This window comes from Rhizobium sp. J15 (assembly GCF_002531825.1).
Classification (GTDB): domain Bacteria; phylum Pseudomonadota; class Alphaproteobacteria; order Rhizobiales; family Rhizobiaceae; genus Rhizobium.
The window spans coordinates 1-110,009 of sequence record NZ_NWSX01000004.1 but is presented as its reverse complement, the minus strand read 5'-3'; the positions used below and the strand labels follow the sequence as shown (position 1 = coordinate 110,009).

89 protein-coding genes, 4 pseudogenes and 1 riboswitch are annotated in these 110,009 nt (G+C 61.5%); of the genes and pseudogenes, 39 read left to right on the top strand and 54 right to left on the bottom strand.

Annotated features, from left to right (window positions below; genetic code table 11):
- The coding region (locus CO670_RS05635; protein WP_097589355.1) for a DUF4082 domain-containing protein at window positions 1-3,416 on the bottom strand (3,416 nt) is incomplete at its 3' end.
- Window positions 3,417-3,942: 526 nt separating this feature from the next.
- On the opposite strand from CO670_RS05635, the gene CO670_RS05630 reads away from it, so the two are divergent.
- Both CO670_RS05630 and CO670_RS05625 read left to right on the top strand, forming a co-directional pair.
- Window positions 3,943-5,259, top strand: coding sequence for a polysaccharide biosynthesis/export family protein (locus CO670_RS05630; RefSeq protein WP_097589351.1), 1,317 nt, complete (start codon window positions 3,943-3,945; stop codon window positions 5,257-5,259).
- Window positions 5,260-5,396: 137 nt separating this feature from the next.
- Window positions 5,397-6,905, top strand: a complete 1,509-nt coding sequence (locus tag CO670_RS05625) for an O-antigen translocase (protein ID WP_097589350.1) — start codon at window positions 5,397-5,399, stop codon at window positions 6,903-6,905.
- A gap of 72 nt (window positions 6,906-6,977) precedes the next feature.
- Here CO670_RS05625 and CO670_RS05620 read toward each other — a convergent pair whose 3' ends face one another.
- From CO670_RS05620 to CO670_RS05595, 6 genes are read right to left on the bottom strand one after another with little or no spacing between them, the layout of a single operon-like run.
- Window positions 6,978-8,189: a DegT/DnrJ/EryC1/StrS family aminotransferase gene (locus tag CO670_RS05620; protein WP_097589349.1), complete on the bottom strand. Its 1,212-nt coding sequence runs from the start codon at window positions 8,187-8,189 to the stop codon at window positions 6,978-6,980.
- A complete protein-coding gene (locus tag CO670_RS05615; RefSeq protein WP_097589348.1) occupies window positions 8,186-9,157 on the bottom strand; it encodes an NAD-dependent epimerase/dehydratase family protein in 972 nt (323 codons plus the stop codon). The genes CO670_RS05620 and CO670_RS05615 overlap by 4 nt, the downstream gene beginning before the upstream one ends.
- Window positions 9,154-9,873 (bottom strand): acyltransferase, encoded by a 720-nt coding sequence (locus CO670_RS05610; RefSeq protein WP_097589347.1) that lies wholly within the window; start codon window positions 9,871-9,873, stop codon window positions 9,154-9,156. Before CO670_RS05610 ends, CO670_RS05615 begins: the two co-directional genes overlap by 4 nt.
- Entirely contained in the window at window positions 9,863-10,966 is a 1,104-nt protein-coding gene (locus tag CO670_RS05605; RefSeq protein WP_097589346.1) for a DegT/DnrJ/EryC1/StrS family aminotransferase, read from the bottom strand. Before CO670_RS05605 ends, CO670_RS05610 begins: the two co-directional genes overlap by 11 nt.
- Entirely contained in the window at window positions 10,963-12,000 is a 1,038-nt protein-coding gene (locus CO670_RS05600; protein WP_097589345.1) for a Gfo/Idh/MocA family oxidoreductase, read from the bottom strand. The genes CO670_RS05605 and CO670_RS05600 overlap by 4 nt, the downstream gene beginning before the upstream one ends.
- The gene (locus CO670_RS05595) at window positions 11,997-12,503 is read right to left on the bottom strand and encodes an acyltransferase (protein WP_097589344.1); all 507 of its coding nucleotides are present in this window, start codon (window positions 12,501-12,503) and stop codon (window positions 11,997-11,999) included. Before CO670_RS05595 ends, CO670_RS05600 begins: the two co-directional genes overlap by 4 nt.
- 552 nt (window positions 12,504-13,055) lie before the next feature.
- On the opposite strand from CO670_RS05595, the gene CO670_RS05590 reads away from it, so the two are divergent.
- Window positions 13,056-13,835, top strand: coding sequence for a response regulator transcription factor (locus CO670_RS05590; RefSeq protein WP_097589343.1), 780 nt, complete (start codon window positions 13,056-13,058; stop codon window positions 13,833-13,835).
- Window positions 13,836-13,978: 143 nt separating this feature from the next.
- Here the strand turns inward: CO670_RS05590 and CO670_RS05585 are convergent, their stop codons facing one another.
- Genes CO670_RS05585 through CO670_RS05570 form a run of 4 tightly spaced genes read right to left on the bottom strand, consistent with a single transcriptional unit; the run spans window position 13,979 to window position 19,279 of the window.
- On the bottom strand, window positions 13,979-15,820 hold the full coding sequence (locus tag CO670_RS05585) for a glycosyltransferase (RefSeq protein ID WP_097589342.1): 1,842 nt from the start codon (window positions 15,818-15,820) through the stop codon (window positions 13,979-13,981).
- A 4-nt stretch (window positions 15,821-15,824) separates the two neighbouring features.
- Entirely contained in the window at window positions 15,825-16,868 is a 1,044-nt protein-coding gene (locus CO670_RS05580) for a UDP-glucuronic acid decarboxylase family protein (RefSeq protein WP_097589341.1), read from the bottom strand.
- Between the two features lie 45 nt (window positions 16,869-16,913).
- Window positions 16,914-18,407, bottom strand: coding sequence for a sugar transferase (locus CO670_RS05575; protein WP_097589340.1), 1,494 nt, complete (start codon window positions 18,405-18,407; stop codon window positions 16,914-16,916).
- A gap of 5 nt (window positions 18,408-18,412) precedes the next feature.
- Window positions 18,413-19,279 (bottom strand): WecB/TagA/CpsF family glycosyltransferase, encoded by an 867-nt coding sequence (locus CO670_RS05570; RefSeq protein ID WP_097589339.1) that lies wholly within the window; start codon window positions 19,277-19,279, stop codon window positions 18,413-18,415.
- A gap of 1,061 nt (window positions 19,280-20,340) precedes the next feature.
- Between CO670_RS05570 and CO670_RS05565 the strand changes: the two genes are divergently transcribed.
- Entirely contained in the window at window positions 20,341-22,587 is a 2,247-nt protein-coding gene (locus CO670_RS05565; RefSeq protein WP_097589338.1) for a choice-of-anchor Q domain-containing protein, read from the top strand.
- A 230-nt stretch (window positions 22,588-22,817) separates the two neighbouring features.
- Here the strand turns inward: CO670_RS05565 and CO670_RS05560 are convergent, their stop codons facing one another.
- Complete coding sequence (locus CO670_RS05560; protein WP_097589337.1) at window positions 22,818-24,947, bottom strand: right-handed parallel beta-helix repeat-containing protein; 2,130 nt, start codon at window positions 24,945-24,947, stop codon at window positions 22,818-22,820.
- Window positions 24,944-26,266 (bottom strand): O-antigen ligase family protein, encoded by a 1,323-nt coding sequence (locus CO670_RS05555; RefSeq protein WP_097589336.1) that lies wholly within the window; start codon window positions 26,264-26,266, stop codon window positions 24,944-24,946. Before CO670_RS05555 ends, CO670_RS05560 begins: the two co-directional genes overlap by 4 nt.
- A 608-nt stretch (window positions 26,267-26,874) precedes the next feature.
- On the opposite strand from CO670_RS05555, the gene CO670_RS05550 reads away from it, so the two are divergent.
- From CO670_RS05550 to CO670_RS05520, 7 genes and pseudogenes are all read left to right on the top strand, one after another.
- Window positions 26,875-27,825: a glycosyltransferase gene (locus CO670_RS05550; RefSeq protein ID WP_097589335.1), complete on the top strand. Its 951-nt coding sequence runs from the start codon at window positions 26,875-26,877 to the stop codon at window positions 27,823-27,825.
- Entirely contained in the window at window positions 27,822-28,922 is a 1,101-nt protein-coding gene (locus tag CO670_RS05545) for a glycosyltransferase family 4 protein (RefSeq protein WP_097589334.1), read from the top strand. The genes CO670_RS05550 and CO670_RS05545 overlap by 4 nt, the downstream gene beginning before the upstream one ends.
- A complete protein-coding gene (locus CO670_RS05540; protein WP_097589333.1) occupies window positions 28,916-30,061 on the top strand; it encodes a glycosyltransferase family 4 protein in 1,146 nt (381 codons plus the stop codon). The genes CO670_RS05545 and CO670_RS05540 overlap by 7 nt, the downstream gene beginning before the upstream one ends.
- The gene (locus tag CO670_RS05535; RefSeq protein WP_097589332.1) at window positions 30,058-32,268 is read left to right on the top strand and encodes a tyrosine-protein kinase domain-containing protein; all 2,211 of its coding nucleotides are present in this window, start codon (window positions 30,058-30,060) and stop codon (window positions 32,266-32,268) included. The genes CO670_RS05540 and CO670_RS05535 overlap by 4 nt, the downstream gene beginning before the upstream one ends.
- A 52-nt stretch (window positions 32,269-32,320) precedes the next feature.
- On the top strand, window positions 32,321-33,412 hold the full coding sequence (gene gmd / locus CO670_RS05530; RefSeq protein WP_097589331.1) for a GDP-mannose 4,6-dehydratase: 1,092 nt from the start codon (window positions 32,321-32,323) through the stop codon (window positions 33,410-33,412).
- Window positions 33,405-34,475 carry a GDP-L-fucose synthase gene (locus tag CO670_RS05525; protein ID WP_097589330.1) on the top strand — a complete coding sequence of 357 codons (1,071 nt, stop codon included), beginning with the start codon at window positions 33,405-33,407 and terminating at the stop codon, window positions 34,473-34,475. The genes gmd and CO670_RS05525 overlap by 8 nt, the downstream gene beginning before the upstream one ends.
- A 381-nt stretch (window positions 34,476-34,856) precedes the next feature.
- Window positions 34,857-35,545, top strand: a pseudogene (locus tag CO670_RS05520) (hypothetical protein); the annotation flags it as partial.
- Between the two features lie 40 nt (window positions 35,546-35,585).
- Here CO670_RS05520 and CO670_RS05515 read toward each other — a convergent pair.
- Window positions 35,586-37,589, bottom strand: a complete 2,004-nt coding sequence (locus tag CO670_RS05515; protein ID WP_097589354.1) for an EAL domain-containing protein — start codon at window positions 37,587-37,589, stop codon at window positions 35,586-35,588.
- Window positions 37,590-37,812: 223 nt separating this feature from the next.
- On the opposite strand from CO670_RS05515, the gene CO670_RS05510 reads away from it, so the two are divergent.
- From CO670_RS05510 to CO670_RS05475, 8 genes are all read left to right on the top strand, one after another.
- On the top strand, window positions 37,813-38,895 hold the full coding sequence (locus tag CO670_RS05510; protein ID WP_176538874.1) for a class I SAM-dependent methyltransferase: 1,083 nt from the start codon (window positions 37,813-37,815) through the stop codon (window positions 38,893-38,895).
- A 127-nt stretch (window positions 38,896-39,022) separates the two neighbouring features.
- A riboswitch (TPP riboswitch) is annotated at window positions 39,023-39,154 on the top strand.
- Window positions 39,155-39,246: 92 nt separating this feature from the next.
- A complete protein-coding gene (gene thiC, locus CO670_RS05505) occupies window positions 39,247-41,073 on the top strand; it encodes a phosphomethylpyrimidine synthase ThiC (protein WP_097589329.1) in 1,827 nt (608 codons plus the stop codon).
- A 1-nt stretch (window position 41,074) separates the two neighbouring features.
- Window positions 41,075-42,055, top strand: coding sequence for a glycine oxidase ThiO (thiO, locus tag CO670_RS05500; RefSeq protein ID WP_097589328.1), 981 nt, complete (start codon window positions 41,075-41,077; stop codon window positions 42,053-42,055).
- Window positions 42,046-42,243 carry a sulfur carrier protein ThiS gene (thiS, locus tag CO670_RS05495; protein WP_088673849.1) on the top strand — a complete coding sequence of 66 codons (198 nt, stop codon included), beginning with the start codon at window positions 42,046-42,048 and terminating at the stop codon, window positions 42,241-42,243. Before thiO ends, thiS begins: the two co-directional genes overlap by 10 nt.
- Before the next feature lies 1 nt (window position 42,244).
- Entirely contained in the window at window positions 42,245-43,018 is a 774-nt protein-coding gene (locus CO670_RS05490) for a thiazole synthase (RefSeq protein WP_097589327.1), read from the top strand.
- Window positions 43,015-43,629, top strand: a complete 615-nt coding sequence (locus CO670_RS05485) for a thiamine phosphate synthase (RefSeq protein ID WP_097589326.1) — start codon at window positions 43,015-43,017, stop codon at window positions 43,627-43,629. Before CO670_RS05490 ends, CO670_RS05485 begins: the two co-directional genes overlap by 4 nt.
- 70 nt (window positions 43,630-43,699) lie before the next feature.
- Window positions 43,700-43,939, top strand: coding sequence for a type II toxin-antitoxin system ParD family antitoxin (locus CO670_RS05480; protein WP_097589325.1), 240 nt, complete (start codon window positions 43,700-43,702; stop codon window positions 43,937-43,939).
- A complete protein-coding gene (locus CO670_RS05475; protein ID WP_097589324.1) occupies window positions 43,936-44,268 on the top strand; it encodes a type II toxin-antitoxin system RelE/ParE family toxin in 333 nt (110 codons plus the stop codon). Before CO670_RS05480 ends, CO670_RS05475 begins: the two co-directional genes overlap by 4 nt.
- Window positions 44,269-44,349: 81 nt before the next feature.
- Here the strand turns inward: CO670_RS05475 and lpdA are convergent, their stop codons facing one another.
- From lpdA to CO670_RS05440, 7 genes are all read right to left on the bottom strand, one after another.
- The gene (lpdA, locus tag CO670_RS05470; RefSeq protein WP_097589323.1) at window positions 44,350-45,747 is read right to left on the bottom strand and encodes a dihydrolipoyl dehydrogenase; all 1,398 of its coding nucleotides are present in this window, start codon (window positions 45,745-45,747) and stop codon (window positions 44,350-44,352) included.
- A 3-nt stretch (window positions 45,748-45,750) separates the two neighbouring features.
- Window positions 45,751-46,974 carry a dihydrolipoamide acetyltransferase family protein gene (locus CO670_RS05465; protein ID WP_097589322.1) on the bottom strand — a complete coding sequence of 408 codons (1,224 nt, stop codon included), beginning with the start codon at window positions 46,972-46,974 and terminating at the stop codon, window positions 45,751-45,753.
- A gap of 3 nt (window positions 46,975-46,977) precedes the next feature.
- The gene (locus CO670_RS05460; protein ID WP_088683361.1) at window positions 46,978-47,991 is read right to left on the bottom strand and encodes an alpha-ketoacid dehydrogenase subunit beta; all 1,014 of its coding nucleotides are present in this window, start codon (window positions 47,989-47,991) and stop codon (window positions 46,978-46,980) included.
- Window position 47,992: 1 nt separating this feature from the next.
- Entirely contained in the window at window positions 47,993-49,225 is a 1,233-nt protein-coding gene (locus tag CO670_RS05455) for a 3-methyl-2-oxobutanoate dehydrogenase (2-methylpropanoyl-transferring) subunit alpha (RefSeq protein ID WP_097589321.1), read from the bottom strand.
- Window positions 49,226-49,289: 64 nt separating this feature from the next.
- Window positions 49,290-50,417 carry an acyl-CoA dehydrogenase family protein gene (locus CO670_RS05450; protein ID WP_097589320.1) on the bottom strand — a complete coding sequence of 376 codons (1,128 nt, stop codon included), beginning with the start codon at window positions 50,415-50,417 and terminating at the stop codon, window positions 49,290-49,292.
- A 15-nt stretch (window positions 50,418-50,432) separates the two neighbouring features.
- On the bottom strand, window positions 50,433-51,620 hold the full coding sequence (locus CO670_RS05445; RefSeq protein ID WP_097589319.1) for an acetyl-CoA C-acyltransferase: 1,188 nt from the start codon (window positions 51,618-51,620) through the stop codon (window positions 50,433-50,435).
- A gap of 22 nt (window positions 51,621-51,642) precedes the next feature.
- Window positions 51,643-52,410 (bottom strand): 3-hydroxyacyl-CoA dehydrogenase, encoded by a 768-nt coding sequence (locus CO670_RS05440; protein ID WP_097589318.1) that lies wholly within the window; start codon window positions 52,408-52,410, stop codon window positions 51,643-51,645.
- Between the two features lie 83 nt (window positions 52,411-52,493).
- Between CO670_RS05440 and CO670_RS05435 the strand changes: the two genes are divergently transcribed.
- The 6 genes from CO670_RS05435 (at window position 52,494) to CO670_RS05410 (ending at window position 59,737) form a co-directional block, all read left to right on the top strand.
- On the top strand, window positions 52,494-53,543 hold the full coding sequence (locus CO670_RS05435; RefSeq protein WP_097589317.1) for an AraC family transcriptional regulator: 1,050 nt from the start codon (window positions 52,494-52,496) through the stop codon (window positions 53,541-53,543).
- Between the two features lie 273 nt (window positions 53,544-53,816).
- On the top strand, window positions 53,817-54,962 hold the full coding sequence (locus CO670_RS05430) for an isovaleryl-CoA dehydrogenase (protein WP_097589316.1): 1,146 nt from the start codon (window positions 53,817-53,819) through the stop codon (window positions 54,960-54,962).
- Window positions 54,959-56,569, top strand: a complete 1,611-nt coding sequence (locus CO670_RS05425; protein WP_097589315.1) for a carboxyl transferase domain-containing protein — start codon at window positions 54,959-54,961, stop codon at window positions 56,567-56,569. The genes CO670_RS05430 and CO670_RS05425 overlap by 4 nt, the downstream gene beginning before the upstream one ends.
- Window positions 56,570-56,577: 8 nt before the next feature.
- A complete protein-coding gene (locus CO670_RS05420; RefSeq protein WP_097589314.1) occupies window positions 56,578-58,443 on the top strand; it encodes a biotin carboxylase N-terminal domain-containing protein in 1,866 nt (621 codons plus the stop codon).
- On the top strand, window positions 58,443-58,895 hold the full coding sequence (locus CO670_RS05415) for a MaoC family dehydratase (protein ID WP_097589313.1): 453 nt from the start codon (window positions 58,443-58,445) through the stop codon (window positions 58,893-58,895). Before CO670_RS05420 ends, CO670_RS05415 begins: the two co-directional genes overlap by 1 nt.
- Window positions 58,892-59,737 (top strand): CoA ester lyase, encoded by an 846-nt coding sequence (locus CO670_RS05410; RefSeq protein WP_097589312.1) that lies wholly within the window; start codon window positions 58,892-58,894, stop codon window positions 59,735-59,737. Before CO670_RS05415 ends, CO670_RS05410 begins: the two co-directional genes overlap by 4 nt.
- On the opposite strand, the gene CO670_RS05405 is transcribed toward CO670_RS05410, so the two are convergent.
- The 3 genes from CO670_RS05405 to CO670_RS05395 form a co-directional block, all read right to left on the bottom strand.
- Window positions 59,734-61,185, bottom strand: a complete 1,452-nt coding sequence (locus CO670_RS05405; protein ID WP_097589311.1) for an efflux transporter outer membrane subunit — start codon at window positions 61,183-61,185, stop codon at window positions 59,734-59,736. The genes CO670_RS05410 and CO670_RS05405 overlap by 4 nt on opposite strands.
- 103 nt (window positions 61,186-61,288) lie before the next feature.
- Entirely contained in the window at window positions 61,289-62,578 is a 1,290-nt protein-coding gene (locus CO670_RS05400) for an ATP-binding protein (protein ID WP_097589310.1), read from the bottom strand.
- Window positions 62,579-62,580: 2 nt separating this feature from the next.
- Window positions 62,581-63,267 (bottom strand): response regulator, encoded by a 687-nt coding sequence (locus CO670_RS05395; protein WP_097589309.1) that lies wholly within the window; start codon window positions 63,265-63,267, stop codon window positions 62,581-62,583.
- A 204-nt stretch (window positions 63,268-63,471) separates the two neighbouring features.
- Between CO670_RS05395 and CO670_RS05390 the strand changes: the two genes are divergently transcribed.
- Complete coding sequence (locus tag CO670_RS05390) at window positions 63,472-64,572, top strand: efflux RND transporter periplasmic adaptor subunit (protein WP_176538873.1); 1,101 nt, start codon at window positions 63,472-63,474, stop codon at window positions 64,570-64,572.
- A complete protein-coding gene (locus CO670_RS05385) occupies window positions 64,572-67,724 on the top strand; it encodes an efflux RND transporter permease subunit (protein WP_097589307.1) in 3,153 nt (1,050 codons plus the stop codon). Before CO670_RS05390 ends, CO670_RS05385 begins: the two co-directional genes overlap by 1 nt.
- A gap of 259 nt (window positions 67,725-67,983) precedes the next feature.
- Here CO670_RS05385 and CO670_RS05380 read toward each other — a convergent pair whose 3' ends face one another.
- The 10 genes from CO670_RS05380 to CO670_RS05335 all read right to left on the bottom strand — a co-directional run bounded on the left by CO670_RS05380 (window position 67,984) and on the right by CO670_RS05335 (window position 80,264).
- Window positions 67,984-69,405 carry a mandelate racemase gene (locus CO670_RS05380; RefSeq protein WP_097589306.1) on the bottom strand — a complete coding sequence of 474 codons (1,422 nt, stop codon included), beginning with the start codon at window positions 69,403-69,405 and terminating at the stop codon, window positions 67,984-67,986.
- Entirely contained in the window at window positions 69,402-70,418 is a 1,017-nt protein-coding gene (locus CO670_RS05375) for a hydroxyacid dehydrogenase (RefSeq protein WP_097589305.1), read from the bottom strand. Before CO670_RS05375 ends, CO670_RS05380 begins: the two co-directional genes overlap by 4 nt.
- Window positions 70,419-70,422: 4 nt before the next feature.
- Entirely contained in the window at window positions 70,423-71,241 is an 819-nt protein-coding gene (locus tag CO670_RS05370; RefSeq protein WP_097589352.1) for a TIM barrel protein, read from the bottom strand.
- A gap of 11 nt (window positions 71,242-71,252) precedes the next feature.
- Window positions 71,253-73,127, bottom strand: a complete 1,875-nt coding sequence (locus tag CO670_RS05365) for a glycosyl hydrolase (protein ID WP_097589304.1) — start codon at window positions 73,125-73,127, stop codon at window positions 71,253-71,255.
- Between the two features lie 46 nt (window positions 73,128-73,173).
- Window positions 73,174-74,007, bottom strand: coding sequence for a 5-deoxy-glucuronate isomerase (locus CO670_RS05360; RefSeq protein WP_097589303.1), 834 nt, complete (start codon window positions 74,005-74,007; stop codon window positions 73,174-73,176).
- Complete coding sequence (locus CO670_RS05355) at window positions 74,007-75,065, bottom strand: oligopeptide/dipeptide ABC transporter ATP-binding protein (protein ID WP_176538872.1); 1,059 nt, start codon at window positions 75,063-75,065, stop codon at window positions 74,007-74,009. Before CO670_RS05355 ends, CO670_RS05360 begins: the two co-directional genes overlap by 1 nt.
- Entirely contained in the window at window positions 75,065-76,114 is a 1,050-nt protein-coding gene (locus tag CO670_RS05350; protein WP_097589301.1) for an ABC transporter ATP-binding protein, read from the bottom strand. The genes CO670_RS05355 and CO670_RS05350 overlap by 1 nt, the downstream gene beginning before the upstream one ends.
- The gene (locus CO670_RS05345) at window positions 76,104-77,237 is read right to left on the bottom strand and encodes an ABC transporter permease (RefSeq protein ID WP_097589300.1); all 1,134 of its coding nucleotides are present in this window, start codon (window positions 77,235-77,237) and stop codon (window positions 76,104-76,106) included. The genes CO670_RS05350 and CO670_RS05345 overlap by 11 nt, the downstream gene beginning before the upstream one ends.
- A 12-nt stretch (window positions 77,238-77,249) precedes the next feature.
- On the bottom strand, window positions 77,250-78,236 hold the full coding sequence (locus CO670_RS05340) for an ABC transporter permease (protein ID WP_097589299.1): 987 nt from the start codon (window positions 78,234-78,236) through the stop codon (window positions 77,250-77,252).
- Window positions 78,237-78,338: 102 nt separating this feature from the next.
- On the bottom strand, window positions 78,339-80,264 hold the full coding sequence (locus tag CO670_RS05335; RefSeq protein ID WP_097589298.1) for an ABC transporter substrate-binding protein: 1,926 nt from the start codon (window positions 80,262-80,264) through the stop codon (window positions 78,339-78,341).
- A 191-nt stretch (window positions 80,265-80,455) separates the two neighbouring features.
- On the opposite strand from CO670_RS05335, the gene CO670_RS05330 reads away from it, so the two are divergent.
- Window positions 80,456-81,463 (top strand): LacI family DNA-binding transcriptional regulator, encoded by a 1,008-nt coding sequence (locus CO670_RS05330; RefSeq protein WP_097589297.1) that lies wholly within the window; start codon window positions 80,456-80,458, stop codon window positions 81,461-81,463.
- 25 nt (window positions 81,464-81,488) lie between these two features.
- Window positions 81,489-82,826 carry an alpha-L-fucosidase gene (locus CO670_RS05325; RefSeq protein WP_097589296.1) on the top strand — a complete coding sequence of 446 codons (1,338 nt, stop codon included), beginning with the start codon at window positions 81,489-81,491 and terminating at the stop codon, window positions 82,824-82,826.
- 496 nt (window positions 82,827-83,322) lie between these two features.
- Here the strand turns inward: CO670_RS05325 and CO670_RS05315 are convergent, their stop codons facing one another.
- Window positions 83,323-84,027, bottom strand: coding sequence for a GntR family transcriptional regulator (locus CO670_RS05315; RefSeq protein ID WP_097589294.1), 705 nt, complete (start codon window positions 84,025-84,027; stop codon window positions 83,323-83,325).
- A gap of 129 nt (window positions 84,028-84,156) precedes the next feature.
- Between CO670_RS05315 and CO670_RS05310 the strand changes: the two genes are divergently transcribed.
- On the top strand, window positions 84,157-85,068 hold the full coding sequence (locus CO670_RS05310; protein ID WP_097589293.1) for a dihydrodipicolinate synthase family protein: 912 nt from the start codon (window positions 84,157-84,159) through the stop codon (window positions 85,066-85,068).
- Between the two features lie 52 nt (window positions 85,069-85,120).
- Here CO670_RS05310 and CO670_RS05305 read toward each other — a convergent pair whose 3' ends face one another.
- The gene (locus CO670_RS05305; RefSeq protein WP_097589292.1) at window positions 85,121-86,179 is read right to left on the bottom strand and encodes a LacI family DNA-binding transcriptional regulator; all 1,059 of its coding nucleotides are present in this window, start codon (window positions 86,177-86,179) and stop codon (window positions 85,121-85,123) included.
- Window positions 86,180-86,321: 142 nt separating this feature from the next.
- Here CO670_RS05305 and CO670_RS05300 point away from each other — a divergent pair, with 142 nt between their 5' ends.
- The 7 genes and pseudogenes from CO670_RS05300 to CO670_RS05270 all read left to right on the top strand — a co-directional run bounded on the left by CO670_RS05300 (window position 86,322) and on the right by CO670_RS05270 (window position 93,463).
- Entirely contained in the window at window positions 86,322-88,643 is a 2,322-nt protein-coding gene (locus CO670_RS05300) for an alpha-L-rhamnosidase (RefSeq protein ID WP_097589291.1), read from the top strand.
- Window positions 88,644-88,680: 37 nt separating this feature from the next.
- Window positions 88,681-89,964: an extracellular solute-binding protein gene (locus tag CO670_RS05295; protein WP_097589290.1), complete on the top strand. Its 1,284-nt coding sequence runs from the start codon at window positions 88,681-88,683 to the stop codon at window positions 89,962-89,964.
- A 67-nt stretch (window positions 89,965-90,031) separates the two neighbouring features.
- A complete protein-coding gene (locus tag CO670_RS05290) occupies window positions 90,032-90,910 on the top strand; it encodes a sugar ABC transporter permease (protein ID WP_097589289.1) in 879 nt (292 codons plus the stop codon).
- On the top strand, window positions 90,907-91,734 hold the full coding sequence (locus CO670_RS05285; protein WP_097589288.1) for a carbohydrate ABC transporter permease: 828 nt from the start codon (window positions 90,907-90,909) through the stop codon (window positions 91,732-91,734). The genes CO670_RS05290 and CO670_RS05285 overlap by 4 nt, the downstream gene beginning before the upstream one ends.
- 4 nt (window positions 91,735-91,738) lie before the next feature.
- Window positions 91,739-92,716, top strand: coding sequence for a sn-glycerol-3-phosphate ABC transporter ATP-binding protein UgpC (gene ugpC / locus CO670_RS05280; protein ID WP_097589287.1), 978 nt, complete (start codon window positions 91,739-91,741; stop codon window positions 92,714-92,716).
- A gap of 80 nt (window positions 92,717-92,796) precedes the next feature.
- Window positions 92,797-93,044, top strand: a pseudogene (locus CO670_RS05275) (plasmid stabilization protein).
- Window positions 93,041-93,463, top strand: a complete 423-nt coding sequence (locus CO670_RS05270; RefSeq protein ID WP_097589286.1) for a type II toxin-antitoxin system VapC family toxin — start codon at window positions 93,041-93,043, stop codon at window positions 93,461-93,463. Before CO670_RS05275 ends, CO670_RS05270 begins: the two are co-directional and overlap by 4 nt.
- Before the next feature lie 160 nt (window positions 93,464-93,623).
- Here the strand turns inward: CO670_RS05270 and CO670_RS05265 are convergent.
- The 17 genes and pseudogenes from CO670_RS05265 to CO670_RS32870 all read right to left on the bottom strand — a co-directional run.
- Window positions 93,624-93,938: pseudogene (locus CO670_RS05265) on the bottom strand (phosphate ABC transporter substrate-binding protein); the annotation flags it as partial.
- Window positions 93,939-94,019: 81 nt separating this feature from the next.
- A complete protein-coding gene (locus CO670_RS05260; protein WP_097589285.1) occupies window positions 94,020-95,474 on the bottom strand; it encodes an NAD-dependent succinate-semialdehyde dehydrogenase in 1,455 nt (484 codons plus the stop codon).
- A gap of 10 nt (window positions 95,475-95,484) precedes the next feature.
- A complete protein-coding gene (locus tag CO670_RS05255) occupies window positions 95,485-96,564 on the bottom strand; it encodes an ABC transporter ATP-binding protein (protein WP_097589284.1) in 1,080 nt (359 codons plus the stop codon).
- The gene (locus CO670_RS05250; protein WP_097589283.1) at window positions 96,561-97,361 is read right to left on the bottom strand and encodes an ABC transporter permease; all 801 of its coding nucleotides are present in this window, start codon (window positions 97,359-97,361) and stop codon (window positions 96,561-96,563) included. Before CO670_RS05250 ends, CO670_RS05255 begins: the two co-directional genes overlap by 4 nt.
- 1 nt (window position 97,362) lies before the next feature.
- Window positions 97,363-98,235, bottom strand: coding sequence for an ABC transporter permease (locus tag CO670_RS05245; RefSeq protein WP_097589282.1), 873 nt, complete (start codon window positions 98,233-98,235; stop codon window positions 97,363-97,365).
- A gap of 112 nt (window positions 98,236-98,347) precedes the next feature.
- Window positions 98,348-99,358, bottom strand: coding sequence for an ABC transporter substrate-binding protein (locus tag CO670_RS05240; protein WP_097589281.1), 1,011 nt, complete (start codon window positions 99,356-99,358; stop codon window positions 98,348-98,350).
- Window positions 99,359-99,406: 48 nt separating this feature from the next.
- Entirely contained in the window at window positions 99,407-99,730 is a 324-nt protein-coding gene (locus CO670_RS05235) for an NIPSNAP family protein (RefSeq protein ID WP_003577602.1), read from the bottom strand.
- Window positions 99,731-99,734: 4 nt separating this feature from the next.
- A complete protein-coding gene (locus CO670_RS05230) occupies window positions 99,735-101,198 on the bottom strand; it encodes an aldehyde dehydrogenase (RefSeq protein ID WP_097589280.1) in 1,464 nt (487 codons plus the stop codon).
- Window positions 101,199-101,202: 4 nt separating this feature from the next.
- Entirely contained in the window at window positions 101,203-102,243 is a 1,041-nt protein-coding gene (locus CO670_RS05225) for an LLM class flavin-dependent oxidoreductase (RefSeq protein ID WP_097589279.1), read from the bottom strand.
- Window positions 102,240-103,175: a flavin reductase family protein gene (locus tag CO670_RS05220; RefSeq protein WP_097589278.1), complete on the bottom strand. Its 936-nt coding sequence runs from the start codon at window positions 103,173-103,175 to the stop codon at window positions 102,240-102,242. Before CO670_RS05220 ends, CO670_RS05225 begins: the two co-directional genes overlap by 4 nt.
- On the bottom strand, window positions 103,172-104,017 hold the full coding sequence (locus CO670_RS05215) for an alpha/beta hydrolase (protein ID WP_097589277.1): 846 nt from the start codon (window positions 104,015-104,017) through the stop codon (window positions 103,172-103,174). The genes CO670_RS05220 and CO670_RS05215 overlap by 4 nt, the downstream gene beginning before the upstream one ends.
- A gap of 13 nt (window positions 104,018-104,030) precedes the next feature.
- The gene (locus tag CO670_RS05210) at window positions 104,031-104,633 is read right to left on the bottom strand and encodes an amino acid synthesis family protein (RefSeq protein WP_097589276.1); all 603 of its coding nucleotides are present in this window, start codon (window positions 104,631-104,633) and stop codon (window positions 104,031-104,033) included.
- A 503-nt stretch (window positions 104,634-105,136) separates the two neighbouring features.
- The gene (locus CO670_RS05205; RefSeq protein WP_097589275.1) at window positions 105,137-105,832 is read right to left on the bottom strand and encodes a GntR family transcriptional regulator; all 696 of its coding nucleotides are present in this window, start codon (window positions 105,830-105,832) and stop codon (window positions 105,137-105,139) included.
- A 143-nt stretch (window positions 105,833-105,975) separates the two neighbouring features.
- Window positions 105,976-106,180: pseudogene (locus CO670_RS05200) on the bottom strand (FAD-dependent pyridine nucleotide-disulfide oxidoreductase); the annotation flags it as partial.
- 95 nt (window positions 106,181-106,275) lie between these two features.
- Entirely contained in the window at window positions 106,276-106,584 is a 309-nt protein-coding gene (locus tag CO670_RS05195) for a hypothetical protein (RefSeq protein WP_097589274.1), read from the bottom strand.
- 11 nt (window positions 106,585-106,595) lie between these two features.
- The gene (locus CO670_RS05190; protein WP_097589273.1) at window positions 106,596-107,177 is read right to left on the bottom strand and encodes an alpha/beta fold hydrolase; all 582 of its coding nucleotides are present in this window, start codon (window positions 107,175-107,177) and stop codon (window positions 106,596-106,598) included.
- 161 nt (window positions 107,178-107,338) lie between these two features.
- Window positions 107,339-107,515: a hypothetical protein gene (locus CO670_RS32870; RefSeq protein WP_176538870.1), complete on the bottom strand. Its 177-nt coding sequence runs from the start codon at window positions 107,513-107,515 to the stop codon at window positions 107,339-107,341.
- Window positions 107,516-107,877: 362 nt separating this feature from the next.
- Here CO670_RS32870 and CO670_RS05180 point away from each other — a divergent pair, with 362 nt between their 5' ends.
- Together CO670_RS05180 and CO670_RS05175 are read left to right on the top strand one after the other, a co-directional pair.
- The gene (locus CO670_RS05180; protein ID WP_004676161.1) at window positions 107,878-108,159 is read left to right on the top strand and encodes a type II toxin-antitoxin system Phd/YefM family antitoxin; all 282 of its coding nucleotides are present in this window, start codon (window positions 107,878-107,880) and stop codon (window positions 108,157-108,159) included.
- Entirely contained in the window at window positions 108,159-108,482 is a 324-nt protein-coding gene (locus CO670_RS05175) for a type II toxin-antitoxin system RelE/ParE family toxin (RefSeq protein WP_016736955.1), read from the top strand. The genes CO670_RS05180 and CO670_RS05175 overlap by 1 nt, the downstream gene beginning before the upstream one ends.
- A 78-nt stretch (window positions 108,483-108,560) precedes the next feature.
- Here CO670_RS05175 and repC read toward each other — a convergent pair whose 3' ends face one another.
- Window positions 108,561-109,865 (bottom strand): plasmid replication protein RepC, encoded by a 1,305-nt coding sequence (repC, locus tag CO670_RS05170; protein ID WP_097589271.1) that lies wholly within the window; start codon window positions 109,863-109,865, stop codon window positions 108,561-108,563.
- Between the last annotated feature and the right edge of the window lie 144 nt (window positions 109,866-110,009).

Sequence of the window (110,009 nt, the reverse complement as noted above, 5' to 3'; positions counted from 1 at the left end):
ACATTGCCGCTGGCGACCACGCCACCCGAACCGTTGGCGACCCCGCCCTTCTCCGTCGCATCCCCCGCATCCGCAACCGCCGTCGGCGTCGTGTTCGAGGACGACGGATTGAACATCACATCGACCCAGTAATTCGTCTCATTGAAGGTGGCGGTCGGGTACAGGCTGTTGCTGCCATATCGATATACGCCATTACCGCTCGCGGGCGCCGTCAGCGGGCCACTCGTCACATTGGAGAGGAAATAGTCGGCGGTGGTCGAGTAACGACCGGTATTGGTGTGGTAGGACGCCGTATAGATCTGCCCGGGCGTCAATGCCACCGGACTGGAAAAATACGCGGTCTGCCAGCCGCTGGCGGTCTCGTTCGTGAAGGTGAGAGTCGCGATCCGCGTGCCGGTGCTCGACCAGAGTGAACCTGTGTGCGTGCCCGTGTCCTGACTGCCCTTGTAGAAACGTATGCCGCCGACAGTCCCTGCCACGGAGGTCTGGAAGCGGACCCCGAGTTCGACGGCTGAGGTATCGTTTGTGTTGACGACTGCCGGCGTCGCCGAGCCGAAAAGGGACGTGTAACTCGGTCCGCTGACGGTGACCGTGCGTCCGGCCGAGGGTGTTTCGAGGTTGATGCTGTCGTCTACGGCGCGCGACAGGATCGTGTAGCTGCCGGCAACCTGCGGCGACCAGCTATAGGTCCAGTTCTCATCGCCTGTCGCTGGATGCCAGCTCGCGCCGTTATCGGTCGAAACCTCGACGCCGGCGACCACCCCGCCGCCCGTGTCGGCAGCCGTGCCTGTGATCGTCACGTTGGATCCAACGGCCACCGTCCCGGGCACCGTGATGACGGAGGTCGGAGCAGCCTGGTCCGACGAAGCGGTCCCGGCGACGAGCCCGGATTGCAGCGTTCCGGGTTGAATGCCCATGTCGGCGAGCAGATTGACCATCGCCTGCTGCACGCGCGGGTCCGTCGGAGTCGCTGTGAGATCGTGATTGTCGCTCAGGCCCCATGTCCAGTAGACCGTCCCGGCGCCGAACACCAATGCGCCGCTCGGGGCGCGATAGAGCGTCAGATTATGGGTCGCGGTCGCATTGCCGGTCGTATTGCCGTAATCGAGCAAGTAGGTGCTGACCGGAAGCGTCGTCGACGACAGCTTCACGAGGCCGGCCGGGTCGAAGCCGTTGTCGGGCGCTTCGTCCCATTCATAACCGAGATAGTTCTTGGTGAGCGTCGCCGTCTGGCCGGGCTGAAGATTGGCAACGCTGGTATTGCGCCAGAAACGCAGATTGGCGTCATCGTAGGGAATAGTGATCGACTGGAGATTGTTGCCGACATCGTCGACCTTGAACAACTGCCCGGTCAGCGAGTTTTCCGGATTGCCGCCGCCGATGGCGGGCGGGCTGAGGCGGGGATCACGGAAGGTGCCCGTCCATTCGTTGGAAGGGTCGATGCTGGCGGTGGGCGACCATGTCTCCTTGTAGGAGATCAGAGTGCGATAAGGCGTACCGTCGGCGCTATAGGCATTGCCCCAACGGGTGCGCCAATAGACCTCGTTGCCGCTCCAGAACATGAGGTTGACGCCGGCGTCGCGCGCGGCTTCGACATTCGTTCTCTGCTGGCCCGACCAGTATTCGTCATGCCCGGCATCGATATAGGTCTTGTGATTGAGCAACAGGCTGCCGTAGCGGTCGACGTCGACACCCGACAGGTAGGAGACGTCATAGCCGTTCTGTTCCAGCCAGTAGATGCCCGCATATTCGGCGCCGAACAGGTAATCCTGCGGACCGGCATAAGTACCGACCCCACCGCGGGTTGCTATCGGTCTATTGTAACTGACCGCGTAGGCGCGACCAGCACCCTGCCCCGTCGCCGGACCGTTGCCGCCGTAGAAGTTTGCGCCGCCCCAGCCGTTGTAAGCTTGCCAGGTCTGGTCTGCGGTCTGAAAGACGATGTCGCTTTGGCTGTCGTCATCGCGCACGATGAACGGGATGTGATTTTGGCCGGCGGTGCCATCCTGACGCACGAGCTTGGCGATATAGACGCCCGACACGGCGTCCTCAGGTACGGTCCACGACGCCGAGACCGCCCAGTTGCCGGCATCCACCGTTCCGGTCGTGGCGTTGCGCAACGGAGTGGGCTGGGTCTGCAATCCGGTGTGCTGCATGGTGGCGACCTTGCGGGCGCCCATGCCGCCATAATAGCCGAGGCGATAAATATCGATCCGGTAGTTGGTGGAATTGGTATTGATCTTGAAGCTGATCGTCTTGCCGTTGTCGACGCTGATGTCGGTCGCAAACCCTTCGATGTTGGAGCTACCGTTCCCATCAATGCCCCATTCGCTCTCCGGGTTACCCTGCTTCTGGTTTTCCAATACGATCGCGTTACTGGCCGCAGCCGCGGCGGCGGCCAGATTTTGCGTTGTCAATGACCGCTGCGTGGAAGGTGGTGTTGTCGTCACCGAGCCGGAGAGGATGCCGACACCCTTGGATTTGGCAGCGCCCGTTCCGGTCTCTCCGCCGCCTGGCAACGATCCGTTTAAGACCGTCGATTCCGTCCAGTTCGCTGTTCCACGCCAGCCGGAAAGAGGCGACAGGTCACGATCGAGAAGCGGGTCGCTGGTCGAGGCGCCGATCGCCCGCTTGAGCGTCGACACATAGTCCGGCCCCTCGGTCAGCCTGGTTCCCGGCAATTGGCCGTCCTGCTGCAGCAGGGCGCCGCCATGGGCCCAATCGAGGATACGCGTCGGGGAGGTAAAGTAGCCGCACCCGCACACACCGAAGGGCATGCCGAACGCCAGCGCATTCGCTCCAGCATGCTGCACGGTCGACTGCGCGGACGGCGTCGATTCGAGAATGACGACGTTGCCCGAGTGCGACCGCTCAGCCGCCACCATAGCGGAAGCTTGCCCGGACGCTGTCGGTGCAGAGCCTTGCGGCAGGTACGAAGCAAGAGGATCATCGCCTATGGAGCTCATTCCGGCATAGGTGTGCGGAAGAGACGGCGTTGCCCCAAACGCAACTCTGTTTGCATCCGGCGCAAAATGGACAAAACCCGGCGTCTGAGAGGAGAGCACGGACCGGGTCATATCACCGCTTCGCTCTCCTATTTCGCGATTGATCGTGAAAGCATCCGGCAATGGCGGCGCTGCGGGGCCGTCGCCGGCCCGGCTGACCGCGTCGTCATTCACGCCTGCGCTCTGCCTTGCATCATGCTCGTTGAGCGCCGCATCCTCATGGGGATCGTTGACAAGGGTGCCCGGCTTGCTTCCATCCACGGTTTGCGCCGCTGCCGCGAGTTGAGCACTATCCCCGTGCTTTCCGCCAGGCTTGCGCGGCCTTTCCTTTCCGCCGACCGTCAACCATCGGGGAACCAACGAATCCATCAGGAGTGAGCGCGAAGTCCACCGGCGAGCGTTGCGATACATGAGAAAAACCCCTCGCGAAATCAATTAGGATCGAATCTATGAGGATCGCTTAAATACGAAGCACTCAAGTATAGTCGAAAAGTAACGGAATATATCCTACGCCTTTCGCTCTACAGGCGGCATCCTTTGGACAAGCAGCCGTGTTGCCGCGACAGGAAGCCGCACACTGGACTTCGAGCAACGGCAAAGGCTCTTGGAATTGCGGCACCTTCGATCTTGCCCGATCATGGTCCGGCGCCGCAGCCGGTCGCCGCCCTTCTCGGCCAGCGTGCCTGTTCCTCCGTGCAAACCTTTGATCTTCCGGGATGATAGTTCTGAGCCGCGCGGGATATGTGCTCCTGCTCGATTAGGCTGAGGCACCCTCTCCCACCTCATCAATAGTGATGAGGCAAAGCAAGCGGCCTCCACCTTCCTCAAGGCTTCGCCAGATTGCACACTAGCGATGCGGCTCCGAACCTGTCGTCGGCCGCCGAACAGCGTCAAGGCATGGACTGGCATCCGTCTAAGGGTGTTTTGCAGGCGAGATATGTACATGAATTCATCGCACCGCACCCCTCAATCGTTCCTTCGCACGATGTTTGCCATCAGCGCACTCATCCTTCTTGCCGGAGCCGCGCCGCCGGCTCTCGCCGACAGCGCGCCGTTGGCGCCACAAACGAAAATCCGCGTAACAATCGTCCAGTGGATGCAGTCCAAGGGCCAGTATGAACGCTGGGATGCGCTTGGCGGCGAATACAGCGTCGCCGATGACGGCACGGTCTCCTTGCCGTTTATCGGATCTATTTCCGTCGGCAATCTGAAAGACACCGACCTCACAAACGAGATCGGCAAGCGCCTGCAGGAAAAGATCGGTTTGGTTCAGGCGCCGGCGGTCAGCATCGAAATTCTCGAATACCCGCCGATCTACGTCGTGGGAGACGTCACCACGCCTGGGCAATACAGTTTCCACCCCGGACTGACCGTCTTGCAATCGCTCGCAATGAGCGGCGGACCGCGTCGCGCCAAGGAACAGGAGGAAACGCAGTCGATCCAGATCGTCGGAGAACTGCGCGAGATCGACCACTCGATCCTGCGCAGTACCGCAAGGCTGGCGCGGCTCCAGGCAGAGATGGATGGAGCGAACGACATTACCTTCGATCAGGCGACCGGCGCCGATCAGCAATTTGCCGCCGCCATATACAATCAGGAAAGGATTATCTTTCGGGCTCGCGCCAATGCGGTGGAGAGGCAGGCAAGGGCGTTCACCGAACTGCGCGATCTTTTGACCACCGAGATTTCGACGCTGGAAGAGAAACTGACCGGCGCAGACGACATTATCAAAACTGTCGAGGACCAGTTGGCCAGCGTCAAGTCCCTGGTCCAGAAGGGCCTGACGGTCTCGTCGAGGCAGATGGATTTGGAACGGCTGCTGACGACCTACCGCTCCGACAAGCTCGACCTTGTAACCGCCGTGATGCGGGGCCGCCAGGCGGTCAGCGAGGCGACGCGCAACCTCGAGGGGCTCTACGACGCACGCCGGAGCGAAGTGGCGACCGAAGCACAGTCCGAGCGGGCAAATCTCGATCAATTCAAGCTGAAGCGCGAAACACTGCAGAAGCTGCTCATCACCGACCTTGGGAGCAATGACGGCGTCAAGAATCTCGTCGTCGACCTCCCGCTTACCTTCAGCGTGACCCGTCGCAGCGAGGGACAAATCAATCAATTCGAAGCCTCGGAAACGACGGTGCTGGTACCGGGCGATGTGGTGAGAGTCGTTCAGCCGCGCATTCTGGAGAATGCGCCGCAGGCCAATACAGGCCCGTCTTTCGAAACTCAGACGCTCGCAGATCGAGCCGTCCAGTGACCCGCGGCGTGCAGCTGTTCTCAACATATCCGGAGCAGAGGTTCGAGCGCCATCAGGGCGCGCAGGCGGCCTGCCTGCAGGAAATTGCCGTTCATACGGACCGGCTCGAACCGAACCTTGCGGCTAGGATTTGAGCGATGACTCTGCGCATGATCCCACCCAGCGGTCAGACTTATACCCAAATCCTCAAGTCGACGATGCTGATGGGCGGGTCATCTCTGGTAAATGTCGCCCTGAGCATCATTCGCAACAAGGCGTTCGCCCTTCTGCTCGGTCCTGAAGGCATAGGGTTTCTTGGCCTCTACGGGGCGATCCTCGATATCGCGCAAGCGATAGCCGGTCTGGGCGTGAGCAGCAGCGGCGTGCGCCGGATCGCCGAGGCAGCGGGCGCCGGCGACGAAGAGAAGATCGCGCGGTCGGCAACGGCGCTCAGGCGCATCTCGCTGGTGCTCGGCTTGCTTGGCGCGCTTTTGCTTGCGGCGCTGGCTTTTCCGGTATCGGATTACACCTTCGGCGACTACCAGCATGCCGGCGGCATCGTGCTGCTGTCACTCGCGGTATTCTTCCGGCTCGTCTCTGCCGGGCAGGCCGCTTTGATCCAGGGCTTGCGAGGCATTGCCAATCTCGCCCGCATCAACGTACTTTCAGGGCTCTTCGGCACCATGGTGAGCATCCCGCTGATCTATCTGTTCGGCGAGAAGGCGATCGCACCCTCTCTCGTGGCGATCGCGGCCGTCTCGCTCCTTCCCACCTGGTGGTACAGCAAACAAATATCCACGCAGCCGCCGCCAATGTCGGCGCGCGAGTTCGGCTCGGAAGCCAAAGCTCTGTTCAGGCTCGGCGTCGCTTTCATGGCAAGCGGGCTTCTGACCTTCGGCGCGGCCTATGCCATTCGCATTATCGTGCTGAATGAAGGGGGCGTCGTCGCGGCGGGATTGTATCAGGCAGCCTGGGCGCTCGGGGGGCTCTATGCCGGTTTCATCCTTCAGGCGATGGGAACGGATTTCTATCCGCGCTTGACCGCAACCGCAGACAACAATGCCGAGTGCAACCGGCTGGTCAATGAGCAGGCGGAAATCAGCATGCTGCTGGCCGGCCCCGGTCTGATCGCCACGTTGACCCTGGCGCCGCTTGTGATGAGCTTGTTTTATTCGGCCGAGTTTCATGGGGCCGTGGAGCTCCTGCGCTGGATCTGCCTTGGAATGATGCTCAGGATCGTCGCCTGGCCGATGGGTTTCATCGTTCTCGCGAAGGGTGCGCAGGCGATCTTCTTCTGGACGGAGGTTGCAGCAACGCTGGTGCATGTGGGGCTGGCGTGGCTCTTCGTATCGAAGTTCGGCACGACAGGAGCCGGCACGGCGTTCTTCGGCCTCTACGTCTGGCATAGTATTCTGATTTACGTGATCGTGCGTCGCCTCACCGGCTTTCGCTGGTCGCGCGCCAATCGCAGGCACGCGCTTCTGTTCCTGCCTGCATCGGGGTTGGTCGTCTCGGCCTTTTTGCTCCTGCCGGCATGGTCGGCGATGGTGATCGGCTGTGTCGCCGTTGTGGTGACCGGGCTTTACTCGTTGCGCATGCTGGTGGAGCTGCTGCCACCGGAATCGATGCCCGCATTCGTCAGAGGATGGATCACGAAATCCGCATGAGAAAAAGCGCGCATCGGGTGATGCGCGCTTTTCCGATGTTGTATCCGCACGCCGCAGCGGGCAGGCGTGGCTTCAGGCCGGCACGACGTCCTGCTCGGGCTGACGGACGACGCGCCCGGCGCCGGCAACGGCCTGGCGCAATGCCTCGATGACCCTTTCGATATCGGCCTCCGTCATCTGGGCGTAAAGCGGCAGGATGATGGTTTGCTGCTGCGCCGAAACGCTTCGCGTCAGGCTGGTGGCGGCGCGATGGGAGTTTTGGCCGGAATAGGCTCCCTCCAGATGAATGTTCATCACACCGCGTCGCGTCGATATTCCTTGATCGAGCAGCGCCTGCATGACGGCCCGCTGGTCGATGTCATCGGACAGTCTCACGCAGAAGCTTTGCCAGTTGCTGCGGGCCCAGCGCGGTTCCACCGGAATCGACAGGCCGGCGATGGTGGACAGGCCATCGCAAAACTGCGCGGCAAATCGCCGTCGCTGTGCAATCAGCTCCGGCAGCCGTTGCAGTTGCACCCGCCCGACCGCCGCCTGGAGGTCGGTCATGCGGTAGTTATAGCCCAGTTCGTCATAGTCCTCGAAGATCACCTGCTTGGAGCCATGACGGACAGCGTCGGTGACGCTCATGCCATGCTGGCGCCACAGCCGGAATTTTCGATCGTAGTCCGGATTCACAGTCGTGAGCATGCCGCCATCGCCAGTGGTGACGACCTTCCGGGGATGGAAGGAGAAGCAGGCAATATCGCCATGCGGCTTGCCGATCTTTTCCCAGCGCCCTTCCCACAGGATTTCGCTTCCCGTCGCGCAGGCCGCATCCTCGATGACGGGTATCGAATGGCGCTTGCCGATCTCCACGATCGCGCGGAGATCGCAAGGCATGCCGAGCTGATGCACGCACAGGATTGCCTTGGTGCGGGGCGTGATCGCCATTTCGATCAAGCCGGGGTCGATATTGTAGCCATCCGGCTCGATGTCGACGAAGACGGGCATCCCATCGCAGTAGCGAACGGCGTTTGCGGTGGCGATGAATGAATGGCTGACCGTGATGACTTCATCGCCGGAACCCACGCCGACCGCCTTCAAGGCCAGATGAAGCGCGGTCGTGCAGTTGGAAATGGCGCAGGCGTGCGGAGCGCCGACAAAGGAGGAAAATTCGCTCTCGAAAGCCGCGACTTCGGGTCCCTGCGTCACCCATCCCGACAGAATGACGCGGCGCACGGCCTCGGCCTCTTCCTCCCCGAGAACGGGTTTGGCGACCGGAATTGTGGATTGAGGTGAGCTCATGCTGCCGCTCCCCCCGCAGCAGTCTGCTGCTGCCACCAGGCAACGAGATCGCGAAGCCCCTGTTCCATCGAGATCTCAGCCTTGAAGCCGAGGAGCCGTTCGGCCTTGCTGATATCGGCGAGACGACGGGTTACGCCGTTGACCGTCCGGGCCTCTTTGTGCTGCGGCTCGAGTGAAACGCCCATGATGCTGCTCAGCATCTGGGCGAGTTCCAGCAGGCTTATTTCCTGGCCGCTCGCGACATTGAAGACTTCGTCCGTGACGTCGCTCTTGGCGGCGAGAATGTTTGCCCGCGCGATATCGCGCGCGTCCACGAAATCCATCGTCTGGCTGCCGTCTCCATAGACGAGCGGCGGCATTCCGGTTGCAAGACGCTCCATCCAGCGGATGAGAACTTCCGTATAGGCGCCGTAAACGTCCATTCGCGGTCCGTAGACGTTGAAATAGCGTAGCGCCACATAGCGCAGGCCGTACATCTCGGCGAAGCTGCGCAGCAAGCCCTCGTTGAAGGTCTTGGCCGCGCCGTAGATCGTCCGGTTATTGTAGGGGTGATGCTGCTCGGTCGTCGGGAAGCTTTCGGCAAGGCCCAGCACGGAGGCAGAAGAGGCCGCGACGACCTTCGACACGCCGGCCTTCACGGCAGCTTCGAGAACATTGAATGTGCCTTCGGCCAGCACATCGAAAGCGAGCCGCGGTTCTTCCGCGCATTGCGTGATGCGGATTGCCGCCTGATGGAAGACGATGTCCACGCCTTCGAAGGTTTTGGCCAGAAGCGCTCTGTCGCGGATATCGCCGTCGATGATGTTGACGAACCCGCTTGATATCGCCGTGCTGAGATTGTCCCGGCGCCCACGCACGAAATTGTCAAGGATGATGATCTCGCGAGGTTTTTCCAATGCGACAAGATCGGCGATATGCGAACCGATCAGACCGGCGCCGCCGGTGATGAGCACTCGTTTGTTTCTCATGATCTTCCCTCACGCGACATGTTCGTCATCGGATCATTCTCCGAACGCCAACGTATGAATTTCGCAGGTACACCTGCGGCGACCGAGAACGGCTCGACGTCGGAAACGACGACTGCCCCCGCTCCGATGATCGCCCCCTTCCCGATGGTCACGCCGGGAAGAATGGTCGCATTCGTTCCGATGTCGGCCTCCGCACCGATGCGCACCGGCCTGATTTCAAGATCGGTGCGGATGATCGGCACATCCACCGGCAGCGCCGTGTGGGTCGAGCCAAGCACCTTGGCGCCCGGCCCCCAGCCGACGGAATCCCCGATCTCCAGATCGCGGGCGTCGAAATAGGCCATCGGGCCGATCCAGACATTGTTGCCGATCTTGCACGTCCCGTCGAAGCGTCCCTGGATATAGGCCTGGGCGCCGATGAATACGCCATCGCCGATCTCGAATGTTTCCGGATGTTTGAAACCAGCGCCGCCTGCAACCTGCAATCCGGTGCCGCAGCTTCGCGCGATCGCTTGCCAGATCGCTTTCCGCATCAGGGTGTCGACAGGGCCGTCTCCGGTCGCAAAGCGACCGTAGAGGTCGATCAAGCCGGCGCGCCCATATGATTGCCTGAGCTCTTCGGCGAGCCCCGCCTGATACGCCGGATCTGCCGGCCGTTCATGGCGGCCGTGGACCGCCTGCACGATCCGGGCCTTGCCTGCATGACTAGCTGACATAGGCATACTCCAGCGCGGCGGCGACCTGGTCGATATGGCGCGAAGGCATCTCGGGATAGATCGGCAAGGAGAGCACCTCGCGTGCCGCGGCTTCCGAGACCGGGAAATCGCCGGCCTGGTAACCGAGATCGGCATGGGCCTTCTGCTGATGAACGGGAATGGGGTAATGCAATCCGGACGGTATGCCCTCGGCGCTGAGCATACGCTGGAGTCCGTCGCGATCGGCGCTCCTGACGGCATAGACGTGGAAGACGTGACGCCGGTCGGCTGTTTCGACGGGCAGCTCCAGATGCGGCAGTCCTGAAAGCAGCGACGAGTAGCGGCGCGCATGAGCGCGGCGCGCCTCCGTCCAATCCTCCAGATGCCGGAGCTTCACCCGCAGGATCGCGCCTTGAATGGCGTCCATGCGATAGTTGAAGCCCTTCAGCAGATGGTGGTAGCGCTGTTCCTGACCCCAGTCGCGCAGCATGCGCATCGTCTTGGCGTGGTCGTCGTTATTGGTGACAACAAGGCCCCCCTCGCCGCAGGCGCCGAGGTTCTTGCCCGGATAGAAGCTGAAACATCCCGATACGCCGATGCTGCCGGCACGCCGGCCCTTGTATAGCGCTCCATGGGCCTGGCAGGCGTCTTCGATGACGGGGATGCCGTGGCGATCGGCAATCGCCTTGATCGCGTCCATATCGGCCATCTGACCGTAGAGATGGACGGGGATGATGGCCTTGGTCCGGGAGGTTATCTTCGCCTCGATCTCAGCCGGATTCATGGTGAGCGTCACCGGCTCGACATCGACGAACACCGGCCGTGCGCCTGTGTAGCAGATTGCCGACACGGTCGCGACGAAGGTGAAGGGCACCGTGATGACCTCATCGCCGGGGCCGATGCCTGCGGCAAGCAGAGCGAGATGCAGCGCGCTCGTCCCGGTGTTGACGGCTATTGCATGCTTGACGTTGCAATAGTCGGCGAACTCCTGCTCGAAGCGCAGAACCTCTTCGCCCAGGACGTATTGCCCGGAGGCCAGAACACCGAGCACGGCGGCGTCGATCTCGCTCTTGATCGATTGATATTGTGCCTTGATATCGAGGAACGGGATCATGCGATGCGCCTCGCCTCTTCGAGCTCGATGACACGGCCGCGCTGGGCGAGCGACCGGCTTGCCGCTTCAAGGACTCGAACGACACGCAACCCGGCCTGCCCGTCCGTGATAGGCCGCGTATTTTGTTCGATGCACTCGACGAACTGATCCAGCTCGCGCTTCAACGCCTCGGTCATATCGAGCTTGGGCGCCCACATGTCGCCGCTGCGGTATCCCACAAGCATCTGGTGCACCTTCTCGCCATAGGCATCGGAGTTCGGGCACATGGTGATGCCCTTGTCATAGACCTTGATCTTCTCGCTGGGCTCCAGATCGTCATAGACGATCATCTTGTTGCTGCCGCCGATCAGCGTGCGGCGCACCTTGACCGGGGCCAGCCAATTGACGTGGATATGTGCGATGAGCTTGCTCTCGAAGAAGAGCGTCAGATAGGCGATGTTCTCCGGCTCGCCGAGCACATGGCTCATGCCCGTCGCGGAAACGGCGACCGGCCTCTCCTGCAGGACATGGTCCAGGATGGAAAGATCATGCACCGCAAGGTCCCAGATGACGCTGACATCATGCTGGAAGAGCCCCAGATTGACCCGAACCGAGTCATAATAATACATGTCGCCGAGGCCGCTTTCGACCAGCTCGCGCATCTTGCGGACGGCGCCGGTGTGGACGAAGGTGTGATCGACGGCGAGCACGAGGCGTCGCCGCGCGGCTTCTTCGACCATCCGGGATGCTTCCTCCGTCGTCGATGCCATCGGCTTTTCGACGAAGACATGCTTTCCGGCCATCATAGCCTGCATTGCGAGCTTGTAGTGGGTCGAGACCGGCGTCGCGATCGCGATGGCATCCACTCTCGGATCACGCAGGACTTCCTCGAAATTATCGGTGATCGTGACTGCCGGATAGCGGCTTTTGACCGCCGCCAACCGATCGACGTTGAGATCGCAGACTGAAATGAGCTGCGCCCCGGCCGCCTCCGAAATATTGCGGACCAGGTTCGGGCCCCAATATCCATATCCAACAACAGCAATGCCGATCATCGCATTCCTCCAAACGCTTGCATGTTTACTGACCGGTCATGAACGTGACCGGTGATCCTGGCCGGAACGCCGGCAACAATGGCGCCGTCAGGCACATCCTTGGTTACGACAGCGCCGGCGCCGACCTGGGCGGCCTCTCCGATGGTCACGCCGGGCAGAATGGTGGCGTTACTGCCGATCGAAGCATGGCGCTTGACGAGTGTGGGAATGACAACCCAGTCGGCCTCCGTCTGCAGGCTGCCGTCCGCATTCACGGCACGCGGGTAAGTGTCATTGGTGAACATGACGCCGTGGCCGATAAAGACGCCGTCCTCGAGCGTCACGCCTTCGCAGAGAAAGGAGTGGCTGGAGATCTTGCAGTCTTTTCCGACGACGGCGTTTTTCTGAATCTCGACGAAGGTGCCGATGCGCGTTCCCGCCCCGATCGTGCAGCCGTAAAGATTTACAAGGTCCGGATGGTGGATAATGGTGCCGTCATCCAGCTTGACGTTCGATGCAATCATCCCTGCAAAACCCCCTACTCTTGAACAGGTCCAGACTTTCAGTTGAAACAAACAATCGCGTGATTACACCCGAGGTTTCACACCGACAGGACTAATATTTTTCTACAGTCCAAAGAGAATTGTTTTCTGCATCTGAGTAAAGAAACAAAACGTTTAAGGTTATTCACCTAAAGGCGTATCTACTTATGATGACTTACGCCCTTAATCATATGGCGGCCGCCGTTGGTGGCGCGCTCACCTGCCCCATCCGTTGCCGTCCCGAAGCGGGAGACTGTGATTGTTTCCATATATTTAGTGGCGCGCCGCAAATTACGGTGTAAAAAATAGATTTATTCTGCAACTTGCTTAGTAACAAGCAAGACTACTTCAGATTTAACTTTCAATTCCCGAAACATGACGGAAGTTGTGCGCTATTTAGCCTTTATTAGCTACTGTAACGTTCCGCGAACTGTGGTATTCGATTCCTACTTTAGAGTTTCCTAAACCCCCGTTTTGAGAGGGGTGGATACTCGGGGCGTAGTTTAGCGTAACGTGTTAGGGGAGGGTGAAGCTGTGAATTCAGCACTTATACCGAATTTGGACCTCAGGCAGGAGAACGTCGCTCTTCCGCTGAGGATGGAAAATAATGCGAACACGCCTGCCGTCCCGGGAAGACACGCGCATTCGCTTGTCATTCTCGATAATCGCGAGCTCGATCGTCAATGCCTGGCGCAATGCATGGCCGCCCAGAAAGCGGATTTGCAGATCCTGGCATTCGGATCAATTGAGGAGTGGAAGCAGAAGCGCGATGAATATCCTCCGCTTTCGGCAATCCTCTTGAACGTCGGCGGCAAGAAGATCGATGAACCGGCCGTTTCGGAGCAAATCCGGAAACTTTCATCGGAATTCGTATCAACGCCACTCATCGTACTGGCTGATAGCGACGATTTCGGGCAAATCGTCAGGGCGCTTGAGTACGGAGCCAAAGGGTACATACCCGCCTCGGTCAGCGTCAGTGTCTGTATGGAGTTGATCGCGCTTTCAGTGGCGGGAGGAATCTTTGTGCCTGCCAGCGCTTTGTTCGCCATGCGTCACTTGCTGGACTCGAGCAATTCGACGGCACGCCCGCTAGCCGGCATGTTCACGGATCGTCAGGTCGAAGTCGTGGAAGCGCTCCGACGCGGAAAGGCGAATAAAATCATCGCCTATGAGCTCAACCTGCGAGAAAGCACTGTAAAGGTGCATGTTCGTAATATTATGAAAAAGGTCAAAGCAACGAACAGAACGGAAGTCGTGTTCAAGCTCAACGATCTTTTTCTTTCGGGCGGCTCTGCGGCAAACAGCCTATGCTGATGCGGTCGGCCGACCGGATCCTGCATCGCATCACGAGCGCATGACTCAGAATGCCTCAGGTGGAGCACCTTCAGCCCCACCTGGGGCGTTTGTCATATGCGCCTCTGCCGGTGAGGCTGTTCGCACCTGCGATTTCCCTATAGCTAATTGCCGGTGCCCACAGGGGGCCTCGAAAGCGCCATTCGGATCCTGCGCAACGGGCCTGTCTGCGAATGAGGGACCAGCCCCCGCACGAGATGCCGGAGATATCGGAACTCCGGCAGAGGCGGTACATTCGGCCTCAGGCCATTCAGGCGCAGCTTGATCATGAGGCGATCGACGCCTGAATATAGTCGAAGGCGCCAGCCAGCGTCACGTTTGAAGTGTAGCGACGCCACTTTCTTGCCGGTCCCGCTTCCGCCAGCGGGAGCGGGACGAAGAACATCTGCAAGATCCGGCTGCTGACACCGATCGAGAATATCGGAGAACCATGCAAGCCACTCGGAATCGCTCCGGTCGGGAATCTGGTGAATGCTTTTTCGATCGCTGCCATACGGTCCCGAGACGCTCCTATCGGCTGCACGACCGAGTTGCGCGATGACGCGGCGCGTGCGCCTGATTTCGTCGTGGGATAGCGATGGATAGAAATCCTGCAGCCTCCTCGCCCGCTCGAACTGGCCTTTGCAGATCAAAGAGAGAAGGAAGTACGCCCACTCGACCGGATCCGGGTTCACTGCCCCATATTCGGTCATGGTCACCTTCACCAGGTCGACCAGAAGGCCATAGGCGCGATCGGCGTCGCCCTCCTGCAATGCACAGATGGCAAGGCGGAACTTGGCTTCGGGCAGGTAGGACACATAGTCCAGGCAGCGCGCGTAGCAGTGCTTCGCCTCCTCCACCCTGCCCTGCTCGAGAAGCAAGCCGCCCTGCTTCAGCAAAACGCGATCGCTCGCTTCCCCCACGATATGGACGCTCTCCTGCTTGGAGATACGCTTGACCTTTGCGAGATCGCCGAAGGGGCCGGACTGGATGATCTTTTCACCGAACTGCAGGCCTTTGTTCAGCATAAACCACTGATATATTTGCGGCCTGTGCCTCAGTGTATGACGCGAATGGATCAAAGCGTAACCGGCTGTCGTGATACGCTGTATTTCGTCGGGATGGGCGAAAAGGTAATCCAGTCGCTCGACCACGTTGCGGCCGTCAACGAATACACAGTTCTCCATGTCGACAAAGCCGGCTGCTTCCACTGCTGCCGTGCGTTCCGTCACGAGACAGGCCCTTGCCCCGGGGATCTCGAAGTGCTTGCGGACGACCTCGCCGCCCATGGTGCCGCATGTGGGAACGACGAGGCTCGCGTTGAGTGCGCGTGCATAAGACTCTCCGGACAGGAGCTGGGAAGCGAGCTTGCTCTCATAAGCGTGTTGCGGTGAGACCAGACAGGGATAACGGTCCCGGATCTTCGGAAAGACCGTCTGTCGCCAGGGATAAAGGCCATAGGCTTGACCTGTCAGCGTGACCGGGATGACCTTTTGCTGGCCATAGTCGCGGTAGACTTCGGGATCGATGAAATTTGGCCAGACGAACAGATTCTCCTTCACCGCCGGCATATATTCCGGAGTCATCGTTGCGATCGCGAAATAGGTCTCGATGCCCCACTGCGCCATATCGGAAAGGAAGCCCGCGCGTCGATCGCACCATGGGTCGGCATTATGGAGGCCAAGCTTCGGAACGGCCAAATGGGTATTGGTGTTGGTGATTTTTATCCGATGCGAGCCGTGCGACCGATAACCGCTTTCAAACAGCGTCAGATCCGGCTCGTACCTGTCGCATATCTCCGCATAATCGCAGTCGCGGTTAATGACGACGACATCGAAATGTGTTGCGAGGCATTTGACCTGCTGCTGCATGTGCAGCAGCAGGTAACCGGCCGCGTTCGCATTGGGCTGATGATCCCATTGAAAAAAAACGAGACGCGGCTTTCGATGATCGACGTTGCTATTCATGTCCCTATCGAATGGCTGAAGGAGCGGTGAGTTCGGCGGCCGGAGACGCCAGATGCGGGTAAGCCTCCTGCGAAGACTTGACGTTAAACCTGTTCCTTGCGCCGCCGGAAAGCTTCCATTCGAAATAAGCGATCGTTTTCTCCAGCCCCTCGCGAAGGTTCACCTTCGGCTGCCAGCCCAGTTGTTGCGTTGCTCGGCTGATATCGGGCTTGCGCTGCGTCGGATCATCAATCGGCAGAGACTTGAAGACGATGCCGGACTTCGATCCGGTCATTTCGACGACCATTTCTGCCAGTTCCCGGACCTGGAACTCGCCGGGATTGCCGAGATTGATCGGGCCCGTCACCCCGGCCGGCGCCGCCATCAGGCGGATGAAGCCGTCGATCAGGTCGTCCACATAGCAGAAGGAGCGTGTTTGCGTGCCGTCTCCGAAGATGGTGATCGGCTCGTTTTGAAGCGCCTGAACGATGAAATTGGAGACGACGCGGCCGTCATTGGTCTGCATGCGCGGCCCGTAGGTATTGAAAATCCGCGCCACGCGGATTTCCACGCCATATTGACGATGGTAGTCGAAGAACAGCGTTTCGGCACAGCGCTTGCCTTCGTCGTAGCACGCACGGGGGCCGATCGGATTGACGCTGCCGCGATACTCCTCGGGCTGGGGGTGGACTGCCGGATCGCCGTAAACTTCACTCGTGGAGGCCTGGAAAATCTTCGCCTTGGTGCGCTTGGCCAGGCCGAGCATGTTGATGGCGCCGTGCACATTGGTCTTCACGGTCTGCACCGGATCGAACTGATAGTGGACCGGAGATGCCGGGCAGGCGAGGTTGTAGATCTCGTCGACCTCCACATAGAGCGGGAAGGTAATGTCGTGGCGGAGTATCTCGAAGCGAGGATCGTCGAGAAGATGCAGCACGTTATCGCGCGAACCGGTGTAGTAGTTGTCCACGCAGAGGACGTCATTGCCCTCTCGCAAAAGCCTTTCGCACAGGAATGATCCCAGAAAGCCGGTGCCGCCGGTTACCATAACTCGTTTTTGTCCGTGCATTGGTGTGCTCCGCTGTTGATGGTTGCCTCGCGCAAGCGAGGATCGTCAGTAGGCTCCCCTGTGCTTGAAGAGCGCAGGGATTGTGCTGAGAAGAATTTGGCAATCGAACCAGAGGGACCGGTTGTCGATGTAGAACTCGTCAAGTTGCTGCTGCAGCTCGATATCCGCATTGCTTCGTTCGGATATCTGCCAAAGGCCCGTGAGCCCCGGCGTGACGGAACGGCGCTTGGCTCGAAATTCGCAGTCCATGGCCAGGAGGTGATATTCAGGAAATGGACGAGGTCCGACGATGGCCATTTCGCCCGCAATGATGTTCACCAATTGCGGGAGCTCATCGATGCTCGAAGAGCGCAGCATATGTCCTATAACCGGAAGGACGCGCGGATCTTCCTTGAGCTTGAAATGGCTCAACCATTCCTCGCGCATAGCCGGGTTGTCTCGGAACAGTGCTTCCAGGCGCTGTTCGGCATTCTGATACATCGTCCTCAATTTCAGAACGTGCACAGGCTTGCCGGACCGCCCCTCCCTGGTGTGCCGGAAGAAGACGGGGCCTGGATCAATGGCGTAGATTGCGGCCGCTGCAAAGGCGATGAACGGCGAGACCACGATTATTGCAGGGATGGCGATTGCGAGATCGAGGATCCGGCGAACCAGATCCGAGTTCACTGAACTCTCACCGGTGGCGAGGCGAATACCGATCTCTCCGCCGACATCCGCAGGTCGCAGTCCGCTTACCTTGAGGTTCGGCGTGTCGGACAGCAAGATGACTTCGGCGAACTTCCGGCGCATCGCCGCCAAATCGGGTGTAAGCGAGCCTGTGTCGCCCGCGACCACGGCAATGGAGGACCCGCCGTCGGGCAATGTCTCCAAACTGTCGGCGAAAAAAGGCTCCGGCCTGATGCCATACTGCCAGTGGTCCTTGAAATGAGCCACGAGAGCGGGAGTAAGGTTGCCCGCCCCGATGACAACCGCGCGCTCCCCCCAGACTCCAAGCTTCCAGCACAGGCCCCGTACAAGCCAATGCACGAATGGCTGAACGATCAGCCCGAGAGCCAGGAACCCGATGGTGGAAAGGAGCAACCGTTGCCCCTCCGGCAGGACAATTGCTCCGAACGCCGCCAGGACAGCCACCTTGACGGCAGCGACGGTGCGCCGCCGCAGATGTTCGTGGTTATGCAACCGGTATCCGGGATAGAGGCCGGCCGAGGCGTAAAGAATAATCGCGGCGAGTGCTGCGATCGTGAACGTACGCTCCGCCAGCGCCCCCTCCAAACCACTGGGGAGAAAGGACAGGAGAACGAAATAGGCAATCAAATAGCCTGCAATGTCGCCGGCGATCAGGAAGGACGCGGTTACAAGCCGAGGAAGCCGACGCCGCAGTGCGACGGGCATATTTGGCCCTGCCCAGTCAAAGGCATCGCCGGTTCTGCCTGCTATGGGTGGCACGGAACCTGCCGGAATCAACCGCGCCGTCATATCATTTGATGTGGCTGCCTTCGACCGACGCGGTTTCATTTCTGTCGATGCAAATAAGGACATGATGGCTACACCTTTACAGCTGCTGTTTTTGGCGCGCTTGATCCAAAAACCGCGTCTTCGATCGGAAACTTGCGAAGCCCCAGTCTCTGGAATGCCGTCAGTGAGATGAAAGTCGGCACGACGAGCGCATAGCGCCGCCACAACCGTCGTGGCTCGCACATAAGACGAAACGCCCATTCGAAGCCGCTTCTTTGAATGATCCTTGGAGCCTGCCGCTTGAGGCCGGCGTGAAAATCGAATGCGGCTCCGACACCGATGAGCATCGATGCCTCCAGACGATCACGCATGCGCGCCATCCAGAGTTCCTGCTTGGGACTGCTCAGCCCGACCCAGATGATATCGGCGCCCGAGCGATTGAGCCGGTCGGCAACTTCCGTTTCCTCCTGCGTCGACAGGCTGCGAAAGGGTGGCGCATAGGAGCCGACGATCCGTGCTTGCGGAAATTTTGCGAGAAGCCGCGCCTGCAGCTGTTCGAGCGTTTCGGCCGTTGCGCCATAAAGGAAGTGGCGCAAGCCCTTGGAGCTGCCGGAATCGAAAACGGACAACATGAGGTCCGGTCCATAGACCCTGTCGCTTTCGGCATGACCGGCACGCTTCAATGCCCATACCAACGGCATGCCGTCAGGCGTTACGAGGAAAGCGCGGTTATGTATCGACCGGAGCTCGGGATCATCCTGACATCGGACGACGCCGTGTGCGTCGCGTACGCACACATATTCCCTCCTGCCGTCTTCGATCGCTTTTTGAATAAATCCCGTCGCGCTTTTGAGATTAACTGCTGAAATGCGAACACCAAGGACATTAATCCATTCCGAAGAACTCGTTTGATCGAGAACTGAATCTTGGTTTCTGTCTGTTGTTTGCTTTCTCATGACCTACGCTTTCGCGATCTAAACTGTCATCAGAATATGCTTCCAGGACGATTGCCTCCATACTTGCGCCTCCAACTGTTGGACGTAGAAGAGACTTCGTGTTTCTACGTCTTACGCCGAGATCGGTTACATATTCGGGGTAAGGCAACGTACCCCACGGCTTGCCACTTTGCTCTTTTTGATGAGCGCTGCCCCGAAAGAGCAGTTTGCGCGAATAAAGCCGCAAGAGAGACATGCCGGACCCAGAATGCGCGATGACGGCCCCGGCCGGCGGGCCTCCAGAGCTTCCCGACAGCACCAACCGGCTGCAGAAAGACTTGAGCACTGATTGATATAGTTTAGGCAGGATCTTCGAGCGGATCTGGCCGCGGCTTCGCCTCGACGCTCGAAAGGCCGTCACCTCTGCGTGGACCTATGCCGAGGAAGGCTGCAACCACCATCCTGAGGTTCCGGGGAATGCTCAGCGCAGAAGTGCTGAGACAGCCTGCTGTCAATAATATAGCCCGCCCATTATCGGGAGGTCTGCCTCACCCCACCAAAGGCCAAACGCGGTCTCCGCACAGATAATCGAGCATTTTTAGAGGCGCTTTTGTGGATGGCGCGTGAGTCGCTCAGCGTCGATATGCTGCCTTATAAAGCGGCGCGCGCGCCCCAACGACCCTGCAAGGCGGCCATTTATTACGCAAAAGATGCCAAAAATTGTTAATTTGAGAAAAAAAATGCCGATTTTGCCTTTAGGGGGAAAAATCCACTCACGCCATCAGGTTTCTCTAATGTTTTCAATGGGGCTATATCACAGTAGTTGCAGAAAGAATAATTCGCGGCAAACGGGACCTTTATACTGCCCCAATTTGCGCGACTCGAATTTCCGCAAATATTTCAAAATGTAACTTTGGAGTGATTTGGACATTGTGGCAGCAATAAGGCTTATTCATCTCAAGCACTTACTGTCGCGTTGCTGTTGCGCCCTCCAAAACGTCGTCCTATAAACCGCGCCGTAACAAGTGATTAGCTAAAATTAGCAATTGGTAAAGAACAACGCTAAGGTTGAGGACAAGACAATGACGACATACTACGTAGCAACGACCGGCAGCAGCGGCGGCAACGGCAGTGCCTCGTCTCCTTTTCGCACGATCAGCGAGGCAATGGCGTCGAACCTTAGGCCCGGCGACGAGGTCGTAGTTAAGGCGGGGACCTACAACGAGGCCATCAACATCGACAAGGACGGCTCGGCGGCAGCCAACATCACGTTGCGCTCGGAAGTGCCCGGCGGGGCGCTGATCCGGCCGCCGGAGGGTTCGTGGAACGCGATTAGTGTCAACGCCAACTACGTTGTCGTTAACGGCTTTGACATCGGCGGCGCCAACGGCGACGGCATCGAAGCGAACAATGTCCACCACGTCCAGATCCTCAATAACAAGGTCCACGGCAGCGGGGAGTCGGGCATCCAGTTCAACCAGTCGGACTTCATCCGCATCGAAGGCAACGAGACCTACAATAACGCCTCGACGGGCTGGTTCTCGGGTATCTCGATCTACCAGAACCGGAACATCACCGGCGACACCTCGACGGACGGCTACCGGACGATCGTGCGGAACAACATCTCGCATGACAACGTGACGAAGTCGGGTGCGCACACCGATGGCAACGGCATCATCATCGACGACTTCCAGAGCACGCAGACGAGCGGTCATCCGAACTACACGTTCAAGACCCTGGTCGAGAACAACCTCGTCTACCAGAACGGCGGCAAAGGCATCCAGGTTACCTGGAGCGACTCCGTCACGGTGAAGAACAACACCGCATACCACAACAACCAGGACCCGCAGAACAGCGGCACCTGGCGCGGCGAGCTCAGCAACTCGGCGTCGAGCAACAACACCTGGGTCAACAACATCGCCGTCGCGGACCCATCGATCAACAAGAACAACACCGCGATCGATAACACGTCGACCGACAGCTACAAGAACAGCAACGTCGTCTGGGCCAACAACATCACCTATAACGGCACGGCCGGCCAGGCCTCGGTCAAGACCGATGGCGGCAACGCGATGCCGAGCGCAGCGGACGGCAACAAGCTCGGCGTCGACCCGAAATTCGCGGCGGCAGCGAGCGACAACTTCCATCTCGGCTCGGGCTCGTCGGCGATCGACAGCGGAACCAGCAAATACGGCGTCGCCTCGGTCGATCTGGACGGCCACGCTCGCGTCGTTGGAACTGTCGATATGGGTGCCTATGAATCGGGCTCCAGCTCGACACCGACGACGCCAACCACGCCGACCACACCGACTACGCCAACCACACCGACTTCGCCGACCACACCAACTTCGCCGACCTCGCCGACCTCGCCGACGAAGGTATACACCGGCACCGACGGCAACGACATCCTGCCACACACCGGTCAGTCCAATGGCGGCAACGAAACCTACAAGGGTCTCGGCGGTAGTGACGTGTTGAAGGGCGGCGCCGGCGCGGATGTGCTCGACGGCGGTAGCGGCACCGACACGGCCAGCTATGCAGGCTCCACCGCGGTCAACGTCAACCTGGCGACGAAGGCCGTATCGGGCGGGCAAGCCGCCGGTGACAAGATCGCCAGCATCGAAAACCTGACTGGCTCCAGCTACAACGACGTGCTGACCGGCGGCAATGGCGGCAGCAACGTTCTCAATGGCGGGGCTGGTTCGGACAAGCTCAGCGGCGGCGCCGGCGGGGACGTTCTCAATGGCGGGACCGGCAGCGACACGGCCGGCTATGCGGGCTCCGGCGGGGTCAACGTCAACTTGGCGACTGGGGCCGCAACGGGCGGCCATGCCGCCGGTGACAAGTTCGTCAGCATCGAAAACCTGACTGGCTCCAGCTACAACGACGTGCTGACCGGAAATAGCGGCAGCAACGTTCTCGATGGCGGGTCCGGCGCGGACAAGCTGAACGGTGGACTCGGCAACGACAAGCTGATCGGAAAAGCCGGCGCAGACATTCTGACCGGCGGCGCCGGCGGCGATACCTTCGTCTTCGACGTGAAGCCCGACAATATCAGCATGGACAAGATCCGCGATTTTTCCTCCGCGGCGGGCGACAAGCTGATGCTCGATCATTCGGTTTTCGCCGCGCTCAGCCTATCCCAGTTTTCGGACGAGAATTTCGTTCTGGGAACAAGGGCGCTGGAGGCGGATGACAAGCTGATCTACGACCAGAAGAGCGGCATTCTGTCCTATGACGCGGATGGAAGCGCAGCGGGCGCGGCCGTTCATGTCGCGGATCTCGATAATTCCGCAGCACTTCACTTCAAAGATTTCGTGCTCGTCTAATAACCGGGTCGGCCCGTCGCCTTTCAGGCGGCGGGCCTACACGTCACGGGCAGTCGTGTCTCTTCCTCTTTCCGGCACGACAATCCCGGCCACCTTCTCCGTTGACGTCACGCGTTCCGCAGCGGAGAAGTCATTGCTCTGGATCGTCTAGATCGCCCGGCGGACCGCGTTTGCCTTTGGTCCCATCCGGCACAGAGCCCCTGATACGCTCCCCTTGATCATATTGCGTCTTACTCGGGCGCTGCGACTACGCTTTCGGTGTCCGCCCCGGCCTTCTGAAGATCCTGTAAACTGCCGAATTCTCCCCAAGGCGTGATCCTCGGATGTATTCGGAAGCTCTTGCCGTTCAAATTGCCGGTGTAGCGGTTATGCGCGAACTGCACGTATCCAGACCCATGGTCAGGAGCATAGACATAGGCTGCAAGCCCGTTGCTGCTGTCGATCGACACAATATTGCTCTCGATACGATTAGGACGCGCCCATGGCGGATGCCAACCCCTGCCCGTACCGTCATCAACGCGAAAAGCCGCGCCCGATCCGCGCGTGATGACGTTTCCCGTCACCAGGTTGCTCCAGCCGCCGTTGATACCGATCGCCGATATATTGTCCGAAAGCGTATTTCCTTCGATGCGCACGCCGCTGGCCTTGCCATCGGTGTAGATTGCCCAGCTGATAGGAGTGGGCCACTCATTGATATTTTCATATCCGAAAGGCCAGAACGTCCCATCGGCCCTGTTCATAAGCTGGCCTGTCCCGGTGACCAGGTTGTAGCGGATGCTGCTGTTCATGAGGTCCGCCTGCTCGCCCATCAGCTTGATGCCACCGCCATCTGCCGTTTGCTGATTGGCATTGCGAACCTCGTTATATTCGATGACTGCGTCGTAGACTGCGTCTTGCGCACCCCACAGTGAACCGCCGGCAATACCGAACTGCGCGGTATTTTCGACCAGGTTATGGGCGATCCTGATATTGTCGGTCGCCTGGAACCATATCCCCGCGGTTTCGAAGTAGACCCTTCCGATGTCATGGATATGGTTCGACAGGATTCTGGCGCCGTTCGATTTGCCGAAGCTGCCATAGGTCGTGCCAATGTATATCCCGTTGCCGGCCACATCTCCGATCACGTTGCCGGCAATCAGAACATCCTCGCTTTCACTCACGTGGATGCCGACGCCGACATTTTTCAGGACGTTGCCGAGCAGCCTGACGCGGTCCGCGCGCTCGAGCCGTATGGCGCCAAACCCTCTGGTGTCGGTATAGAACTTGCCGCTGCCCTGCGGACCTCCGTCACGAAACTCGAGGCCCGAGACAACCATGCCATCGGCCCCCTCCAGCTTGAAGAATGTCGGCAGGACGCCGGCGACAACCGCGGAACTCGGGAACAGTCTATCGGTAGGGATATAGGTCAGTTGTCCCGCGGCGACGTCATACCGCCATTCCCCAGGGGCATCGAGCAGGGCTGCGGCCCCCATCAAGAAATAGCGGCTGCCTTCTGCGGTGAAAAAATAGCCGGTGCCTTTGGTATGAACAGTCCGGGTTGCCGCGTCGACTGAAACAACCGGGAGCGTGTCGCTGCCCCACTGGCTTCCCGGCTGGAAGCCGCCGACGATGTTGACAACAAGCCCCGTTGGATCTTCCAACGCCGGAAGATCACCGGCACGGAAGCAAAAGCGCGTATTGCCTTGCCAAATATCGCTGTCCTGCTCGCACTTGGCTGCGAACAACCATCCCTTACGCGGATCTCCGTCGCCGGGAGCGTTGGGAAAGCGGGCCCGCGTTTGCAGTATCCCGTCGACGAAGAGATCGCCCACCGCCTCATCCGGCGGCAACCTCAGCGGAGCCGTCCAGCGACCATCGGCCTGAAGCGCCCAGTTGCGTACAAGCGGGCCACCGTGCAGAACCGGCCTTTCGTTACATCTCGCCGTGATGACCAGGCCGGCATCGCGCGCATCGAAGACTATCGGTTGAACGAGATAGTAGTCTCCGCTGCCCATTGCGATCGTGTTTTGGCCGCCTTTCTGGCGCGCCGCATCCCGAGCTTTTTCAATGCTGGCAAAGGGACCGTCGGTACGCTCAGGATTTGGTTTGGCAAGATGCCCACTCCAGTCGTCTTTGCCATCGGGAGAAACATAGAACACGGCCCGGGCCGAGGATGCGCCGGTCAATACATCGCTCAGCGAAGTCCCCTTCAGCTTGTCCGAAAAGGTCGCCGGCGAAGCTTCCGCGCAAGTCGCTTCCCTGACCGCCGCCTGCAGCCTGTCGGGCGCATCTGCGTCCTGACTCACCGATGCCAGGTTGCTCGGCTGTGGAAAGAGCATCGCAAGCAAAATGCTCAAGATCGGTGCGAAACGCAGCCTCATGAGATTTGCAGCTCCGCCGTTCTGCTCCGTGCCGATGCCCGCAGTTGCCGCTCAGGGGCCGTTGAAACCACAGGCGCGTAAAGCGAGAACATGATGATGCCTGTTATGAACAGAATGGATATCGCGTCATTCTGGATCAGGAAGATGGTCTCGGTCAGGTTCATCACCAAAATCACGACGGTGAAGACATTCAACCAAAGCCAGCCATAATGCGGATCGCGGCATTGGAGGACCGCCCCTTGGCGGAGCGCCTGCAAAACCATCAGAGCGAACAAGGCCATTCCGCTTATTCCGAAGCTCAGCATCGTATCGCGGAATCCGTTATGAGCGTGGGGAGCCATCCATTGGATCTTTGACCAGATAATCCAGGCTTCCGGGTTCGATTCTGTCCAAAACGCCTGGTAGCCGAAGCCGAGCAGCAGATGATCGGCTATCTGACCATCGACCAGTTCCCACAAGGGCACTCGACCCGTCAAAGTCGCATCCTTGCCAAGCGCTTCAAGGAGTGGGACCAGGAATTCGTGAAGCCAAAGGAGGAGCCCGACAGCCAGTTGGACAAAGAACAGGATGAAGACGATGCGACTGATGCCACGGAGTCGCGGCAACACGGAATAGAACCCGATCAAACAATATGCCGATACCGTCGCAATGATCGCGGTCATCGATCCCGAGCCCACGAGACAAATCCCACCCGCAATCAACAAAAGCAAAGCGGCTCGCCGTAAACCCCGGTCAGCGCCCATTAAAACGGCGGGCGCCAACAGTATCATCATGCCGGCATACCAACCGAGACTGTTCTTGTGGATGAAGACGCCCCGCAGCGCGCCGTCCAGCGGCATGCGGGCGAGACCCGGCGACGCTACGAAAATCAGCAGGCTGAGGACGATACATGTTCCGAAGGTCGCAAATATAAGTAGAAGCAACTGCCTCGGTGTGAAGCGTATCGCCAACACATAGGCCAGAAGCACCGTAAAGAGCAGACCGATGGCGCGCCTGAATGTCGTTGATGGGCCTACCGACCAGAAGACAGACACGAACGGCATGGCAACGATCAGGGGAACAAGCCAATTTCGCTTGAGCGCGGTGAGAAATTGCGGAAAATGTCGCACCAGCATCAACAGTGTAAACCCGTATACGGGTAGGCTAAGCAGACGCAACATAGACCTGGCATGATCGCTAAGGGCTCCGTCCGCATCCGCCAACAGGAGCGGGAAAAGCGCGCCCGTTTGCAGAAAAAGGCACACGCCCGCGCCCCAGCACTCTATCGCTCGCCAACTGAGGGCCGGCCCATTCGCTGTTCCAAGCGCGTACGCTCTCATTGCCGGTCCAACTTGCTCAGACGGATAAGAGGCTGGTGATCGCGGCAATTCGGAAAGACATTGGTTCCCTTTCATAGCAGCGCTGGCTACCAACCAACAATCATCCCGCCACATCCCCAGTCAACCAATGCAAACGAAGGCAGAGCTAAGCCTAACGCGCATACCCACCATCCAAGGGCGGTGCTTGGTTTAAGTTTACGGTCTACCCCTCCCCCAAAAGTTGGTGCTGGGGCCCACGGCATTGCCCATAAGAGGAGATGTCACCCGTGACCAATCACCGGTAGCTTGACGATGAAAGCATATCGCGAAGCACGTCGCGCTGATCCGCAGTTTCCGGTGAAGTGAGGCAATAATTCTGGCGCAGCCGGCTTTTGGCAGGCGACGCTTAGAAGGGTTGGGATTGCTATGGTTCTGCGTCATGGTCCTGGTTTTGTATGTTATATAAGCGGAGCGTCACGCGTTGCGGCGTTGTCGGCGGCGACCCTACCGGCTCAAGGCCAAATCCTGATCGAGCAGAACTCCTTCCATCAAGTCGCGCTGCCAAACGCGCGAGGGTTCGCAACTCTGGCGCACCGACGTGTCGCGCAACGACGCGCTTGAGAGGTGTCATGGAGCGGCCTACAATCAGCGTCCTCATCAACAACTACAACTACGGCCGCTTCGTTGCCCAGGCGATTGACAGCGCCTTGAGCCAACAGGCCTCCAATGTCGAGATAATCGTCGTCGACGACGGGTCGAGCGACCAGTCGCGCTCTGTTCTCGAGCGCTATGGCAGCCAAGTGAAGGTGCTCTTTCAGGAGAACCAGGGGCAGGCCGCCGCCATGAATGCCGCTGTAAGGTTGAGCAGTGGCGACATCCTCTGCTTTCTCGATGCCGATGACTGGTGGGCGCCGGGCAAGCTGTCGGCAACGGCCGCTGCTTTCCGTTCGAATCCTCAGGCCTCGCTTGTCTATCACCGACTTCAGCCAACGCAGAACGATGGCTCACCCGCCTTCAAGCCGATCCCTCGGACCCTGTGTTCCGGAAATTTGTCGACACGGCTCGCCCGATCGGCTGGCTGGTGGCCCTTCCCGATGACATCGGCCATCGCTGTAAGACGCAGCGCGTGGGATGTGGCAGGCGATATTCCCGAGCAGTTCCGCCTGTCCGCCGATGCCTGGCTCACAGGCATCTATCCATTTCTGGGAGGCGTCGTCGCCTTGCCGGATCCACTCGGGTTCTACCGGATTCACAATAATAACTGGTATCGGCCAGCCGATGATGCCGCCATGCTGCGAAAGCGGATGGCCCATTGGCAGGCTACCGTTGAAGCGACGAACCGGTTTCTTTCCGCGCACGATCTGGCGGGAAGGCTGCATCTGACTGATCACTATCCGTACCGGGTCGCCTCAGCCAGGCTGGAGGGCGCAGATACACGCACCCGGTTCAGACTTGCTCTCGAAGGGCTCTTTTTCGCCGGCGAACCAAACCTGTTGAGGCGGACGCGTGATGCGTTGCGCACGGCCCGCGACCTGCCTCGACTTGGTCAGGACGTCGGCTTGTCGGAGTCGGCGGGATGAAGGCGCTGCTCTTGGTTTCCGAACTGGAAGACTACACCATCTCCTTCGCCAGCGGCGTTGCGCGACATGCGCACGTCATCCTGGCGGTTCCGCGCCGGCGCTACGCGCACCTTGCTTCATGGATCGATCCGGCTGTCGATCTGCATCTCATGGACTGGCCAAGGCACCGCTCGCTCTCCAATCCCTGGTTCCTGCACCAGCTCACGCGTCTTATCCGGCAGGAGCGGCCAGACGTCATTCACCTTCTGAGCAACTCGACGCTCTGGTTGAACTTAGCCGCGCCGTTTTGGCGCCCGATCCCGCTCGTGACCACCGTCCATGACGTGGAAGTGCATCCCGGCGATTCCGACACCCGCACACTGCCAGCCTGGGCTCCCCAATTGATGGTGCGGCAATCGGGCCATGTCGTCGTCCATGGCGAAGGGCTGAAGCAAATGGTCCTCGAGCGATATTCAAAATCGCCTGATTGTGTCCATGTCTTGTCGCATCCCGCCATTCATCGCTACGCGGACCTCGCTCGGCGGTACGAGATGGCGCGGCGCGGCGCAGATGGAACTTTGCGCGTCCTGCTTTTCGGGCGGATTTTTGCTTACAAGGGATTGGAGCATCTGATCCGTGCCGAGGCGATGCTCAAGGACCTGCTACCCAATCTGCGCGTTACGGTCGCCGGCCGCGGCGATGATCCGTGGATCTTCCGGCCGCTTATGGGGGAAGCCGGCCGCTATGATATTCGCAACCGCTTTATCGAGGATATGGAGGTCGCCCAGCTCTTCCTGGATGCCGATATCGTCGTCCTTCCCTATACTGAAGCCTCTCAAAGCGGCGTCCTCAATCTTGCCGCGGCATTTGGCAAACCGGTTATCGTGACCGATGTCGGCGAATTGCGAGCCACCGTCGTGCCGAACCGACTGGGGCTGGTGGTTCCACCGGGAGACGTGGAACAACTCGCGAGAGCCATCCGGACATTGGCGGAAAACAACGAGCTCAGAAGCAGGCTCGGGACCAGCGCGCTCGCTTGGGCCACAGGTCCGAATTCGCCCGAACGGGTCGGAGCACAGGCTGCGGCCGTTTATCGTGAGGTGGTCGGGACATGCTGATGGATGCGCTCACGGATGGGAGTAGGCTCGCGACACGGAACGCAGGAGCGACCGTGCGCCACTACGTGCCGGGTGGCTGCGAAAACGGCGGCGGAATTGGCAGGCTGGTCGGCTATATCTCGAACACGGCGAAGGCGGCCGGCGAAACACACCTGGTCACCGACACCAGAGGACCTCGATGGTCCCTGGCGACGTCGCCTGTGCGCTTGCTCGGCGCCGTCTTGATGATGGCGAAGGACCGGATAATGGCCCCGGCACGCATTCACCATATTCATGTCGCCGGTCGCGGCAGCACCACGAGAAAACTGATCCTGACCGAGGCTGCCCATCTCCTCGGGTGCTCTTACATCTTGCACCTGCACGACTACGACTATGCGAGCGACTTTGCTGCACGCTCTCCGCGCCGGCAAACGCTCATACGTCGGATGTTTCAACATGCCGACCAGGTCGTGGCACTCGGCCAGCGCGACCGCATGACGCTCCAGACGCTTTTGGGCGTGGACGAGCGCCGCATCGTCGTCATCCGCAATTGTGTTCCCGACCCCGGGGCACGCATTGTCCATATCGGCGAGGTGCCGTTGATCGTATTTCTCGGTCGGCTGAGCGAACGCAAAGGCGTTCCGGAGCTTCTGCGTGCCTTAGGTCATCCGGTCATGAAAGAGCTCGGGTGGCGAGCCGTGCTGGCAGGCGACGGACCTGTAGAAGACTATCAACGCCAGGCTGCCGCCCTGGGACTTTCAGATCTGGTGAAAATGCCGGGCTGGCTTGGCGCCGACGAGGCACAAGCCTTATGTGCGCAGGCAGATATCCTGGTCCTGCCTTCGCATGCCGAGGGCCTGGCAATGGCGGTCGTCGAAGGGCTTGCCCACGGGCTTGCGGTCGTTACCACGCGCGTCGGCGCGCATGAAGAAGTCATTTCCGACGGCGAAACCGGCGTCTTCGTCCCTGTTGGAGACAGTGATGCGCTGGCTGCGGCGCTGGCGAAACTGGTCACCGATCCGGGAACCCGCAAACATCTCTCGGCCAAGGGCCGCGCTCATTATCTCGCCCATTTCAGCATGACGGCTTACATGCGATCGCTGGGGGAACTCTACGAAGCCGTCTCCGCGCAACCTCAAACAGTGGCTGGTGAACGATGACGATTTCAACTGTCCCGCCAGACCGCAACAGCTCGCTCTCGTCGATGCGTTACGATCCCCGGTTTCAGGTAGAGACCAGATCGGACGACTTTGATCTGACATCAGGCTTGCGCCTTATCCGGCGAAGGGCGGTCATGATCGGGGCGATCGTCGCGGTCCTTATGGCGGTTGCCGCGGCCGCGATTTCGGGATTGAAGCCGACCTTTCATGCAGAATCCCGGCTGATCATCCACACGCCTCTGGCGACCACGCTCGGTGCGGAGGATTCCGGCCGCAACGATCCATTGAACGTCACATCGGAGACCGAGCGGCTTCTTTCCAGAAGCATCGCAGAGCGGGTCATTCGCGAGCTGCGGCTCGATGAGTGGCCGGAATTCAATCCGGCGCTGCAGAAAGCCTCGCTTATCGACGAGATCCGGGCAATGTTGCGCGGTTTGGTCGACAGAGAAAAACCGTCCTCGTCGGTACGAAGCGACATCGAGCCCATAATCCCGAAGTTCTACAAGGCGCTGCGCGTGTGGCGCGATGGCCAGGGTGACGTTATTCAGATCGGCTTCGATGCCAGCGACCCCGAACTGGCAGCCTCGGTCCCGAACCGGCTCATCAGCATCTACCTTGAAGAGCGCAAGGAAAGTCTCCGTGGCCGCCTGGACGCGGCGGAAGATTGGATTCTGCAGCGCATCGTCGAACAGCAGATCCGCGCCAAGACAGCACGCCGCGCCGCCGACGAGTATCAGGAAACGATGGACCTGGGCTCAGATGACGACGCTCAGGTTGAACCGATCAAGGCGATAATCGAGCTGGGCGAGCGGCGAACAAAAATCGAGCAAAGCCGCGCTGAAGCGAGAGCAACGATATCTGCACTGGAAACGGGCGACGACGCCTCGCTTGCCCTGCAGAATATCGTCGTTCCCGACAGCATTGGCGCAATGCAACGCGAGCTTCGTGTGCAGGAGCAGGATCTCGAACGCCTTCTTGAAACATATGGCAACACCGCCGAAGCAGTGGTCGATTTGCGCGCGAGGATCCTTAAATCCCGCACCGATCTCAGCCTTGTGGTCGATCGATATATCCAATCGATACGCGCCAAGCTCGCGACGCTTGATCAGGAGGACGACGCCGTCCGATCGGCATTGGCGGCAGCGCATGAGAAACGTTCTCGCTTCGCCCTGGCGCAAACCGAGTTGGCGCGACTCCAGCGCATGGCTGAAAAGGAGCAAACGGCACTCGACAGGCTTGAGGAGCAGCGCCGGGGCTTGGCTGGGCAGGCCCTGCTGCCGGGGGCGGAACTGGAGGTTTTGTCGCCGGCCGCGGTGCCGCTTGCGCCCCAGGGTCGCGGACGGCTTTTCTATTTGGCCGGCGCCCTCCTGGCTTCGATTTCGATTGCGGTGACCGCCGCTTTTGCGGTCGAGATGCTGGACAAGACGGTCCGCAGTTTCGACCAGGTGGCCGGAATGTCGCGTATAATCCCCGCCGGGTTCATTCCGCGTTTAAAAAAGAAGGACAGGGGAAATCCGGCGACACTCTTCGGGGGCATGCAAGACGGAATGTTTGACGAAGCAATCCGCAGCGTCTTGACTTCCCTTAAACAATCCAATGGCGGAAGGTTGCCCAACAGTATCGTTGTAACGTCGGCTCACAGCGGCGAAGGCAAGTCGCTCATCGCCAGGTCGTTGGCAGTCGAACTCGCCGCAAACGGAAATCCCGTGATGCTTGTCGATGGCGACCTTCGACGCGGAAATCTGGACTCGCTTTTCAAATCCGAGCTGAAGCAGGGATTGAATGAATTCCTGAGTGGCTTGGCAGGCTTACAGGACATCGTCCACCACCATCCAAGCGGTATCGACTTCATTCCGGCCGGCAATCCCAGCCTCCATCGGCACGCTTATTCGAGTGGTGCGGCTGACATCATCGAGATGGCCCGAGCAAGAGGCAAAATCGTTGTCTTCGACAGCGCGCCTGTGCTCGCGTCGCTCGATACGATGCGTCTGACAGCGGCAGCGGAACGAACGCTAGTGGTCGCAAAATGGGGAGGAACGAGCCGCCGCGCCCTGGAATTCTGCCTGCAACAGCTGAGAAGTTCGCAGAATTCAGAACTGTTCGTTACTATAAACAATGTTATTCCAAAAAAGCACGCGCAGTACAACTTCAGTGACTCAGAATTATTTTCCAGCTCACTGATGAAATACCATGACTTCGAAGCATGAATTCGAACATGGCTCGTACTGACTGATCGCCGAGAAATATTGGGGGACCGCGGTGACAAATGGCAATAAAGTCGCGCTGATTACAGGCATAACTGGTCAGGACGGTGCGTATCTGGCCGAATTGCTTCTGGAGAAAGGCTATGTCGTTCACGGCCTCAAGCGGCGTTCATCGTCCTTCAACACCAGCCGCATCGAGCATCTATACGAGGATCCCCATATCGAAAATCCTCGCTTTATCCTGCATTTCGGGGATATGACCGATTCAACGAACCTCATCCGTGTCGTTCAGGAAACGCAACCGGACGAGATCTATAATCTCGCCGCCCAGAGCCACGTTCAAGTCTCTTTCGAGACGCCGGAATATACGGCCAACGCAGATGGAACCGGCACGCTTCGGCTCCTTGAAGCAATTCGCCTCCTGAGACTGACCAGGAAGACCCGCTTTTATCAGGCATCGACCTCCGAGCTCTACGGCAAGGTTCAGGAAGTCCCCCAGAGTGAAACGACGCCCTTCTATCCCCGCTCACCCTACGCAGCTGCCAAGCTCTATGCCTATTGGATCGTGGTCAATTATCGCGAGGCATATGGCATGCACGCCTCGAACGGCATTTTGTTCAATCACGAGAGCCCGATCCGCGGCGAAACATTCGTGACGCGCAAGATCACCCGGGCGGCCGCTGCGATCCATCTTGGCCTGCAGGACCGGCTTTATCTCGGCAATCTCGATGCCAAGCGCGACTGGGGTCATGCAAAGGAATATGTCCGCGGCATGTGGCTGATGCTGCAACAGGATGAACCGGACGACTACGTCCTTGCGACCGGCGAAACGCACTCGGTCCGCTCCTTCGTCGACAAGGCCTTTGCCAAGGTGGGCATGCCGATTGATTGGCGTGGGAACGGCGTTGAGGAAAAGGGATACGACAGGACATCCGGCAAGTGTGTGGTGGAGATCGATCCGGCTTATTTCCGTCCGACTGAAGTCGATCTTCTGATCGGCGATCCGACGAAGGCGCATACGAAGCTTGGCTGGAAACATGAGACCAGTCTTGATCAGCTGGTTGCGGAGATGGTTCGCGAGGATCTGAAAGTCATGGCACGAAATGTCCCGTCGGTCGGTGTAACCAGAGGTTTTGCCTATGCCTGAGGTGATCTACAGCCTTGCCGGAAAGAGAGTCTATGTCGCGGGCCACCGCGGCATGGTGGGTTCTGCGATCGTGCGGCGTCTCGCTTCCGAGGGTTGCGAGATTTTGACGGCCACCCGCGCCGAGGTCGACCTCAGGCGGCAGGAACAGGTTGAGGCCTGGATGAGCAAGCATCGTCCCGACGTTGTCTTCCTGGCTGCGGCAAGGGTCGGCGGCATTCTCGCGAACGCGACCTATCCGGCCGACTTCCTTTACGACAATTTAGCCCTCCAGGCGAACGTCATTCACGCAGCCCATAGAACTCAGGTCGAAAAACTGATGTTTCTGGGCTCGTCCTGCATCTATCCGAAATTCGCCGATCAGCCGATCGTTGAGGACTCACTTCTGACTGGATCGCTTGAGCCAACGAATGAATGGTATGCGATCGCCAAAATTGCCGGATTGAAGCTATGCCAAGCCTATCGCAAACAGCACGGCAGAGATTTCATCGCGGCCATGCCCACCAATCTTTATGGTCCCGGCGACAATTTTGACCTCGGGTCAAGCCATGTCATGCCGGCGCTCATACGCAAGACACATGAGGCCAAGGTCAACCGGCAGCAAGAGATATGCATCTGGGGTACCGGCACGCCGCGGCGCGAATTCCTGCACGTTGACGATTGCGCCGACGCCTGCCTCCATCTCATGAAGACCTATTCCGCCGAAGGTCATGTGAACGTCGGTTGTGGCGAAGACATTACCATCCTCGAATTGACGCGTCTCGTCTCCAAGATCGTTGGTTTCAAAGGCAAGATCACGCGCGACCTCACCAAGCCAGATGGCACGCCACGTAAACTCCTGAGCGTCGACAAGCTTCGCACTCTGGGCTGGTCTCCCAAGATAGGTCTGAAGGAGGGCATCGCAGCTGCCTACCGTTCCTTCCTAGACGGCCACCATCTCGAACGCAGCGACAGAGCTCTGTCCAGCGACTTGATCGGTTCAAGCGACATCGGTTTTGAGAAAACCAAGACTTCGCCGCCGCGCGCGGCCACGCGCTCTGCAGTTGCCCATCATCCTCGCGCATAGGGAATTTGCACGAGGGAGAACAGGGTTTCGTCTCGGGGAGGACGCATATGCTGGGACGGAGCAAATAATGGAACCTGTAGAAATCAGGATCGCAGCGCTCATTTTCCTGGTAGTCGTATGGGTGATGATTATCGGTGTCGCAATGGATTTTTTCGCAGTCGAAATGCCGATTTCGCTTGTCGCGCTATTGCGCAGATAGTCCGCATCGGATGACCCCACGGATCTTACCTTCGGCTGGACTGCCGGACGACAATCGCTGCAAGAAAGTCGAGAGGCGAAGTGAAGAGCCAGACGGAACCTGCTCTGGATTGACAGTTCCGCATCGATGCGACCGGGCGGCAAACCTGGCTGACCGATCCCGAAGAACTCGCGCGGTCACATGTCCATCGTGACCCGATCGAGCCGATTAGGTCTATTCTCGAAGCCGAAAGTCCTCTGTTAGAGTATCGCAAAATTACCGATTAGATCCTCAAACGCATGCCGAACGAAGATCGTTATCCGCGCCCGACTGCGGAAGCGGTCCGATCATTTTTGATGCTGCGCCTGAGGCTACATCTGGCTCTTCGTCAAAAAACCTAAGGCAGTTAATCGCTTGCCCGCCTGGACATTTCCCCACATCGGAAAGGCGATTGGAGGACATGAAACGTGGGGAAATCCGCTGGAGCGACCGTGATAGTAGCTGGGAGGTGCTTATCCAATCCAGCGCCTTCAAGAATGCCAATTCGTGATTCTTCGGCTCGAAACCATTTCGGCTCGTCTTGCCGGATCTCCAGGACCTCTACAAATATTTGACTGCTTATATCGATCGCCACCGTGGCGTGTTGCTCGGCGGTCCCGATGATCCAGGCACGTTGTTCGTGAAGACCGTCAAGGCCACAAGCAAGGATGTGGCCGATAACCAGGCAACTTTCTATGAAGCCTGGCGCCTCGCCATTCAGCGATACGGGATCTACAATCCCTATCCTGGTCGTCGTGTCATCAAAGGGCTGTTGCCCCACGGCTGCGGCCGAGGCCGTCAGGTCATTCCTGCTTCTCCGGCTCGATCTTCACCGTATCGCGGGGTGTCATGAACAGCCGGGTGAGACACCTTCGCCTCGACAGGATCTGAACCTATGCGCCATTCCCAAAAAGACGTTTGGAATCAAAGTTCCTGACCATGCCGAACGGCAGCACGTTATCAGTTTCAAACTGAGCCGCCGGCGCGGGACGGCCAATGTAATATCCTTGAATCTGGTTGATTCCGTACTGCTGCATCAGCCGCTGATGTTCAATGGTCTCCACGCCTTCAATGAGGATCCTCACGCCGCGATTGCGCAGCAGGCTGATGATGTCGAGCAACATCCTCTTGCCTCTTTCCGTGTTGCAGTCATGGAGGAAGGATCGATCGATCTTGATGGTGTCGAACTCTATGAGGCGAAGCCACGAGAGCCCCGCGAACCCTGTGCCAAAGTCGTCGAGCCAGACTTGAGCGCCTAGCTTTCTCAGATCGCTGATGCAACGAACCACATCCTGGTCGATTTCCAGCTCCACTCCTTCGGTAATTTCGAAAGCAAGCCGAGCGCCCGTCACGTTGAATTCGGCCAGTGTTGCTGCGACATAGCTCGCGAAACCTGGCATCTTGAGTTCAATCGGCGAAACGTTGACGCTTGCCACTTGCACCACGCCGGTCGCCAACAGGTCCCGGCAGACAGTGCGAATCGCCCACCGCCCCAGTTCGATGATCGAACCTGTCCTTTCCGCAACCGGGATAAATGTGGCAGGGGACACGGCCGTTCCGTCCAACATCCTCAAACGCATCAAAGCTTCGACAGCATCCGTCTTGCCCGTCTGCACGTTGCGGATCGGTTGATAGACGAGGGAGACAAGGTCGTGTTCAAGCGCGATCCTCAGGGTCGCAGCTATATCCTCGCTGTCATCGCTGCTCAGCGGGTCATCAGGATCGAAGACCCGCTGAGTGTTGCGGCCCGTTGCCTTGGCGGCATAAAGCGCGCGATCAGCTTCATGAATGACCTTGTCGACCTGCTTGGTCTGATCCCGCGTATAGGAAACGCCGACACTCACGGTAATGACGGTGGTCCCGTCTCGCCTGTGCTCATGCGGCCAAGCCAAGGCTCGAACGGCAGCACACATTGCTTCCGCAAGCTCGGTCGCTCTTTCCGGATTTGGCATCGGTGTGATGACGATGAACTCCTCACCGCCATATCGCCCGATGATCGCGCCCTGGGACTGGGCCACGCTTTGGAGGAGCTGGGAGACCGCTACAAGACACCGGTCACCTTCTTGATGGCCGTAACAGTCGTTATAGCGCTTGAAATGATCGACATCGATAAGCAGAACGGCAAAGGGCGCCCTATGGTCATGCCAGCGTTGCCAATGATCACGCAGACGTTGATCGATTGCCCGGCGATTTTCCAGGCCGGTCAACGAGTCCGTGTTTGAGAGGTGCAAAAGAGCCTTGCCCCTCTCGTCGGCAGCAGCTTGCTGCAAACCAGCTTCAAGAGCATTCAAGAACACTTTGTAGCGCTCTCTATTGAGCTGAAGGTTCACGTAAGACGTGAAAATAAAGCAAGAAATGCAGAATGCGCCGAGGATCAGCTTGTGGAGAAGCAACATAGGCACGAACAGATAGAGGGCGCCGATGAAGATGAGCACGTTCGTTGCAGAGGCGGCAAGAGCAACCGGGAACCGGAAACTGAAGAACAGGTTGACGCTCATCATGAAGATCGCGCCAAAAACCATATAATATGAGAAGGCGTCCCTGACCGTGGTCATCTGGCCGGTCAGAAGCCAGACAAGATAGGCTGCCAGCACGGACACCGCCGCGGCCATGTCGACCGTATCGGCCTTTGCTTTGCGGTAGAGTAAGAGTTCCAGCATGCAGAGCGCACTGACGCCGACCGCCAACCGGCCAGCGATCGTGTACTGAACGACATCACCGATAAAAAGATAGTCCGTGAAAGCGTATGCAAGGTAAGCAGCTACCGCTATCCAGAGGCCCTTGCGCGTCGCGCTCTTTCGGCCGCTCTCGCTCTCCTGCTTATAAAGACGACGCAACTGTTCTGGCGACAGTGTCGGCCGCGAGGCGGCGACTGCGGTCTCGGCTAACACGTGCATCATGCCCCTGCCACCCAACATCTTACAGCAGTTGCTCTACACAGACCGCTAGCTGAAGCTGGATAGCCCTACGCGGACCCCGCATCAACCGATAACGCCCAAACGATCCCCAAGCGGGCGGAGTATCTCTTGGGTTCACTAATACTTTCTAAAGCCAGGACGTGCACGGGGGACACTGCCGCCAACCTTTACGCTTGACCTTCACGAAAATGCTAAGGATTTTATGCAATCTTTTAAATCTCTATTCACCGATGAGGTTTCCTTGGTTCAGCCGCTTTTTTCCCTCGATGGCCAAAGCTTGATTATACCGCAGTCCGTCAGCAATCAGTTCCCCTCACCTAACAAGGATAATGAAACAGACCACCTGCGAATTGCGGAGGCTGAGTTTGCAATCGTCATCACCATTGCTATGCAGCGGTTCGCCGCCGGCAAAGGCCTGCCTGACGCGGTCAAATGGTTGATTGGCCAGCTCCATGACATCCGTCTAAAATTCGGCGCTGCTGTGTGGCAGAAGCTCATCCCGATTATTCAGGCACATCCCTCGGCAGAGATTCTGCAGCAGTGCCCGTTTACTCGTTGGTCCTTTGAGAAACCCCGCGGCTACTCCGGTGATGCCGGTCTGATAGACTTTATTTATGGGCATTCGGCGGCGGCCGAAGAAGTGGCCAGATCTACCCCTCTCGGTCTGGATATCTTCGAATACACGATAAACGCTCCCGGCCCGGTAGCCGTGAGGGAACGTCGCGACACCCTGACCCGCTACGTCGATGAGACCGCTGCGCGAATAGGTCGCGATACCGAGGTCCTCGCCATCGCCGCCGGTCACCTTCGCGAAGCGGAGGAATCAAAAGCACTTGCGGAAGGCCGCCTTAAACGCTGGGTTGCTCTTGATCAGGATCCCCAAAGCATCGGCTCGATCGCGAGCCAGTTCCATGGAACTTCGGTCGAGGCTATCAACGGATCTGTGCGCGGCTTGCTGGCGCGAAAACATGAAATCGGCACCTTCGATCTCATCTACGCAGCAGGATTGTACGATTACCTTACCGATAAAGTAGCAATCCGACTGACGCAGATTTGCATGGAAATGCTGAAACCGGGCGGCGTCTTTCTATTTGCCAACTTCTCCGACGAGATGGCGGATGACGGATACATGGAATCCTACATGAACTGGGAGCTCCTCCAGCGTTCCGAGGCCGATATGTGGCGTATTGCCAATGGTAGTGCGCCGGAACACACGGTTGATAAGGCGGTCTGGTTCGGCGCTAACCGCAACATCATTTACAGCACGATCAAAAAGCTGTCGTAAGCTTCGACGGGCTGGGCGGCTCACAAACCAATGTGCCCAGTCCGGCGGCATCGCCACTCGTGCGTGGCAATCGGGTTACTTTCAGCTCCAGGGTTGACATGAACTGGATCGAGGACGTAGCCTCCGCAGCATTCACCAGGGGGGTCCCGGCAAGGGGCTGAGATACTGCTGGACAATAAGGCTTTGCCTGTTGTGGCGCAGTGACCCGTTGAACCTGATCCAGTTCATACTGGCGTAGGGACGGTGCAAGCGCTCGAAGGCTGCGGGTTCACGCGTGGAATCCAGGCCGGCGTCTTTTCATCATTCCGGCTGACTGACTGGGTCTCCAACTGCACTTTGGAGCCTCAAACCATGACCATTGCCGCAAAGAACCTCACCCCAACCGTCACGACCGGCCCCCTGCCGGCATCGCGCAAGATCCACGTCGCGGGAGAGATCCATGCCGATCTTCAAGTCCCGATGCGGCAGATCAGCCTGCATCCGACCTCCGGCGAACCGCCGGTGACCGTCTATGATTCCTCCGGCCCCTACACGATCGAAGGCGCCGACATCCGTATCGAGCAAGGCCTTGCCGCGCTGCGCCGCGACTGGGTGCTCGCGCGCGGCGACGTCGAGCCCTATGAGGGCCGCCACATCCGCCCCGAGGACAACGGCTTTGCCAGCGGCGAGCGGCTGACGCCGGAATTTCCGGCAAAACGTCAGCCGTTGCGGGCCAAGGACGGCAGGGCGGTGACGCAGCTGGCTTACGCGCGCGCCGGTATCATCACCCCGGAGATGGAATTCATCGCCATTCGCGAAAATCTCGGCCGCAAAGCCCAGGCCGGCGCGATGCTTCGCGATGGCGAGAGCTTCGGCGCCCATATTCCCGATCACGTGACGCCGGAATTCGTGCGCCAGGAAGTCGCAGCCGGACGGGCGATCATTCCGGCCAATATCAATCATCCGGAATCGGAACCGATGATCATCGGCCGGAATTTCCTGGTGAAGATCAACGCCAATATCGGCAACTCGGCGGTCACCTCGTCGATGGCGGAGGAGGTCGAGAAGATGGTCTGGGCCGCCCGCTGGGGCGCCGACACCGTCATGGACCTTTCGACCGGCCGCAACATCCACAATATCCGCGAATGGATCATCCGCAACTCACCGCTGCCGATCGGCACCGTGCCGCTTTACCAGGCGCTGGAAAAGGTCGAAGGCATCGCCGAAAACCTCACCTGGGAAATCTATCGCGATACGCTGATCGAACAGGCCGAACAGGGCGTCGACTATTTCACCATCCATGCCGGTGTGCGGCTGCATTATATCCCGCTGACCGTCAACCGCGTCACCGGCATCGTCTCGCGCGGCGGTTCGATCATGGCCAAGTGGTGTTTGCACCATCATCGCGAGAGCTTCCTCTACGAGCATTTCGAGGAAATCTGCGACATCTGCCGCGCCTATGACGTCTCCTTCTCTCTCGGCGACGGATTGCGCCCCGGCTCGATCGCCGACGCCAACGACGCGGCGCAATTTGCCGAACTCGAAACGCTCGGCGAACTGACAAAGATCGCCTGGGCCAAGGATTGCCAGGTCATGATCGAGGGGCCGGGCCATGTGCCGATGCACAAGATCAAAGAAAACATGGACAAGCAGCTTGCCGTCTGCGGCGAGGCCCCCTTTTATACGCTCGGCCCGCTGACGACCGACATTGCGCCGGGCTACGATCACATCACCTCGGGGATCGGCGCGGCGATGATCGGCTGGTTCGGCACGGCCATGCTCTGCTACGTCACGCCGAAGGAGCATCTCGGCCTGCCTGACCGCAACGACGTCAAGACCGGCGTCATCACCTACAAGATCGCCGCCCATGCAGCCGATCTCGCCAAGGGCCATCCCGCGGCGCGTATTCGCGACGATGCGCTGTCGCGCGCCCGTTTCGAATTCCGCTGGGAAGACCAGTTCAATCTTTCGCTCGATCCCGAGACGGCCCGCTCCTTCCACGACGAGACACTTCCGAAAGAGGCGCACAAGGTCGCCCATTTCTGTTCGATGTGCGGCCCGAAATTCTGCTCGATGCGGATATCGCACGATATAAGGTCGGAGGCGCAGAAGGAGGGTCTCGAGGCCATGGCGGCCCGTTACCGCGAAGGCGGCGACCTTTATGTTGCCGTCTCGTCGATCGAGGCCACGGGAGCCTGAGATGCGCGTCCTCGTGAAAGGGGCCGGCATCTCCGGCCTCCTCGTTGCGCACGAACTGCAGGCCCGCGGCGCCGAGGTCAGCGTCGTCGACCCGCATGCGAACTTCGATCGAGCCGCCTCGTGGCTCGCCGGCGGCATGCTGGCGCCATGGTGCGAGCGTGAAAGCGCCGACGAGGCCGTGGTCCGGCTGGGCGGGCAGGCGGCCGACCGCTGGGAAGCGATCCTGCCCGGCCACGTCGTCCGCAACGGGACACTGGTGGTCGCGCCGGCGCGTGACCATGGAGAGCTGAAGCGCTTTGCCGGGCGGACGAGCAACTATCGATGGGTGGAGGAGGAAGACATCGCCCTGCTCGAGCCGGCTCTTGCCGGCCGGTTCCGGCATGGCCTGTTTTTCCCCGAGGAAGCGCATCTCGATCCCCGGCGGACACTTATCGCGCTGAAAGACAAACTGTCGGCGCAGGGCGTTGTCTTCGCAGGCGGCGCCGCGGAGGAAGATGGTTTCTCCGATATCGTCGACTGTGCGGGTGCTGCGCGCATTGGCCAGGTTGACGACCTGCGCGGCGTGCGAGGCGAAATGCTCTATCTGCACAGCGATGAAATAGAGCTTTCACGGCCCGTCCGCCTGCTTCATCCCCGCATCCCGGTCTATATCGTGCCCCGCGGCGCCGGCCTCTTCATGGTCGGCGCGACCATGATCGAGAGCGATTTCGGCGGGCTGATCACCGCGCGCTCGCTGATGGAATTGCTGAACGCGGCTTACACGCTGCATCCCGCCTTTGCTGACGCGACCCTCGTCGAAACCGGCGCCGGCATCCGCCCGGCCTTCCCCGACAACCTCCCTCGGGTGATACGGCAAGGCAATGCCGTCGTGTTCAACGGCCTTTATCGCCACGGTTTTCTCCTGGCGCCCGCAATGGCGGCAAAAGCCGCCGATCTCGTCTTTTCCGAATGGACGAAGCAAAGGAGCTCCCAATGCGTCTGATCATCAATGGCGAACCCCAGACAATCGCCGCAAGCACGCTTTCGCAGCTGCTCACCGCACTCGACTACGAGGGAGAATGGCTTGCAACCGCGGTCAACGGCGAGCTCGTTCCTCGCGAGGACCGCGACGATCACGCTCTCAACGACAATGACCGGGTCGAGATCCTGACCCCGATGCAGGGAGGCTGACATGCTTGATCTCTACGGAAACCAGATCGGATCGCGGCTTCTTCTCGGCACCGCGCGCTACCCTTCACCGGCGGTCCTCGCCGACGCCGTCAAGCGATCCGGAACGGACATCGTCACGGTGTCGCTGCGGCGTGAAGCCGTCGGCGGGCGCAACGGCAACGTATTCTTCGACATGATCCGCGCGCTCGGAGTGCGCGTGCTCCCCAATACCGCCGGCTGCCATGGCGTCTCCGAGGCGGTGCTGACGGCCAAGATGGCGCGCGATGTGTTTCAGACCAATTGGATCAAGCTGGAGGTGATCGGCAACCACGACACGCTGCAGCCTGACGTATTCGGGCTCGTCGAGGCCGCCCGCATCCTTTGCGGCGAAGGTTTCGAGGTCTTTCCCTATACGACCGACGATCTGGTGGTGGCCGAGCGCCTGCTGGAGGCGGGATGCAAGGTGCTGATGCCCTGGTGCGCGCCGATCGGGACGGCGGCGGGGCCGCTCAATCTTTCCGCCCTTCGATCCATGCGGGCGCATTTTCCCGGTGTACCGCTGATCGTCGATGCGGGGATCGGGCGGCCGTCGCATGCAACGACCGTGATGGAACTGGGCTTTGATGCGGTCCTGCTCAACACGGCGGTCGCCGGAGCGGGCGATCCTGCCGCCATGGCGGAAGCCTTTGCCAAAGCGATCGATGCCGGCAGGCAGGCATTCGGCGCCGGCATGCTGGAGCCGCGCGACATGGCGGTTCCCTCGACGCCGGTGATCGGAAAGGCGGTTTTCGCATGACGCTCCATCCGTTCTATCTGATCGTCGACAACGCCGCCTGGATCGAAAGGCTGGTTCCGCTTGGCGTCAAACTCGTGCAATTGCGCGTCAAGGAACGAGCGCTGGAGGACATACGCGCGGAAATCCGAGCGGCAAAAGCAGTCTGCGAGACGCATGGCTGCCAGCTGATCGTCAATGACCACTGGCAGCTTGCCATCGAAGAAGGCTGCGATTTCATCCACCTCGGCCAGGAGGATCTGGCGGCCGCCGATCTTGCCGCCATCCGCAAGGCCGGCCTGAAATTAGGGCTCTCCACCCATGACGAGGCGGAACTGGACGTCGCACTTGCGGCCCGCCCGGACTATATCGCGCTCGGGCCGATCTATGCCACCATCCTCAAGGTCATGCCCTGGGCGCCGCAGGGCCTCGATCGGCTGCGCGACTGGAGGAGCCGCATCGGCCCCCTACCCCTCGTCGCCATTGGCGGGCTGAACGTGGAGCGCATCCCCGGTGTGTTTGAAAACGGCGCCGACAGCGCTGCCGTCGTCACCGACATCACACGCAATTCCGATCCCGAGCGGCGAACTCTGGAGTGGATTGCGGCAACGCGCACGTTCTGCGGGGAAGGCTGAGGAAGAACCTGCCACAAAATTGTAGAACCCAAGCCTTGCCAAATTTTGCCATAGTAGCTACCCTGCCCCGATGAGCACTATGAATATCTCGTTGCCCGACAGCCTAAAACACTTCGTCGATCAACAGGTCGCCGGGCGAGGTTATGGCACGAGCAGCGAGTATGTACGTGAGCTGATCCGTCGCGACAAAGAGCGGCAGCATTTGCGCGATCTGCTGCTTGAGGGCGCGTCATCCGCAGCAACCGAGCCGGTTAATGCCAATTATTTCGACGGCTTGCGCGACCGCGCCTTGAAACAAAGCTCCAAGTGACAGCAAAGTCTGTTATCCCCCGCCAATCGGCTCGCGAAGACGCCGAGAACGCCGTGGGTTACTATGCTCGCGAGGCTGGCGCTCAAGTCGCGATAGGCTTCGTTGATGCATTGCAGTCGACATTTCCTTTGCTCGCCGAGCATCCTGCATCGGGTTCCTTGCGTTATGCATATGAACTCGGCCTGCCTGATCTACGCAGCATAAGACTAAAGGACTTTCCCTATATCGTCTTCTATCTCGAGCAAGCCGATCATGTCGACGTATGGCGTATCCTCCACGCTAAGCTGGATATTCCGACGTGGCTGCAAGATCCCGAAGCATCGAATTAGCCCCATGTTCATTTTAGGCTGAAATGTCTGTAGCCGAGAGAAAGCCCGACCCACAACCATACCGGGATCCCGTCATCTCTTTCAGATGTGCAAGGCACTTCCCAAAGCTTTCGCCGCCGCTTCCATGATCGCTTCGCTGCGGGTCGGATGTGCGTGGATGGTGCCGGCGATGTCTTCCAGGCGTGCGCCCATCTCGATTGCCATGGCGAAGGCGGCCGAGAGTTCGGAGACACCCGCCCCCACTGCCTGCAGGCCGAGAACGAGATTGGTGTCGGCGCGGGCGACGACGCGCACGAAGCCCTCTTCGGACAGCATCGTCATCGCCCGTCCATTGGCGCTGAAGGGAAACTGCCCGGTGCGGATCTCATAGCCTTGTGCCCGCGCCTCCGCCGGCGAGAGACCGGCGCTGACGATCTCGGGATCGGTGAAGCAGATGGCGGGAATGCAGCGCTTGTCCCAGGCCCGCTTCCTGCCGGCGATGATCTCCGCCACCATCTCCCCTTGCGCCATGGCCCGGTGGGCCAGCATCGGTTCGCCGGTCACGTCGCCGATCGCATAGATGCCGCGCATGGAGGTGCGGCAGCGATCATCAATCCTGAGATAAGGACCGGCACGATCGAGATCGAGCTCTTCGAGACCGGATCCCGCTGTTCGCGGGCGGCGGCCGACGGTGACGAGGATGCGGTCGGCCGGCAAGGTCTCCCGCCGGCCGTCGGAGGTTTCGATGAGCAATGCCTCGCCATTGTCGGCAAGACCCATGGCCTTCGCACCCGTCAACACACGGATACCGCTTTCGGTGAGCTTGCGCAGGACGGGCCGCACCATCTCGGCGTCATAGAGCGGCAGCACCTGTTGCGTCGCCTCGACGACCGTGACTTCCGATCCCATCTTGGAGAAGGCCGTGCCGAGTTCCAGCCCGATATAGCCGCCGCCGACCACCACGAGCTTCTTGGGCAGCTCCGTCAGCGACAGCGCCTCGGTCGAGGAAATGACGCGACCGCCGAAGGGCAGGCTGGCAAGCTCCACCGGATCGGAGCCGGTGGCGATCACCACGGTCTCGGCGCGGATGATCTGCTGGCCGGTTTCCGTCTCGACCTCTACGGTCTTGCCGTCGCGAAAGTGGGCGCGGCCGTGGACGATCTTGACCCGCGCCTTCTGCAACAGCCCGGAGACGCCGCCCGTCAACCGGCCGACGATGCCGTCCTTCCAGGCAATCGTCCTTCGCAAATCAAGTGAAGCGCCTTCGATACGGATGCCCATCGGGTTCCTGCCGGCGAGCATCTTTTGCGTCGCGTCGAATTCCTCGGCCGCATGGATCAGCGCCTTGGAAGGGATGCAGCCGACCGTCAGGCAGGTGCCGCCCGGCTTTCCCGCCTCGACGATGACGGTATCGATGCCGAGCTGGCCGGCGCGGATAGCGCAGACATAGCCGCCCGGACCGGCGCCGATGACGAGGAGCTTGCAGAGAATTTCTTTCATGGCTCAGCCTTCGATGAAAATGAGCGCCGGCGTTTCGAGGAGCGTACGGATGCGCTGCACGAAGGTCGCCGCATCCCAGCCGTCGATAATGCGATGATCGAAGCTCGAGGAGAGATTCATCATCTTGCGCGGCACGAATTGCGTCCCGTCCCAGACCGGACGCGTGGCGATCTTGTTGACGCCGATGATCGCGACCTCAGGATGATTGATGACGGGCGTCGAGACGATGCCGCCAAGCGCTCCAAGCGAGCTGATGGTGATGGAGGAGCCGGAAAGCTCATCACGCGTCGCCGTGCCCGAGCGCGCCGCTTCCGCCAGCCGGTTCATCTCGGCCGCGCAATCCCAGATGCCGCGCGCTTCCGCATGCCGCACGACGGGCACGGTCAGCCCGGCTGGCGTCTGCGTGGCGATGCCGATATGCACGGCACTATAACGCGTGATGATGCCGGCATCGTCGTCGAAGGTGGCGTTGACCTCCGGCTGCTCGGAAATCGCCTTGACCAGCGCCCGCATCAGGAAGGGCAGAACCGTCAGCTTCGGATGACCCTCCCGGCGGTCGCCGTTCATCGTGGCGCGCAGTTCCTCGAGCGCCGTCATATCGACTTCCTCCACATAGGTGATGTGAGGAATGCGCGAGGTGGACAGCACCATCTTCTCGGCGATCCGGCGGCGCAGGCCAGTGAGCTTGATTTCTTCGGTCGCCGTTTTCCTGGCGAAGCCCGTCTTTGCCGCCGCAGGCGCCGTTCCCTGGGCCAGGAATTGCTCGACATCCTCGCGCAGGATACGCCCGGCCGGTCCGCTTCCCTGCACTTGCCTCAGATCGACGCCGCTTTCCCTGGCGAAGAGCCGCACCGAGGGCGCGGCGAGCGGCTTTTCGGCGGGCTGCGCGGCAGGAGGCGGCGGCGCGGGCTTTGCCGTTTCGCCCTTGGCCGGTTCGGCAATCGGCGCCTGCGAGATCTGCATCGGCTGCGCCTCGCCCACATCTCCAGCGGTCTCGATCCGCACCAGCGGCGCCTTCACCGCAATCCGGTCACCGACCTCGCCGGCAAGCCAGATGACCGTGCCGTTGACGGGAGAGGGAATTTCGACGGTCGCCTTGTCGGTCATCACGGCGGCGATCACCATGTCCTCGCGGACCGGATCTCCTGGCTTCACATGCCATTCGACAAGCTCGGCCTCGGCGACCCCTTCCCCGACATCGGGCATCTTGATGATGAATTCGCCCATGGCTCAGGCCTCCATGACTTCGGCGAGCGCCCGCCCGACCCGGCCTGGACCGGGAAAATAGTCCCACTCCTGCGCATGCGGATAGGGCGTGTCCCAGCCGGCGACGCGCACGACAGGCGCTTCGAGATGATAGAAGCAATGTTCCTGCACCAGCGACACGACTTCGGCGCCGAATCCCGACGTCAAGGTCGCCTCATGAACAACGACGCAGCGCCCGGTCTTGGTGACCGATCTGACGATCGTATCGAGATCGAGCGGCAGCAGGCTTCTCAAATCGATCACCTCGGCATCGATACCGGCATCCTCGGCCGCGGCGAGCGCCACATGCACCATGGTGCCATAGGCGATCACTGTCACCGCCGATCCCGTGCGCCGCACCTCGGCCTTGCCGATCGGAATGGTATAATGGCCGTCGGGCACCTCGCCGAGGTCGTGTTTCGACCAGGGCGTCACCGGCCGCTCGTGATGACCGTCGAAGGGGCCGTTATAGAGCCGCTTCGGCTCCAGAAACATGACGGGATCAGGGTCCTCGATCGCCGCGATCAGCAGGCCCTTGGCATCATAGGGATTGGACGGCACGATCACCTTCAGCCCACAGACATGGGTGAAGAGCGCTTCCGGGCTCTGGCTGTGCGTCTGGCCGCCGAAGATGCCGCCGCCTGTCGGCATGCGCACGACGATCGGGCAGGTGAAATCGCCGTTGGACCGGTAGCGGATGCGCGCCGCCTCCTGCGTCAGCTGGTCATAGGCCGGATACATGTAATCGGCGAACTGAATCTCGACACAGGGTTTCAGCCCATAGGCCGCCATGCCGATCGCCGTACCGACGATGCCGGATTCGCTGATCGGCGTATCGAAGCAGCGCGTTCTGCCGTATTTCGCCTGCAGGCCCTGCGTCGAGCGGAAGACGCCGCCGAAATAGCCGACATCCTCGCCGAAGACCACGACATTGTCGTCGCGCGCCATCGAGACGTCCATGGCGCTGCGCACGGCCTCGATCATCGTCATCCTGGCCATGTCAGTACCCCGCCTTCTGCCGCTGGCGGCGGATATGCGGCGGCATCTCGGCATAGACGCCTTCGAAAATGTCGCGCACCGAAGGCTTGCCGCCGGCATGCAGCGTGCCGTGCGTCTCCGCCTGGCGCTGCGCTTCGATCACCTCATCCATGATTTCGGCTTCCGCCTGCACATGCCGCTCCTCCGACCAGACGCCCTTGACGATCAGATGTTTCTTCAGCCGCAGCACGGGATCGCCGAGCGGCCAGGCTTCCGATTCCGTTTTCGGCCGATAGGCGCTCGGATCGTCGGAGGTCGAATGCGCGCCGACGCGATAGGTGACATGTTCGATCAGCGTCGGCCCGAGATTGCGCCGGGCGCGCTCGGCCGCCCAGCGGGCGACGGCATGGACGGCGAGATAATCGTTGCCGTCGACCCGCAGCGCCGGAATGCCGAAACCGAGGCCGCGGGCGGCGAACGTGCCGGAGCCGCCGCGGGCAATGCCCTGGAAGGTGGAGATCGCCCACTGATTGTTGACGATGTTGAGGATGACGGGCGCCTTGTAGGTCGAGGCGAAAACGAGCGCCGAATGGAAATCGGATTCCGCCGTCGATCCGTCGCCGATCCAGGCCGCAGCAATGCGGCTGTCGTTCTTGATCGCCGACGCCATCGCCCAGCCGACGGCCTGCACATATTGGGTGGCGAGATTGCCCGAGATGGTGAAGAAGCCGTGATCCTTGGAGGAATACATGATCGGCAGCTGCCGGCCGTGCAGCGGGTCGCTCTCGTTCGAATAGATCTGGTTCATCATTTCGACCATCGGGTAGTCGTCGGCAATCAAAAGGCCTGCTTGGCGATAGGTCGGAAAATTCATGTCGCCGTTCACGAGCGCCTTGCGGAAGGCGCAGCTGACGGCCTCTTCGCCGAGATGCTGCATGTAGAAAGAAGTCTTGCCCTGGCGCTGCGCCATCAGCATGCGGGCATCGAAGGCGCGCAGCTTCATCATATTGCGAAGCCCGGTCAGCAGTTCCTCATCGGAGAGCGATCCGGCCCAGGGACCGACCGCCTCGCCGTCACGGTTCAAGACGCGGATGATCGAATAGGCGAGATCGCGGATATCCTCGGATGCGACGTCCACCTCCGGCCGCGGCACGGACCCGGCCTTGGCGATCTTGACGTTGGAAAAATCGGGCTGGCCGCCCGGGCGGACGGCGGGTTCGGGGACGTGCAGGCTCAAACGAGCGGAATCCACCATGTTTTTTCTTTCCTCCCTTTGCCGGCCGTGCTCCCCTCCCCGGAAGCAGGGCCGGATGTGGTTCTTATAGATTGCGGGCGATCACCATGCGCTGCACGTCGCTCGTCCCCTCGTAGATCTGGCAGATGCGCACATCGCGATAGATGCGCTCGACCGGATAATCGGCCATGTAGCCGTAACCGCCGTGGATCTGGATCGCGTCCGAGCAGACGCGTTCGGCCATCTCCGAGGCAAAAAGCTTCGCCATCGAGGCTTCCGAAAGGCAGGGCAGCCCCGCCTCCCGAAGAGAAGCCGCATGAAAGACGAGCTGGCGCGCCGCCTCGATCCGCACCGCCATATCGGCGAGACGAAAGGCAACGGCCTGATGCTCGAAAATCGGCTTTCCGAAGGCCGTACGCTCCTTGGCATAGTCCCGCGCCGCCTCGAAGGCTGCGCGCGCCATGCCGACGGCCTGCGCCGCGATGCCGATCCGCCCGCCCTCGAGATTGGCGAGCGCAATGCGATAGCCTTCGCCTTCGGCACCGAGCCTCAAATCCGCAGGAATGCGCATGGCGTTGAAGGCGATCTGGCAGGTATCGGTGGAATGCAGTCCAAGCTTTTCCTCGACCCGGATCACCTCGTAACCCGGCGTCTCCGTCGGCACGATGAAGGCGGTGATACCCTTCTTGCCGGCGTCGGGATCGGTGACGGCGAAGACGATGATGACATTACCGTTCTTGCCCGAGGTGATGAACTGCTTGGCGCCGTCGATCACGTAATGATCGCCGTCACGCCGCGCCCTTGTCTTCAGGTTCGAGGCGTCGGAACCGGCCTGCGGTTCGGTGAGCGCAAAGCCGCCGATCCATTCGCCGCTCGCGAGTTTCGGCAGGAAGCGCTGCCGCTGCTCCTCACTGCCGAATTTCAGGATCGGCACGCAGCCGACGGAGCTGTGCACGCTCATGATCGTCGAACACGGCCCATCGCCGGCGGCAATCTCCTCGAGTACCGCGGCATAGGCGACCACACCGGTATCCGAGCCGCCATAGGCTTCCGGCACCAGCATGCCGAGGAGCCCGAGTTCGCCCATCTCCTTCAGCTCCTCGCGCGGGAAGAGATGCTCCCGGTCGCGCTTGGTCGCCCCCGGCGCCAAGCGGTCGCGGGCAAAGTCGCGGGCGAGATCCGAGATCTGCTGCTCGAGTTCGGAAAGGATCATCTATTTGCCTCCCCGCTAATGCCGCTCGATAGCGACGGCCGTCGCCTCGCCGCCGCCGATGCAGAGCGCGGCCATGCCGCGCTTCAGATCGTAACGCTCCAATGCTGAAAGCAGCGTCACCAGAATGCGGGCGCCCGATGCGCCGATCGGATGGCCGAGCGCGCAGGCGCCGCCATGCACGTTCACCTTTTCATGCGGCAGGTCGAGATCGCGCATTGCCGCCATGGCGACGACGGCGAAAGCCTCGTTGATTTCGAAGAGATCGACATCCGCAAGCGCCAGGCCGGTCCGGTCGGAGAGCTTCTGCAGCGCGCCGATCGGCGCGGTGGCGAAAAGGTTGGGCGCCTGCGAATGGGTGGCATGGCCAAGGATGGTAGCGAGCGGTGTCAGGCCGCGATGCTCGGCTTCGGAGCGGCGCATCAGAACGAGGGCTGCCGCGCCATCGGAGATCGAACTGGAATTGGCGGCCGTCACCGTGCCGCCATCGCGAAAGGCGGGCTTCAGCGTCGGGATCTTGTCGAGCTTGGCCTTGCCCGGCTGCTCGTCGCGGCTCGCAATCTGCTCTGATTTGCCCGATCTGACCGTTACCGGCACGATCTCGCTGTCGAAACAGCCTTCAGCGATCGCCTTCTGCGCTCGCGTCAGCGAGGCGATGGCATAGCTGTCCTGCGCCTCGCGCGTGAACTGATAGGCCTCGGCGCAATCCTCCGCGAAGCTGCCCATCAAGCGCCCCTTGTCATAAGCATCCTCCAGCCCGTCGAGGAACATATGATCCACGACGCGCCCGTGGCCGAGCCTGTAGCCGCCGCGGGCCTTGTCAAGGAGATAGGGCGCATTCGTCATGCTTTCCATGCCGCCCGCGACAGCGATCGAAACGCTGCCCGCGGCGATCTGGTCATGCGCCATCATGACCGCCTTCATGCCCGAGCCGCACATCTTGTTGACGGTGCTGGCGCCGGTCGCGAAGGGGAGGCCCGCATGGATCGCCGCCTGGCGCGCCGGAGCCTGCCCCTGCCCCGCCGGCAACACACAGCCGAAAACGACCTCCTCGATCGCCTCGGCTTCGACGCTGCTGCGCTCAAGTGCTGCGCGGATCGCCGCCGCTCCGAGTTCCGGTGCAGTCGCCTCCTTCAACTCTCCCTGGAAACTGCCGATCGGCGTGCGCGCCGCACCGACGATGACGATTGGGTCCTGCAATGCCATCTTTCCTCCTTGGGCGTCACGCTTACCGCGCGCCCATCCGCAATGCGCCGTCGAGGCGAATGACCACGCCGTTCAGCATGTTGTTTTCAACGATATGGCGCACCAGTCCGGCAAATTCCGCCGGCCGGCCAAGCCGCGGCGGAAAGGGCACGCTCTGGCCGAGGGCTGTCTGAACCTCGGCCGGCATGCCGGCCATCATCGGCGTTTCGAAAATGCCGGGCGCAATCGACACGACGCGAATGCCGTGACGGGCAAGCTCGCGGGCGATCGGCAAGGTCATCGCCGCCACCCCGCCCTTGGAAGCGGCATAGGCCGCCTGGCCGATCTGGCCGTCGAAGGCGGCGACCGAGGCCGTGTTGACGATCACGCCGCGTTCGCCTTCAGCATCCGGCTCCGCATTCTGGATCGCGGCAGCGGCAAGCCGGATCATGTTGAACGTGCCGATGAGATTGATGCCGATGGTGCGCGCGAAACTCTCCAGCCGGTGTGGTCCGTCGCGGCCGATCACCTTTTCGGCCGGAGCGATGCCTGCGCAATTGACCAGCCCGCGCAAGGCGCCGAAGGCTTCGGCTGCCGCGGCGACCACCGCCGGTCCATCGTCGCCATCGGCCACATCGGCCTTGACGAAACGGGCATCACTACCGAATTCCCGCGCGATCGCCTCGCCCGCTTCGACGTTGAGATCGGCGATCGTCACACGCCCGCCGGCCTCGACCAGCATGCGCGCCGTCGCCGCTCCGAGCCCGGAACCGCCGCCGGTGACGATGAAACTTGCCCCACGGATCAGCATGAATCTGTTCCTCCCTGCCGGCCGCGTCTTCCTCCGAGCGCCACCGACGCCCACGATTCTATTCGTTCCACCTATTGCAAGCGATGACAAAACTGCTCCATTATTTCGGCCAGTTTTGCCATAGCGGGGATGAGATGGCCGAGATCGAACGACGCATGATCGCACCTGCTTTCGTCGAGGAGGCGCTCGACAGCCTGCGGCGGCTCGGCAAGCCGACGGCGCCGATCCTCGCCCGCGTGGGTCTGTCGGTCGTCGACCAGCCGGTTTCGGCGGAAACCTATGGCGCGCTCTGGCTGGCGATCGCCGCCGAGCTTGACGACGAATTCTTCGGCATGGGCGGCCGGCCGATGCGCAGCGGCAGTTTCACGCTGCTCTGCCATTGCGTGCTGCACGCGCCGACGCTCGGTCAGGCGCTGCGCCGGGCACTGCGCTTCCTCGATGTCGTGCTCGACGATCCCCGGGGACGGCTCGTCATCCGCGACGGACTGGCGGAGGTCGAACTCAGGGATGCAGACAGCCCGCGCTCGGCCTTCGCCTACCGCACCTACTGGATCATCCTGCACGGCATCACCTGCTGGCTGGTCGGCCGCCGCATCCCGATCCGGCTCGTGGATTTCCGCTGCGCCGAGCCGAAACAAGGCGCCGACTACCGGCTTTTCTTCGGCGCGCCGGTACGTTTCTCGCAGCCGATCAGCCGTCTCGGTTTCGACAGCGCCCTGCTCGACCTGCCGATTTCACGCAGCGAACAGGCGCTGAAACAATTCCTGCGCGGCGCGCCCGCCAATATTCTCGTGCGCTACCGCTACGATGCCGGCATCGCCGCGGCCGTCCGCCGGCGCTTGAACCAGGCAACGCCGGCCACGTGGCGAAGCTTCGCCGAACTCGCCGCCGACATGCGCATGCCGCCCTCGACGCTGCGCCACCGCCTGCACGACGAAGGACAAAGCTATGCCGCCATCAAGGACGACATCCGCCGCGACCTCGCCGTCGAACTGCTGCTGAATACCTCGAAAACGATCGGCGAGATCGCCGTACAGCTCGGCTATTCCGAACCCAGCGCCTTTTTTCGCGCATTTCGCAAATGGATGGGCAAGAGCCCTGAGACTTTTCGACGGGAGGAAGCGGGGGAATAGCGCAGTGGGTAATAAGCCGAGACCTGCATCTAGACCCAGTCGCTATTTGGCGCTGGCAGTTCCACATACTCCCTCATGCCTGTGCTTGTCACAGGCATCCAGCGCGCCCAAGTCCTTGGGCGCAAGAGACTTTCTTCGAGCGAGCAAAGAGCCATTCACCGCGCGGACGCGCGATGGTTGGATGCCGGTGACAAGCACAGGCATGAGGGAGGCATGGGGTGCCTCTTTGAACCTGCCGCAACCCGCGCTACATATTTCAGCGGGAGGAGTGCCATGTTTGATTTTTCGCTCGGCGAAACCGCGGACGCGATCCGCGAAACGACGGCGCGATTTGCCGCCGGTCATATTGCTCCGCTCGCCGCGGAGATCGACGAAAGCAACACGTTCCCGCGCCAGCTCTGGCCTCAGATGGGCGCGCTCGGCCTGCATGGCATCACCGTCGAGGAAGAATTCGGCGGCGCCGGCCTCGGTTATCTCGAGCATGTCGTCGCCATGGAGGAAGTCTCGCGCGCCTCGGCCTCGGTGGGCTTGAGCTACGGCGCTCATTCCAATCTCTGCGTCAACCAGATCCGTCGCTGGGCATCGCCGGAACAGAAAAACCGCTATCTGCCGAAGCTGATATCAGGCGACCATGTCGGCTCGCTTGCCATGTCGGAGGTCGGCTCGGGCTCCGATGTCGTCTCCATGCGGTTGCGCGCCGATAAAAAGGGCGACCGCTATGTCCTCAACGGCACGAAATTCTGGATCACCAATGCACCGCATGCCGACGTGCTCGTCGTCTATGCCAAGACCGATCCGGCCGCCGGCCCGAAAGGCATTTCCGCCTTCATCATCGAAAAAGGCCTGCCCGGCTTCAGCGTCTCCAAGAAGCTTTCCAAGCTCGGCATGCGCGGCAGCGATACGGCCGAACTGGTCTTTCAGGATTGCGAGGTGCCGGCCGAGGCGCTGATGGGCCGGGAGGGAGAAGGCGTCAAGATCCTGATGTCGGGCCTCGATTACGAGCGCGCCGTGCTCGCTGCCGGCCCGCTCGGCATCATGCAGGCCTGCCTGGACGTCGTGCTGCCCTATGTGTGCGACCGCAAGCAGTTCGGCAAGGCGATCGGCGATTTCCAGCTGATGCAGGGCAAGATCGCCGACATGTACGTCGCGCTGAATTCGGCGCGCGCCTATGTCTATTCCGTGGCGCGGGCCTGCGATGCCGGCCGCGCCACGCGCACCGATGCGGCCGCCGCGATCCTCTTTGCCAGCGAGAATGCCGTGAAGGTGTCGCTCGAGGCGATCCAAGCGCTCGGCGGCGCCGGCTATACCAAGGAATGGCCGGTCGAGCGTTTCCTGCGCGACGCCAAGCTTTACGATATCGGCGCGGGCACCAACGAGATCCGCCGCTATCTGATCGGGCGGGAGCTCATCGCATCATGACGGTGATTTCGACGGCGATCGACCGCGACAGCGACAGCTTCAAAAACAACACAGCCAAGAACAGAGCGATTATCGACGAGCTCTACGAGCGCTCGGCGAAAGCGCGCGAAGGCGGACCGCAAACGGCGCGCGAGCGCCATACCGGCAAGGGCAAGCTCCTGCCGCGCGACCGCATCCAGCTGCTGCTCGATGCCGGCAGTCCCTTCCTGGAGATCGGCGCGCTGGCGGCCAACGGCATGTACGGCGACGAGGCGCCGGGTGCGGGCATCATCGCTGGCATTGGCCGCGTTTGCGGCCGCGAGGTGATGATCGTCGCCAATGACGCGACGGTGAAGGGCGGCGCCTATTACCCCCTGACGGTGAAGAAACATCTCAGGGCGCAGGAAATCGCCCTGCAGAACCGCCTGCCCTGCCTCTATCTGGTCGATAGCGGCGGTGCTAATCTTCCGCACCAGGCCGAGGTCTTCCCCGACCGCGACCATTTCGGCGCAATCTTCTACAACCAGGCGCAGATGTCGGCCGAGGGAATCCCACAGATCGCCTGCGTCATGGGAAGCTGCACGGCCGGCGGCGCCTATGTGCCCGCCATGTCCGACGAAACGGTCATCGTGCGCAATCAGGGCACGATCTTCCTCGCCGGCCCGCCGCTGGTCAAGGCTGCGACCGGCGAGATCATCTCGGCCGAAGAACTGGGCGGCGCCGAAACCCATGGCCGCCGCTCCGGCGTCGTCGATCATGTCGCGGAAAATGACGAACATGCGCTGCTGCTGGTGCGCGATATCGTCGCCAGCCTCAATAGCGTGAAGTCGGTCGATATCGATATTCAGTCCCCCCGGCCGCCGAAGCTCGACGTCGAGGACCTTCACGGCATCATTCCCGAGGACGTGCGCTCGCCCTATGACGTACGCGAGGTGATCGGCCGCATCGTCGACGGCTCGGAACTGCATGAATTCAAGCCGCTCTACGGCACCACGCTCATCTGCGGCTTCGCCCGCATCTGGGGCATGCCAGTTGCCGTCATCGCCAATAACGGCGTGCTCTTTTCCGAAAGCGCGCTGAAGGGCGCGCATTTCATCGAGCTCGCCTGCCAGCGCCGCGTGCCGCTGCTTTTCCTGCAGAATATTTCCGGCTTCATGGTCGGCGGCCGCTACGAGGCCGGCGGCATCGCCAAGGACGGAGCCAAGCTGGTGACCGCGGTGGCAACCGCCACCGTGCCGAAAGTCACCATTATCATCGGCGGCAGCTTCGGCGCCGGCAATTACGGCATGTGCGGGCGCGCCTATCGCCCGCGCTTCCTGTTCACCTGGCCGAACAGCCGCATCAGCGTCATGGGCGGCGAGCAGGCGGCTTCGGTGCTCGCCACCATCCGCCGCGACGCGATGGAAGCGCGCGGCGAGGATTGGCCGGCCGCCGAGGAAGAGGCCTTCAAGGCGCCGATCCGCGCCGGTTACGAGGCGGAGGGCAATCCCTATTATGCAACCGCCCGCCTCTGGGACGACGGCATCATCGACCCGCGCCAGACGCGCGACGTACTGGGCCTTGCCTTTTCCGCCTGCCTGAATGCGCCGATCCCGAAAGGGCCGCGCTTCGGCCTGTTCAGGATGTGAGGCGCGGCATGATGGAAAGTCTTCTCATTGCCAACAGGGGCGAAATCGCCCGCCGCATCATCCGCACGGCGAAGACGCTCGGCATCCGCACCATCGCCGTCTATTCCGAGGCCGATGCCGGCCTGCCTTTCGTGCGGGAAGCGGACGAGGCGATCGCCATCGGTCCGCCGCCCGCCCGAGAGAGTTATCTCTCTGAGGCGCGCATCCTGGAGGCCGCCCGAAAGTCAGGCGCTGCCGCCATCCATCCGGGCTACGGGTTCCTGTCGGAAAATGCCGAATTCGCCGAAGCGGTGGAAAGGGCCGGCATGATCTGGGTCGGCGCGCCGCCGGCCGCCATCCGCGCCATGGGTCTGAAGGACGCCGCCAAGGAATTGATGCAGGCAGCCGGCGTGCCCGTCACCCCCGGTTATCTCGGGCCGGACCAGAGCGAAGCAAGGCTCGCGGCCGAGGCCGAGGCCATCGGTTATCCCGTGCTCATCAAGGCCGTTGCCGGCGGCGGCGGCAAGGGCATGCGCCGCGTCGACCGCGCGCAGGATTTCGCCGAGCTTCTCGCCTCTTGTCGCCGTGAAGCAGCTGCCTCCTTCGGCGACGACCGCGTTCTAATCGAACGGTATATCGCCAATCCGCGTCACATCGAGGTGCAGATCTTCGCCGACAAATCAGGCAATTGCGTTCATCTCTTCGAACGCGACTGCTCGCTGCAGCGCCGCCATCAGAAGGTCATCGAAGAGGCGCCTGCCCCCGGCCTCGATGCCGCCACCCGCGCGGCGATCTGCGATGCGGCGGTCAAGGCCGCGAAAGCGGTGAACTATGTCGGCGCCGGCACGATCGAATTCATCGCCGATGCCTCCGCAGGCCTCGATCCCGACCGCATCTGGTTCATGGAGATGAACACGCGCCTGCAGGTGGAGCACCCGGTCACCGAGGCAATTACCGGCGAGGATCTGGTCCTCTGGCAGCTGAAGATCGCTGCCGGCGAACCCTTACCGAAAAATCAGGACGAGATCGCCATGAATGGCTGGGCCTTCGAAGCCCGGCTCTATGCCGAAAATCCCTCTGCCGGCTATCTGCCCTCGACCGGCCGGCTCGAATATCTCAAGCTGCCGGAGACGGTCCGCGTCGACAGCGGCGTCGATCAGGGCAATGAGATCACTGCCTTCTACGATCCGATGATTGCCAAGATCATTGCGCATGGGCCGAACCGCGAGACGGCCCTTTCGAAGCTCGCCGCCGCCTGCGCCGGTATCGAGGTCTGGCCGGTCAAATCCAATGCCGGTCTTCTCGCCCGCATCGCCACTGATCCGGATTTCCGTGCAGCCCAGATCGATACCGGCTTCCTCGACCGCCACGGCGAAGGCCTTTTGGCGAAGGAGCCCGATGAAACCGTCATCGACAAGGCAGCGACGGCACTTTCGAAGGGCACGGTTGGCGATCCCTGGTCCGCACTGACCGGCTTCCGTATCGCCGGGCCCAGCGACAGCCGCGTGCGCGTGCGCATCGACGGTCACCTCCATTGGGGAAGGGCCCGCGGCGACCTCGAAACAAATGCCGTCGAGATGGACGAGGCGACGGTACTTTTCGATGCCGGCAATGCCTGGCCGATCGGCTTGCCCCACGCAGGCGAGGTCGAAGCAAATCATGGCGTGGGCGACGGCGCCATCCTGTCGCCGATGCCCGGCCTCGTCATTTCGGTCCACGTCACTGAGGGCGATCGCGTGGCCAAGGGGGACCGTCTGCTGACGGTCGAAGCGATGAAGATGGAACATACGCTGCGGGCGCCCTTCGACGGCATCGTCGGCAAACTGCAGGTCGCTCCCGGTGTCAGGGTCTCGGAAAACCAGCTGGTCGTCAGCGTCATGAAGGGAGAGGAGTGATGGCCGGCCGTTATTTCGACGAGTGGACGGTCGGCGACCGCATCGCCCATGACATCCGCCGCACGGTCACCGAGACCGACAACCTGCTCTTCACGACGCTCTCCCACAATCCGCAGCCGCTGCATCTCGATGCCGGCTATGCGGCCGGCACCGAATTCGGCCGGATCGTCGTCAACGGCACCTTCACCTTCGCGCTCACCGTCGGCCTTTCGGTCGGCGACACCACGCTCGGCACGCTGGTCGCCAATCTCGGCTATGACAAGGTGACGATGCCGAAGCCGGTCTTCATCGGCGATACGCTCAGGGTGGAAACCGAGGTGACGGAGCTGCGCCGCTCGAACTCCCGCCCCGATGCCGGCATCGTCACCTTCCGGCACATCACCCTGAACCAGCGCGACGAGATCGTCTGCCAGTGCCTGCGCACCGCAATGCTGAAGGTGAAGCCGTCATGAGGCTGCGCTCGCTGCTCTTCGTGCCCGGCGACCGGCCGGAACGTTTCGAAAAAGCGCTCACCTCGGGCGCCGATGCCGTCATTCTCGATCTGGAAGATTCTGTCGCGCCGGCCAACAAACCAAAGGCCCGCGACAGCGTGCATGAATTCGTGCCGCGCCATGCCGGCGAGACCAAGCTCCTCATCCGCATCAATCCCCTCGCCTCGCCGGAATTCGAAGAAGACCTTGCCGCCCTGAGCGGCCTTCATCTCTTCGCACTCATGCTGCCAAAGGCCGAGGGCGCCGCTTCGGTGCGGAAGCTTGCAAGCGCCCTCGCCTCTGCCATTCCCATCCTGCCGATCGCGACGGAAACGCCGTCCGCGATTTTCGAGATCGGCAGCTACCGGGAGGTTTCGGCCTATCTCTGCGGGCTGACCTGGGGTGCAGAGGATCTGTCTGCGGCGATGGGGGCCGCGACCGCGCGAAGAACGGATGGCCGTTATACGCCGCCCTACGAGCTTGCCCGTTCGCTTACGCTCTTCGCAGCCCAAGCCGCCGCCGTTCCGGCCATCGAAACCGTCTATCCTGACTTTCGCGATCTCAACGGTCTGAGAGCCTATGCCGGCCGCGGCCGGCGCGACGGTTTTTCCGGCATGATGGCCATCCATCCGAGCCAGGTCGAAGCGATCAACCAGACCTTCACCCCGGATGCCTCGGAAATCGCCTGGGCCGAGAAAGTCGCCGCCGCCTTTGCAGCGAACCCTGACGCAGGCGCCATCCAGCTTGAAGGACGCATGCTCGACCTGCCGCATTTGAAGCTCGCGCTCCGCATTTTGGCGAGCGCCGGACGGCTGCCCAACTAGCCAGATTTTGCGGTTGGTTTGGAGGCAACCTGCTCCGGCTCGAGATAACCGGCACCGATGGCGACATAAAGGTCCACATAGTCCTTGGCGACCTGCTGCACGGTAGCGGCAAGGCTCGCCTGAGCATCGGAGACCGAACGTTGCGCGTCCAGGACATCGAGCAGCGAGGAGGCGCCATCCTTGTAGCTTACGGTCGAGAGCGCGAGCGATTCCTGCGCCGTCTGCACCTGCCTGCGCAACGGCTCCAGCGTCTGGGTGTCGCGGCGAACCGCCGTCAGCGCATTTTCGACCTCTTCGACGCCGTTCAGCACCGCTGCTTTCCAGGCGAGATACTGGGTCTTCGCATCGGATTTTTCGATATCGACATTCGCCCGCAACGTACCGCCATCGAAGATCGGCAGACTGAGAGATGGGCCGAAGGACCAGCTGGTCAGGCTTGCGCCGCTGGCGCCCGACGATTTGACCCAGCTCGGCGAGATCGAGCCGGAAAGCGAGATCGACGGATAGAGCTGGGCTTCGGCTGCGCCGATATTGGCGACAGCCGCCGCCAGCTCGCGTTCGGCCTTGCGGATATCGGGACGGTTGCGGATCAGATCGGCCGGAATGCCGGCGCGAAGATCGCCGCGGAACACCGGCTGGCCCGCACTCTTCCGCAGCTCACCCATCAGCGAGGCTGCCGGCATCCCGATGAGCGTGGCGATGTGATGGGCCGATTCCGTGAAACTCTTTTCGAGGCCGGGAATGTCGGACTTTGTCGATTGCACCAGCCCTTCGGCCTGCACGACGTCGAAGCGGGAGGCCGCACCGGCTTTCAGCTGCAGCTGCGTCAGTTCGTAAGTCTGCTGGCGGGATTTCAAACTCGCCTGCGACAGCGCGATGCGCTCCTGATAGTAGCGGGCGTCGATATAGCTCTCGACGAGATCTTTCAGAAAGGTGAGCTTGGCATTGTCGGCCGTCGCATAGGCGGCCCCGAGCGAGGCGATCGCGCTTTCCCTGGAGCGGCGATACTGGCCGAAAAAGTCGAGCAGCCAGGAAAGGCTGGCCTCGCCGCCTGATGTGTTCGTGGTGCCGACGCTCGTGCGCAGCCGCCCCTTCTCGCCGGACAGCGTATGCGATGCGCCGACGGTCAGGCTCGGCAGGCCGCCGGCACCGGCGATGGTGACGTTGGCGGCAGACGAATTGATGTTCTCGAGCGCCTGCAGCACATCGAGGTTTTCGCGGAGGCCATGGGCCACCAGACCGTCGAGCCGCTTGTCGCGATAGGCCGTCCACCATTCAGCGGTCACGACATTGCCGTTGCTTTTGCTACCGCCCTCCTCGAATTTGGCGGGCAGCGGCATTTGCGGGGGACCGTGATCCGGGCCGCTGACGCAGCCTGCCAGCAGAATTGTCAGGAGCGATGCGGCGTAGCGGAGGGATGATAGTCTTGTGCGAAGCGACGTACTCACGGGCGAGCCTTCTGAACCGGGATCGTGGGTTCAGGCTTAGCGACGCCAGCGTTAATGGCGGTTAAGAAACTGTAAAGTTAGGTAAAACCCGCCTTCATCGAGATCAGCTTTGATCGCCGTCCGCCCCATAGGGCGTCGGCCTTCTCGGAAGTTCCAGCGTGATGGCCAGGCCGCCGGCTTCCGGCAGCGATGCGTGCACGCGCCCGCCGTGGCGCTCGATCGCCTGCCGGGTGATGGCGAGGCCAAGGCCGTATCCGCCTCTCGGCACGGCGTCCTTCCCGCGGGAAAACGGCTGGAAGATGCGCTCGAGTTCGTCCCGCCCGACACCCGGTCCGTGATCGGCGACGCGGATCGTCAGGCGGTCGGCCGCCGCCTCGCAGGATACCGATATGTGGGAATGCTCCGCCGTGTGTTTGACGGCGTTGCGGACGACGTTTTCGAGCGCCCTGTAGATCAGTTCGCCTTCGACCTCGGCGCGGAAGACGCCCGCAACGCTCGTCGTGATCGAAACCTCTCGCGCCTGGGCCTCGAATGCCGCATCGCCGAGGATTTCGTTGAGGAGTTCGATCACATCCAGGCTCTGCGTTTTCAGCGGCCGGCTGGATGCCGCCGTCAGTCTCGCAAGTGTGAGAACCTCGCCCACCAGCGTATCGAGCCGTTCGACCTCCCGGTCCATGCGATCCAGCATGGCCGCGAGTTTGGCCGGGCTCTGCCTGAGAACGCCGACGGCGGCCTGCAGGCGGGACAAAGGCGAGCGCAGCTCGTGGGAAACGTCATGGAACAGCCTCTGCTGCGCATCCTGAAGCTCCTGAAGCCGGGCGGCGCTCGCATCGAAATCATAAGCAAGTGCGGTGACTTCATCCTTTCGCCCGGCCATCTTGTCGCCGATGCGGAAGTCGAAACGGCCATGGGCGAGCGCGCTCAAGCCGTCGCGCAGATGCACGACAGGACGAATGAGGTATCGCGCCAGCGCGCCGGCCGCGATCGTGCTGGCGACCAGGATGGTGAGCCAGGGTAGGAATGGCCCAAGGCTGTCGAAGGTGGAACCGCCCGAAGCCGACACCGAAAGCCGATAGCAGATCCCATTCTTCGGGACGGATCGGGTGGTGATCGTGTTCTTCTCGGCGCAGGCATCGACCTCGTCAGGCTTCGACAGGGTCAGGCCGAGGGGCTGCGTCTTTTCGCTTGTGGTCACGAAACGCGCAGCGGCCGCTTCGCCGTCCTCTACCAGAATATTTGCCGTCAGATTCAATACGAGCGTCCGCCGCTCCTGCTCCAGCTCGCTCGCGAAAGGAACCGCCTGAAGGAGTTTGACGATAAGGATAATAACAGCGAGGCTTGCCGCCAGCGTCAGCCAGATGATCCTGAAGAATTTCCAGAAAAGCCGGGGCATGGTCAGTCCACGAGAAGTTGATAGCCCTGGCCGCGGACGGACTGGATCCAGGATTGCCCGTCCTCCCTGAGGCCGAGCTTCTGGCGAACGCTGCTGATATGGACGTCGATACGGCGGTCGAACGGTGTGAGCGGCTTGCCGAAGGCCCGCTTCGAAATCTCCTGCTTCGACACCAGCTGACCGCCGCTGCGGGCAAGAACCTCGAGCAGGCTGAATTCGGTGCCGGTCAGATCCAAAGTCTCGCCGCGCCATTCGGCGCTTCTGCTGCCGGAATGGATCACCAGTTGCCCTGCCCTGACCGTGTCGGTCGAGACGCCCGCGGCCGGCTGGCCGGCGCGGCGCAGGATGGCGCGCAGCCTCGCCGCCAATTCGCCCGGCGAGCAGGGTTTCGGCACATAGTCGTCGGCGCCGAGATTGAGGCCCGATATCCTGTCCACGTCGTCGCCCCTTGCCGTCAGCATCAGAACGGGGACCTGGCTGAGCTTCCTGATCCGCTGCAGGACCTCAATCCCGTTCATCCGCGGCATCATGATGTCGAGGACGATGATATCGACCGTATTGCCGGCGGCCGCGGCAATGGCGGCGCGGCCGTCCGTATCCGTCACCACGTCATATCCTTCCTCGACCAGATATTCCTGCAGAAGCGTCGTCAGCTCGGCATCGTCGTCGATGAGGAGAACCTTGTTCATTCACTTCGTCCGTCATTAATTCCAGCAAGCCATACAGCAAAACGCGATCACCCCGCCAAGTTTTACCTAACTTAACACTAACTTGACCGCGCTTAACGTTCGCCCCGCTACTTATCCTGCCATGACATCGACGCGCACCGGGAGCGGGCTGCCTCGACATGAGCGGCAGTCCTTCGTTGCGTTCGCGCGGATCCAAAGGCATCGATGCCTTTGACCACAAGGAATGCTTTGTTGAGAAAACCGTCCAGAATATTTGCCACTGCGCTTGTTGCGGCAGTTCTTGTCTCTCCCGTCCGTCTTGCCATGGCGGAACAGGCCGCCGCAACCGCGCTCACCGTCTCCTTGGCTGCGCCGGCACAACGCGACTGGCCGGAGACCGTTCCCGCGAGCGGGTGGCTGAAACCGTGGCAGGAAGCGATCATCGCCTCGGAGACGAGCGGCCTGCGCATCACCGATGTCCTGGTCGATGTCGGCTCCGTGGTCGCGAAGGGAGAGACGCTCGTCCGGCTTTCCCAGGAAAGCGTGCTCGCCGACCTGCGCAAGCAGGAAGCGGCCGTCGAGACCGCCAAGGCAAGCCTTGCGAAAGCCAAGGCCAATGCCGACCGGGCGCGGCAGCTGCGTCCTTCCGGCGCGCTTTCCGACGAGAAGATCGTCGAATATCTGGCCGACGAGCAGACGGCGACGGCAAGTCTTGCGTCCGAAGAGGCAGCACTCGACAGCGAAAAGATCAAGCTTGGGCAGACGACCGTCACCGCCGTCGACGACGGCGTCATAACCTCGCGTTCCGCCAATCTCGGTGCTGTCGTCTCTACCGGCACAGAGCTGTTCCGCATGGTGCGCCAGCAGCGGATCGAATGGCAGGCCGAGGTTTCCGCCCGCTATCTCCCGCGCATTTCGGAAGGCCTGAGCGTCAAGATCAACGGGCCGGACGGCCAGGCCATCGAGGGCAAGGTGAGGCTTGTCGGACCGTCGGTCAGCACCGATACCAGCCGGGCGATCGTCTATGTCGCACTTCCCGCCGACATGCGTCCACGCACCGGGCTTTACGTGACCGGCAATATCGAACTGCAGACCTCCCCGGCGCTGACCGTTCCCGAGACGGCGATCGTCTTCCGGGATGGCATCAGCTACGTCTTCACATCAGGCGAGGATCAGCGGGTGCAAAGGGTCCGGGTGGAAACGGGCCGCCGCAACGATGGGGAGGTGGAAATCGTCTCCGGCATCGATCGGTCGTCGAAGGTGGTGACCTCGGGCGGCGCGTTCCTGTCGGACAATGACCTCGTGAAAGTTGCGGAGACAAACTGATGAACTTCTCGGCGTGGTCGATCCGCAATCCCGTACCGGCGATACTGCTGTTCGTGATGCTTGCCGTCGGCGGGCTCCTGGCCTTCAAGCAGCTGGCCGTCCAGAATTTTCCCGATATGGACCTTCCCACCATCAGCGTCACGGCGACGCTCGACGGCGCGGCGCCGACGCAGCTCGAGACCGAGGTCGCGCGCACCATCGAAGATAGTCTCGCCGCGCTCAGCTATCTCGACCATATCACCACGACCATCACCGATGGCACTGTCTCGATCAAGGTTTCCTTCAAGCTGGAAAAAGACAGCGAAACAGCCCTGAACGAAGTCCGCAATGCCGTCGACAGCGTCAAGGGCGATCTGCCGGCGCAGATGGAGTCGCCTGTCGTCACCAAGGTCACGGTACAGAGTTCCGCGCTCGTCACCTATGCCATCCGCTCGACCGCCCTCAACGAGACCGAGCTTTCCTGGTTCGTCGACAACGACCTGACCAAGGCGCTGCTGTCGGTGCCCGGCGTCGGGCAGGTCAACCGCATCGGCGGGATCGACCGCGAGGTTCATGTGGACCTCGACCCCACGACGATGGCTTCCCTCGGCGTCACCGCGGCCACCGTGTCGTCGCAGCTGAAGGCCGTGCAGGCGGATACGTCGGGTGGCCTCGGTGAAATCGGCGGCACCCGCCAGACCTTGCGCACGCTCGGCGCCCTGCCATCGGTCGAAGCCCTGAAGGGCCTCAGAATTCCCCTGGCGAACGGCCAGCAGGTTCGCCTCGACGACGTCGCATCCGTGACCGACAGCTTCGCCGAACGGTCCTCCATGGCCTATCTCGACGGCAAGCCGGTGATCGCAGTCGAGATCAAACGTTCGAACGGATTTTCCGACAGTGGTGTCGCCGATGACGTCGGCAAGGCGATCGAACAATTCGCCGCCGAGCATTCCAACGTGCAGATCGAGGAAGCCTACAGCACCATCGGGCCGATCATCGACAATTACGACGGTTCGATGCACATGCTGTACGAAGGATCGATCCTGGCGATCATCGTCGTCTGGCTCTTCCTCCGGGACTGGCGCGCGACGATCCTGTCGGCGGTGGCGCTGCCCTTATCTGTCATCCCGACCTTCCTCGTCATGTATCTCTGCGGCTTCAGCCTGAACATCGTCACGCTGCTTGCGCTGTCGCTGGTGGTCGGCATCCTCGTCGATGATGCCATCGTCGAGGTCGAGAACATCGCCCGCCACCTGCAGATGGGCAAGAGGCCGATCGATGCCGCCCTCGAAGCCGCCAACGAGATCGGGCTTGCCGTCATCGCAACCACCTTCACGCTGGTCGCAGTCTTCCTGCCGACGGCCTTCATGAGCGGCATTCCGGGACTTCTGTTCCGCCAGTTCGGCGTCACCGCCGCCGTTGCCGTCCTCGCCTCGCTGGTCGTCGCGCGCCTGCTGACGCCGATGATGGCCGCCTATTTCATGAAGGCCCATCCGACCGAGGAAAAGGACGGCCGCATCATGCGCGCCTATATGGCAATCGTGAAAGCCGCCATGAACCACAGAAAGACCACGGCGGCGGTAACCGCCGTCGTCGTCGCGCTTTCGCTTTCCACCATTCCCCTGCTGAAATCAGGCTTCCTGCCCGCTTCCGACGACGCGCGAACCCAGATCACGCTCACCATGCAGCCGGGCGCCACCATCGAGCAGACGGACGCCGCGGCCAGAAAAGCAGCCGGTATAGTCGGAAAGCTCAAGGACGTGACAGGTGTCTTTTCCTCGGTCGGTTCCGCAGCCTCGGGCGGCGGGCCGGACGCCAGCACGACGAGCGATGTCGGCTCCGCTACGATCGTCGCCGTGCTGTCGTCCATCGGCGATCGTGACCGCAAGCAGTCGGAAATCGAAAACGACATCCGGCAGGCGCTCTCGGTACTCCCCGGCGTCCGCGTGGAGGTCGGCGGCAGCGGCAATGGGACGAAGCTCGAAATCACGCTTGCAAGCGACGATGCAACCGTCCTCGACAGCGCGGCCACCGCGCTCGAAGAGCAGCTCCGCACGCTGCAGGGCATCGGCGCGGTGACGTCAACGGCGGCGCGGCAAGCGCCCGAAATCCAGATCACGCCCGACTTTGCACGCGCAGCAGCGCTCGGCGTGACATCGAGCTCCATCGCCGAAGCCGTGCGTGTGGCGACGAATGGAGAATATTCGGCCGACCTGCCGAAGCTCAACCTGCCGCAACGACAGATTCCGATCGTCGTCCGCTTCTCGCCTGAGACTCGCACCAATCTGGACGACATCAAGAACATGCGGGTGGCGGGAACGAACGGCAATGTCGATCTCGGATCGATCGCCGATGTCAGGATCGGCGGCAGCCCCTCCGAAATCGACCGCATCGACCGGATGCGCAATGTCACTCTCTCCGTCGAGCTCAACGGCCGCATCCTCGGCGACGTCAACCGCGAGGCGCAGGCCCTGCCGGCGCTGCAGCACCTGCCTTCGGGCGTCACCCTTGTCGAACAGGGCGAGCTTCAGCGTAGTTCGGAGCTGTTCCAGAGCTTCGGCCTTGCCATGGCGATCGGCGTCTTCTGCATCTATGCGGTTCTCGTACTGCTCTTCCATGACTTCCTGCAGCCGTTCACCCTGCTGATGGCCCTGCCGCTCTCGCTCGGCGGCGCGCTGCTGCCGCTGGTTTTGACCGGAACCAGCTTCTCGATGGCCGCCGTCATCGGGCTGCTCATGCTGATGGGCGTGGTGACGAAGAACTCCATCCTTCTCATCGAATATGCGATCATGTCGCGCCGCCAGGGCATGTCGAGGTTCGATGCGCTCGTCGACGCCTGCCACAAGCGCGCCCGGCCGATCGTCATGACCACCATTGCCATGGCATCGGGCATGCTTCCGGTCGCACTCAGCCTGACGGGCGGCGATTCCAGTTTCCGGCAGCCGATGGCGATCGTCGTGATCGGCGGCGTGATGATGTCGACGCTGCTCAGCCTCATCGTCATCCCCGTCATCTTCACCTTCGTCGACGACTTGGACCAGATCCTCAAGCGGTTGCTGCGCCGGATCGGACTGGCTGAGGAGGCGGCCGGAGATACGCCGCATGCTTCCAACGACCACGCGGCGATCGCCTTCCACCCCGAGCAATCACGGCGGGGGCACGGTCAGAGATGATCTCCGCTACCTTCCAGTCAGCAGCCGGTGACGGCGACCTCTTCGGTCGCGTTCCCTCCCCCACGGGAACAGACCGCGGGACGTGTTCCCCCGCAGGCGGCCTCAAGCCGCCTGCGCGTCCTGCATCCCGATCGGGAGGGCCGGCTCTGTCAGAAGACATTTCAATTGGTGGAACGGGGTGATCGACGACCTGCACCGGTGATCAGGTCGAACAGTTCGACAGAGCGGCGCGGCTATCGATGCCGAATGTTGCCAGCTCTCAGGACAATGGCTTCATCGATCCGAAATCGGGCAAGGTGCCGCTCGCGTAGCCGATGGCCCCGAGCGAAGCGATGGCGATCCGGCCGTCGCGGATCGACAGGAGCGGCCCGTCCCGCCCCTGCTCGTAGAGATCGGGATGGGCATCGGCAAAACGCGCCTTCTCCGCCTGCGGCGCCCCCTGCATGCCGGCCACATAGTGATGGCCATTGCGCTCGACATGGGAGAGGCCGAGCAGGGAGACCAGCGCCAGATCCTGCTGCACGGCAAGCCCGGCCTGGCAGGTCAGATCCTCGCCGGAGAGGAACAATCCCGGCACACCTTCCGTTCTGATGCGGATCGCCTTCATGAGCGAGCGGTAAATGCCCTTGCAGGTTTTCGAGGAGACGCCGGTATAGCCGAGCCCCCGGGCACGGGCGAAGGCGCCGTCGCCATCGTCGCTCTCATCGATCAGGAAAGGCAGCTGCGACGCCAGTTCTCCGAGCGGCGTTTCCATGGTGATCGCGCGCGAAAACGGCTGTTCGATAAAGGCCATGGCCGCACGCAGCCGCGCCAGCCGTGGCATGGCCGCGATCCGCGCCAAGAGGGCGGCAAGCGCGTCGGCGGTGGCGAACTGTTCGTTGCCGTCGACCGTCACCCGGTAGTCTGGCAGACGGTCCAAAACGGCGGCGATCCGCGACAGCCGGTCGATATCGGCATCGGCCGCGCCCGAAAGCTTGATCTTGAACCAGCGGTTGCCATAACGGGCAATCACTGCCTCGAGGCTCTCCGGCAGGCCATCGCCGACCGGATCGACGATCTCGTCCTCGGTAATGGAGTCGAGCAGCCCGATCGTATGTCGGGCTGCAATCGAGTCAACAGGGCGAAGCCCAGCGAGCACCGCTGACGCTGCATCCGCGTCGATATCGCCTGATAGCATCGGGCCACCGATGCCGACGAGATTGCGATGCACCGCATCGAAAAAGGAAATACCGGCAAGGCGGCAATAGGCATCGAGTGCTGCGCGGGCGATCAGCGAAGGACCGAAACCGGCGGCCAGCGGGTTTCCAGGCAGGCGGCGGACGGTTTCCATCTCGTTCAACTGCGCAGCGGCAAACAATGTCGCCGGCGCCGACGCTTCGAGCGATGCTGCCGCAGCGGTGCGGATCGAGCCGCGCAATTGATCGACATTCTGCGCCGGCGTCAGCGCCGGGTTCTTGTCGAACCATTTCGGCACCATCAATTCGGCGGCCGCACCGATGGCGGTTTTCCCTTCCTCGTCCTCGACACGCACCCTGAGAAAGGCCTGCGGCGCTTTTTCCAGCGTCGCCGCGCCGAAGCGGAACGGCAGGCGCAGGCTGATCTCGCGCTCGAAGGCATCGATCTCGACAATTCTGATGCGTGGCGCCGTCACGGAACCTCCAATGCTTCTGTCCAAGCTCATGCCATCCGCTCCAGCATGGCGCGCGACACTTCGTGTTGGAGCGGCTCCCGGCGCAGCAGCCGGCCGATCTCGTCCACCATGGCCTGCCCCTGAGCGAAATGCGCCTCTTCGGTGTGGCCGGCAGCATGCGGTGAGATAGTGACATTGGCAAGCGCAGGATCGCGGAACGGGCTGTCCTGAGGCAGTGGCTCATTGTCGAAGACATCGAGAGCCGCCTCGATACGGCCGGAGCGGATCTCCGCGAGCAACGCGGCCTCGTCGACCAGTTCGGCCCGCGCCGTGTTGATGAACAAGGCGCCGGGGCGCAGCAGCGCGAGTTCGCGGGCGCCGATCATGCGGCGCGTTTCCGGCAGAACGGGCGCATGCAGGGAAATCACATCGCTCTTAGCAAGCGCATCGTCCAGCCCGGCCTTGATAAGGCCGAGCGCGGCAGCCTCGCGATCGTCGAGATAGGGATCGACGACAAGCACGCGGCAGCCGAAAGGCACCAGCAGGCGCATGACCGCCCGGCCGACATATCCGGCGCCGACGATGCCGACCGTTCTGGCGCCGAGCAATCTTTGCGGCACGGCGGCGCGGACGTCGAGCCATTCGCCGCCCTTGCGCAATCGATGATGCAGAAGGTGGATGCCGCGCATGGCAAGCAGCGCTTCGGCGACGACGAATTCGGCAACCGAGGCGGCGATTTTCGAGGCGGCATGGCTGACGCGAAGGCCATCATCGAACAGGCGGACGGGAACCAGCGTGCGGATGCTGCCGGCCGAATGGGCGACGAGGGCAAGCTGCGGATGGCGTTGGCGCGCCGCGGGATCGAAGGGCGGCGTACCCCAGCCGGTCAGGCAGGCCGTGACGCCTTGCAGCAACCGGTCGGCATCGGCGGCATCGATCGTCGCGCCGGCCGGCCAGCGGACGTCGCCGAGGGCGTTCAAATCAGCGGTCGCCGCATCGTCGAGCATCATGCGGCGGGTCTTTTCGGTCAAAAGGACGGCGATGACGGGAGCTTGTTCACGCATGCTTCTATTCTTTCGCTGCGGCGACGAGGCGCCTGAGATGGGCGAGATCGGCGCGGGCCTTGGCGAGCGCCTGTTCCCGGGGAAGCCGGTATTGGGAGTGCACCGAGAGCACCCCGGCAAAGCCATCCATCACCAGATGCGGGATGATTTCGTTCCAGGGCACTATGCCTTCATCGAGCCCATACCAATCCGAATGCCAGGCACGCTGGCCCTGCGCCCCATAGACGCCGGGAAACCAGCCGCAATTCTTGACGCCCATGCAGCAGAACCAGGGATCGAGAAGGTCGAGCGTCAGACGCCAGTCCTCGCTGCCCTCGCGGATGATCTGGTTGGCCGGATCGAGATAGGCGCCGATCCTTGAGGGATCACGGCCGGCCAGCAATTGCGCCGCCAGCGCGCCGGAACTGTGCAGGGTTCCGCCGTGAAGCTGGACGGTCAGCTTGATATCGAAGCGTTCGGCGAGGCGCTCGAAACCATCGAGGTCACGCCGCGCCTCATCGGCCTGCGCCTTCCAGCGCCGGGACGGATCATAGCGCCAGAAGCCGAGCCGGACCTGCCCGATGCCGGCCTCGCCGCAGCAACCGAGAAGCCGCGACGTGGCATCGTCAGGCCGGGTGGCATCGATGGTCGCCATGGGTGTCCGCAGGCCGGCCGCAGCAAAGCGCTTTGCGGCATTGACGATCTCTTCCGGCCTGTCGGGGCAAACGGTGTGGCCATCGCGGATGAGAAGATCGGCACCATCGAAGCCCAAACCGGCAGTGATCTCCGCCGCCTTCTCCAGCGGCAGGCCTTCCAGGGTCTTGGTGAAATAGGCGATATCCATGATGCCGCTGCTCATCGACGGGAAATACAGAGCTCGCTCTCGCGGCCGAAGGCATCGCGGGCGCGCACCGCGTATCGCACGCCCACCGGCGGCGACATGTGCAGGAATGCAGTCGAAATCAGCGGCACCGGACTGACCTTTTCAAAGGCCTTGCCGTCGGTGCTGGCGAGGACATCGTAGAAGATGGCGGGGCTCACATCACCGGCTGCCCAGAAGAGCATGCGCTCCTCCCGGCCGCCGAGGCCGAGGTAACGTTCGACGACGAGGCCGGTGGGCGCGGCCGGCGGCGCGCCGATGTCGGGGACGACGAGCACCTGCGTCAGCGACGGCAACGGCACGTCGAGATCGACACTGATCCGGCCCTCGCCGCATGCGACGACACTGATCGGATGCAGCAGGGCGGGCTCCTGGGCGCGGCGCAATTCGGCAAACTGCGCTTCATCAGGCACGGGCGGCGCGCCGACCGGCTCGAAGGGCCCGCGCGGATTGCTTTCGTCGCTCTGGGCCTCCCAGACCTCCATCGGATTGGTGAATTCCTCGTCGATGCGCAGCAGGCAAAGCGCATGGCGGCCGGGAACGAGCCCGCCGACCTCGAGGCGCACGGCGGTCCGACCCGAGCGGTTGATGGCATCGACGCTGTGGATGAGGCTGATCGAAACACCGCCGCCCGGCAGCCGTGTCGGCAGGATCGCCAGGCCATCCTGATCGGGCGAGAGCGGCGGCTCGGCCGTCACCTTGCAGACGGTATCTCCGAGCGTCGCCAGCAGCTCCATCGATGTCAGGCCCGGCTTCTTGATGAGGTCGAAGGGCGGCGCGCTGTCGATGTCGGTCACCAGCCGATCCAGATCGGTCTTGTGCTCCCACTGCGCCTTGGTGAAATTGCGCGGACCGAAATAGGCGAAGATCGTGCGCTGGCTCCAGCCGCCGATAAAGGCGTGGTCATTGCTCAGGAAGCTGAAATTTGCCGCTTGCGGGGCGATGATGCGCCGGTCGTGCTGCTCGATGATGCGGGCGATGATGCCGGCATAATAGGCCTTGCCGTGCCAGCTGTGATGGTCGCTCCAGCCGAGCTGCGGATCGCATTCGTCGTTGATGATCGGCAGGCCGGCGAGCCGCGGATGGTGCTCCCTGAGATAGTCGACGACGAGAAGTGTGCGGTCGACGATGGCGTTGGTTTTCGGCGTCAGGTCGTCCTTGCTGCCGTTGACGCCCTTTTCATGGATCGAGATGTAGTCGAGGCGCGGCGGGCCGTCGCCGCTCAGGCAGCTCGCGCCGCTGTCGCAATGAGCCATCAGGGCGCGGAAGATCGGCGAGAGCGTGCGGGCGGTGCCCGGCCCGCCCATCGGCAGGCCCGGATCGACGGCGTCGAGGCCTGCGACGCAGGCGTCGTAATAATTGGTGTAGCCCTTGATCCCGTAGGTCCACCAGCCGGAGTCGGCCTCATTCGTCGTTTCGAAATACCATGTCCGCAACTCGTCCATGCCGTAGCGCGTGCCGTAGCGGTCTGCCGTCGCCGTCACGAGATCCCGCCAGCGCCTGACCTGGTCCATGTCCTCGTAATCGGTGAAGAGATCAGACGGGTTGCCCATCAGCTCGAAGAACGGTTTCAGGCGGTGCTCGATCATCACGTCGAGCGCCCGGTCGAGCAGAGACCAGTCGTAGACGAATCTGCCCTCGCCGCCGGTCGCGCGCAGCAGATTATAGAGATAATGGACGCGCAGATAGCGGATGCCTTCGTTCGGCAGGCCGCCGATATAGGCGAGCATCTGGCGCATCTCGGGTTCGAGCAGCAATTCGGCCGGCGAAAAGCCGGTGCCGCGCCAGAACCGGTTGAAGGGGCGCACCGCTTCGCCGGCATCAACGCTTATTCGCGTACGTTCACGCATGGATCGTTCTCCTTGGAGGGAAAGGCTGGCAGCGCAAAAGGCCGGATTATTTGAACTTGTCGCGCATTGCGTCGATGCCGGGGATGGTCTTGGTCAGATGCTGATGGGCGGGATCGAAGCGCTGGATCAGCCCGCGGCGATGCTTGCCGACGAGGATGGTGAAGATGTAGCCGCGATGCCCGGGCGAAGTGACGGTCGGGTGGTAGCCGCGATCGAGCAGGAAGGTGTCGCCGTTGCGGGTCATGAGGATCTTGACCGGGCCGTTGTCGTCATAGGTGATCTGGCTGCCGAAGCCGGTCTCGGGCTGGAAGCGGTAGTGATAGAGCTCCTCGTGCAGGGTCTCGGCATCGCCGTCTTCCGTATCGTGCTTGTGCGGAGGATAGCCCGACCAGCAGCCCTCGCCGGCATAGAGTTCGCTCACCAGAAGGTTGCCGCAGTGGCCGTTCTGCCGTTGGCCGAGGAGGTGGACGATCCGCCGCTGGCTGTGGGTGTCGGGCGAGCCGACATTGACCGCGTCGACCTCGTCGGGGGTCACCCTGAACGGCGCGTATCGCGTGTCGCAGAGGCCGCCGGCAATGGCGACTTCCGCCGGGCCGCCACGGGCCGATATCCGGACATTGGCGTCGACGGGCGCGTAAACCGAATCCGCGTCGCCTCCCCAGATATCGGCTCGCCGGCCCACAGCTTCGAAGCTGACCTCATCCACTGCGATATCCACCTGCCCCGACAGCACGACGTAGAGGCTTTCGTGCAAGGGCAGCCGCCGCGTGTCCTGGCCGCCGGCCGGGAGCGTGACGAGGTCGAAGTAGATGAGATCGAGCGTCCCGGAGGAGGTATCCACAATGGGACGCTGCTCGGAGCGTGGAATGAATTCGGGCATCAATTGAACTCCGGAAGGGTACGGTCGGCGAAAGGATTAAGGGTCAGGGATTCGGCGTGATGGCAGGCCACTTCGTGTCCATCGGCGGTGACGGCGCGCAGCGGCGGCAGCTCCCGCCTGCAAAGCTCGGTGGCGTAGCGGCAGCGCGGATGAAATGGGCAGCCGGGAGGCGGGTGCGCGGGGTCGGCGACCTCGCCCGCCAGCCGGATGCGCTTGCCGTGGCGGCGCAGCCTCGGATCAGCGATCGGCACCGCCGAGAGCAGCGCTTCGGTGTAGGGGTGGCGAGGGCGCGAAAAGATCTGCTCGGTCGGCGCCTTCTCGACGACCCGGCCGACATACATGACGGCGATATTGTCGGAGATGTGCCGGACGACCGAGAGGTCGTGGGCGACGAAGAGATAGGTCAGGCCGAACTGTTCCTGCAGGTCCTGCAGCAGGTTGATGGTCTGGGCCTGCACGCTGACATCGAGCGCCGAGACGGCTTCGTCGGCAATCACCAGCCGCGGATTGGAGGCCAGCGCCCGGGCAATGCCGATGCGCTGGCGCTCACCGCCGGAAAAAGCATGGGGATAGCGTCGCATATATTCGGGCCGCAGGCCGACACTCTGCATCAGCTCGGCGACCCGGTGCTCGAGCTCCCGGCCTTTGGCGATGCCGTTGACACCAAGCACCTCGCCGATGATGTCGATGACGGGAAGGCGCGGGTTGAGTGAGGATTGCGGATCCTGAAATACGATGCGCAGGTCGCGGTGGATTTCCTTGAGGGCCGCCCCGGACAGGCCCGCGAGATCGACCGTGCCGCCGCTGCGGTCGCGATAACGGATCTCGCCGCTGGTCGGCTGGTAGATGCGCAGGATCGTGCGGGCAAGGGTGGATTTGCCGCAGCCGGATTCGCCGACGATGCCGAGCGTCTCGCCGTCCTCGACGCGAAGCGAGACGCCGTCGACCGCCTTGACATGGCCGACGACCCGTCGGAACGCGCCTTTGTGGATGGGGAAATGCATCCTGAGATCGTTGAGCTCCAGCAGCGGGCTTGGCTGCATTACGGGATCGGCCATCATTGTCTCCCCTCGTAAAGCAGGCAGCTGGCGACGTGCCCGTCATCGACGACGACGGATCCGGGGTCCTTCCGATCGCAGAGGCCCGCCCTCGCCTCTCTGCATCGGGGATGAAAGCTGCAGCCCTCCGGCCTGTGGAAACGCGAGGGCACCATGCCCTCGATGGTCGCCAGCCGTTCGCTCGGCTGCCCATGCATGCGCGGCACCGATTGCAGCAGCGCCTTGGTGTAGGGATGAACAGGCGCGTGGAAGATCGTGTCGACGTCGCCCGCCTCCACCACTCGGCCGACATACATGACGACGACTTCGTCGGCGATCTCGGCCACCACGCCGAGATCATGGGTGACGAACAGCACCGAGAGCCCGAATTCGGCCTGCAGCGAGGCGAGAAGATCGAGGATATTGGCCTGGGTGGTCACATCGAGTGCCGTGGTCGGTTCGTCGGCAATCAGCAGTTTCGGACGACAGGCAAGCGCCAGCGCGATGCAGACGCGCTGGCGCATGCCGCCGGAAAACTGGAAGGCATAGCTTTCCATCCGTTCGGCCGGCCTCGGAATGCCGACAAGAGCGAGCGTCTCGATGGCGTGTTCGCGCGCTTCCTTCTTTCCCATCTTCAGATGCAGGCGGATCACCTCCACCATCTGGTTGCCGATCGTATGGACGGGCGACAGGGCCGCCATCGGCTCTTGGCTGATCAACCCGATCTGGGCGCCGCGGATCGCCCGCATGTCGCGGCCGCGCGGATCGAGCGAAACGAGATCAATGGCAGGCCCGGCCGGATCGGGCCGGTAGCGGATCGCGCCCGAGACGATCCGCCCGCCGCGCGGTACCTGATTGAGAATCGAGCGGCCGGTGATGCTCTTGCCCGAACCGGACTCGCCGACGACGCAGACCGTCTTGCCGCGCGGGATGGAAAAGGAAACGCCGTCGACCGCCCGCACCGTGCCCGCGCCGCCGAAGAAATGGGTTCTGAGGTCGTCGACTTCGATCAGCGGGTCGCGTTCGATGCTCCGGCCGCCGGCGGCGGCGAGATGGGAGTCAGTATTCATAGGGATCTGCAGCATCGCGTAATCCATCACCAAGAAAATTGAGGGCGAGCACGGTGACGATCACCGCGATGCCCGGGAGAAACAGCCAGGGAGCGCTCGAGACCGCGAGAATGTTCTGCGCCTCCTGTAGCAGCACGCCCCAGCTGACCACAGGCGGGCGCAGGCCGATTCCCAAGAAGGAAAGCGCGGTCTCGGCGAGGATCATCGTCGGAATGGCAAGCGTCACCGAGGCGATGATGTGGCTCATGAAGGAGGGAACCATGTGCCGCCAGATGATGCGCATCCGGGAACAGCCATCGAGACCGGCGGCGATGACGAAGTCCTCCGTCTTCAGCGACAGGAAGCGACCGCGCACGACACGCGCGAGATCCGTCCAGCCGATCAGCGACAGGATGACGGTGATCCAGAGATAGACGAGGATCGGATCGGCGCTGATCGGAACGGCAGCCGCAAGGCCCATCCATAGCGGGATGGTCGGGATCGAGTTGATGAGCTCGATGCAGCGCTGGATCACATCGTCCACCCAACCCCCATAAAGGCCGGAGATGCCGCCGAGGATAATGCCGAGGATCAGACTGATCGCCACGCCGATGAGGCCGACCGACATTGAAACGCGGGTGCCGTGCACCGTCCGGCTGAAGACGTCGCGGCCCAGCCGGTCGGCGCCGAACAGGTAGAAGGGTTTGCCGGCCTCGACCGGGCCGATCAGGTGACGGTCGAGATCGAACAACCCCCAGAGCCGATAGGGTTCACCCTTGACGAAGAAGCCGACGGGAATGACGACGGCCGGATCGGGCACATAGGTGCGGCTGAGCGCAATCGGATCGACCTTCATCGAATAGCCGTTGACGTAGAGCGCATGAAACTGCCCCGCCGCGTCATAGCTGGCAAATCTCAGCTGCTGGGGCGGCGCATAGGTGTAGCGGGAATCGTAGGTCTGCGATGAAACCGGAGCGATCACCTCGGCAAACAGGGCGACCAGGTAAATCAGCAGGATGACGACCCCTGCCCCAAGCGCCAGCCGGTGGCGGCGGAAGCGGCGCCAGATCAGTTTCCACTGGCCGGCGACCGCATCGGAATTGCGAACACGTTCAGGTATCTGTGCGATGGCTTGATCGGTCATTTCTATCGTCCTTCAGCCATTGCGAATGCGTGGATCGAGCCAGGCGAGCAGCAGATCGGAGATCAGGGTGCCGATCAGCGTCAGCATGCTCATCAGCAGGATGAACGTGCCGGCGAGATACATATCCTGGGCAAACAGGGCGTTGAGCAGGAGCGGTCCCGTGATCGGCAGGCTGAGGACGATGGAGACCACCACCGAACCCGAGACGAGGTGCGGCAGTACCCAGCCGACAGTCGAGACGAAGGGGTTGAGCGCAACCCGCACCGGATATTTGAGCAGCAGGCGGATTTCGCTGAGGCCCCGGGCGCGCGCCATGTCGACATAGGGCTTGTTGAGTTCGTCGAGTAGATTGGCGCGCATGATGCGGATCAGCGCCGCCGTCGCGCCCGTGCCGAGCACGACGACCGGGATCCACATATGCGAGATGAGATCGCCGAGCTTGGCCCAGCTCCAGGCAGCGTTGATATAGAGGGGCGAAAACAGCCCGCCGACGCTCTGGCCGAAATACTGCGCGGAGACGAACATCAGCACCAGCGCCAGCAGGAAGTTCGGGATGGCAAGGCCGAGGAAGCCGAAGAAGGTGGCGACGTAATCGCCGACCGAATATTGCCGCACCGCCGAATAGATGCCGATCGGAAAGGCCACAGCCCAGACGAAGAGCAGCGTGGTGACCGAGACCACCATCGTCAGGCCCATGCGCGCCCAGATCAGCTCGCTGACCGGCTTGTTCCAATCGAGGGACTGGCCGAAATCGCCGCGCAGCAGGATGCCGCTGATCCATTTCCAGTATTGCACCGCCCAGGGCTGGTCGAGGCCGTAGCGTTCGCGCAGACCCGCGATGACGCCGGGATCGACGGTCTCGTTCTGCGAAGCCAGCCGCGCGGTCATCGCCGTCAGGAAGTCGCCCGGCGGCAGCTGGATGATGATGAAGGTCACGACCGAGATCGCGAACATCATCGGGATCATGTAAAGCAGACGTCTGATGATGAAGCCGGCCATGTTCAAGCTCCTTCGACCGGCATCGCCGATCGGACTGGGTGATTGGGCGGGGCTGGTTCCGGAACGGCGCCTGACGAGCACCATTCCGGCCGATCATTTGTCTTATTGCTGGTAGTAGAAGGTTTCCGGCTTGGCCGGTCCCGGCGTCATGTAGAAGGACGTGCTGGGGATGACCTTCGGCACGTTGTGCATATTGGTCTTGACGATACCGACGCGGTCCGGCTCCAGGTTGGTGCCGATGACGTAGAACTCGTCACGGGTGATCGCCAGCAGCTCCTTCATGGCTCCGAGCTGTTTTTCCAGCGTCGGCGCTTCCTGAACCTGGCGATAGAGATCCATCTGCTTCTTGGCCGCCGGGCTTGGTTCCTCAGCGTTCGGATCCTTGGGATTCTGGTAGTAGAGGCCCCAGGCCGTCGCGAAGCTCGATTCATATTCGTGCGGGAAATACCATTTGGGATCGAGCAGGCCGAGGAAGTCGTAACCCCCGCCGCCGACCCATGCCAGACCGTCATTTTCGTTGTTCTGCAGGCGGGAAAAGATCAGCGACCGTTCGGCCGGGCGGGGCTGCATGTCGATGCCGACCGCCCGCCAATAGCGTTGGATCATTTCCAGCGCGTCGACCTGGATCGGGCTGCCCGTTAGCGCATCGATCGCAAAGGTGATCCGCTTGCCGTCCTGGCCGAGGCGAAAACCTTCGGTGTCTTTCTTGGTCAGGCCGGCCTTGTCGAGATACTGGTTGGCGAGATCGACATTATATTCGAGATACTGCGTCGCCATCTTCTCGTCGTAGAGCGCCGTGCCCTCGCGGGGTGCGGCCTGATAGGGCTTGGCCTGTCCCGCATAGATCAGCTGGTTGAGCTCCTCGCGGTTGATGGCGTGGCTGAGACCGATGCGGAAGTCCTTGTTGGAGAAGACGGCGCGCAGGGCCGGGTTCTTGTGGGTCTGGTTGAGCGTGATCAGCAGCGCATTCGACCAGGCCGGCCGGGCGATGAACAGGCCATAGCCGCCCTTCTGCTGGTTTTGCACGATCACGGTGCGGGCATCCGTCGTCTCGATGAAGCGGTTCTGCATGTCGATTTCGCCGCTGATCGCTTTCAGGATGATCGCCTGCGTGTCCTGCATCACGTCGATGGTGATGCGGTCGAAGTAAGGCAGCTGGTTTCCTGCCGTATCCACCTTGGCATAATAGGGATTGCGTTCGGCGACGACCTGCGTCGTGCCGTTATAGGGCGCGGTCAGCACCCAGGCGTCGAGCGTCGGGCGGCCGAGATCGCGCCAGCGGCCGGGAAAGCCGATCTTGTTGTTGAAGAGCTGGACCCAGTCGGTTGCGCCGGCCGCCTTCGCCAGGGCATCGACGCCGTCGGGATTGAAATCCTTGTGGAACTGCTTGAGGTAATGCGCCGGTGCCGCCGCCAGAATATCGGAGCCGCGCACGGTCGCCATGTTCATCAGGAAGAGCCCGTTCGGCGCGGCGAATTTGAAGACCACCTTGTCGTCGCCGATCTTCTCGACCTTGACGGTCTCGCCCCCCGCAGTCAGCCATCCCGGCGCGGCGGGGGTGATCTTGGTGTTGCGCAGCACATTCTCGTTCCACCACACCAGATCGTCCGCGGTAAAAGGCTCGCCGTCCGACCAGCGCGTGCCTTCGCGCAGGGTGAAGGTATATTCGGTGGCATTGGCATTGACCTCGAAGCTTTTGGCGATGTCGGGAATCACCTCCGTCCATTCCGGGTTCCAGCGGACCAGGCGCGTGTAGCCGATCGAACGCTCGATCTCGCTGTCGCCGCCGCCGAAGGTGGCCGTGCGCCAGGTGCCGCCATAAGCGCCGACCGATTCAAGGGGAGTGAGCACGAGCGGCTCCTTGGGCACCCGCTTTTCGACCGGCGGCAGCTTGCCAGCATCGACGAGCGCCTTGAGCTCCGGCGCCTCCTGAAAGCCGAGGGCGGCGCCGGCCCAGCTGGAACCGATGAGGATCGCACCGGCAACGGTCGAAACGACCTGCCGTCGTAGCATTCTGACGTGTTGCATTGTTTCCTCCCAATGATCTCGCCTAGGTTATCGTTAACGTATTTTCCTTCAGCCATAACGTTAACGTTACCGTTCAATCTTGTCAAAGAGATTCTACTAGCCGCGTTCATGGCTTGAACCGCCTTGGCTTTCTCTGGAATTATGTTAGTTATCGTTATCGCAAAATTCTATCCTTCCGAGAGACAGCCCAGTTGAACCGCCCCAAAGAGCCAGAATCCAAAATCACCATCGCCGACGTCGCTCGCGCCGCCGGCGTGTCGCCGATGACGGTATCGCGCGTGCTCAATGATCAGGGCGGCGCCAGTGCGGAGACCACGCAGCGCATTCTCCTGGCGGCAAACGAACTCAATTACCGGCCCAATCCCTTTGCGCGCGGATTGCGATCCGACCGGTCGAAGACCATCGGCCTTCTCGTTCCCGACATCACCAACCCGTTCTTCCCCGAGGTCATCAGGGGAGCCGAGGATGCGGCGAGCGCGGCCGGCTACAACCTGCTTCTGTCCAACGTCGTCGAAAACAGCAAGCGCGAGGAAGAGCTCATCGAAGCGCTGCTGCGGCACCGCGTCGACGGCATCATCGTCTGCAGCGCGCGCCTGCCCGACGCCGCCCTGCACAAGGCGCTCGCGCACCACCGCGCCGTCGTGCTCATAAACCGCGAGGCTCCCCCTGAAGTCGCCGGAACGATCGTTACCGATTACGAGACCGGCGCCTCGCGGGCCATCGACCATCTGGTCGAGCGCGGACGCCGAAAAATCGCCATCGTCGCGGGACCTCGCAGTTCGTTCGGCGGCAAGAGCCGCCTCGTCGGCTTCCGCAAAACGCTGGCGGCCCATGGGCTGAAGGCGCACGGCATCGTCTACTGTGATCCCACGGCTGCGGGCGGACAGACGGCGGCCGCGCAATTGCTGGCGGAAGCGCCCGGGATCGACGCCCTCGTCTGCTACAACGACCTCAATGCGATCGGCGCCATGAAGGCCTGCCGGGCCGCCGGCATTTCCATCCCCGAACAGATCGCCCTCATCGGTTTCGATGACATCCCGACCGCCGAACTTCTGTCCCCGGCGCTGACGACGCTACGCGTGCAGAAACGGGAAATGGGAGAGGAAGCCGTGCGCCTGCTGCTCAGCCGCATCGCCACCAAAAACCGTCAGCACGGCATCGTCATCGTGCCCGAGCTCATCATCCGCGAAACGACCTGATCGACGATCAACAGGAGGATATCCCATGGATGCCGACAATCTGCAGTCACTGGCCCTGCCCGAGGAGAAGAAAGCCTGGTTCGTCCACGACCGTTTCGGCATGTTCGTGCATTGGGGCCTCTATGCCCTGCCGGCGCGCCATGAATGGGTCAAAAGCCGCGAAGAATTGAACGACGCCGACTATAAAAAATATTTCGATCATTTCGATCCCGATCTCTACGACCCCCGCGAATGGGCGAGACGCGCCAAGGCCGCGGGCATGAAATATGTGGTGCTGACCACCAAGCACCATGAGGGCTTCTGCCTGTGGGATACCAAGGCCACCGACTTCAAGGCAACCAACACGCCCTATGGAAAGGATCTGCTGCGCCCTTTCGTCGACGCCTTCCGCGCCGAGGGCCTGAGGATCGGCTTCTATTATTCGCTGATCGACTGGCATCACCCCGACTTCACCGTCGATCCGCGCCATCCGCAGCGCAATCATCCCGATGCAGCGAAAATCAACGAAGGCCGGGATATGCAGCGCTATGCCGCCTTCATGCGCGAGCAGGTGCGCGAGCTGCTGACCGAGTTCGGGCGGATCGACATCATGTGGTTCGATTTCAGCTATCCCCAGTGGAAGCTCGGAGAACTGGTGGGAAAGGGCCATCAGGATTGGGAAAGCGAGAAGCTGGTGCGCCTGGTGCGCGAGCTTGCCCCCGATATCATCATCAACAACCGGCTCGACCTTGCCGGTCTGCAGCCCGACATCGTCACGCCGGAGCAATATATGCCGCGCGCCTGGCCGAAACGCGACGGCAGGCGCGTCGTCTGGGAAGCCTGCCAGACGCTCAGCGGCTCCTGGGGTTATCACCGCGACGAGGACACCTGGAAAAGCACGGAGCAGTTGGTGCAGATGCTGGTCGGCACCGTTGCGATCGGCGGCAATCTGCTGATGAATGTCGGACCGACGGCACGCGGCACGCTCGACCACCGCGCGATATCGGCCCTTGCCGCCTATGAGGAGTGGATGGCGCTGCACGAGCGCAGCATCGTCGGCTGCACCCAGTCCGACTTCACCGCCCCGCCCGACTGCCGCCTGACCCAGAACGGCGATCGGCTTTACATCCACCTTTTCAACTGGCCCTACAAGCATCTGCATTTCGATGCCCTAGCCGGGAAGATCGAATATGCGCAATTCCTGCATGACGCCAGCGAAGTCACCTGGCTGCGCCCATCCGCCAATACGCTGTGGGCGAACACGCAGTTTCCCGTCGCCGAGGACGAACTGACATTCGTCCTGCCGGTGCGCCGTCCCAAGGTCGTCGTCCCGGTCATCGAGGTCAGGCTCAAGGCGGGGAGCACAGGTGGCATTCAAGCCTAGGATCGAAGCAGCTAAAACTAGCCTTGGCCATGTCCCAACAGCGCAACCCGGGACCGACCGAAAACCCCACCGGCCTTGCGCATGGTGGACGAGTCTTAAAGGGAAAATATGTTTTTATCTGAGAAATATAATCATCAAGACGGAATTATTGGTGGCACTATAATACTATCTCTAGTAGTTATATTTCTAATTATCCAAGAAGTTAGAGAAATAATGTTCTATAAGAGAAATAACTGGAATTTTGATTTAGACAGCCATGTCGGGATAAAGCTGTATAAAGGGGATTCAACTGATGACAAAGATCTGGTTACCAACAAATCAAGGGTTTGCTATGGAACACCATTCATGATTCTCGGATTTGCAACACTGCTGATTGCCTGCGTTGCAATTCTTTTGTCGAAGTAACTGTCGTCGTTCCGGTTATGGAGGTCAAGCTCAAGGCAAGGGTGCGACTGCTATGCAGGATTGATGCATTCACTCTGCGTGATCCCATGCTTCAGGACAGGCTGATCGCCATTGGCCGGTCGAGGTCGCGGGCGAGATAGTCCTGGATCTGGCGGACGATCTGGCTGGCGTGGGCGATCGCCAGCCGGTCTGCCCGCTCGGCATCGCCCGCCTCGATCGCAGCAATGATTTCCTCGTGTTCGTCGACATATTGACGCGGCAGGCGGTCATCGAAGGTGGAGTAATAGAGGCGAAGGATGCGCCGGCCTTCGTCGAGCAGCTTGGCGAAGAAAGCCGTGTAATAGGCATTGCCGGCAAGCTCGGCGATCGCCACGTGAAATTCGCGGTTCGCCTCGATCATCGCATAGGCGTCGCGCGCGGCGACGGCATCGGCAAAATGCTTCTGATGCAGCCGGATGCTCTTCATGATGTCACCGTTCCGCCGCTCGGCAGCCCCGCGCGTCGTGACCCGGTACATCAGCGTCAGCGCTTCGAAATAGGTGGGCAGGCTCGCGAAATCGATCGGCGCGACGATCGTGTTCCTATTCGGCAGGGTCGTGACCAGTCCGTCGGCGGCAAGCCGCAGCAGCGCCTCGCGAATGGGCGTTCGCGACATCCCAAAACGCTCCGACAACCGCACTTCATCGAGCGGGCTGCCGGGCTCCAGCGCCATGGACAGGATTTCCCGGCGCAGCGTCACATAGACGCTCTGCGTGCCGGAGCCGCGCACCCGCACATTTTCCGCGTCGTTCTGCATGTGTCCCGCCCTCTATCCTGAAAGCCTTGTATTGCGTTTCGGCCGGTTTCCGCAACGGTTCTCATAAAGCCGGTTGAGTCTTGTCGACAGTTTGTATATAAGGCTCCAGACTTCAACGGGGTTCAAGCGATGACGACAGGATGGAAGGGCGTATTTCCCGCCGTAACGACACAATTCAACGAAGATCTTTCCGTGGATCTGCCCTCGACCCAGCGCGTTCAGGACGCGCTCGTCAATGACGGGGTCAACGGGCTGATCGTCATGGGCACATGCGGCGAGAACAATTCGCTCGATCCCGATGAGAAGCGCACGATCCTGAAAGCTGCCGTCGAGGTCGTCAACGGCCGCGTTCCCGTCGTCACAGGCGTCTCCGAATTCGACACGCGCCGCGCCGTCGCCTATGCCCGTGACGCCGAAAAGCTCGGCGCCGACGGGCTGATGCTGCTGCCGGCCATGGTCTATGTACCGAAGCCGGAAGAGCTGATCGCGCATTTCCGCACCGTCGCCGAAGCAACCTCGCTGCCGATCATGCTCTACAACAACCCGCCGGCCTATCGCGTCAACATCGGCGCCGACGTGCTGAAGGTGCTGGCCGACGTGCCGAATATCAAGGCCGTCAAGGAAAGCGCGCCGGACCCGCGCCGCTTCACCGATCTCATCAATGCCTTCGGCGATCGCTTCGATATTTTCGCCGGCCTCGACGACGTCGCGCTCGAAGGCCTGATGCTTGGCGCCAAGGGCTGGGTCTCGGGTCTCACCAGCGCCTTCCCGGAGGAATCCGTGCAGCTCGTCGCCGCTGCCGAACGCGGCGACTGGGCGAAGGCCCGCGAGATCTATCGCTGGTTCATGCCGCTCCTGCATCTCGATGCCGAACACGACCTCGTACAGTCGATCAAGCTCGCCGAGCAGATCATGGGCCGCGGCTCCGAGCGCGTGCGCATGCCGCGCCTGCCGCTTTCGGGCGCGCGGCGCGCCGAGGTCACTGCGATGGTCGAAAAAGCGGCCGCCACGCGTCCGTCGAAAATCGGCAAGGCCGCCTGACATAAAGTGGCCGGCAGCGTGCAGCGCAGCTGTCGGCCTTTCCACACTCCCGCTAAGCGCCTTTGGCGTTGCTGGAACGGATGAGACTGCCACGGCTGACCAGCGACGGTATCTGGAAAATATGCTCCGCGCTGGTGCGGCCCTCTATCCTGGTAATCAATGTCCGGGTGGCGACCTGGCCGAGCTCCCTGCCCGACTGATCGATGCTTGCGAGATTGACGAGGCCGAGCGCCGCGGTCGAGGAATTGTCGTAGCCGATGACCGCGAGGTCTTCGGGCACGCGCACCCCCATCTCCATGGCCAGGCTCAAAAGCGTGATCGCGTCGAGATCGCTCCAGCAGAAGACGGCGCGCGGCCTGTTCTTCCGCGACAGAAATTTTCGCATCGTTTCCTCCCGCTTTGGCGGGGCGATCGGGATTTTGCTGATCGAGGCAGACGAGCCGAGCCCGGCACGCTGCATCGCCCGGCGGAAGCCGATCTCACGCTGACGGACGACGGAGACCTGGTGCCCCTCGCGCTCTCCGAGACTGAGCATTTCGATATCGCGGTAGCCGCAGGCAAGCAACGCCTCGACTGCGATCTCCGCGCCGCGCTGGTCGTCGGCATTGACGGTATCGAAGGCGGTGGCGCCGGCATCGTGGTAGCCGACGGCGACGATCGGTATCTCTGACGCGAGTTTGGCAATGATCTCGGAGGGCAAACGCGGGGCAACGAGGATCAGGCCGTCCATCTTGTAGTCGATCATCGACTCGATCAACGAGGTCTCCAGCTGCACCCGCGCATCGCTGACGCCGATCATCGCCTGATAATGCGACGGCGCCAACACGCCGTTGACGCCGGCAATCACCTCCGGCAGGAAGGGATTGCGGATGTCGATCAGCAGCACCCCGATGGTGAAACTGCGGCCGCGCAGACCCCGTGCGGCCCGCGAAGGGCGATAGCCGAGCTCCTCGATGGCGTCGGTCACCTTTGCGCGCAGCCCTTCGCTGACGCCATAGGCATTTCGCATCACCTTGGAAACCGCGGCGACCGAGACGCCTGCGTGCTTTGCCACTGTCCGGATCGTCACGCGATCATTTCGTTGCAGTCTTTGTTTGTCTTCGATCGACATGAAATCTCTGGGCTGCCCTGCGGGCCGTCCACAATCGCCCGCGAAAACACCATGGCAGAGTGGCGGCGAAATTTCTATTGCAGTCCCGAAAAAAATGTAGAACGTTATATGGAGAACGTTCTACATTCTGTGGGAGGACTTGATGAACTTTCAGCCGGCAGCCATCAGCGGCAATCGCGTTTCGCGCATCTGGTCTGGAGACATGATCGCGCCGCTGTCGGACGGCGGCCAGGGAACGCAGGCAAGCTTCGTCTCCAGAACTTTCGAGTATGATGGCGCCGGCGGTCCGGCCGAACTCTTCATCTCCGCGCTCGGCCTCTACCGCTGCTTCATCAACGGCGAGCGCGTCGGCACCGATCTTTTGACACCGGGCTGGACGAATTATGACGATCGCATTGCCTATCAGCGATACGACGTGTCGAGCCTGCTCAAATCAGGCCTCAACCGGATCGAGATCTGGCTCGCCGACGGATGGTACCGGTCGCCCATCATGTGGGGCGCCAAAGCGATCCCGAACTGCTGGGGCGAGAGGATCGGCGCCATTGCGGATCTGGTCACGCCGGGCGGCACCATTCTGTCCACCGATACGAGCTGGCGGAGCGGCCTTCTGCCCATCCTGAAGTCGGGGATCTATTTCGGCGAGATCTATGACGCCCTCCGGGAAACCCTCGCAGAAACCCATGGGACCGAGAGACTTCCTTTCGACAAAGGGCTGCTCGTCGCCCATGAGACCGCGGCGGTACGGGAATTGCAGCCGCTCGCTCCGGTCGACAGCTGGAGCGATGATGAGGGCAGGACGATCTATGATTTCGGCCAGAATGTCGGTGGTTATGTCAGATATGCGGTCCGTGGCGACGGCGGCGCCCAGGTGCGGATGGAGCATTCGGAAGTCCTCGGCCCCGATCGCCATTTCGACAATCGCAACTATCGTGCGGCCGCAGCGCACACGCTCTACACGCTGCGCGGAGACGGCGACGAAACCTATGCGCCGCATTTCACCTTCCACGGCTTCCGCTATGCCAGAGTGACGATCACAGGAAATGCCGAGATCCTCGAAATCGCATCGATCCCGATCTCGTCGGTGCCGGAACCCGCCGGCGGCTTCACCTCGGGCAATACTCTCGTCAACCGTCTCGTGCAGAATACCATCTGGTCGCAGCGCGCCAATTTCGTCGAAGTGCCCACAGATTGCCCGCAGCGCGACGAGCGCTTGGGCTGGACGGGCGACGCCCAGGTCTTTGCCGCAACCGCATGCTGGCTGAGCAACAGCCAGTCCTTTCTGAGGAAATATCTGCGCGACGTGATGGCCGACCAGCGCGAGGACGGGGCCGTCTCGCATTTCTCGCCGGACCCGACGCGTCTGCATCCCGCAGACTTCCCGGGCTATGCCGGCTCAACCGGCTGGGGCGATGCGATCGTCGTCATCCCCTGGGTGCTCTATACCCATTACGGCGATCGGGCCGCTCTTTCGGAGTGCCTCGATTCCATGGTGCGCTGGGTGGATTTCGTCTGGTCCATCTCGGATGGCCCGATCGTGCGTCCGCCGTCGCATTGGGGCGCGCGCGGCTTCACCTTCGGCGACTGGCTGCAGCCGGTCGGCGACAACAGGAAGCCGCGCCCGACGATAGCCGACGATTGCGCCGCCACCCTCTACCACTTCATCTCGACAGACCTTCTCGCAAAGATCGCAGCCGTTCTTGGCGAAGACACCCTTGAAGAGCAGATGAAACGGCGTGCCGGCGAAATCAGCCGGGCCTTCGCCAACGAGTTCATCACCCCGGCGGGACGCCTCGCCCATAACGACCAGACCTCCTATGCGCTGGCTTTCCTCCACGACCTGATACCGGCCGAACATGATGAGGCGGCCCGGCGGCATTTCCGACAGGTGATCATCGATGCCGACTACAAGATCGGCACCGGCTTCATCGGCACCCCTGCGCTCCTGCCGGCGCTGACGAAGCTCGGCATGGACGACCTCGCCGAAAAGGTCTTCCTGCAGGAGGACGTGCCGGGCTGGCTCTATCAGGTCTCGAAGGGAGCGACGACCATCTGGGAGCGCTGGGATTCGATGGCGCCCGACGGCACCATCTACGAGCCCGACATGAACAGCTACAATCACTACGCCTATGGCGCGGTCTGCCAATGGCTGTTCGAATGCGTCGCCGGCATTTCACCGAGCCCGGATGCGCCGGGGTTTGCCGAGGTGATCGTCGATCCCGCGCCGATCCCGTCGCTTTCGCATGTTTCAGCCTATCACGATGTCAGCCAGGGACGCATCGAGGCGGGCTGGCGCTGCACCGGCAACGAGGTCACTTACGTGCTGACGCTTCCGGAGGGCTGCGTCGGCCGCTTCCGGCCCGGACGGCGGCACAAAAACCCGTCGCTCGACGGCAAGCCTGTCACCGGAGAGGCCGTTCTTTCGCCCGGGACGCACCAGCTGGTTTTTTCTCTACCCGATCATTGAGGAGCATAAAGGTCACACCGTTCAGAGGAGGAACGTCATGACACATCGGATAAAGCGCATTCTTTGGGGCGCGTCGGCGCTTCTGGCCCTGGCCGCAGCCGGCCCGTCGCAGGCGGAAACCACGCTGTCTTTCCTGATCGACAACAACCCCGATACCGTCGCGGCGGCCGAGGCTCTGGTCGCCGCCTACCAGGCCAAGGCGCCCGACGTGACGATCGAGATCGAGCAGCGGCCGGGCGGCGGCGAGGGCGACAACATCGTCAAGACACGCCTGGCGACCGGCGAAATGTCCGACGTGTTTCTCTATAATTCCGGCTCGCTCCTGCAGGCGCTGAAGCCCACGCAGACGCTTGTCGATCTGAGCGGCCTGTCGTCGCAAGCGAAGGTCGACGAAAGCTTCAAGGCGGTCGTCAGCGCCGATGGCAAGCTCTACGGCGTTCCCTTCGGCACGGCGATGGCGGGCGGGATCCTCTATAACAGGAAGATCTACCAGGACCTCGGCCTGTCCGTTCCGAAGACATGGGCGGACTTCATGGCCAACAACGCTAAGGTCAAGGCATCGGGCAAGGTCGCCGTGGCGCAGACCTATCGCGATACCTGGACTTCGCAGCTCTTCGTTCTCGCCGATTACTACAATCTGCATGCCGCCGTGCCGAACTTCGCCGCCGACTATACCGCCAACAAGGCGAAATATGCCGAAACACCGGCGGCGATGAAGGGCTTCGAACGGCTGAAGGACGTTCACGACGCAGGCCTGATGAACGAGGACTTCGGCGCGGCAAGCTATGACGATGGCTTGAGAATGGTGGCGACCGGCGAGGCGGCGCATTATCCAATGCTGAGCTTCGCCGTCGGCGCGCTCAAACAGAATTATCCCGACAATCTGGGCGATGTCGGTTTCTTCGCTCAGCCGAGCGACGATGCGGCGACGAACGGGCTGACGGTCTGGATGCCGCCGGGCCTTTATATTCCGGCCAGCAGCCATCATGCCGAGGAAGCGAAGAAATTCGTCGATTTCGCCGGAAGCGTCGAGGGCTGCAAGGTGATGGTGGACACCAACGCCGTCCAAGGGCCTTCCCTCGTCGACGGCTGCGACCTGCCGGCGGACGTGCCGCCTGCAATCAAGGACATGCTTCCCTATTTCGAGGCCAAGGACAAAACGACGCCGGCGCTGGAATTCGTCTCTCCGGTCAAGGGACCGGCGCTCGAACAGATCACCGTCGAAGTTGGCTCCGGCATCCGCCAGCCCGCCGACGCGGCGAAGCTTTATGACGAGGACGTGCGCAAGCAGGCCAAGCAGCTCGGCCTGCCCAACTGGTAGAGCGGTCTTTCGGGCCAGTCGGCCTCGCCCGCGAAGGGCGGGGCTCCACCCGATCGAAGAGGGAGCTATGATCGAGACACGCCGCCCCGCGCGCAAATCGCCCTATCCGCTGTGGTTTTTCATTCCCGCCGCCGTCATATACGGCGTGCTGTTTCTCGTTCCCACGATATCGTCTCTCTGGTTCAGCCTGACACGATGGGATCTGTCGACGGCCGAATTCATCGGGCTTGAAAATTTCCGGCAGTTCTTTTCCGAACCCTTCCTGATCCAGGGGCTCGTCAACACGCTGATCTATGCCGTGACGACCTCGGGCTTGAAGACGGTCTGCGGGCTGCTGCTCGCCGTGCTCCTGACCGGCAATATCTTCGCCCGCGGCTTCCTGCGCACGCTGGTCTTCTTCCCCGTCCTGGTCTCGACGATCGGCATCGGCATCACCTTCACCGTGATGATGCATCCGACCAAGGGCATCATCAATGTGACGCTCGAGGCGCTCGGCATTCCCGGGCCAGGGTGGCTGACCGACCCGGCGCTCGCGCTGTTTTCGGTGGCGCTGGTCGATCTGTGGAAGGGCGTCGGCCTCGCGACCCTGATCTTCATTGCCGGCCTCGCCGCGATCAGCCCCGATTATTACGAAGCGGCGAGGATCGACGGAGCCACGCGCCTGCAGCAATTTTTCCGCGTTACCCTGCCGCTCGTGCGCCCGGCAACCGTCACGGTGGTGACATTGTCGCTGATCGGCGGCCTTCGCTCCTTCGACCTGATTTGGGCGATGACTCGCGGCGGCCCCGGCTTTTCCTCCGACGTGATCGCCTCGGTCATCTACAAGCAGTATCAGGCAGGCTTTTACGGCCTGTCGACGGCCGGCAACGTCATCCTGTTCGCGCTGATTGCCGCAATCATCCTGCCGCTTACCCTGTGGTTCAACCGGCGCGAGGTCGAGGAATGAGAAGCATCCGTCCCTATGTGACCGGCGCCATATCGCTTGCCGTCGCGGCGGTCATCTTCGTCATGCCTTTCGTCTTCGTCGCTCTCCAGGCGGTCAAATCGAAATCGGAAGCCTCGCGCCTCGATTTCAAATTGCCGGAGCGATGGCTGTTCTGGGACAATCTCGTGGCCGTCTTCAAGGCGCGCGATTACCAGCTCGTGCTCGCCTATTTCAATTCGACGCTGATCACCGTCGCCTCCGTCGCGATTCTCATCCTGCTGTCGGCGATGGTGGGCTATGTGATGCAGCGCCGCAGGACCGCCTGGAACAAGGTCGCCTCGGTTGCGCTCTTCATGGGGCTGATGATGCCGCCCGCCGTGGTTCCGACGATCGGCCTGCTGCAGGAGATCGGCCTCTTCAAGACCATGACCGGGATGATCCTGATCCAGGTCGCCTATAATCTGTCCTTCTCGACATTGCTCTACCGGTCCTTCATCTCGACCATCCCGCGCGATCTCGACGAGGCGGCGCTGATCGACGGCGCAAAGCCGCGGCAGATCTTTTTCCGGGTGATCCTGCCGCTTCTGAAGCCGGTGACCGTCACCAACATCGTCGTGCAGTCGATCGCTATCTTCAACGATTTCACCAACCCGCTCTATTACCTTCCCGGCAAGGAGAATGTGACGGTGCAGCTGACGCTCTATAATTTCCAGAGCATGTATACGAGCCAGTACAACCTCCTCTTCATGAACATCCTCCTCGTGACGATCCCGCCGCTGATCGTCTTCATCTTCTTCAACCGGCAGATCGTCGCGGGCATGACGGCTGGCGCAGTCAAAGGGTAGCAGAATGGCCGAGCTCACTCTCAAACAGGTTCGCAAGAGCTTCGGCGCCCTCGAGGTCATCAAGGGGATCGATCTGGAGGTCGCCTCCGGCGAGTTCGTGGTGTTCGTCGGTCCCTCGGGATGCGGAAAATCGACGCTGCTGCGCATCATCGCCGGCCTGGAAGAGACGACCTCAGGCAGGCTGACCATCGGCGGCAAGGACGTGACCCATGCCGAACCCTCCGAACGCGGCATTGCCATGGTCTTCCAGAGCTATGCGCTCTATCCGCATATGACGGTGGCAGAAAATATCGGCTTCGGCCTTTCCCTCGCCCGCCGTCCGAAGGCGGAAATCACAGCCAAGGTCGCGGCGGCGGCAGAAACGCTGCAGCTCACCCACCTGTTGCAGCGAAAGCCGAAAGCGCTCTCCGGCGGCCAGAGGCAGCGCGTCGCCATCGGCCGGGCGATCGTTCGCGATCCCAAGGTCTTCCTGTTCGACGAGCCGCTCTCCAATCTCGACGCATCACTGCGGGCCCAGATGCGCCTGGAGATTTCCGATCTCCACGCACGGCTGAAATCGACGATGATCTATGTGACCCACGACCAGGTCGAGGCGATGACGATGGCGGACAAGATCGTCGTCCTGAACGGCGGAGCGGTCGAACAGATCGGCAGCCCGATGGAGCTCTACCGCAATCCCGCCACCCCCTTCGTCGCCGGCTTCATCGGCAGCCCGAAGATGAACCTCTATGGCGGCGAGACGGCACGGCGTTTGAACTGCACGACCTACGGCATCCGTCCGGAACATATCCGCCTGTCGGCAGACGCCGGACAGTGGCATGCCACGATCCGGCACGTGGAACGCCTCGGCGCCGACGCGATCCTCTACCTCGACGTCGCCGATCTCGGCGAAATGGTCGTGCGCACCGAAGGCGACACGCCGTTTGCGCCTGGGATGACGGTCTGGGCAAATCCGGTCGAGGGTGCGGAGCATCGGTTCTGAAACATCGTAATGCCGATGGCCTCGCCGTGGAAATCTGCAATCAATGATTAATATGCAATCATTGCTGAATGGAGAACGAAATGGCCAGCATGACCATCCGCAATCTGACGAAGGTTTGAAGCAGCGGCTACTCATACGCGCCGCAACCCACGGACGCTCCATGGAGGATGAGGCACGGGATATTTTGCGGACAGCGCTTGCGGCCAGCGAACCGATGGCCCGCAATCTCGCAGATGCCATCCGCACGCGCCTGCTCTCGGTCGGCGGCATCGAACTCGACATTCCGCCCCGAGAGCCAATTCGCGAGCCTCCGGACTTCGCCGCGTGATCGTTCTCGATACCAATGTCATTTCAGAACTGTTGGCGCCCGCTCCGAATGCGGCCGTTCTCGACTGGGTCGCAAAGCAGCATCCTTCTTCCGTCTTCACGACCGCGGCAGCGGAGGCGGAGATTCTCTATGGCCTTCGTCTGCTTCCCGAGGGGCGGCGCCGACGCGATCTGGAGGCAGTGATTTTGCCGATATTCACCGAAGATTTCGGCGGGCGCGTCCTGCCGTTCGATCGCGAGGCTTCGAACGTCTATGCGACGATCGCTACCGACCGTCGCAAAGCGGGTCGGCCGATCAGTCAATTCGATGCCCAGATTGCCGCCATCGCCATTTCGCGTGGGGCTTCGCTCGCAACACGCAATGTCTCCGATTCCGCGGGGATCAATCTTCAGATCGTCAATCCGTGGAAGGGCAAATAGCACGCGGAACCGCCAGTGATTCCGCACGGCAAGGTTCCAACAGCGGGGAAGAGGCACCGACAGAAACCGAAGCCGGCGCCACTGCCAAATTCAGAGGCGGATCGTCAGGCGAGAAGACGCGCAGGCTGGCCTTGGCGGATCATCAGTTCGACTGCACGCGGAGGGGAGAATTCTTCCGGACGATGATGAAGCTGCGCATCAGCGGCCCATCGCAGCCGGGATGGCTGTATACAGGAGTGGCCACCAGCCGCACCCGGCCGCGCAGGTTCGTGGCAAAAGGATAGCCGCATGCCTGCGACAGAAGAAGATTTGGCCTCAGCCAGGCTTCGTCATAGGCAACCGGTTGGTCGAGCGTTTCAGGCATGCCAGTAACGCCAGCGTGCTGGAGGTGATGCCGGAGAAACGACCAGAGTTCGGCCGTCGCCTCCGCGAGCGGCCGGGATGTCAGGTACATGGCAATGCTGACGAGATGCATGCCGATCTTTCATTGTCCCTGCGTGAGCGCTACAGCGTCCCGTTTGAAAGACGGGCGGCGCTGGAACGCAAAGGTTAAGGATCAGGCGATGCCGCCCAGGCATACATATTTGAGTTCGGTATATTCGTCCAACCCGTGCCTCGACCCCTCGCGGCCGAGACCCGACATCTTCACGCCGCCGAACGGAGCCTCAGCGGTGGAAACGAGACCGGTATTGACGCCGACCATCCCATATTCGAGCGCTTCGGCCACACGAAAGACCCGCGAGAGATCACGCGCATAGAAATAGGAGGCAAGGCCGAATTCGGTGTCGTTCGCCTTTTCGATGACATCCTGCTCGTCGCGGAACCGAAACAGCGGCGCAAGCGGCCCGAAGGTTTCCTCGCGCGCCACCTGCATGCCGGCATCGACGTCACGCAGAACCGTCGGCTCGAAGAACAGGCCGCCAAGCGCGTGGCGTTTGCCGCCTGAAACGACGCTCGCACCCTTGGCGACGGCATCGCGAATATGGGTCTCTATCTTGGCGACGGCGTTGTCGTCGATGAGCGGGCCAAGCACGACGTCGCGCTCCAGGCCATTACCGACCTTCAACGTCGCAACCGCCGTCGCGAGCTTGGCGGCGAATGCCTCATAGACGCCGTCCTGGACATAAAGCCGGTTGGCGCAGACGCAGGTCTGGCCATTGTTGCGGAACTTGGCGATCAGCGCGCCTTCGACCGCCGCATCGAGATCGGCATCGTCGAAGACGATGAAGGGCGCGTTGCCGCCAAGCTCGAGACCGAGCTTCTTGATCGTCGGCGCGCATTGCCGGTAAAGCAGTTCGCCGGTTCGCGTGGAGCCGGTGAAGGTCAGGACCCGAATGTCGCGGCTTGCCGTCAGGACCCCGCCGATTGCGGCTGCGTCACCGGTGACAATGCTGAGAAGACCCGCCGGCAGGCCGGCTCGTTCGGCGAGAACGGCAAGCGCGATGGCAGAGAATGGCGTCTGCGGCGCCGGCTTGAGAACGACGGCGCAGCCCGCCGCAAGTGCCGGGCCGACCTTGCGCGTGATCATCGCGTTCGGAAAGTTCCAGGGCGTGATCGCCGCCACCACACCTGCGGGCTGGCGCAGCACGAGGATGCGCTTGTCCGGCTGATGCCCCGGTATGATCTCGCCGTTGATGCGTCTTGCTTCTTCGGCGAACCATTCGACGAAGCTCGCCCCGTAGGTGATCTCCCCCTTGGCCTCAGCGAGCGGTTTTCCCTGCTCCAGCGTCAGGATCATCGCCAGATCGTCGCGGTTTTCGATCATCAGGCGGTGCCATGCCTTGAGAATGGCGGCGCGTTCCCCGGCGGTCTTCTTCGCCCAAAGCTTCTGAGCGGCGACGGCTGCCCGGATGGCATCCTCCGTTTCCGCGGCACCGAGTTCGGGTACGGACCCCAGCACCTCGCCCGTCGCCGGGTTGCGGATCGCCGCCGCCCGGCGGCCTTCCGCTTCGATCCAGCGATCGGCGACCGGGCACGCCTGACGGAACAGCGAGGGATCATTGAGCTTCATAAGGCAACTTTCAGCAGAAAACGTGAGCGGCACCGGGATCGAACTCGAGATGCACCTTATCGCCGCGGCTGAGCCCGGTGATCGCCTCGTGACCGAACGGCAGGCGAACCGCCAGCGCCTCGCCATTCGCCGTTTCGGTCGAGACGTGAATGTTGTTGCCGAGGAAGGTGATGTCGCTGACCGTCGCGGCAAGACCGGCTCCTGCCGCCTGAGCCCGCGACAGGCGAATACGCTCCGGCCGCAGCATCAGAGCTGCCCTCTTGCCCGATATTCCTTTTCCATGGACCGGAATATGGTTGAAGACAGTGCCGCCACCAAGCGAAATCGTGGCCTGCCCGTCGGCAGACGACACGAGATCACAGGAAATGAAATCGCTATCACCGATGAATTCGGCGACGAAGCGGGTCTTGGGATTGGCGTAAAGTTCAGGACCGGTTCCGATCTGGTCGATGACGCCCTTGGAGAAGACGGCGATGCGGTCGGAGAGGCGCAGCGCTTCTTCCTGATCATGGGTGACGTAGAGGATCGTGACTTCGGTCTGCTGGTGAATGCGGCGGATCTCGTGCTGGATTTCCTCGCGCAGCTTCTTGTCGAGCGCCGACAGCGGTTCGTCCATCAATAGCACCGGCGGGTCGTAGGCAAGGGCTCTGGCGAGCGCGACACGCTGCTGCTGGCCGCCGGACATTTGCGCCGGCTTGCGGTCCTCGAAGCCTTCGAGCCGGACGAGGCGCAGCATCTCCTTCACCTTGCTGTCGATCTCGGCCTTGGACTTGCGCCGAACCTTCAGCGGAAAGGCGATGTTCTCGCCCACCGTCAGATGCGGAAACAGCGTGTAGCGCTGGAACACCATGCCGATATTGCGCTTGTGCGACGGCGTGGCGAGCAGGGTCTTGCCCTCCAGCGTGATGTCGCCCTTCGTCGGGTTTTCAAAACCGGCCAGGATATAGAGCGTCGTGCTCTTGCCGGATCCGGAGGGGCCGAGGAAGGTCAGGAACTCGCCGCGGCGAACGTCGAGATTGACGTCGTGGACGGCGACCACAGGGCCGTATTCCTTGCGTATTCCGCGGATCTGAAGGAATGCATCGTTCATTGTTTCAGTACCTTACGCACGACGGCAACCAGCGCCATCAAGATGATCGTCAAAAGGATGAGAAGGGTCGACGCGGCTGCGACAACAGGCGTCAGGTCTTGCCGGAGCGTCGCCCATACCTTCACGGGCAGCGTCTGCAGGGTCGGGCTCGACATGAAGATCGCCACCACCACCTCGTCCCAGGATGTCAGGAAGGAGAAAACGGCAGCCGAAAACAGCCCATGGCTGATCGCAGGAAGCGTGACCCTGATCTTCGCTTCCAGAGGCGAGGCGCCGCAGAGCACCGCCGCATCCTCGATCGACTTGTCGAAGCCTTCCAGCGCACTCGAGATGGACAGGATCGAGAAGGGCAGCGCCAGAACAAGGTGCGAAATGACAAAGCCCGTCAAAGTGCCGCCAAGGCCGATTCGGAGGAAGAAGGCGTAGAGAGCAACGGCCAGAACGACGACAGGCAGGATCATCGGGGTCAGAAACAGCGCTTTCAGCGCATCGCGGAACATGAAGGAACCGCGCACCAGCCCGAAGGACGTCACGAGCCCGAGCAGAACCGACAGGACGGTCACGATGACCGCGATCCTCAAGCTCGTCAAAGCCGATTCCAGCCAGCGCGGGTCGGCGAAGAGCTCGCTGTACCACTGGAAGGTCCAGCCCGGCGGCGGAAAGATCAGCCATTGCGAGGAGCCGAAGGACAGAGCCGCGATGAAGACGATCGGCAGCAGCAGGAAGGCTGCGGTCAGAAGCGTTATGCCGAGAAGAATGTATTTCCACCAGCCGAGACGGTCGAAATTGAGCAACATATCAACGTCCTCCCGGGTTCTGATTGCCGAAGAAGCGCAGCTGTACGGCATAGAGCGAGAGCGTCACGATCAGGAGAACCAGCGCCGCGGCGCCGCCCATTCCCCAATTGACCAGCGACTGCACGAACTGCGCGATCAGCTCCGCGAGCATCATGTTGGCCGTGCCGCCGAGAAGCGATGGTGTCACGAAATAGCCGAGCGACATGACGAAGACCATCAGCGCGCCGGCCGCCATGCCGGGCATGGCGAGCGGCAGGAGAACACGCGTCAGACACTGCCAGCGATTGGCGCCGCAAAGGGCGGCCGCCTGCAGCGTCGAGGGGTCGATCTTCTTGATCACGCCATAGAGCGGCAGGATGATGAAGGGCAGCATGATATAGGTCATGCCGATCGTCACGCCGGTCAGATTGTTGACGAGCGCCAGCGGCTGGTCGATCAGGCCCATTCCCATCAGCATCTTGTTGATAAGCCCGGTGCGCTGCAGCAGCACCATCCAGGCATAGGTGCGGGCCAGCAGGTTGGTCCACATCGAGAGCAGCAGGATCGCAAAGATCACCGAGGTCAGCCGTCCGGGCATGATCGCCAGCGCCCAGGCGACGGGAAAGCCGATCGCGAGCGAAATCACCGTGACGAAACCCGAAACGATGAAGGTATTGGCGAAGATCTTCAGATAGGTCGCGGAGCCGATCAGCTGCGCATAGTTTCCCAGGCCCGGCACGGGTTCCAGCACGCTGCGCAGCAGGAGTATCGCCACCGGCACGATGAAAAAGATGCCGACAAAGGCGAGAGCCGGAACGACTCCGCCAAAACCTGTTGCTCTCTGCGCCTTTGGCAAGGGCGCAACTATGCCGGAGGCATCGCTATACGTCGACATGACAGTCCTTCCCACCCGTCAATACCGCGGGGCGCCGAAGTGAAACCAATGGCATTGGCGCTGCGGTGAGGCACGGCGACCTTCGCCGTGCCCGTTCATCTCGAATTTCGGCTTACTTCGCCTGCCAAGCGTACCACTTCTCGCCGATCGCATCGCGATTATCGGCCCAATAGTTCATATCGGCATTGACCTGGCTTGCGGTCTGCTGGTCCGGCAGGGTCTTGGCGGTTTCCGGATCCATCAGCTTGGCCGAGTCGATATTGATCGGCGCATAGCCGGTGGCCTTTGCCAGGGCGGCCTGCGGCTCGGCCGAGGTCGCCAGGGCAATGAACTTCATCGCGGCTTCGACATTCGGCGAGCCCTTCGGCACGACGAGCGCATCGGCAGCGGTGATGTTCTGTTCCCAGGAGGTTTCAACCTTGATGCCGGTCGCGGCAAGTGCCGTCATGCGGCCGTTCCAGACGCTGCCGAAGGGGGCTTCGGCGGATGCCAGGAGCTGCTGCGACTGAGCGCCGCCCGACCACCAGATGATATCGGACTTGATCGTATCGAGCTTCTTGAAGGCGCGGTCGAGATCGAGCGGATAAAGCTTGTCGGCCGGCACGCCGTCGGCAAGCAGCGCCGCTTCGATCACGCCGGGAGCCGACCACTTGTAGAAGGTGCGCTTGCCGGGAAACTTGGCCGTGTCGAACAGGTCGGCCCATGTCTTCGGGCAGGCTTTGACGGCATCGGCATTGCAGCCGATGACGAAGGAATAATAGAAGCTGCCGACCGAATAATCGGTGACGAAGCGCGGATCGAGCTTGGATTTGTCGATGACCGAGAAGTCGAGCTTCTCGAGCTGGCCGTTCTTGCCGGCCTGGGCGGCATAGTCGCCTTCGACGTCGACGACGTCCCAGGTGACTTCGCCGGCCTCGACCATGGCCTTGAGCTTGCCGTAGTCGGTCGGGCCGTCCTGCACGACGGTGATGCCGGTCTTTTCGGTGAACGGGCTTGCCCATGCCGCCTTCTGCGCATCCTGGGTCGTGCCGCCCCAGCTCGAGAAGACCATGTTTTCGGCCTTGGCCGGCGCGGAGACCGCGACGAATGCGGCAACCGCCGCGAAAGCAAATGTCGTTTTCATGTTCCCTTATCCCTGTTCTGGTTTGTCCTACGGGTATGCCTTATGCCGTCAGTGCGCCTCGCTCCGGGGAGAGAAACTTGCTGGCTTCATAATCTTGTTTTCCGCCACCTCGATGAGGTCGCGAATCTTGGGCAGGAAAGCCTGCCAGCGGGGATCGGCCAGAAGCCTCTGGCGTCTCGCCTCCCGGTCGTCCAGGCTGGTAAAGGCCCAGATGTGGACGATCTCGTTGATCGTGCCGATCTCCGAAAAGAAGTAGCCGACCAGCGTGCCGAGATGGCTCTTCTGGATTTCGATACCCTCTTCCTCGACGACCTTGAGATATTGCGGGATCGTTCCGTTCTTCAGCCGATAGGTGCGGATTTCGTAAAACATCGCGTCACCTCATCACGAAAGGATCGGGGATCGGATCGTCCGAGGTCCTCAGCCAGATCGTCTTGGTGCGGGTATAGTCGAGCGCCGCAGCCATGCCGCCTTCCCTGCCGTGACCTGACAGACCGAAACCGCCGAACGGCGCGATCGGCGAGACGGCGCGGTAGGTGTTGACCCAGACGATCCCGGCGCGGATGCCCTTCATCAGCCGGTGCGCCCGGGTAAGGTTCTGGGTGAAGATGCCCGAAGCCAGGCCGTAGCTGGTGTCGTTCGCAAGCCTGAGCGCCTCGGCCTCGGTCTCGAAGGAGACGACAGAAAGGACCGGCCCGAAGAATTCCTCGACCAGCGAGGGTGAAGCGACATCGTCGCAGTCGAGGATCGTCGGCGGGAAATAATAGCCTTCGCCATCGATCTTGCGTCCGCCGGTGACGAGACGGGCGCCGCTTTCGATCGATCTGTCGACGAGGGCGCCGATATTGTCCTGCTGGCGCCTAGTGGCAAGCGGGCCGACTTCAGTCGCCATGTCGAGCGGCGCGCCGATCCGGATCGCTTCCGCCTTCTCACGCAGCAGCGCGACGAACCTGTCCTTGATGCTGCGCTCGACGATCAGGCGCGAGCCAGCGACACAGCTCTGCCCCGTCGCGGCGAAGATGCCCGCGACCTGGGCATTGGCGGCACTTTCGAGGTCGGCATCGGCAAAGACGATGAAGGGCGACTTGCCACCGAGTTCGAGCGAGGTGGAGGCGAGGTTTTCGGCCGAATTGCGAACGACATGCCGCGCGGTTTCCGGACCGCCGGTAAAGGCAACATGGGCGACCTTCGGGTGACGGCCAAGCGCCGCACCGCAGGAAGCGCCGAAACCGGTGATGATGTTGACGACGCCGGCGGGGAAGCCCGCCTCGTGCACGAGACGCGCGAATTCGAGAAGCGGCGCCGGTCCGTCTTCCGAGGCCTTGACCACCATGGTGCAGCCGGCCGCAAGCGCCGGGCCGATCTTGACCGCCGACAGGAAGAGCTGGCTGTTCCACGGCACGACCATGGCGACGACGCCGATCGGCTCGCGGCGAAGCCAGACATCCATGTCAGGCTTGTCGATCGGCAGGTAGGAGCCTTCGATCTTGTCTGCGATACCTGCATAGTAGCGATAATATTCGGCGACATAAGCGATCTGCGCGGATGTTTCGCGGATGATCTTGCCGGTATCGCGCGTCTCCAGTTCAGCGAGGATCTGCGCATTGGCGGCAACGAGGTCGGCCAGCTTGTAGAGCAGCTTGCCGCGCTGCGTCGCCGTCATCTTCGCCCAGGGGCCGTCGTAGAGCGCCCTTTCTGCAGCGTTCACAGCCCGGTCGACATCACCCTCGCGCGCTTCGGGCATCTCTGCCCAGACCGTACCGGAAGCCGGATCGATGCTTGGATAGGACGCTTCACCATCCGAGAATTCGCCATCGATGTAATGCTGGAAACGCCGCATGGCCTTACTCCTGAAATGCCGGCATGACCTCGGCGATGAAGCGTTCGAGCGACGCCTTCTTGCGCTCGAAACTCATGCCGGTGTCGATCCAGAAGGAATATTCGTCATAACCGAGGGCTTCATAGGCCTTGAGCCGGTCGATGACGGTCCGGGCGTCTCCAACCACATTGTTGGTGCGCATGACCTGATCCGAAAGCATCGCATTTGCCCGGATCTGCTCGTCGGGAATGCGTTCGATCAGGCCTTGGGCAATCGCCTTCTCGTTCTTGAACCAGGCGAAGAAGTAGTTGTAGTAAACACTGAGTTCATGGGCCGCCTGGGCGACGTCCTCTTCCGAGGAGCCGACATAGGTGTGGCGCAGCAGCATGATCTTCGGCCGCTCGATATCAGGGTTCTTGGCGCAGGCATCGTTGAATCGGTCCATCAGCGACTGGACCTCGTCATCGCCCTGCCAGAGCGGCGTCACCTGAACGTTGCAGCCGTTGGCGACGGCAAATTCATGCGAATTCGGATCGCGCGCCGCAACCCAGATTGGCGGGTTCGGCTGCTGCAGCGGCTTCGGCGCCGAGGTGGTCGCGGGAAACTTGAAGAACTCGCCGTCATGGGCGTAGTCGCCAGCCCATATGCCCTTGACCGCCGGGATGAGTTCGCGCATGCGCTGGCCGGCGCCCCAGGCATCAAGACCCGGCAGCAGGCGCTCATATTCGAAGGAATAAGCGCCGCGGGCAATGCCGATATCGAGCCTACCGTCGCAGATGATGTCGGTCATCGCCGCTTCGCCGGCAAGCTTGATCGGATGCCAGAAGGGGGCGATCACCGTTCCCGTCCCGAGCCTTGCCCGCGACGTGCGGCGCGCGAGATCGGCAATGGTCACGAACGGGTTGGGCGCGATGGTGAAATCCATGCCGTGATGCTCGCCCGTCCAGATCGCATGCATGCCGCCCTTGTCGGCGATCTCGCAGAGCGCGACGAATTCCTCATAGAGGCTTTTATGGCTCTGGCTGGCGTCGAGCCGTTCCATATGGACGAAGAGGGAGAACTTCATGCTTTTGCGCCCTTGGCTGGAATGGGATGAATCTTGCCGCCGGTCTCGTCACCGAAATAGACGCCGAAATTGCCGATCGAGCTTTCCATCGCGAAGCGATTGACGATATCGGCGGTCGAACTGGTCTTGAATTTTGCCGCAGCCAATGCGTCGGGCTTTACGAACCTGCCGCCGGCAGGCTCGCCGTCCCCGGCAACGGCGTGATAGACGATGTGCTGCTTGCCATCGCTCTTGCCTTCGTAGACCGAATAGAGAAAGCCGATGCTGACCGTCAGCCCGGTGAGCGTCTCCAAGTATTTTTGCAGCGCTTCGGTCGGGTTGCCGTCATGGGCGTCGATGCTCGGCAGGGAGAGCACATCCTCGCCCAGCAGCAGGACCTCTCCGCGGCGTTCGACGACGGCCGCAAGCTCGATATTGCCTTCGGCGGCGGCGGAAACCGCCTTGCTTGCAAGCGTCGGCGTGAAATAGCCGCCGCGGGCATAACCGAGACCGTTGCGGCCGCTATTATCGAAGGATTCGATGCGCCCCATCAGGATGACATGGTCGCCGGCCTCGATGACCTCTTCCATGGCGCATTCGAACCAGGCCGCGACATTCGAGAAGATCGGGCAACCGGCCGACCCCTTGGCCCATTCGACCGCCGCAAAGCGGTCTTCGACAGGACGCGCGAAAGTATTCGACACGTCCTTCTGCGTTTCCGACAGCACGTTGATCGCGAAATGCTGCGCGCCGGTCATGGTGGCGAAATTGCGCGAGGTCTTGGCAAGGCAGACGAGAAGCAGCGGCGGGTTGAGGGAGACCGAGGTGAAGGAATTCGCGGTGAAGCCGATCGGATGCCCCTCCCTGTCGCAGGCGGTGACGACGGTCACGCCGGTCGGGAAAGCCCCGAATGCATCGCGCAATGCTCTTGGATCGACAGTCTGGATTGTCATCGTTCATCCTCCCCGAACGACAGCCACTCTGCGAGCAGCGAATTGACGATATCAGGCGCGGTCAGGTTCACCATATGGCGATGGCCTTCGACGATGCGGACCCAGCCTTTCGGCGCGAGCGCTGCCATTTGCTCCGCCATCAGGGGGGTCGAATTCGGGTCGTCGGAGCCGGTCAGAAACAGAGCCGGACCACGGACATCCTTCCAGCCATCGGCATAGGTCTCGTCTCCGCCGGCAAAGGCTGCATATGCGACAGCATATCCCTCGGAATCGACGACGCTCAGCCATTCCCGCGTCAGTTCGCGGGCAACCGCGCTATCCCTGTCATCACCGAACCAGCGCGCCAGAGGACCCTCCTTGTCCACGCCCGTCACCGGAATGGCCGCGGCCCGCGCAAGCACGGCAGCCTTCGCCTCCGGGTCGCGCCTGTAGACCCCGTTGAGGTAGGCGACACGCTTGATGCGCGCGCCGAAGGTCGCGGCCGCCCCGCCCGACACCAGCGCACCCATGGAGTGCCCGGCGACATTTGCCGTTTGGATTTCCATCTCGTCGAGAAACCGTCCGAACCAGGCGACGAATTCCTCCAGACGGCTGCCCACCGGCAGCTTTGCGCTCCCACCGTGTCCCGGCATGTCGACGGCGATGACGCGATGGCCCCCGGAGAGGGATTTAATCTGCGGAGCCCAGGCTTCGAGGCGCATGCCGACGCCATGGATCAGCACCACCGGCTCGCCGCTGCCGGCCTCGTGATAGGCCGTTCCGCCTGCCGTCTTTTTCCGGGGCAAGGCACCGCCGGCGCTCTTTGCTGCAGCGGCACCTGTGGTCGATCCAGCTGTCAGCATCTCGGAGCCCCTCTCAAACGCCCGCAGGATTGGCGACGTCCTGGCCCAGGTCCTTCAGATCCTGGTAGCGATCGCCGATGCGGTGATGGGGACGCCCGCCCACGGAAGCGCCGAGAGCCACGACGATCTCGTCGGCGGCCGGCGCGTCGGGGATCGACGTCTGGATGGTCAGATAGTGCGAGCGGCGGCCTTCGTCGTTCTTGTCCATCAACGGGATCATGATCGGCGCATTGGCGGGGCCGCGCGTGTTGCAGAAGGCGAGATAGGATTTGGCGCCGACGGCATGGCGATAAAAATTGCCGAAACGCAGCGTGTGGATAAGCGCGGAGGCATGTTCGATTTCACCGTCCAGGCCGACGACGGCGGCCTTGCCGTAGCCTTCGACGGCATCGCCCGATCCGACCGCATCGATGATCATCTTGGTCAAGAGCTCACCGAGCACGGGAGCGCCCGCATGGATTTCCGGCTTGAGATCTTCGACGAAGCCGCGGCCTGCCCAGGGGTTCTTGACGACCGCGAAGGCCGAAAACAGCTTCAGCGGCGCCGCCGCGGCCTTGCCGCCCTCGATCAGCGTCGTTTCGATCTGCAGTCCCGTCTTGCGAATTTGAATGGCCATCCCGACACCTCATTTTTCTATTAGGTATTATGGTATACCATCATATCACGCTGTCAAGTTCGTTTCTGCGGAGACGCAGACTGAGTTGGTCGCTTTAAAATAATCATTTAAAAACAGCATTTTACAAGATCTTCCCAGCTGCCCGCCCCTAACTGCTGTCGATAGAGTCGGATTCGAAAACTCGGCGACGCACGAGCGATATCGAGCGTCGAAGGCAATTTGGATCAGCTTGTTGTCAGGCGTTGGAGACGTTGCGTGGGCAGCCCGCAGGCGATCGACAAATCCGGAAAGGCAGATGATCCCAGTTCATATGATACCGCCTTAGATATTATTGAATATGGCATACCATCACATTGAGCAAAGCTGGGTGTCAAGCCTCGAGTGCGGCTTCTCCTGGATTCCACGGAGTCGTGATTGCGGCTGCCGAAAGGCAGCAGCGGGCAGCCGGTGGAACAGCCTTTACTGTTGCGTCCAGCAGAGGCGGCAGCGGTGTACGCGCTGATTTATTCGGTGGACTTCTTGGCCGACAGCACCGCTTCGGCAATCGCACTGGCGGCCGCGACATGATCCGTCGCGGCCCGGTAGGCCCCCTCGCCGTCACCGCGGCGGATGGCGTCGACGATCTTCGCCATCTGCGCCGGTCCCTCAATGCCGCGCCGCTCGGTCTTGATCGTCATCGACCGCAAGTGGTTTATGCGCACGGTAAGGAGATTGACGACGCCCCAGGCCACGTGCCGGTCGACCATGGTGAACAGCGTCTGGTAGAAGGAAGAAGTATTCGCCAGCACGCCCGCCATATCGTTGTCACGGTAGCTGTTGCGTATCCCCGTCAGGGATTCTTCCAGGGCAGCGACGATCTCGGGGCTGCTGCGCTCGGCGCATAGCCGCGCCGCCATGCCTTCGAGCGCGCCGCGGATCTCATAGATCTGCTTGGCTTCTTCGATATCGAGCTGGGCGACGATCGGCCCCTTGTTCGGCAAGTTGGCGACAAGCCCTTCCGATTCCAGGTGCCTCAGAACCTCGCGCACAACAGTCCGGCTGACACCGAGCTGAGCGCAGAGATCACGCTCGACAAGCCGATCGCCGGGACGGAAATAGCCGTTCACGATCGCTTCGCGGACCTTGTCCAGCGCCAGTTCCCGCAATGTCTTTGTCGGACGCTCGACTCGAATTGCTGCGTCCTTCAGAGCACCGCTCATTCTACACCTCAGAGTTGGACCGGCTTCGCACGATCAATTTTCGCCGCGGCAGCCGAATTCGAAAATCGTATTATGGCGTACCAGACACTGTAGCTGTCGGCGGCCGGCAATTCAACAAGCACCGTGACCTTGGGATTGTCGATCTATGCCTCGGGCGCCGCCAGCTTCGAGACGATCTGTTCGACGACGGCCTTCGAATATCGGGGACGGCCGTAATTTCCCAGAATTGCCCTGCCGTCAAGGCGCCGACTGCAAACAGCCGCGCCGGCGATGTGCGGGATGGCGCGCCACCACTTCGGAAGCGGCATCCACCTCTATCCCGAGGCCGAGGGGATCGGGCGCGACCAGCCGAACGCGGCTTTAGGATCTCATCCGTGAGCGGTATTCCTGTTCCCGCCGTGCATGCGAACCTGGCTTTGCCGGGCCCGGAAACAAGCCACGTTTCAATGCACCGTAAACCTGGCCGCATCGGCCCGTCGCCGTTCCAAGCTGCGGATCAGCATCGCAGCCTCCCTGACGATCGCCGAAAAAGTCGCATCGTCGGCCTCGGCAATCCTTCCCGTCATGTCACGGATGATCGTCGTCAGATGAATGATCGAATGGCGGCTTTGCGCATCTTCCGGTCCGAATTCACGATCGGCCATGGCAAGCAGCGCCTGCACCAAACGGTCCATGGTCTGGCGGCGCCTGCTTCTCGGGTCGGCGTTCGGATCTTCACTCAGGCGCAGGAGATCGGCGACGATATCGGACATTGCGCTTCCACTCAGATCGCAAAAGCCGGCGGCATGGAAGCGATGCGCCTTCGCGCCCCCGTGCGCCGTTTCAAGGCATCCAACAGCCGGTAGCCGTTGCGCCAGCGCCCGAAGCCGCTGGCGATATTGATGTGCCCGGCAAGACCGATATTCCTGGTCTCGGCATTCCACAGCCGGCCGAACAGGCTCAGGCGGTCGACCGTCATGTAGGCATCGTTCATGCTGCCGACGACGATGCTCGGAAAAGGCAGAGACGCCACCGGCATCTCCTCAAACGAGATTTGTCCCGGATGCAGGATTTCCGTAGCCGGCAGATCGCATGGCGCAACGAGGAGCGCGCCTTTCACCCGGCGAGCAGCGCTCTGGCCGGCGAGCCGTGCGGCAAGCAGGCATCCGAGACTATGAGCGACCAGATAGGCCTCACCCGCCTCCTCGAGCGCGCTTTCCAGCCGCGGCAGCCACCTGTCGAGGCGCGGATGATCCCAATCGTCCTGGGTGACGCAACGGCTGTCCGGCTGATCCTGCAGCCAATGCTGTTGCCAGTGACCGTCTCCCGAACCGAAAAGCCCGGGAAGAATAAGGACATCGCTCATCGGATCAGCCCGATCACCAAGGCAAATAGAAATGTGAAGGAGCCTGCGATCGTGCAGATCCCGGCCGCATGGCGGAATCGCGGCATGAGACTGCCCGCTGCTCTTCTCGCACCGTGCCGGCCGAGGCCGGTCTCAAAGACAATTGCCATGACGCCACCTCCTCAATACCAAGTTCCAGGCATCGCGCCCCAATAATGGATTTCATATTCGCGGGCGGACCGGTCCCGCTCATCGTCTCGAATGGGCGCCCCGTTCGCAGGCTCCCGCGCAGCCACCGTCTTCGCCTTGAGGAGGCGGTCGACCGCAAGTTTCAGCCAGACATGGAAATCGAATTTCATGCGAACCTCCCTGTCGGGGACCAATATTCTCCAGCTAGGAAATCAGCGAACGACGACGCGCATTGGCCAGAAGATCGCGAAGCGACGCCGTTGGCCCGCAGAGCATCAGCAGGCGATTTTCCTCGCGTTTGGCGAGACGGTATCGGCGGGCGAATTCATAGACGCTCCCTCGCGGTTGTCCACTTCAGGTCCCGATATTATCTACTGGATTAGTAGATTAAAGAAATGTGCGTCTCACCTTGTTTGTGTCATTGAAAAAAATGTCCATTCCCGTCTCCGTCATCGCACGGAGACATCGCTGCGCCCGGATCTTTCAATCGACCATTCAATGATCTATATTCTGGTCAAAATGGAGTAGCCGCATGAAGCTGTCAGAACAGGTCAAGCCGATCAGCTATCTCAAGGCGCATGCGCCCGAGATCATCCGGACGCTGAAGGACAATCCACAGCCCGTCGTCATTACCCTTCACGGCGAGGCCAAGGCGATCCTTCAAGATGTCGGCCAATATGAAGAAACGCAGGAAACGCTGGCACTGCTGAAGGTGCTGGCGCTCACCAATCGACAGGTCGAGGAAGGCAAGCTGCGTCCTGCATCGGAATCCTTCGCGCGCATCCGCAAACGTCTGGCCGACGACCAGTCCTGATGCGTTATCGTGTTCTTCTTGCCGAGGACGCGGAACGCGACGTCGAGGATCTCTATCGTTTCATTGCCGCCCGAGACGGCGCCGAGACGGCAGAGCGCATCCTGACGGAAATCGAAAGTGCCTGCGCCGATCTCGAAGAATTCCCCGCCCGCGGAAATATTCCAAAGGAACTGGCCAGCATCGGTATTTCCGAATACCGCGAACTGCACCATAAGCCCTGGCGCATGATCTACCGTATCATCGGCACCGACGTCGTCGTCTACTGCGTGGCGGACGGCCGTCGCGACATGCAGGCCTTCCTGGAACGAAGGCTGATCCGCTAACATTCGGCGTTCCCCTCTCCTTCGGCATCGTCGCCGGCGATCATCCGAGCATGGATGACTCGGACGATCGCCGAAAACTTATCCCGCCTTTCGGCCGGCCGGCGCATTTGCCCGCAAGAGCGCCATCAACATCGGGCCGATCGCGAATTCTCCCTTTTCGCTTCGCCGCGTCAGGTCGCGAAGATAGCCGCCGGCGGAATTGATGTGACCGCCGCGCTCCAGGATGCAGGCCATCACCGTCGCGGCATTTTCCGCGCCCATCACGCTTGCCGCCTCCTCATAGGCGGACGGGCTGACGCCCAGCATCGATCGAACTGTGACGGCCGCCGTCATCAGGTCGCGCCAGTTTCGGATCACGCCATCCGGCCCGTAGGCGAGGATCTCGGGGCAGGCCTGCAGAACCAGACCAAGCGGGAAGGATTTCAATCCGCCGGCATCATCACGGCCGCCCGACCGTCCCCTTTGCCGCTCCTCCTGCCCGGGCTGATCAGCTGCCTCGTGCCTTTTCTCGTCTATCGTCACGCGCCCTCGCCCGTTCTCTTGCTCCGGCCTCGCGCCCTGCTTCGGTTCGAAGCTTGGTTCAAGTTCAGAGATGGAGTCGGGATTTGAATTCTGTATGTGACGCTCGTTATAATAGGCATTGCCGCGTTCTTTTGTCGTTTTAACGCGAACTTCCAACCGGTTAAGGATATCCGCTCTCAGCGCCGTCAATTCATCCAGCAGCTGCTCGAGTTGTGCAGTCGTTGGCGACCGCGGCAAACCCTCGACCAGGTCGCGGAACAGCTGGTAGACGGCCTGCCAGTTGTCTTGAACGTCTTCTTCGACCGCCGCTTCGATCAGCTTTGCGATGTCGCGGCGGCAAAGCGTGATGCGTTCGCGCAAACGCTGAACGTGCAGCCGCTCAGCCATCACCGCGGCCGCCAGTTGCTCAATCTCCTCGGCGCGGGCAAGCAGCGGCGCCAGCGAGAAGCCGAAGGCCTCGTCGATCTCCCCTGCCCTGTCCCTGCGGACGTAACGCTTGCCATTGGGACTGTCCTTGCGCAGCAGAAGACCCGCATCGACGAGCGCTGCGAGGTGCCGGCGAACGGTTTGTTCGGCCATGCCATGCGTCCTCAGCGAGAGCTGGACATTCGACGGGAAGACGATCAAGCCATTGTCCTGCGCCAACTCGTTCTTCGGATAAAAACTGAGGAGCGCATTGAGCACGGCAAGCGCGCGGTCGGTGATGCCGAGCAACGGTTTTGCTTCGCACAGCGTACGAAACAATTTCCACTTATCGACGGATTGATCGGGCTTGATCTCGCCTGCGGCAACCTGGCTTGCGAGCATGCCAAGCGTCATCGACCGCCGCCCGAACGGCGTCGTTATACTTCCGGTTTCCATCTCTTCCACCTCACAGAGGCAAAAGAAATCCGCTCGCCAAAACGGCGCCAAAAACTCTTGACAGCGATTCTCGGAAGTGCGATTCTCGGAGGTGTTCAAGACTACGAGGAAAGCTTCCGTGACGGTGACGTTCGGGGGCTTTTT

Coding starts and splice junctions, on each gene's coding strand:
- CO670_RS05630 (WP_097589351.1), top strand. CDS start 3,943: ATGTACATGAATTCATCGCACCGCACCCCTCAATCGTTCCTTCGCACG.
- CO670_RS05625 (WP_097589350.1), top strand. CDS start 5,397: ATGACTCTGCGCATGATCCCACCCAGCGGTCAGACTTATACCCAAATC.
- CO670_RS05620 (WP_097589349.1), bottom strand. CDS start 8,189: ATGAGCTCACCTCAATCCACAATTCCGGTCGCCAAACCCGTTCTCGGG.
- CO670_RS05615 (WP_097589348.1), bottom strand. CDS start 9,157: ATGAGAAACAAACGAGTGCTCATCACCGGCGGCGCCGGTCTGATCGGT.
- CO670_RS05610 (WP_097589347.1), bottom strand. CDS start 9,873: ATGTCAGCTAGTCATGCAGGCAAGGCCCGGATCGTGCAGGCGGTCCAC.
- CO670_RS05605 (WP_097589346.1), bottom strand. CDS start 10,966: ATGATCCCGTTCCTCGATATCAAGGCACAATATCAATCGATCAAGAGC.
- CO670_RS05600 (WP_097589345.1), bottom strand. CDS start 12,000: ATGATCGGCATTGCTGTTGTTGGATATGGATATTGGGGCCCGAACCTG.
- CO670_RS05595 (WP_097589344.1), bottom strand. CDS start 12,503: ATGATTGCATCGAACGTCAAGCTGGATGACGGCACCATTATCCACCAT.
- CO670_RS05585 (WP_097589342.1), bottom strand. CDS start 15,820: ATGAATAGCAACGTCGATCATCGAAAGCCGCGTCTCGTTTTTTTTCAA.
- CO670_RS05580 (WP_097589341.1), bottom strand. CDS start 16,868: ATGCACGGACAAAAACGAGTTATGGTAACCGGCGGCACCGGCTTTCTG.
- CO670_RS05575 (WP_097589340.1), bottom strand. CDS start 18,407: ATGTCCTTATTTGCATCGACAGAAATGAAACCGCGTCGGTCGAAGGCA.
- CO670_RS05570 (WP_097589339.1), bottom strand. CDS start 19,279: ATGAGAAAGCAAACAACAGACAGAAACCAAGATTCAGTTCTCGATCAA.
- CO670_RS05565 (WP_097589338.1), top strand. CDS start 20,341: ATGACGACATACTACGTAGCAACGACCGGCAGCAGCGGCGGCAACGGC.
- CO670_RS05560 (WP_097589337.1), bottom strand. CDS start 24,947: ATGAGGCTGCGTTTCGCACCGATCTTGAGCATTTTGCTTGCGATGCTC.
- CO670_RS05555 (WP_097589336.1), bottom strand. CDS start 26,266: ATGAGAGCGTACGCGCTTGGAACAGCGAATGGGCCGGCCCTCAGTTGG.
- CO670_RS05550 (WP_097589335.1), top strand. CDS start 26,875: ATGGAGCGGCCTACAATCAGCGTCCTCATCAACAACTACAACTACGGC.
- CO670_RS05545 (WP_097589334.1), top strand. CDS start 27,822: ATGAAGGCGCTGCTCTTGGTTTCCGAACTGGAAGACTACACCATCTCC.
- CO670_RS05540 (WP_097589333.1), top strand. CDS start 28,916: ATGCTGATGGATGCGCTCACGGATGGGAGTAGGCTCGCGACACGGAAC.
- CO670_RS05535 (WP_097589332.1), top strand. CDS start 30,058: ATGACGATTTCAACTGTCCCGCCAGACCGCAACAGCTCGCTCTCGTCG.
- CO670_RS05525 (WP_097589330.1), top strand. CDS start 33,405: ATGCCTGAGGTGATCTACAGCCTTGCCGGAAAGAGAGTCTATGTCGCG.
- CO670_RS05515 (WP_097589354.1), bottom strand. CDS start 37,589: ATGCACGTGTTAGCCGAGACCGCAGTCGCCGCCTCGCGGCCGACACTG.
- CO670_RS05510 (WP_176538874.1), top strand. CDS start 37,813: ATGCAATCTTTTAAATCTCTATTCACCGATGAGGTTTCCTTGGTTCAG.
- thiC (WP_097589329.1), top strand. CDS start 39,247: ATGACCATTGCCGCAAAGAACCTCACCCCAACCGTCACGACCGGCCCC.
- thiO (WP_097589328.1), top strand. CDS start 41,075: ATGCGCGTCCTCGTGAAAGGGGCCGGCATCTCCGGCCTCCTCGTTGCG.
- thiS (WP_088673849.1), top strand. CDS start 42,046: ATGCGTCTGATCATCAATGGCGAACCCCAGACAATCGCCGCAAGCACG.
- CO670_RS05490 (WP_097589327.1), top strand. CDS start 42,245: ATGCTTGATCTCTACGGAAACCAGATCGGATCGCGGCTTCTTCTCGGC.
- CO670_RS05485 (WP_097589326.1), top strand. CDS start 43,015: ATGACGCTCCATCCGTTCTATCTGATCGTCGACAACGCCGCCTGGATC.
- CO670_RS05480 (WP_097589325.1), top strand. CDS start 43,700: ATGAGCACTATGAATATCTCGTTGCCCGACAGCCTAAAACACTTCGTC.
- lpdA (WP_097589323.1), bottom strand. CDS start 45,747: ATGAAAGAAATTCTCTGCAAGCTCCTCGTCATCGGCGCCGGTCCGGGC.
- CO670_RS05465 (WP_097589322.1), bottom strand. CDS start 46,974: ATGGGCGAATTCATCATCAAGATGCCCGATGTCGGGGAAGGGGTCGCC.
- CO670_RS05460 (WP_088683361.1), bottom strand. CDS start 47,991: ATGGCCAGGATGACGATGATCGAGGCCGTGCGCAGCGCCATGGACGTC.
- CO670_RS05455 (WP_097589321.1), bottom strand. CDS start 49,225: ATGGTGGATTCCGCTCGTTTGAGCCTGCACGTCCCCGAACCCGCCGTC.
- CO670_RS05450 (WP_097589320.1), bottom strand. CDS start 50,417: ATGATCCTTTCCGAACTCGAGCAGCAGATCTCGGATCTCGCCCGCGAC.
- CO670_RS05445 (WP_097589319.1), bottom strand. CDS start 51,620: ATGGCATTGCAGGACCCAATCGTCATCGTCGGTGCGGCGCGCACGCCG.
- CO670_RS05440 (WP_097589318.1), bottom strand. CDS start 52,410: ATGCTGATCCGTGGGGCAAGTTTCATCGTCACCGGCGGCGGTTCCGGG.
- CO670_RS05435 (WP_097589317.1), top strand. CDS start 52,494: ATGACAAAACTGCTCCATTATTTCGGCCAGTTTTGCCATAGCGGGGAT.
- CO670_RS05430 (WP_097589316.1), top strand. CDS start 53,817: ATGTTTGATTTTTCGCTCGGCGAAACCGCGGACGCGATCCGCGAAACG.
- CO670_RS05425 (WP_097589315.1), top strand. CDS start 54,959: ATGACGGTGATTTCGACGGCGATCGACCGCGACAGCGACAGCTTCAAA.
- CO670_RS05420 (WP_097589314.1), top strand. CDS start 56,578: ATGATGGAAAGTCTTCTCATTGCCAACAGGGGCGAAATCGCCCGCCGC.
- CO670_RS05415 (WP_097589313.1), top strand. CDS start 58,443: ATGGCCGGCCGTTATTTCGACGAGTGGACGGTCGGCGACCGCATCGCC.
- CO670_RS05410 (WP_097589312.1), top strand. CDS start 58,892: ATGAGGCTGCGCTCGCTGCTCTTCGTGCCCGGCGACCGGCCGGAACGT.
- CO670_RS05400 (WP_097589310.1), bottom strand. CDS start 62,578: ATGCCCCGGCTTTTCTGGAAATTCTTCAGGATCATCTGGCTGACGCTG.
- CO670_RS05395 (WP_097589309.1), bottom strand. CDS start 63,267: ATGAACAAGGTTCTCCTCATCGACGACGATGCCGAGCTGACGACGCTT.
- CO670_RS05390 (WP_176538873.1), top strand. CDS start 63,472: ATGCCTTTGACCACAAGGAATGCTTTGTTGAGAAAACCGTCCAGAATA.
- CO670_RS05385 (WP_097589307.1), top strand. CDS start 64,572: ATGAACTTCTCGGCGTGGTCGATCCGCAATCCCGTACCGGCGATACTG.
- CO670_RS05380 (WP_097589306.1), bottom strand. CDS start 69,405: ATGAGCTTGGACAGAAGCATTGGAGGTTCCGTGACGGCGCCACGCATC.
- CO670_RS05375 (WP_097589305.1), bottom strand. CDS start 70,418: ATGCGTGAACAAGCTCCCGTCATCGCCGTCCTTTTGACCGAAAAGACC.
- CO670_RS05370 (WP_097589352.1), bottom strand. CDS start 71,241: ATGGATATCGCCTATTTCACCAAGACCCTGGAAGGCCTGCCGCTGGAG.
- CO670_RS05365 (WP_097589304.1), bottom strand. CDS start 73,127: ATGCGTGAACGTACGCGAATAAGCGTTGATGCCGGCGAAGCGGTGCGC.
- CO670_RS05360 (WP_097589303.1), bottom strand. CDS start 74,007: ATGCCCGAATTCATTCCACGCTCCGAGCAGCGTCCCATTGTGGATACC.
- CO670_RS05355 (WP_176538872.1), bottom strand. CDS start 75,065: ATGGCCGATCCCGTAATGCAGCCAAGCCCGCTGCTGGAGCTCAACGAT.
- CO670_RS05350 (WP_097589301.1), bottom strand. CDS start 76,114: ATGAATACTGACTCCCATCTCGCCGCCGCCGGCGGCCGGAGCATCGAA.
- CO670_RS05345 (WP_097589300.1), bottom strand. CDS start 77,237: ATGACCGATCAAGCCATCGCACAGATACCTGAACGTGTTCGCAATTCC.
- CO670_RS05340 (WP_097589299.1), bottom strand. CDS start 78,236: ATGGCCGGCTTCATCATCAGACGTCTGCTTTACATGATCCCGATGATG.
- CO670_RS05335 (WP_097589298.1), bottom strand. CDS start 80,264: ATGCAACACGTCAGAATGCTACGACGGCAGGTCGTTTCGACCGTTGCC.
- CO670_RS05325 (WP_097589296.1), top strand. CDS start 81,489: ATGGATGCCGACAATCTGCAGTCACTGGCCCTGCCCGAGGAGAAGAAA.
- CO670_RS05315 (WP_097589294.1), bottom strand. CDS start 84,027: ATGCAGAACGACGCGGAAAATGTGCGGGTGCGCGGCTCCGGCACGCAG.
- CO670_RS05310 (WP_097589293.1), top strand. CDS start 84,157: ATGACGACAGGATGGAAGGGCGTATTTCCCGCCGTAACGACACAATTC.
- CO670_RS05305 (WP_097589292.1), bottom strand. CDS start 86,179: ATGTCGATCGAAGACAAACAAAGACTGCAACGAAATGATCGCGTGACG.
- CO670_RS05300 (WP_097589291.1), top strand. CDS start 86,322: ATGAACTTTCAGCCGGCAGCCATCAGCGGCAATCGCGTTTCGCGCATC.
- CO670_RS05295 (WP_097589290.1), top strand. CDS start 88,681: ATGACACATCGGATAAAGCGCATTCTTTGGGGCGCGTCGGCGCTTCTG.
- CO670_RS05290 (WP_097589289.1), top strand. CDS start 90,032: ATGATCGAGACACGCCGCCCCGCGCGCAAATCGCCCTATCCGCTGTGG.
- CO670_RS05285 (WP_097589288.1), top strand. CDS start 90,907: ATGAGAAGCATCCGTCCCTATGTGACCGGCGCCATATCGCTTGCCGTC.
- ugpC (WP_097589287.1), top strand. CDS start 91,739: ATGGCCGAGCTCACTCTCAAACAGGTTCGCAAGAGCTTCGGCGCCCTC.
- CO670_RS05260 (WP_097589285.1), bottom strand. CDS start 95,474: ATGAAGCTCAATGATCCCTCGCTGTTCCGTCAGGCGTGCCCGGTCGCC.
- CO670_RS05255 (WP_097589284.1), bottom strand. CDS start 96,564: ATGAACGATGCATTCCTTCAGATCCGCGGAATACGCAAGGAATACGGC.
- CO670_RS05250 (WP_097589283.1), bottom strand. CDS start 97,361: ATGTTGCTCAATTTCGACCGTCTCGGCTGGTGGAAATACATTCTTCTC.
- CO670_RS05245 (WP_097589282.1), bottom strand. CDS start 98,235: ATGTCGACGTATAGCGATGCCTCCGGCATAGTTGCGCCCTTGCCAAAG.
- CO670_RS05240 (WP_097589281.1), bottom strand. CDS start 99,358: ATGAAAACGACATTTGCTTTCGCGGCGGTTGCCGCATTCGTCGCGGTC.
- CO670_RS05235 (WP_003577602.1), bottom strand. CDS start 99,730: ATGTTTTACGAAATCCGCACCTATCGGCTGAAGAACGGAACGATCCCG.
- CO670_RS05230 (WP_097589280.1), bottom strand. CDS start 101,198: ATGCGGCGTTTCCAGCATTACATCGATGGCGAATTCTCGGATGGTGAA.
- CO670_RS05225 (WP_097589279.1), bottom strand. CDS start 102,243: ATGAAGTTCTCCCTCTTCGTCCATATGGAACGGCTCGACGCCAGCCAG.
- CO670_RS05220 (WP_097589278.1), bottom strand. CDS start 103,175: ATGACAATCCAGACTGTCGATCCAAGAGCATTGCGCGATGCATTCGGG.
- CO670_RS05215 (WP_097589277.1), bottom strand. CDS start 104,017: ATGCTGACAGCTGGATCGACCACAGGTGCCGCTGCAGCAAAGAGCGCC.
- CO670_RS05210 (WP_097589276.1), bottom strand. CDS start 104,633: ATGGCCATTCAAATTCGCAAGACGGGACTGCAGATCGAAACGACGCTG.
- CO670_RS05205 (WP_097589275.1), bottom strand. CDS start 105,832: ATGAGCGGTGCTCTGAAGGACGCAGCAATTCGAGTCGAGCGTCCGACA.
- CO670_RS05195 (WP_097589274.1), bottom strand. CDS start 106,584: ATGTCCGATATCGTCGCCGATCTCCTGCGCCTGAGTGAAGATCCGAAC.
- CO670_RS05190 (WP_097589273.1), bottom strand. CDS start 107,177: ATGAGCGATGTCCTTATTCTTCCCGGGCTTTTCGGTTCGGGAGACGGT.
- CO670_RS32870 (WP_176538870.1), bottom strand. CDS start 107,515: ATGAAATTCGATTTCCATGTCTGGCTGAAACTTGCGGTCGACCGCCTC.
- CO670_RS05180 (WP_004676161.1), top strand. CDS start 107,878: ATGAAGCTGTCAGAACAGGTCAAGCCGATCAGCTATCTCAAGGCGCAT.
- CO670_RS05175 (WP_016736955.1), top strand. CDS start 108,159: ATGCGTTATCGTGTTCTTCTTGCCGAGGACGCGGAACGCGACGTCGAG.
- repC (WP_097589271.1), bottom strand. CDS start 109,865: ATGGAAACCGGAAGTATAACGACGCCGTTCGGGCGGCGGTCGATGACG.